Origin of the sequence: Peribacillus sp. NPDC058075 (assembly GCF_042885195.1) — a bacterium.
In the GTDB taxonomy this organism is placed as follows: domain Bacteria; phylum Bacillota; class Bacilli; order Bacillales; family DSM-1321; genus Peribacillus.
On the sequence record NZ_JBHVSL010000001.1, the window covers coordinates 800,049 to 915,391 of the forward strand.

Below are 115,343 nucleotides of genomic sequence, written 5' to 3' on the forward strand. Positions count from 1 at the left end.
TGCTTAAAGGAATAAAACCAATTATCGTACATCCGGAGAGAAATAAGGAATTGATAGGGAATCACAAACTATTATTTGAATTGGTTCAGGAGGGCGCGTTAACTCAAATTACCTCAGGCAGTATCATCGGGAACTTCGGTAAAAGTATTCAATCTTTTTCAAAGAAGATAATCGAACATAATCTGGCTCATTTTATTGCAACAGATGCTCACAATATAGGATCTAGAGGGTTCACGTTACAACAAGCCTATGAAACAATCACAAAGGCATACGGAATACAATGTACATTTTATTTCAAAGAAAACGCTGAACAGCTAATAAATGGACAAAGTCCGGTTGTTGAAAAACCAGTGCCATTCAAAAAGAAAATTTTAGGAATTTTTTAAAAAGATTGATAATTAGGCGGTTTACATACAATAAAAAAATTTTGTCTTCATGTTGTTCTACGTTATTGGGATGAACATTATAGATTGATAAATTACCTCCATTTTGGTTAGTGACTGTTCAAAAGACAAATAGCCCTTAGGTTAGAGTTAGGTTATAAGGACATAAAAAAAGCAAAAAGGAACTTACACTGCGCATTTCATTTTTATATAAAAATGAAAATCATGTGAAATAAAATACAATTCGTTAAAACTGTATTTAATAGAGAGTAAATCAAACAATATTAAAGGGGGAAATGTGGTTGGCCTACCGAAAACGTTTAACACTTCTGGCCCTATTGGACTCATTAATAGTATTATCGGCCATTTATGTAAGTTATTTATTCTTGTATCCATATTTGGAAATATTTAAATTACCAACACTCTTGGTCACATCAGTCTCTCTATTAATCAGCCATCATTTTTTTGCTTCTATTTATAAACTGTATAAGAAGGCGTGGGAGTATGCAAGTATTGGAGAGTTACTGTCCATTGTTAAAGCCGTCACCCTATCGGTTATCACGGTTATCGCCATACAGTTGATGGTTTTTCAAGATGTTTATGTAAGAGCGATGGCATTGACGTGGATGATGCATGTGATCCTTATTGGTGGATCCCGCTTTTCGTGGAGAATGCTGCGTGACCGTTTGATAAATAATCAAAAGGAAACCAGAAACACATTGGTAATCGGCGCGGGATCGGCTGGAACCATGGTTGTACGTCAGCTTCTAAATAATCATGATACGGAACTTAAACCAGTAGCATTCATTGATGACGATCCGAAAAAAGATAAGTTAGATATCTTAGGAATACCCGTTGTCGGTAACTCAAAACATATCCCCGAAATGGTTGAAAAATATCATATAGATAATATTGTCATTGCGATTCCTTCATTAAGTAAGAAAGAATTGAAGGTCATCTTTGATGAATGTGTAAAAACGAATGCAAAAACACAAATCATGCCGATGCTTGAAGATATTATGTTAGGAAAAGTAGCTGTTAATCAGTTTAAAGAAGTAGAAGTGGAAGATCTTTTAGGAAGAGAACCAGTTGAATTAGATATTAATAGTATTTCTGAATATGTAACTGGTAAGACCATACTAGTTACTGGAGCTGGAGGATCTATAGGTTCGGAGATTTGCCGTCAGATATGCAGATTCTCTCCTGGAACTCTTATTCTACTAGGACATGGAGAAAATAGCATCTATCAGATTGACATGGAACTGAAAAAGCTATATGCCAATCAAATTGAGATTATCCCTGTCATCGCAGATATTCAAGATCGAGAAAGAATTTTTGAAGTGTTGGACACCCACCGACCTGATGTTGTTTACCATGCGGCTGCACACAAACATGTTCCACTAATGGAATACAATCCTCGTGAAGCAGTTAAGAATAACGTTTTTGGTACAAAGAATGTTGCAGAAGCGGCAGATACGTTTGGTGTGGGTGCGTTTGTAATGATTTCTTCTGATAAAGCCGTTAATCCAACAAACGTTATGGGTTCGACCAAGCGCATTGCTGAAATGATCATCCAGCAGTTAGCAAAAAATAGCACAACAAAATTTGTTGCCGTTCGCTTCGGAAATGTTTTAGGCAGCAGGGGAAGTGTCATTCCTTTATTTAAAAAACAAATCCAGGCCGGTGGACCAGTAACCGTCACACACCCAGACATGACCAGGTATTTTATGACGATACCTGAAGCATCCAGATTAGTCATTCAGGCAAGTTCTTTAGCTCGTGGCGGAGAAATCTTCGTTCTTGATATGGGTGAACCTGTTAAGATTGTTGATTTGGCGACAAACCTTATTCAGTTATCAGGTTATTCCATTGATGAAATTGGGCTTGAATTCTCAGGAATCCGTCCTGGTGAAAAAATGTATGAAGAGCTATTAGGTGAGAAAGAGGTTCATAGTGAAGCTGTGTTCCCTAAAATCTTTATCGGAAAAGCAGTACTGGAACAGGAAGAGGAAATACAGTATCTTTTAAACTCATATGATGATTTTTCTATAAATGAACTTAAAGAATTTGTAATAAATTTAGCAAATCGAAAAAGTAACCAAGCTTTCTCGGAAGTGAAATAGCCAATAGGAGGACTAATAAGTGAAAAAAATCACAAAAGCAATCATTCCGGCAGCAGGATTGGGTACTCGTTTCTTGCCTGCAACTAAAGCGATGCCAAAGGAGATGCTGCCAATCGTTGATAAACCAACGATTCAGTACATAGTGGAGGAAGCCGTTGCTTCAGGAATAAAAGACATAATAATCGTTACTGGAAAAGGCAAACGTGCGATCGAGGATCATTTTGATTACGCTCCAGAACTCGAACAAAATCTATTGGAAAAAGGAAAAGTAGAGTTGCTCAATAAAGTACAATATTCCTCTAAACTTGCTAATATCCATTACATTAGACAAAAGGAACCAAAAGGATTAGGTCACGCCGTATGGTGTGCCCGTAAATTCATTGGGGACGAACCATTTGCCGTTCTTTTAGGTGATGATATTGTCCAGAGTGAAACTCCTTGCCTAAAGCAGTTAATTAATCAGTTTGAGGAAACAAACAATTCAGTTATCGGGGTTCAAACCGTACCTAAGGAAGAAACAAACCGGTATGGAATAATAGACCCCTCTTTTCAAGATGGAAGACTATATCAAGTTGAAAACTTTGTAGAAAAACCAGCCTTAGGAACAGCTCCTTCCAATTTGGCAATAATGGGAAGATATATCCTTACCCCTGAAATCTTCAGCATGCTTGATCAGCAAGAAGCTGGGGCAGGCGGGGAAATTCAATTAACAGATGCGATTCAACAGTTAAACCAGACACAGCAAGTTTTTGCTTATGATTTTGAAGGAAAACGGTATGATGTTGGGGAGAAGTTAGGGTTTGTGAAAACGACGATAGAGTTTGCACTTCAGAATGAAGAAATCAAGGATGATTTAGTAAAGTTTTTAGAACAAACGGTTAAGGATATTTCCTCAGAAAAGATTAATGCATAGGAATAAAATGACCTTTAATCAGTCATTTTGACACGATTGTTTTTCTGCCTTCCTAGTAGAAGTAATTAATAAAAATTCCAAATAATAAAACCTAAACTTGAAAAAAGCGAGGAAACCAAAGTGGTTGATATACAAGTAAGAAACATACCATTTTCTCCGCCAGATATTACAGATGCGGAAATTGGAGAAGTCATAAAAGCAATGAAATCTGGTTGGATTACTACTGGACCAAGAACAAAAGAGTTTGAAAAAAAAATAGCTGAATATGTCGGGACAAATAAAGCGGTTTGTTTAAATTCTGCAACAGCAGCTATGGAATTAACACTTAGGATTTTAGGAATTGGCCCTGGAGATGAGGTTATTACTTCAGCATATACTTATACGGCATCTGCTTCTATTATTGATCATGTAGGTGCAAAAATTGTACTAGTTGATACCGCGCCAGACTCATTTGAAATGGATTATTCACAACTTGCTAATGCAATTACTGAAAATACAAAAGCAATTATTCCTGTTGATATAGCAGGAAAGATGTGTGATTACGATTCAATATACGAAATAGTAGAGAGTAAAAAAGGACTGTTTAAGGCAAATAATGAACTTCAAGAGTTGTTTAATAGGGTAATTGTAATGTCTGATGCTGCTCATGCTTTTGGTGCTGAGAGGAATGGAATGAATTGTGGGCAAGTTGCTGATTTTACTTGCTACTCGTTCCATGCAGTTAAGAATCTGACAACTGCTGAAGGTGGTGCAGTCGTTTGGAGAAATGACATTGGATTAGATGATGAGTGGGTGTATAAGCAATTCATGTTATATAGTCTTCATGGTCAATCTAAAGATGCACTAGCGAAAACCCAAAAAGGTTCTTGGGAATATGATATTGTATATCCTGCCTACAAATGTAATATGACAGATATTATGGCAGGTTTCGGTTTAATTCAGATGAAGAGATATGAAGGACTTAAGAAAAGACGTAAAGAGATTATTGAGTTGTATAATAAAGCCCTTTTGCCATTAGGTATTCAAAGTTTGCAACATTATGGCGAGGACTTTGCATCCTCGGGACATCTTTATTTGACTAGAATTCCTGGAATTAGTGAAGCAGAGAGAAATGAAATTATCGTTAAGATGGCTGAGGCTGGAGTTTCTTGTAATGTTCACTATAAGCCATTACCTATGTTAACGGCATATAAAAATTTAGGTTTTGATATTCAGGATTACCCTAATGCTTTTAATATGTATAAGAATGAAATTACATTGCCGCTTCATACGTTACTTAGTGATGAGGATGCGGAGTATGTAATTAGAAGTTTGAAGGGAATCTTAGAAGAAAAAAGATAGTGTTAGCCTATCAGTATATATTATATATTGGAGGAGTAAATTATATGAATTTAACTTTTGAACGAATTTTTTCACATGAAGATAAAAAGGTATCTGAGATATTCGAGATAATCAAAGTTAGTGGAGAGCATATGTTTAAGGAACAAGGATTAGTTCACTGGAGAACTCCTTATCCAAAAGAAGTTATTCAAAAAAATTGTGATCACCGTGAGGTTTTTTTAGTAAAAGATATGGATACAAACACATACGTTCACACATTCCAATTAGAGTTTAACGATTTCCCGAAGTCCTTAATTGACAGTAATAAAAATGAAATGCAAGTTGCATCTATTAATAAGTTTGCAACAATTCCTAAAGTTGCAGGTAAAGGTATAGGGAAGAAAAGTATGGATTACATTGAAGAGTACTGCCGTAAAAAAGGGGTATCAGAAATTAGTTTGGATGTTTATGACAAGAGTGAACATGCGATTCAGTTTTATAAAAAAAGAGGATTCGCGGTTACTGGATCTAAGCAAACAAAGCATTTTACAGTATATTTAATGGGAAAACAGCTTTAGATAGTTTTATCTTTGTTTTTGTGATAATAGGTCTGTATAAGAAGAGGATTGATTACATTGAAGAAAATTCTAATAATCGGTGCTGGTTTCTTACAATCTTTTGTTATTAAAAAAGCGAAAGATATGGGATACCACACCATTACAATAGATAAAAACCCAAATTCCAGCGGATTTGAATACGCTGACGAATATGATGTTGTAGATATAGTTGATCAAGAAGCCTGCTTAAAGTATGCTTTATCTAAAAATATCGATGGCGTAATAACTGCTGCAACGGATTATGGTGTACTTTCAACAGCTTATATAGCACAGCAGATGAACTTACCAGGGCTCGATTTCGAAGTAGCTCAGGTTATCAAAAATAAATTCATGGTACGCCGTGTTTTCTTTGAAAACAATGTGGATGATGTAGCTCAATATTATGAGGTTAGTGATATAGGAGCAGTTAATGAAATAAGTGAAAAAATTATTTTTCCAGTAATGATAAAACCATGTGATGGATCAGGGAGTAAGGCTGCTAGGAGAGTTAATTCTACATTAGAATTGAAAAGTGCATGTGAAGAAGCAATAAAATCTTCTATTATAGGAAAGGCCTTAATAGAAGATTTTATTGAAGGAAAAGAATATGGAGTGGAATCTTTTGTATATAACGGAAAGGCCCATGTGCTTGGTGTTATGGGGAAATATATGACTAACCCACCATACTATGCAGAGTTAGGGCATTGCATGCCAAGTCAATTAGGAATTGAAGATAAGGTAAAAGAAGTAGCAATAAAAGCTATAAATGCCTTAGGTATTAATTCTGGTGCGGTAAACATGGATGTCCTAGTAACAAATGATAACCGTGTTTGTATAGTTGATGTGGGAGCAAGAATGGGTGGCAATCTAATAGGATCACATATCATTCCTGTTGGAACAGGTATTGATTACTTGGGAAATCTAATTCGAGCGGCTGTAGGAGATCCGATCGAGTTGAAAATTCAAAATTCAGGAAGAAATGTTGTAACCCGTTTGTTGGCATTGAAACCTGGAAAAGTAATAGGTTTACCAGACTTTGATGAAATCAAGAATTGCCATGTGGATATTTATCATCACCTGAAAATAGGAAGTGTTATTAGAGAGTACCACAACAACTTAGATGGATGTGGGTATGTGGTTTCTGTAGCAAAAGAATTTGATGAAGCTGTTAATCAGGCTGAAGACGCTAAGAAACTAATTGATATAGGGATCATTAGAGAATAATTGAAAGTGACCTTAAAGCTATTAGGGGTGAAGTAATGTATAAAGAATTTATAAAGCGTATTTTTGATATTTTAATATGTATTATAGGATTGCCAGTATTTGTTGTATTATATGTTATTGTTGGATTGTTAATAAAGATTGAAGATAAAGGTCCTATATTTTATAAAGCTGATCGTATTGGGAAAGATTGCAAATCTTATGGAATGTATAAATTTCGTTCAATGAAGGCTTATGCACCTATTTTGCTCAATTCAGATGGTAGTACCTATAACGCGAAAGATGACTCAAGAGTAACTAAAATTGGGAAATTCATTAGGGAAACTAGTATTGATGAAACGCCTCAAATATTGAATGTATTAAAAGGTGAGATGAGTATAATTGGACCACGAGCTAGTTTAGCAAGTGTACTTGATACATATCAAGACGACGAAATAGATAAGATGAAAGTTAGACCAGGTATAACAGGTTATACACAGGCTTATTATAGAAATGGATTATCTAATAGAGAAAAACGATTAAAAGATGCATGGTATGCGAATAATTTGTCTTTATGGTTGGATGTTAGAATCTTCTTTAAGACTATTTCAACTGTTTTAAAAAGAGAAGGAATATATACGAATGATGGAGTTAAAAAAGAAGCAAATTAAAAGAAAAAAATGAAATTATAGGAGTTTGTAATAAATGAAAAAAATGTTATTTATTAGCAATATAACCAATAGAATAACTAATTTTTCTCTTCCATCAATTGTTGCTAGTCAGAGCTTAGGTTTTGAATTTCATCTTGCTGCAAACTGTATGGGGTTTAAAGATGATGAGTCTAAATACAATGTAAAAATACATCATATTGATATTAAAAGAAACCCACTTAGCCTTCAAAATATTAAAGCATATAAGCAATTACTTTCTTTAATAAAAGAAGAACAATTTGATGTAATTCATTGTAATACTCCAATCGGTGGGGTTCTGGGAAGAATATGTGGAAAAAAAGAAAAGGTTCCAAAAATTATTTACTCAGCACATGGTTTTCATTTTTACAAAGGAGCATCACTAATTTACAATACCCTCTTCAAATGGGCTGAGATGTGGATGGCTAATTACACAGATGCTGTTATTACAATGAACCAAGAGGACTACCAAGCTGCTAATAAATTCAAATTACGTAACAGCGGTAAGGTATATTTTATACCTGGTGTGGGAGTGGATACGAAACTTTACCAACTTCAAGATGTTGATGATGTAGAAATAAGAAATTCTCTTAATCTAAAACAAGACGATATTGTGTTGATTGCCATGGGAGATTTGATTGATAGAAAGAATTACGCTGCATCAATCAAATCAGTTGCTAAAGCAAATAATCCTAAACTACAATTTTTAATTTGTGGAAGGGGTCATAAATTAGATTCACTTCAGACTCTAGCAAAAGATCTTGGAGTAGAAAATCAAGTACATTTTTTAGGGTTTCGGTCTGATATAAAAGAATTATTGAGTGTTGCAGATATATTTTTGTTCACTTCCTATCAGGAGGGTTTACCACGTTCGATGATGGAAGCCATGGCAGCAGGATTGCCATGTGTCGCTTCAAAGGTACGTGGTAATACTGATTTAATAGAGGATGGGAAAGGTGGATTTTTACGCCAACCAAATGATATAGATGCTCTTGCGGAATGTATTTTAAAACTCGCTTTGAATGAGCAACTTAGAAGAGAAATGGGTCTATCTAATTTGAAATCCATTAGAAAATTTGATGTAGAGAATGTTAAGAAGATAATGAAAAGTATTTATTTTGAAGAGTTAAGAAATATTTAAGACTGTTACTAGCATTTATATAGTATTTCTATTTAAAGTATCGTGATAATTTTGTAACAAGAAGGAATATTCAGCTGTGGCAGTAAAGAATGGGGATTGTATTATGGGTAATAAAATCAAAGTATTACACCTATTGCAAAGTGGACATTATTCAGGTGCGGAAAATGTCGCCTGTAAAATTATTGAAATGTTTAAAGATGATACAACTTTTGAAATGGTGTATTGTAGTAAAAGTGGTCAGATAAGTGAAGTATTACAAAAAAAAGACATTTTATTTTACCCTATGAGTAAACTGTCTTTAAGAGAGTTAAAACGTGTAGTTACCCTAGTTGAACCAGATATAATTCATGCTCATGATGCTAGTGCTAGTGTCATAAGTTCTATGCTTTCAAAAAGATATCCTATTCTCAGCCACTTGCATAGTAATCCCCCATGGATCAAGAAAATGGGTAAAAACTCCATTGCATACGTTATTTCTAGCCTGCGATTTAACAATGTATTAACTGTTTCTAATTCGATATTGAAAGAATATATATTTGGAAATTATATAGCGAAAAAAACAACAATAATTAAAAATCCAGTTGATACAAATGCTATAAGAATTAAAGCTGATGAAAATTGTTTAGTTGATAAATCGTACGACATCGCGTATGTGGGCAGATTGGCTAAACCAAAAAACCCTTTAAGATTTATAAAATTAATTAGTAAATTAAAAAAAATCATTCCCAATGTTACCGTTGTTATGATTGGTGATGGTGACTTAAGAAAACAGTGCAAAGATTTAATTATTAATTTAGACCTTAGTGATAATATCACTTTGACCGGCTTCATGGAGAACCCTTATGGTGTGTTACGAAAAGTGAAAGTACTATGTATTACTTCTGAATGGGAAGGATATGGTTTAGTAGCTGTGGAAGCGATGGCATTAGGACGCCCAGTGGTATGTACCTCTGTAGGAGGGTTGCCAATGTTGGTAAATAGCACGTGTGGTAAAATATGTAATTCTGATGAAGATTTTACCAATGAACTTGAGAAATTAATTATTGATGAAGAGTATTGGAAGGGTAAATCAGCTGGCTCAATTACTCAAGCAAACTTATTAGATAATATTCAGTCTTATAAGGATAGTATGGGTGTAATCTACTATAAGATGCTTGGAGTGAGATAAATAGATGAATACTCAAGGTGCGAAATTTAATAAAGATAAAAGTGTTGAATTTGTCGAAGTTATGATGATAATCCTTTATAACGTCGTTATGTTGTTTAATCAAATAATTAGTAAACCTATAATTATAGCTATAGGAGTTTTATGGTTTGTATGGTTCATTTCGAGAAAGCGGAATAAGTGGAATATTTCACAAAGGTTAGCTTTCTTAGCTTGTATTTATGTCCCCACTTCATTTGTGTCAGTTATAGGTACAAGTTATGGACAGTTTCCATTAACTTGGTTTCATTTGGTTTTGATTTTTATATATATCTTTATTATTATAAAAGATTTTCGTCCAGGTTTTTATTTCTATTCTCCATATTTAATGTTGTTTTTTGGAACACTTTACTTATGGACAAGCGTAAGTTTAACTGACACTATCAAACAATTGTCAACTATTATTTTTTTTATATTGTCATTTTTTATTGGAGAACAATTATCTAAATTTGCCAATAAAGAATTTGTAGCTAAATTAAAAAGTTTTTATTTAATTAGCGTTTTTGCTTTTTCATTAGTAGTTATTATTCAAAGGGTATGCGCTGATTATTTACAAATGGTGGTAGGTTACTATGATGTAATAGGAGAAAACCGCATTGTTAGTGCTGGTTTAATGAATGATTACAGTTTTGCATCATTATACATAGCTACTGGTGCTATTTTGCTTGTTATAGATTACATTGATAAAAAAATAATTAATTTATGGAAATTTATAATTTGTGAAGCTTTTTTAATAATGTCAATTTTATTAGTAAATTCCCGGACTGGACTATTTGCATTGATTATTGCAATGGGTTTTTACTTATTTGTTAAAATGATAAAAGGTAAAGTAAAATCATTTATCATTTTAATAGGTATACTATTAATTATTCCATATGTTACAAAGTATATAGTTGCCAATCGTGGAGGTCAGTTACTGTTTGAAGGATCAGGTCGTGGAAATTTAATTGACTCTGCTATTCAAGTTTTTATGGAAAATCCATTATTCGGTATTGGATTGGGGATAAGTAATTGGAGTACACTTACAGGCCTAGTGTTGCCACATAATTTAATAGCTCAATATTTAGCTCAAATAGGACTTATAGGGTCTATACTGTTATACTCAAATTTTTTGTTGTTGGCAATTAAATATCTAAAATTTCAAAGTGTATTTTTTTGGTTATTATTAACAGTTTTTATTGGGGCAATGGCAATACCGGATATAGTAAGCTCTCGATTTCTATCCGTATTAATAATAATCACAATAATATCATCAGTTAATAATAAGCTGGAAAGAAAAGAAGGTGGATTTAATGAGAAAAGCTGAAAAGTTTTTAAAATATAGTATAAATGCTCATAGAAAAGGAAAGTTATTACGGGCTAAAATTTACTATGGAGTTTTAAGAAGTGTTTTTGGTTGTGACATTTTATATACTGCTGATATAGATGAATCAGTTGAGCTAGTTCATAATGGTTTGGGTTGTGTTTTCCACCCGGATGTTAAAATTGAGAATAATTGCAAGATATATCAAAATGTTACCTTGGGTGGGAATGGAAAAATAGTTAATGGAGAAATAGTTAATAAAGGGGGCCCACATTTGGAGGAAAATGTTACTGTTTTTTCAGGTGCGTGTGTATTGGGACCTATTACAATAGGAAAAGGCTCTATAATTGGAGCAAATGCTGTTGTTATTAAAGATGTTCCACCCAATAGTATTGCTGTGGGAGTACCGGCCGTAATTAAACCAAAGCAATCTGAATATAATTTCGGGAAATAGAGTTAATGTTATTAATAGATTAACCGACAAGAAATATTTGGGGATGACTGTTCTATCTGTTAGCTAGCTATAAGTTACTTTTATTGTTTAATGTCCCATCTTATTACTTTAAACAGTGTATTGAATTGTCCAGCATTTCAAGCTAATAATACACTGTTTTTTTTTTGAAATAGAAAATAATAGAAAAAGTTCAAATACAAGAAGTCTGCTCCATTAACAATCCAATTAATTTAAAAATAGAAAGATTTGAAGCGAGATAGAAAAATAATAGATTTCTGGAAGTTTTTCTGACAAACAAAAATAAATAAAGGTCCTAAAGGAACTTATTAAACATTTCAGAGAAAAGTAAAAAGGAATGTTCAACGAGAAATTATTTTACAGAGGAGAGAGAAAATGAAAAAAAAAAAGGTAGTATTATTAATAACTGGTTTATATTATGGTGGGATGGAAAGAGTAGCTTTCATCGCTCATTCTTTACTTAAGGAACAGTATGATGTATCTGTGGTAACGCTGTATGCTAAAGAAGCAGATTATAAACCGGAGTTTAAATATATAGATTTGAATTGTCCGCCAAAATCAAATAAGTTTTTAAAATTACTTAATATAGTAAAACGAACACATGCTGTTAGGAAAATGAAAAAAGAAATTAATCCAGATATTGTAATGTCTTTTGGTACATCTGCTAATTTTGCAAATGTTTCCTCAAAAGGAAAAGAGAAGGTTGTAGTTGGTATAAGGTCCTATGATTGGCTAACAGATTATTTCGCGAATTATTCTATTGATAAGTGGGTATATAACAGGGCAGATTTGGTTGTATCTGTAAGTAAGGTAATAGCGGAGAAGGCTGAAAGTGTTTTCCATATAGAGAAATCCAAAAGTAAAGTGTTATATAATCCATATGATGTCGAATATATTCGTAAAAAGGCAGAGGAGCAGATTACAGAAATAGATATTCCGAAAAACGGTAAAATTGTAATTTCTGTTGGAAGGTTAGTTAACCAGAAAGGATTTAACCATCTTATTAAAGCTTTTTCACAGGTATTAAATGATATTCCTGATGCACTATTATTAATTGTAGGACATGGGGATAAGGATAGTAAATTAAGAAAGTTAATTAGTGATCTAGGGTTAGAAGACCATGTTGTATTACTAGGTGGTCAAGACAATCCGTATAAATTTATGAAAATGGCTAATCTATATGTTTTATCTTCTATAACTGAAGGATTTCCAAATGCAATGGTTGAAGCAATGTCTGTTGGCTTACCTGTTGTAGCAGTAGATTGCAAATCTGGCCCTAGGGAAATATTATCTTTATCAAATCACGATAAAGAGGCTCAAGGTATAGAAGAAAGTGATTATGGTATTATTTCACCTGAAGCCAGTAAAAGCTTTGATTATGATGCAAATAACTTTGAAGAGTGTGATTATGTTTTAGCTAATGGGATGAAAATGTTATTGAACAATTCTGATCTTAGAAGCCACTATTCAAACAAGTCATATGAAAGAGCACATGAATTTACATATGAGAAATTCAAGTCCAATTTAATAAGCATTTTTGAGAGTTTGTAGAAATATTAATTTGTTTGACTCATATTTAAAGCAGGTGATGAAATGGAAAATAAAGAATTATCAAAAAGTATAGCAAATGCAACAAAATGGTCCACATTTACAGAATTTGTTGCAAAAATTATTATACCTGTTACAAATATGATTTTAGCAAGGCTACTAACACCGGAAGCTTTTGGAGTAATAGCTACTGTCATTATTGTAATAAGTTTTGCAGATATGCTGACTGATTCAGGGTTTCAAAAATACTTAATACAGCATGAATTTGAAACTAACAGAGAAAAAATACAAAGTATAAATGTAGCTTTCTGGACAAATCTATTAATATCATTTTTCTTATGGATTGTGATAGTAATATATAGTGAACCAATTGCAACACTGGTTGGAAATAAAGGTCTTGGAATGGTTATTGCAATTGCTGGTATTTCTTTACCACTAACTTCTTTTTCAAGTATACAAATGGCCATTTATAGGAGAGCTTTGGATTATAAAACATTATTTTATGTTAGAATAATTGGTGTTTGTATACCATTCATTGTAACTATCCCTTTGGCAATTTTAGGTTACAGCTATTGGTCTTTGATTGCGGGAACAATTTGTGGGAACTTGGTAAATGCTGTGTTTCTAACTATAAAATCTAAATGGAAACCAACACTTTTTTATAACTTTTCGATTCTAAAAAAAATGTTATCTTTTAGTATTTGGTCCTTGGCAGAGGCAATTTCTATTTGGTCTACTACTTATATAGGTACCTTTATAGTGGCTGGTGCATTAAATAATTATTATCTGGGTCTCTATAATACAACTATGATAACAGTAAACGGTATTTTAGCTATTATTACAACAGCAACAACTTCAGTTTTATTCTCTTCTTTATCTAGGTTACAGAATAATAATAATGAATTTATAAAGGTCTTTCTTAAATTTATCCGTCTTATTGCTATGATAATTTTACCTATGGGTGTAGGTATTTTTATATATCGAGATTTATTAACCGGAATTTTACTAGGAAAGCAATGGCATGAAGCAAGTTTCTTTGTGGGTTTATGGGGATTAATGAGTAGTTTAACAATAGTCTTTGGGCAATATTGCAGTGAAGTATATCGATCAAAAGGGAGACCTAAACTCTCTTTATTAGTACAAATTTTGTATTTGATTGCACTTATTCCGACTTTAATGTTCAGTGTGAAATATGGTTTTGATACTTTAGTTTATGGCCATTCTATGATTAAAGTTTTTCAAATTCTAATTAACTGGGTAGTAATGTACACTGCATTTAAAATGTCTCCGCTGTTGATGATTAAGAATGTTCTTCCATCAATTTATTGTTCTACAATGATGGGTGGAGTTGCTTTGATGTTACAATTAGTCAGTAACAATTATATATGGTGTTTTATTTCCATCTGTATATGTATTATATTCTATTTTGTTGTATTAATGCAGTTTCCTCTAAATAGGAAAGAGTTAATGTCTATTATAACTAGCTTTAATACTTCAAATAAAAAAGTGTTAAAAGTTAGAAATTAGCTTTTGATTGATGAGTTTCAGAATATCTATTAGAAAAATTCTGAGGAATATTACAAAACAAAGTTGTGAATTGGATTTTCAATTTGTATAAATTCTTGAGTAAAGGAAGGGGCCACAATGAACAAAATAGCAGTAGCAGGAACAGGCTATGTTGGTTTGGTAGCAGGTGTATGTTTTGCCGAAGTTGGTCATCAAGTAATCTGTGTTGATATAGATGAAAATAAAGTAAACGTAATGAAGTCTGGGATTTCTCCTATCTATGAGGCTGATTTGGAAGAATTAATGCAGAAGAATTACGCTGCTGGAAGGATTGATTATACAACTGATTATAAATCAGCCTATAAGGATGCTGATGCAATCTTTATCGGTGTCGGTACTCCAGAGCAATCAGATGGTTCTGCAAATCTTTCTTATATTGCAACTGTCGCTAGGCAAATTGCTGAATCGGTGGAAAAAGATTGTCTAGTCGTCGTGAAATCTACAGTACCGGTTGGAACGAATGATAAAGTCGAGCAGTTTATCCAGGACTTTTTAGTTAATGATGTTAAAGTGGAAGTTGTATCGAACCCGGAATTCCTGGCACAAGGTTCTGCTGTACATGATACACTGCATGCCGAGCGGATCATTATCGGAACGGAAAGTAAATGGGCTGAAGAACTGATGCAGAATATCTATGAGCCGTTTCATTTACCTGTTGTTTCAGTCAATAGAAGATCCGCAGAAATGATCAAGTATGCCTCCAATGATTTCCTTGCTCTTAAAATCTCTTATATGAATGATATCGCCAACCTTTGTGAACTGGTTGGCGCGGATATTCAGGATGTTGCTAGAGGGATGAGCTTCGATAACCGTATCGGAAGCAAGTTTTTAAATGCAGGTATTGGCTATGGTGGTTCATGTTTTCCTAAGGATACTAAAGCATTGGAGTATCTGGCAAGACAAAATGGTTATGAACTTAAAACCGTCAAAGCTGCCATTGATGTGAACAAGGACCAAAAGACGATGCTATATAAAAAAGCTAGTAAAAGGCTCATTACCTTTAATGGTCTTAAGGTAGCTGTATTAGGATTGACTTTTAAGCCTGGTACAGACGATTTAAGAGAAGCAGCCTCTCTTGAGAACGTGCCTTTATTATTAGAGCAGGGTGCCGATATCTATGCTTTTGACCCTATTGGAGCAGAGAATTTTGCTAAAGTGTATCCAGAAGGTAAGAACGGCAAAGGCAGTATCACTTATGTTTCGAATATAGAGCATGCCTTAGAAAGTGCAAATGTCTGTTTTATTTTTACTGAATGGGGAGATGTGAAAGCATTAACGCCTGAGACATATAAGACGTTAATGAGGACTCCTTTAGTCTATGATGGAAGAAATATCTATAGTGTTGAAGAGATGCAGGAAACAGGGGTAGAATATCACTCTATTGGAAGAAAACCTGCAAGTAGAGAAGGCATAAAGGAGTCGAAACACGTTGAATTACAAATCCCTAGATCCTAGTAAAACATACCTAATCACTGGAGCTGCAGGTTTCATCGGTTTTTTCTTATCAAAAAAACTTTTAGAACAGGGCTGTAATGTGATTGGTGTTGATAATATAAATGATTACTATGATGTGAAGCTTAAATATGCTCGTTTGGAGCAACTTAAACCTTATGAGAAATTTACCTTTATCAAAGGTGATATTTCTGACAAAGCGATGATCACCGATATCTTCGAAGAGTATAAACCTAATATTGTAGTAAATCTGGCTGCACAAGCGGGAGTTCGATACTCGATAGAAAATCCGGATGTTTACATTCAAAGTAATATCATTGGTTTTTATAACATACTTGAAGCTTGCAGGCACAATCCTGTGGACCATCTTGTATACGCATCATCGAGTTCTGTTTATGGAGCTAACAAAAAGGTTCCATTTGAAGAAACGGATTTTGTGGACAATCCTGTCTCACTTTATGCATCGACTAAGAAGTCCAATGAATTGATGGCCCATACATACAGTCATCTATATAATATTCCAGCAACTGGACTCCGTTTCTTTACGGTTTATGGCCCGATGGGGCGACCGGATATGGCCTACTTTGGATTTACTGATAAGTATTTTGCGAATGAACCAATTAAGATCTTTAATAATGGTGATTTTGAAAATGATCTTTATAGAGACTTCACCTACATTGATGACATAGTGGAAGGAATTGAGCGGCTTCTTTCAAATCCTTCAGTTGAAGAAAATGCTGTTCCTCACAAAGTATTTAACATTGGAAACAATAATCCTGAAAAGTTGATGACTTTCATTGGAGCGTTGGAGAAATGTTTAAGTAATGCTCTAGATAAGGAGATAGAATTTGATAAGGTTTTCGAACCAATCAAACCTGGAGATGTACCTGCCACCTATGCTTCTACTGATTTGCTGCAGAAAGCTGTCGAATTTAAGCCCGAAACTTCGATAGAAGAGGGTTTGCAAAAGTTCGTAAATTGGTATGTGGAATATTATAATAAAAAGTAACAATAGTAAACTGATAAATGGTATGAAAATTTTTGGGGGATGCCTGACCCTAATAATTTTCTAAGATTAATAGAGACAGAGAGTGTTTTAGAAAGCTCTTTGTCTTTTTTATTAACTCGAAAAGGAATTCTTCTATTATTATATATACCTCGTCCTACATTTCCTTCATAATTGAAGCCCACAAACATTTCAGTCATAATTTGTTAACATTGAAACATTTTTTAGCTGTCTGTTCTTTAATATAGACAGTTACTGAAACAAGAGTATGATGCAAAAATTGATGGGAGACTATTATCTCCTGTAGGAGACACTTAAATTAAAAACTTATAAAAGGATGAATTTCATGAAAAAAATCATCGGTTTTTCCTTCTGTTTTTTGCTGATTGTTTTCTTCATTTTTCAGCAGAAACATTCTCTATCTAATCATAAAGAAAAGATATACGTTGAAGATTTTAAAGGGGCTAATGATTCTGCGAAGATTCAGGCTGCTATTGATCATGCAAAGGCCAATAAGTTAAAGACGGTTTTGCTGGATGATAGGAAGTATTCGATTTCATCACCGATCATCGTTAGGAAGGGTGTTAAGCTGCTATTTGGATACGGAACGAAGTTCATTGTTGAGGGGAACTTCAGGGTGCTTGAGCTTGAGCAGAATGCTTCCATTGAAGGTGCTTATGTAGTGATAAATGATGCTAAGTTTAATTCAGAGGTCATATACTTAGATGGTAAGTATAAATATTATAATACCTGGAACAAAACGCAAGTGAAGGATGTAAATATCATTAATTGGTCTGAGAGTAATCAGGGTACAGGGATATCTTTATATGCTGGCGGTAAAGAACATGAGATTTCTTTCGTGAACTTTGAAAATGTCAAGGTTGCAGGAATGGAGACTGGAGTTAAGCTAATAGCTGAAGAACCTTCTTCTGGTAGGGCATGGATCAATGCTAATCGTTTTTTGAATCTATCATTGGAAGATTGTGTGAATATGATTTACATAGATAGTAACTCTACCGTACCGAATGAGGTTAGTGGTAATCAATTTACCAACTTACAGATACAGCCATCAGGGAAAACAAAAAGCATTTTGAAGGTAAATGGGCAATACAATAAGTTTGAGGGAATGGCTTGGGATTTGGACAAAATCACCCTTCAAAACGATGTTATTGAACTTAAGGATAATAGCATGGGCACTATCATTGATTTCCCATCTTTGCCTATGAGTCGAATCGCTGACAGAGGTCAAGCCAATATCTTGAATCAATAATAAAAGCGAAAAGGGTGATTAGCTAATAGATAGGCACACACCCTATAATATAATTTGTAGTTAACATTAATAACCATTCATGAACTGGTACTATTGATCTTTGTCCATGGGAATAATCCGTTCCTCTTTGGATAAAGAGAATATATGCCAGTTTTTTTAAATAGTCATAGTTTTGTAGTGATAATTTGTCCTTGATCATTAATCGTCACTTTCCACTTTGTTCCGTTTGGTGAAGCCATTGTCAACGCTTTCCCTTTTTGAAGTTCTAAATCTCCATTTAGTGTTCCGCCTGTAGTTGGCAACCAAGCTGCACCTTGCTGTAACGATGATCTTGCGAAGATCCGATTAATTCGGAATCGTTTGTGCTCTTGTGTATAGCCGCTTAACGTCAGTCTAATTTTATACAGTGTTTCTGCTCTTGCTTCTGAGATAACCGTGTTACCGGCATTAAATGGGAGATTTTTAGCTGCGATCCATGGTCCATTTAAGCTTTGTTGATATTCAATCAATACTCGGCTGGGACTTTCATTCCATCCAAAATAAATACCAAAGCAATTTAGCATGTTAATAGGCTGTTTGGTAAAATCCAATTCAATCACAACCGGTTGGGTACTAGGGACATCGAGGTAATTTACACTTTGCTCATCGAGTAAATTGAAGCAGTTATTGATATTTCCTCCATAAGGAGCCTTTCCAGAAAGCTGACGGACAGCGTAGCGGAGGTTTGCATTTACTAGGATATCGTCTTGATTCCCGACCAAATGGGCTTTTCCTAAGGCAAGAGGTGGATATACTTGGAGCGATTCTTCATGAGGGGATGTACATCGATTATATTGGCCGCGATCAAGGATGGATGTGGATACCTGATTCGAGCTTAGGTAGTTGTGATGGGAAGCGGAGGAGAATTCAATGACGAGCGGAGGATCATCCATACGGTAGGTATCCCATATGATGCCTTCAAATATATTATAAGCACCTGAGCATCGAATGACTTTTTTCGTTTGTTTTCGGCTTTGAACTTGAAATCCAGTAAAGGTGTTGCCGGAAATTTCGTAAGGTAAATCACTGCTTCCGACAATCTCGATTCCGTACTGGCAGCCGTCTATAAAGATGGACTCGAAGGAGTTGGCATTAATCCAGCATGGGGTATCTACATTTGATAGTTTTTCGGTTTTTAAATAGAGTGCTGTATGGAAGTTTGTAATTTGAAGGGAGCTTGCCTTAAAGAAACTGATGAAATCCCATGCTTTGTTGCAGTATAGATGGATGGCTATACCTTGATAGGTTGTTGTACGGTTAATAATATTGATATTCGATATAGCTGTATGATTATGGATTTCTATTTGCTGCGCCCCGGAAAGGAAAATGACGGATGAATTGAAGCTAGTATCGACTACTTCAATCGTCCCGCCGGATAGGGAAGCATCTTTTTGTAGCTCAAAAACCTGAAAATTACCTTTAACGATTAATGTTATCGTCGGATCAATTTCTAGATGGACATTTTGCTTAATGATAATGGGGGAGGAGAGGGTATATTGTTTCTTCCCTGTAATGACAACTTTAGAGTAGTTATTATTTACACAATAATCAATCGCTGCTTGAATGGCTGGAGAATTATCTGCTAGATTCGGATCGGCGCCAAAACAATCAATATTAGCAATATTTCTGTTCTGGCAATCCTCAGGGAGGTTGAGTGGGTCTGCCATATATAACACTCCTTTTATGGTGATGTTATATAGCATATGCTAGTCCAAAAAGTATGTATAGGTATAAAAAACAAAAAACAAACGAGGTCATCGTTTGTTTTTGTTTCATTGATAGGTTTTCAGTGTAGAATGAATCATATTCGAGAGGGAGAAGGATTCTTCTACTTTTTGTCTTGCTTTGATTCCCAAGCGTTGTCTTAAACCCACATTATCTTGAAGCGTTTTAATTTGTTTGGCAAATTCCTGTTCTGAATGTTGTGATATGAGAATCCCTGTTTCATGGTCCACAACCGCCTCTTTAATGCCTCCCACATCGACTGACATGATTGGCGTTCCTGCGGCCATCGCTTCCAGGACGACCATTGGAAAAACCTCTCTAAGAGATGTTAAAAGAAGTAAGTCCATATTGCATATAAATTCATACGGATTGGAGGCATTGCCTAGAAGCATCACTTTATGGCGCAACTTTAAGTCTTTAATCATTTTTTCTACAAATTCCCGCTCCGGTCCATCTCCAGCAATATAAAACATCACATTAGGTACGTCTTTTAACTCATTAACGATTTTTAAGAAAAGTTCATGATTTTTCTCTTTTGATAAGCGGGCTAAAATTCCCACATTGAAGGTTTCTTTAGGCTGTAATTGTTTAAAAGAAAAGTGTTCAACATCCACGCCGTTGTAAATCGTCCGAATAAGCTCCTTCCTAACACCAAGCTGAAGTAAGTTATCCCGTTCAAAATTACTAATTGCGATAATTTCTTCCACATGCTTATTCAGCACTCTTTTAAATAGAAAGGGCATCTTTTTTTCGAGGATGGTTACATTATGCTTCGTATACACCAGCTTGATATTTCTTCTGGTCAGTTTCTTGATGGCGATCGAATATAGCAGCATTCTTAAACTATTGGCATGAATGACATCGATGTGTTTTAAGCTGACTTGTTTAGTCAGTATGTTAAGATTGGCAAAGTGATTCTTTAAGCTTAAAGGGATGAATTGTTGTTTGTTATGAATTTGCTTGTACAATTCCCCTGTCGCAGCGGCAGAGTAAAACGTCATGTTTTCATCCTGGAGATGGTTTTCCAATTTGCAAAAATACATCTCAGCTCCGCCAATTATGAGTTTATCTGTAAGTAACAGGACATTGTTCATATACTCTATTTCCCTCCATTTAGTAAAGAGGCAGGCTGTGAACCTCTGTTTTTGTTGTATGCGTTATAGGCGTATTTGCTAAAATAGAAGTTAGCTTTTACAAAGTTTAATTTTTCCTGGCTTCGTAACAGCTTCCAATATCGGTAAGCAGCCTTAAATTTATTTCTTGAAGTGGAGTTACTTACAATCCGATATTTGGATAACACTTTTGGTAAGCCATGCGCTTTATATCCTTGTCGTAACAGTAACAGCCATAATGCAGTATCCTCAGGCTGAATATCCGGCATTTCGATATGCTTGATTTGCAGCCTATCCAGCATCACGGTTAAACAGCCAATTGTTGTATTTCCAATCAGATGCTTATAATCCACTTCTTTAGGTGCCTTTACTTCAACATCCAGAGACTTACCTTCTTCATCTATTAAAGAATAGGAGGTGAAAGAGAACGCTAGATTTCCCTTTTGCATAAATGCGACTTGTTCTTCCAATTTAGTTGGGAGCCATAAATCATCACTATCAAGAAACGCGATATATTTTCCTTTGGCTTCTTTAATGGCTATATTTCTTGCGCGGGCAGCTCCGACATTCTTGCTTAAGGGAATAAGTCTGATCCGTGAATCGTGCTCTGCATAGGATTTAATGATAGAAACAGAATCATCCTTTGACTGATCATCTACAATGATCATTTCCCAGTTAAAATAGGTTTGATCTTGGACAGTTTTTATCGTTTCAGGAATAAAAGACGAGCAGTTATACGAAGGAGTTATCACGGAAACTAAAGGTCTGTCATCCTTTTTGCTGTAGGTCATTACATTCCACCTCTTTTTTCTCATATACCGAAATATATTTTAAAGTTAGTGCTAAAAAGGAAAAAAATGCTTCATTAATCATGAGTGAAAGGGACATCATCTGTATTAAGAAAGCAAAAAGAGTAAGCACAATAAAGGGTTTTTCTTTATGTAATTTAGTCTTGAATAAAGTGATGATAAGCATCAATAAAAAGGAAAGGTAAAAAAGAAAACCAATGATTCCTGACTCTACTAAAACCTCAAGATACGTATTGTGAACATATAGCTGTTCATTATGCTCAAAAGCGTAATAATCGGAAAAATTAAAAGCGCCAATGCCCAAAAGGGGATTTGACATAAAGTAGTTAATCGCCTGCCCCCATAATTCAAACCTTCCGCTGCCACCGTCAGTTGAAAAGTCAGAAATGCGGCTCGTGACGATTTCATTGAGATCGATATTGATAAGAGATCCAGCAACATATATTACCCCTAAAAATAATAAGGAAACAGCTAACATTTTGATTTTTTTTGAGAAATTAGCTAACAGCATGTACAAAACGACCACCAGTACAAGCGCTAAAACACCGCCTCTTGAAAAAGTAAGAAGGGAAGTAATCATACATAGGAGGAATCCAATTGAATTTTTGAATCCCTTTAAATTGGTTAAATAATAGGAAAAAAAGATTGTGTTAAAAAAAATGAAGATGTTGGGGTCATCCAGCAAACCGATTAATCTTGGATAATCCCGGTCCAATAATAATCCATAGGATGTAATCTCAACACCTGTCGGAAATCTTCCTGTCACCTGTATCCCGATGACGTACAATAATAGGCTAATGACGTTAAAGATGATACCGACATTTGCAATCGATTTCTCAATCGCACTAAGCGTTGTTAGCTCCAATACATATCTCATGATGAAATAACAGCCAAGTACGAGTATCACCCCAAGGATGACCCGAATGCTCGATTCAGGATACTGAGAAAAAGCGCCGCTCAGGCAATAGGTGAAATAAAATAAAAGCAAAAGGATTTCATAATGATAAAGGGTATGGAAATGAAAATTCCGAAAATGAATGCAAAAGAAAACGGCTAGAAATATCATGTAAATTTTTAAAGAAAAACCGATGGAGATATTATATTTACTGAGCGTAATAAAAAATAACAAGAGAAAGACTGACCATATAGAGGTGTTTTTATTAATTAGCAATCTTTCCATTCTCTTTTTGTCTCCCATCTTGTAAATGTTCGGTAGCAGGTTTCTTTTTAATGAAGCCAACGATTAATTGCTTGATGCTCTTATCGAGCAGCAAAATTAGAGCAGTGACGAAAATGATGGTAGAAATCATGGCTATAAAAGGATACTTGGATAATAAGTTTTGCATCAGGATGAAACTAATGAAAAAGAAGGTACCATACGGCAGGATGACCTTGAAAAGGACCGCTCTTTTTTCTGGGTTGGCAGCGACATAGCCAATGAATGAGACGATTTCCATGGTAAGGACGGCAAAAGCTGAGCCGGCCACTGCATAGTTAACGCTCATAAAATAGAAGGAAGCCAAACCAACGGTAATGGTTATAAACTGGACAATTGTACGCCGGTTCTGTAATCCCCTTGTTGTGAGACCGTCAGCAATGGCAATGTTAAAGCCTTGCAGAACGATTATAAAAGCCAATATTTTTAAAGGCTGAACCGCAGATCCCCACTCGGGTCCAAATAAGATGGTGACGAGATAAGTGGCCAAGTAGAATAAGGTTATAGTCATGCACATGCCGATATAGGACATGATTTTCATTTGCAGGATATTCAATCTTGTGTGTTCTGCTAGCTTCCCTTGGTTGTATCGCTTAAATAAAAGCGGAAAAAAAGCGCCTGCGATGACCCCTGGTATTTGGTATAAAGCAGAAGGAATCCGATAGGCTACTGCAAAGAGACCGACAAGCGCTAAAGGCAGCGTTTTTTCCAGCACCAATGGACCCAATTGTGGGGTTAGCATAATAAATAACCCACTGATTAGAAACGGACTAAGATTCGTTAATAATTGTTTTTCAAAAGGAGACTTCCATTTTATTTCCGCTTTTTTCAGCAGTAAATAAAGGCTGTAAAATCCACCGGCTAAATATGAGAATCCATATAAAAAGGCTGCTAGATGAACATCCACTTTTAAACCCATACTCACCGTGGTTGAAAGGATCAACGCGAAAGAAGAGAAGATTTTTATCGACGCGATGAATTGCATCCTTTCAGTTAATTGAAAATAGGTTATCCCAATACTTTGCATCGCCAGGCCAATGACCATTGGAATCATTAGGCTATAGATCATATAAAGAATTTGTTGTTCTTGATAAAGAATATGAATGCCGGCAAAAAAAACAAAAAAGGTCAAAAGGGAGCAAACAATCCGAATCTTAATATAGGAAGAAAACGTTCTTCCTAAGTTTTCCTTTTTTGACCCTTCCCTTAAAAAAGTATTACTTGTCCCGAGGTCCGTAAAAAAATTCATGACCATGGCAAGAGCCAATGCCACACTGAAAATCCCGTAGTTCTTTGAGTTAAAATAATTTGCTAATAGAATGAGCGTGGCCGCATTTAGAACATTGGATAGAATGGTACTGTAAAATAAATGGACAATATTTTTTAAAATAGAGTTTTTCTTTGTATTCACTTTATTCGCTCCCGATTTTATGACGATAAAGTCGTTGGCTTGAGTAGTGGTGCAGGTGATTGAATTGTCTTTCTGGTTAAAGAAGGCTGATTTTGGTTTAAATAATATTCATATGTGCTCGCAAGACCCTGTTCAAGTGAATGAGCGGGGTGCCAACCCAATTTTTGAAGTGTCGTTTTATTACAGAGTAAGCTTTCTTTGATATCCCCATTTTTCGCTGGCTGATGAATAGGAGGTAAATCATGGCTGCCAAAGGATTGAATAATCGAGAATAATTGATTGATGCTTGTACTGGTGGTTGACGAGACATTGAAGGTGCCGCTTTCTTCGTATTCCAACGCTTTCAGATTGGCATCGGCTACATCCTTTACATAGATGAAATCCCTTGTTTGAGTGCCGTCTCCATAAATGACGGGCCGCTCATTTTTTATGACAAGATTAGTGAAGATCGATATAACACCGCCTTCGCCGCTAGCTGTCTGTCTTGGCCCATATACATTGCTGTATCGAAGATTCACATAATTCAAATCGTATAATTCTTTAGCAAGCTTTAGATATTCCTCTGCCGTTTTTTTTGATGCACCATAGGGTGATAATGGAGAGGTAAGATGTGATAATGTGATGGGCATGACATCAGCATCTCCATATACTGCTGCTGATGAGGCAAACACGATTTTTTTAACGGCATACTTGTGAGAAAGCTTAGCGATGTTTATCGTTCCCATGATATTGATCCTTGCATCATTCGTCATATCCGAAATGGATTGTTGTACACTTACTTGTGCAGCTTGATGAATGACATAGTCAGGCCTAAATGTCTCCATCGCATTTTCAAGCAGGACCTCATCTTCAACATTTCCAAAGAAGGGTGTGACTTTGGCCTGGATATTTCCGATAGATCCGGTAGAGAGGTTATCATATATAGCCACTTCATAATTATTACGGATTAATGTATCAACAATATGAGAACCAATAAATCCGAAGCCCCCAGTTACTAGTACTTTTTTCATTTTTCACTACCCCTTTTTTAGATTATCTAGCTCCATTACCAGTAAAGACTATGGTCAATGTTCGGAACAAAATCTTGATTTCCATAGCAATTGAGCGGTGTTGAATATAATATAGGTCGTAATGCAGCTTTTCTTTTGGTGATAAATCATATCCCCCATTTACTTGTGCCCACCCTGTTATTCCTGGTTTCACATATAAACGGTTTTTAAAGCCAGGCAAAAACTTTTCGAATTCTTTATAGAAATATTCCCTTTCAGGTCTTGGCCCGATAAGCGACATATCTCCTTTTAAAACATTAATAAGCTGAGGGATTTCATCAATCCGTGTTTTTCGTATAAAGGCTCCTATTCTAGTCACCCTGGAATCATTTGCACTTGCCCACTTAGGCCCATTTTTTTCAGCATCGATGCCCATGGAACGCAGTTTAATCATATTGAAAGGCTTCCCATCCAGGCCTAGCCTTTGTTGATAAAAAAAAGGGGAGCCAGCTGAATCAATAGGGATAAGAATGCAGAATAAAAGTAAAATAGGTGCTGTAAGTATCAGCATAAAAAACGAGATGATTAAATCCATAGTGCGCTTTATATTAAAACTAGATGATGTCGATAGTGGTTTTGTCAGGATTTCTTCCTGCCTATCGACTCTGACTTTCGAATCCACTGGTTATCCTCCCTGTATTAAGAAATGATCATTGAACCTGATATTTCAAGATTTGCCCGTTCAAATTGCATTTTCACACCGGCAATTTTCTCTAACTTGTCTCTGCCTTCTTGTATCGCTAATATTATGCCATCGCAATATTTAGCAACGATATTTGCATCAGGTTTATTTAAACTGTCAGATGTATGAAATAAAATGAGGTCAAAATCCTTCTTCCACTCTTCAATCAGTGTTGGAAGTGTCTCTAATGTTAATAAAGTTGCTGGTTCATAAATGGCTTCGCTTGTAGGTATACAAAATAGACGACCCTTTATATGTATAGCCTGTTCGTTAATATTGGGCGTCTCGTTTAAAAGCAAGTTGGTAAAACCGAATGAATTATCGATATTAAACACTTGATGCAGCGAAGGCTGGCGCAGATTAGCATCCACTACAAGGACTCGTTTACGCTGCTCAGAAAAGGCAAGTGCTAAGTATGCTGAAGCATTGGCAATATTCTGTGATTGTGAAAGAGATGTAATCATTAATATTGAATCGTCTTTATGAAGGTTGGACTCGATATTGTTACATATCGTATAAAATTGCTCTTTATTGATTTCATTTAGGTAGAAGGATTGTTTCCTATTGAATTTAATACTCACTATATTCACCCCGTTTTGTGGAAGGTAAGGTTTTATATGTTGTTTTACGTTTTCTGTTTATTCTTTTGCTATTCAAATCCATCCTCCCTAATAATGGAATTCCAAGAAGTTCAAGCTCCCTATCGGAATAGGTTGAATCATCAAAGTGCTCTCTAAGAAGTGCTAAGCCTATTCCAGCAAAAAAGCCTATTACGATCGAAATGGCTATGATGAATTTCGGCTTTGGGAAAAGCAGTTCTGCTTGTCCCATTTCATTATCATTGAGAATACTAATCTGTTTAACGTTAGTAATGTCTTTAAAATTAGATATCGAATGCCTCGCGACAGTTTGGGCGATTTCCTTTGCGGATTCAGGATTTGAATCCTTGACGGTAATCGTGATGATTTGTGAATTATCTCGATTAGTAATGGAAACTTGCTTAAGTAAGTCATAGCTAGAAGTTTTAAGATTCAATTCCTCTTTAACTCCTAACATGATTTGCGGACTTTTAATGATGTCCATATACGAAAGGGCAAGCTGTCTGTTCTCTTGAACTTTGTTTATGGAAGCTTCCTTTTCATCCATGCTTAAAGATCCTGCCAGAACTTGAGTGGAATACTGATAGGTTGGTTTCATAAGGTACATGGACGAAAAAATGATAAAACCAGTAATACAAAGGGTAGATAGAATAATGATAAAAATTCGCTTTTTTAAGATTCGTATAAAATCTTTAATTTTTACTTTTTCATTCATCGATTTCACCACTTTTTTAGAGATTGTAAGAATACGTTCACAACTTGCATAGAATTTTTATATAATGGTAAGCAATTATCCTATTTTGCGTTGTAAAGCTATGTGGTCTTTGGAAATTCCTTTTTCTTGTTTGTTTCTTGTGAAATACGATCCGAGCCTCATGCATGGTTTTTCCACGAGTAGATAGGACGCTGAAGAAAGTAAAAAAGATAAGAAAAAGGAAAATATCAATAGTAAACCGGTAGGCAGCTTGTTATAGAATAGGTACATCAATGAGAATAAGGATATAAGATGGTACAAATACAAACTATATGAAATTTTCCCGAGTAGAGTTAGCAACCTAGACCTTAAGACCGCCGAAATCTTTTGGGAACATACGCTCATGATGATAAAAATGCAAACACCGAATGAGACTACATAATCCCTAAACATATAATTGTTTAAAAAATCCACTTCGCCAATGATGCCTTCGTACATAAAACAGGTAATGGCCCCCAACAACCATACAATTTTTACAGACTTTTTCTTTTTCAAGGTATAGGAAAAAAGTACAAGTCGATATTTCGCTATTATTGCTCCCATCAAAAAAAGGGTACTGTAGTGGAAACTTAGAAGGAAGCTGGTTATATCGCCACCAGAACCAAACAAAAACAAAAAAATAGTCGACGAAAAAATTAAAACAAAAAGCCATAATAAAGAGTATTTAAGCTTTTTTCGAACAAATAAAAAAATCAGAACAGGAAATATAATCGAAATTCTCATTTCGTGAACAAGGGACCATATAACATTGTTATAGGCGTCTGTATTGTACTGCCCGATAAACAAAAGATGTCCTATTAATAAGGAAGGAGTATCCGGGCCTGTCCAAGATTTATTAAACCAGTCAGTGATATAGGGCAAATCAATTTGGCTTAAAAGCATTTTAGCCAATATAGCCATGCCTATTGCTACTAGATATGGTATATAAATTCGAAACACTCGTTTTATTAAGTATGTAGAATAGTGGAATTTAGCACTATTAACTGATAAATACAAAACAAAACCACTTAATACAAAGAATAGAATGACAGACTCATTTCCACTGCTGAAAAAAAGGCGTAAAGGAGTTTCCTTAAACAAATAAATTATGTAGGAGCTGCTTGAACCATACTGATAATCTGCATATGAAGGGTAAACCATCAAATAATGCCCGATTAACACAATGAGTGCGGCTAAACCCCTTAATGAGTCGAATTCCTCATATCTAGTCATATCCTCCTCCATATGAACCGTTTTTTTTATAATATAGCACTTGTTCTCAATAAAGTATAGTTAGTTCTCTAAAACAGACAAAAATAGACAAAAAAATATAAAGTTAACCATCATATCTTAATTTGCAGGCTCAATTAAATTCTACTGGGCGAATAAAAACTTCTGGAGAATAGTTGAAAGACGGAACACCTCATGCCAAATTTCGGAACATTGGCTAAAAAATCTGCATAAGGCTTGAGGATCAACTTGTATGATTAGAGAGGGAAGCATACAAGCAGAAGATGAGGGATACAAATACTAGAATAGATTCATAAGAAAACAATTGACATAATAATGTAAAGATGGTAAGTTCAATTTAAATATTCGTTATAAAGAACGATTTGTTCGTTAAAGGTAAGTATAAAAACTGTTATTTCTATCAAAGGATAAAAAAATAGATTTTGCTATTTAATAGATACCTGTCATTAGCTCAATTAATAATCTATAGAAGAAAGGATGATTTTTAATGCCTTTATACCAAATGAGAGAAATATGGACACCTTTAAAATTAGTTGGAGTTAAGTTTTTTAAAACAGAAGAAGGAAGTATTTTTATGAAAGTATTTAATAAACGTCGAAGAAAGTTAAAATAATTCATTATTGAATTTTATTGCGCGTTAAGCTTGTTTTTAAAATTACCAATACCTAGTTGTTTTTTTAAGAATATTGTAGAATGATGGCGGAAAATTACGAAAAATATTTTAGTTAATCATCAGCTTTTTTAAGTATAATTAACATGAATATATGGGTATGTGACTTCATAAAAGTTAGACTTACATATTTTGCGCATGATACTTAATTGGAAAATCATCATAATGTTAAATATTCTTGAGAAAAGCAAACCTGTTGAAAAATAGGGACGCAAAATTACAGGTCTAAGGCTTTGCTAAGACGGCTGTGTTACCACAAATAGGCGGAATTTGTCATGGAAGTAAACAATGATTTGGAAGAATGGGTTTATTTAATGTTAGAAGCGAAAAATTCAGGCTTGTCCATTAAAGATGTAAATGATTTTATCGTAGAAAATGGATCAAGAGAAAAATCTTACATCTTGGGATAGGCTATATGTACCTTAGGGAAGGCTGTTATACAGTCTTCTTTTTTATTTTCATTACCGGAAATTACGGTAAAAGGTATCCAGAATAAGGAACATGGCGATGATAATAAAAATGCGACCTAATTGGGGGGATTTTTATTATGGATGTACCTATTGCCTTTTTTAAGGGATTAATGTGGGGAACTTTATTCAGTGTACCGTTATGGTTATCATTTTGCGGCTGGATAAAAATAATATGGAATGTTTTAGAATAAAACCCTAATTAAATCAGATTATTAAATGAATACATAAGGATTTAATATTTGGATAATAGAATTTTATTTATATATATCATGTGTTTTAAGTTGTCTTACTTCTCTCCAGATATACGAAATATAGCAAAAAAATAGTGAATGATACTTAAACATTTTTGGTTATGTGCCGATACTACACTATAGAGATTAAGCAAAGGGACTTCGCAACAGGCGATGTCAGATAGCTGCCATCAAAATAGAAGGAGATTATTTGATGACAAAAAATAAATTCATTACGTTCGAGGAAGTTTATGAAAAGAAACAGAGAAGCAAGAAAATTTTTATTGGGACTTATATTACTATTATTTTAGTTTTGATTACATTAATGACTTATTTTATGGGACAAGCATAATATGAGGTTTATCGAAGGGGCTGAGGAATCGGTCCTTTTTGTTTTTTTTATACCCACTATTTACCTAAAACTTACTAGTATTCATTCCTAATGGATATTTCAGAAATGTTAAAATTGGGTAAATTTTTGGTCTTTAAACTAATTCCTGCTTGCCAATTCCCGCTTTATATGTGATTATCAAGTAAATGAGCTATATTCCTTATTTTTGAAAAAAGGATTAGGATAAAAGTATGAAATGGCGGCTCAATTATATATTGGAGTGGAATTTTCGCATGGATTTTTTTGATATTTTAAAAGACACTTTTGCCAAGGGTGAGTCTGGACAAGATGTTACTGTAAATGAACTTGTGGAAGAGATTAAGGAGAAATTAAGCGGGATCATTGAACATCCTGATAGTATATGATTCGTAGATACATATTCCTTATTTTGCTCGTATTATGGGCGATGGTCATCTTCTTTTTTTCCTCGCAGACGTATGAGGAGCAAAGCATTACCCCTTTTTTAACGCAGTTCAATACTCCATATTGGTATGATAAGTTAAGTGGCATTTCATTCATGTATGGAGGGGTTGAGGTGAGTGCCCAAATAGCTGGAGTAAATGGCTTTCTGGAGTTCTTCCTTCGGAAGGGTGCCCATCTTTTTATCTTTTTTGTGTTTGGGTTATTGACGTATCGTGTTTGGGGCCGTTTTGTGAAGAACCCTGTTCTTTCGTTTTCAGGCGCTCTTTTATGTGTCCTTTTTTATGCGAGTGCAGACGAACTGCATCAAAAACTAACCGGTGGCCGAACTCCCTTGTGGCAAGATGTCATGCTGGACACGTTTGGCGGTTTGCTGGGAATTTTCTTTTCTCTTTTCTTGTATCGAAGGAGAAGGCGTCAATGAATATAAGAAATCATTTCCGTTACATATAAAAAAGAAGCATGTTTAAAACATGCTTCTTTTTTATCGTTTTCCTTATATGAATGATAACTTGTGAGGGTGATGAGGGTGAGGAGTAATGACGGCTATTCTCTTGGTTATAGCTTCAGGAGCTTGTACCATTTTTCTTTTTTCGAGCGGTTCAAAAAGCGTGGTTGAAGATTTTTATGAATAGGAAAATGAGGCAGAGTTCAGGAAGTCCTGGGATCTGCTAAGTTCTGAAATGAAGCTTCGATTTCGGAATCATGCAGATTATGTCCATAATAGGTCACATGTATTTTTTCAGCATTTGGATGTGAAGTCCTTTCAGTATGATTTGCAGTCCGATACTTAAGAATGTGAAGAACTGGATTCTGGTTAGGGTTGGAGGGCAATATAAAACGGCCTATGAAATTCCAGTTACACAGGTCTTCAATTCTCGCATGAGGGTGTTTATCTTGAACAAGATAGCTATGTTTTCACAGAAAAAGGCGAATGCTGTTTGTTATGGGATTATCGGTTTAAATAGATTCCTCTCCTTTTTCAGGCTCGAGTTCGTTTTATTGAAAAGGGAGAGGCGATGCTCTCATGTATTGCCGAAAAGAGCTACTTCTCATGAAACATATTTCATTCTTGATCGATCACTGATGGCTTTCAGAATAAACATTTTGTCCTGTTTGCTTAGCATAGCCCAGCTGCCTGCTTTGATTTTCATACAAATCCACTCCTTTGGTTTAGGATTATTTATTATAGTTGATGAATGACGGTTGATGGAATTCCGGGACCAGTGAATGATTGGGGCAAGGGGAAGATGGAACTGTCAGCTCATATTAGATTATACCGTCTTTTAGTGCCTAATAAACAACAAAAATTCCAACAAATCTCTACAATTGGTGTTCGTTTTTTGTCAGAATATTGGACGGGGAAAATGAAAAAGCTGTCAGGATGCGGGTCCGGACAGCTCTTTCATTTTTTCTTATTTGATGGATAATTGTTCTTTTAATTCGGATTGAACCTTTTCTTTTTCTTCATCCGACACAATATAATAGTAGATTCCGTCGATTTTCGTTCCGTTGCCATCTATTGATGATTGGGTAATGCTTTTGCTTGCGTCCCTGTAGTTCTTTTGGATGTCCATCATGTCATCAAACGTCAAATTCGTCTGGATATTATTACCGAGTGCAGCGAAGACTTCATCGAATTTCGTCAGGGATGAAAGGCTTGCACCTTCCTTAATGACTGCTTCGATGATGGCACGTTGTCTGGATTGACGGCCGAAATCACCGCTCGGATCGTCATGTCTCATTCTTGAATAGGCAAGGGCTTCTTTTCCGTTAAGGGTTTGCTTACCTTTTGAAAAATGAATGCCATCAGATGTAAAGTCCAAATCGTTTTGAACGGTCACGCCGCCGACTGCGTCAACGATATCCTTAAAGCCTTCCATATTGATTTTCATATAATAGTCGATTGGGATATCTAGGAAGTTTTCAACGGTATCCATGGACATTTTCGCGCCGCCGAAGGCAAATGCATGGTTGATTTTATCCTGTGTTCCATGACCGACGATCTCGGTCCGTGTATCACGCGGAATGCTTAGCATTTTGACCGATTTCTTTTGCGGATTGACTGTCAAGACAATCATTGTATCTGAACGGCCTTTGTCGCCATCTCGTTCATCGACACCGAGCATGAGCATCGAGAAGGGCTCCTGATCGGATAGTGCAAGGTCCTTCGTTCGTTTATCGGTGGTACGGTCTATTGGTGTATGCATCGTGTCAACGGTTTTTGTCAGTGAATTCCATACGGAGTAGGCAAAGGCTCCCCCAGCTAATATGAATAGTAGGACAATTACCCCGACTACCTTCAGCCATGTCCGCTTCTTTTTCTTCTTTTTTTCATGTCTCATAGTTTACTTCCTTCCTCTTTTTGTAACCACTTCATCTATTATATTTAATTTCATAATAAAAGAATAGTATATTTTACTACTTTATAATACCTTTGACATATTTGGAAGCCGGTAAAAGGTTTTTTCAATGACATGAAAGTTTAATAGTTTTTTATAATTAGTTTGCATTTTCTGAAATGAATGCTGATATAGCAGGGGTTTTATAAGTTATGACTATGTAGGAGCACGCTTATAAGCCTGGATTTCATCTAGGTAAATAGTCGTAAAAATTTTCAAAGGTAGGCTGTTTTGAAAACGGTGAGTTCCAGCAACCTTTTTCAATTCCCGGTAGTGGAAGCACGGTATCCGCCACTGATCGAGATGTGTTTAGATTTGCCGTTCCGCAAAATGTTTCAGCTGAGCAGTATGCCGAGCTATATACAAAATCAGAAAAAAATCACCAGTTATTCTGTGATGTAAACGAAGTTATAGTTTGGCAAGCTGCATATGACCGTGACAAAATCCAGGCAAAGGAAAGCTCCTGTGTGGCCATTTCATTCTATATAGAGATTTGTTGATGCAACTCCGGGAAAAATTCCGGAGTTTTTTTATTGAAAAGTAAGGCCCTTTTTTCAAAGTTGAATAGAATGGAAAAAGTGATTTTTCAAAAGGGGATTTCTAGGCGTACGACGATTTCCTACAAAATGGGTGATAAGAAGAGTCCGTATTGGAAAGCAGGCGCATATATATGCAGTACGGATATCATTAAAGTATAAATAACTATTGGAGGCTAAAGGAAAAATGGCAGAGACTGTTGGTTTACCGTACCTTGATGCTTTAACAGGAAAATCGGTGAAGGTGTTTAAAGGCGGGCCTGATTCTAGAGAAGGCAGGCTTATAGGAGTATTTGGCGATTATATCGTTTTACAAACAGGGAAAGATGAACAAACTCAACTTGTGTATTACGCAAGGGATCATTTGAAAATAGTTGTCGCGAATGCGAAAAAGTCACAAGTCGATTTATTGGCCGAGGAAGATGAAACAGTATTTCCGACCAGTTTTTTAGGAGTGCTGTCAACACTTCAAACTAGCTGCATTCAAGTGAATGGCGGCGGTCCGGGATCTAAAGTTGGCCGGGTTGTAGATGTGAAAGATCAATTTTTAGTTTTATCCACGGAGAAGGATGGGCTTGTTTTATACCCGATTTCCCATATTAAAAGTGTAACAGTGATCGAACAATCAGACGAACAATTATTGCCTGAATTTGTTTATAACGGAACTGATACACTTAATGGCCTTCTGACTCGCTTAGTCCACAACTGGGTATCCGTTTTCGCTGGTGGACCTGAGAAGGTTGAGGGCATCCTGATGGAAGTGGCTGATACGTACCTTATCGTTGTGCATAATCAAGAATTATTTTATGTGCCAACTGATCATGTCCAATTCGTTGCCTTAACTGTGAGGGTAGAGGAAGAAGCTGAAGGGGAGACAGATGAAAGTTGCGAAGATGGAGGTTCGTCGGCCAGAGGTGCATCAAACGCGAATTCAGCAAATAGAAATTCAGCAAACGGAAGTAGAAAGGATGAAAGCAGTTCATCAGAAGAGAGCTCTTCATTAGTCGAAAGCTCTTCATTAGTCGAAAGCTCTTCATCAGTCGAAAGCTCTTCATCAAAAGAAAGCAGTTCTTCATATGAAAGCTCTTCAAGCTCAAGCTCAGATGAAAGATTAAGAAGACGCAGAAGTCCTCGTACAAATGCATTCAAGCAAATTTGGATTGAGAACTTAATCAAAGCTTCAAATCAAAATATCCGGTAAAGAAATACCAAACAGGTACAGCAACCAAAATCGAGTTGTTGTGCCTTCTTATGGAAGGTGGACATGCCGTTATTGCCCATGATGGATTCATTGGGGTTCAATACACCTTTGATTTATTTTTTCATTGGCAAATGTTTATGTTCAAATGCTTTTAAAATGGTCAAGCAACAACTTCTGTTTGGTTGATTTTAATGAAAAGGGGGAAGCGAAGCTTGTTAGCAAAACATATAGGCCAGTATATAGAACTGGAGCTCTCAGGGAATATACATGAAACGGGGATATTAATTGAAGCAAACTCGGACATCATCGTTTTGTATACTGGTAAGGTGTACCGTTATGTTCCATTCCGGCACATTAAGAATTTTTCTTTTCCTATGATTGATGAGGAGATTGGTTCGGGAGGAGAGCCGGAGATCGATGAGACCTCGTTCCGAAAATTACTGATGAATGCGAAGGGGATGTTTGTTGAAATCCTGCTCACGAAAAAAAACTCGGTTCATGGTTATATCGTGGGCATCATGAATAACTATTTCGTCTTTTATTCGCCAGTATTCAAAACGATGTTCATCTCGATGGATCATTTGAAGTGGCTTTCGGTTTGTAATGATGAAAAGGGTCCTTTCGGTTTGAATAAAGGGGAACAGCTGGCACAGGTTTCATCTTTAAGCTGGGCCAGGACATTGGAGGAACAGGTGAAAAAGTTAACTAATAAACTGGTGGTGCTCGACTTGGGGATGCATCCGCAGAATATCGGAATGATCAGTGCAGTGAAAGATGGCATCATTGAGATGGTGAATGCTCAAGGGGAGGCGATTCTGGTCAACATGAGGCATGTTAAAAGTTTTCATTTCCCACAATAAAGAAACTCCGGGTCTAAAGTGACCCGGAGTTATTTCTTTTTCTCGATATTTTCATAGACCGAGGCAAGAGCTTGTTCAAATTTCCCGCTCTTTTTTGGTTTGTAGTATTTTTTTCGGCGCAGTTTGTCCGGTAAGTATTGCTGCTTCACCCAGCCATTCTCGTAGTCATGCGGATAAAGGTAGCCGATGCCGCGTCCGAGTTCAGCGGCCCCTTTGTAATGGGCATCCTTAAGATGATCCGGTACATCTCCACTATGGCCGCTGCGAATGTCGGAAAGAGCTGCATCAATTGCGGTAATGGCCGTATTCGATTTAGGTGATAGGCATAACTCGATCACGGAGTTGGCAAGTGGAATCCTGGCTTCGGGAAACCCAAGCCGTTCAGCGGCTTCGACTGCAGCGAGGGCCCTGGGACCAGCCTGCGGGTTGGCGAGACCAATGTCTTCGTAGGCAATGACCACCATGCGGCGGGCAATGCAAACAAGATCGCCGGCTTCGACCAAGCGCCCTAAATAATGAAGGGCTGCATTCACATCACTGCCGCGAATAGATTTTTGGAAAGCCGATAGAACATCATAATGGGCATCTCCATCCTTGTCATGTGAGAAGCTTTTTTTCTGCATGCATTCCTCGGCAATTTGCAGATCTATATGTATCGTTCCGGACTCATCGGGTTCGGTGGAAATGACGGCGAGCTCAAGAGCGTTAAGCGCACTGCGGACATCTCCGTTCGAAGCCGTCGCGAAATGGGTAAGGGCATCAAGGCTGACATCCGTTATAAACGCACCAAGCCCGCGCTCTTCATCATGAAGTGCCCGTTCCAGAGCTTTGGTTATATCATTGGTTTCCAATGATTTGAGCTCGAAAATCTGGCACCGGCTTCGGATGGCCGGATTGATTGCATGATAGGGATTGCTGGTCGTTGCACCGATCAAGGTGATCATCCCGTTTTCAAGATAAGGCAATAGGAAATCCTGCTTCGCCTTATCGAGCCGGTGAACCTCATCAAGCAAGAGAATCACTTTTCCGGACATCTTGGCCTCGGCAGCCACGATTTCCATATCCTTTTTATTATTGGTCACCGCGTTCAGTGTCCTGAAAGCAAACTTCGTGCTTCCGGCAATCGCACTTGCAATCGAAGTTTTGCCAATTCCCGGAGGACCATACAGGATCATGGAAGAAAGCTGCTTGGCTTTCACCATCCTTGCGATAATTTTCCCTTCACCGACCAGATGCTCCTGCCCGATGATCTCATCAATCGAACGAGGCCGCATCCGGAAAGCAAGCGGTTTAATATTCATTGCGCACCTCTCCTTTTTATATAAGGTATCACAACTGATGGGGGAAATGCGCTGATTATGCTGTAAAAGAGGGTGAAATCCTATTATAGTAGTCCGTTTCGGGATATGATTTTGTGCTGTGAGATCGATAATTCGACCTAGCAGTGGACTAATTCGACCTAGCGGTGGACTAATTCGACCTACTAGTGGACTAATTCGACCTACCGACGTAATAATCCGACCTCGCCTTCTATGAGAGAATGTAATAGATAAAATCTGCCTCTAGTATGGCCGGTATGATTCAGGTTTAGTGAAAGTAATAGTTTTTTTGCACTGGAAGGGGATTGGAGTTGGAGGAAGTTTCGAAATTCCCTGTTGGTAATGGTAGGTTTGACGAGGTATAGATAATCATAAAGTGCCGAAATGTGACCATCGAGGGAAATATCCAAACAGGTACGGCAAATCCACTTTCTTGATTTCCGCTCCATGGTAAATGCATGACACTTGTCGCAGAATACTCCGGTTTGGAGGGCGGTAATCGGAATTCTATAATTCTCTAGCGGTTTAGGAATATAAGGGGTGTGACCATCAAGCAATAAATTCGATAATCGTTTCATTGCTCTAGTAGAAAGGACTGTTTCGTTATACTTGTTTTTTAATTCCTCAATTTTAAGCAGAATCCGATCCATACGTATCACTTTTCTATTAATATCCGTATTCCCTGCTCGAATGATCGTTGAAGAATTGGCACTGACTACGAGAGTTTCAACTGGAAGGTTGTTCGTTCTTCTTGTTTTTAACCAGTCTAACAAGAGTTGGCGCTGCCGACTCACTTGTAATAGGGGATCATCAAAAGCTTCGGTTTTTCCATCTAGGTTTGTACGGATAAGTTGATTGAATGCATGATCGAAAAAGATTTCACCAGCCATGTTTTTGACTTCAAGGATTAAAAGGAAAGAGGATGTGAGAATGAGGATGTCCATTTGGAAGGGAAAAGATGATCCAATAAGTCGGAGGTCATGAAAGAGTAGATACTCTTTTTCAGAAAGGGATTTAAGAGATTGGAAGACTCTGTTTTCACCGTTGTATCCAGCCTTGATTTTTTTGATATCATCAATGATTGCCGGTTGCTTCGCATGCCCAGGAGGTAAGCGTCTCATCAGAGCTTCGAGCATGTCTATTTTTAAAGGCCTCTTGCAGTTTTTAATGATCATGATAACCACTCCTTATAGATTTGAGTGAAGTATTCTCGGTTGATAAAGTGATTTCCTGTATTTTAGTGAAATTAAATGTGGCATGTAACGTACCTACGTATTAATCCGACCTATCCTTCCAATAATCCGACCGTCCAAGCGAAAGATTCGACCTATCCCCGCAATAATCCGACCGTCCAAGCGAAAAATCCGACCTAGGCGTAAATACTTCAGCTTCAAGTGAAAAATCCGTACCCTATATTCGACCGTCTGAGCGAAAATTCCGTTCTAACCCGGATGCTGTATAAAATTCGTCGGCCGATCGGTTGCATTCCTACCTCTCCAATTAGGATAATTTGACAAATGAAGGGCGGGTGAATGCATTTCCGGCGGGAATATGCTATAATTTCAAAAGAATTTAGAAACGGATAAATAATTTGAGGTGTATATGTATGAAGATATCTACTAAAGGCCGTTATGGTTTGACGATCATGATCGAGCTTGCTAAACATTATGGAGAAGGCCCGAAGAGTTTGAAATCGATTGCCCAGACGCATAATCTGTCGGAGCATTATTTGGAGCAGTTGATTGCGCCGCTTCGTAATGCGGGATTGGTGAAGAGTGTGCGCGGTGCGTATGGCGGGTATGTCCTGTCTAAAGATCCTCAGGAGATTACTTCGGGTGATGTCATTCGTGTATTGGAAGGGCCGATTACCCCTGTTGAAGGAATTGAGGATGAGGAGCCGGTGAAGCGCCAGCTTTGGATCCGGATTCGCGATGCTGTGAAGGATGTATTGGATAATACGACGCTTATGGATTTGGCGAGCTACAAGGATACGGGTGAAATCGATTCTTATATGTACTATATTTAAGTGATTAGCAATGCGCCTATTATGTGGGCGCTTGCGTTTTTTAATGGAGGCGACAAAAAAGTGGACAGAATATATTTAGATCATGCTGCGACTTCACCGATGCATCCGAATGTGATCGATAGGATGATGACGGTCATGAGCCATGACTTCGGGAATCCATCCAGCATTCATGCGTTCGGGCGGGAGGCGCGCCATGTTTTGGATGAGGCGCGTTCGAGTATTGCAGCGAGTATCGGTGCGGGGCGGAATGAAATCATTTTCACCAGCGGCGGAACCGAGGCGGATAATACGGCGATCATTGGTGTTGCGAATGCTTATAAAGAAAAAGGAAAGCACATCATTACGACGGAGATTGAGCATCATGCGGTTTTGCATACATGCCAATACCTTGAGAAGTCTGGCTTTGAGGTCACATATTTACCTGTGAATGAAGCGGGGCTTATTTCAATTGCCGATTTAAAGGCGGCATTGCGGGATGATACGATTTTGGTTTCGGTCATGTTCGGCAATAATGAGGTTGGAACGATCCAGCCGATTGCTGAAATCGGACAGCTGCTAAAGGGGCATCAAGCCATTTTCCATACGGATGCGGTTCAGGCTTATGGTTTGATCTCGATCGACGTTCGAGAGCTGGGTGTGGATTTGCTTAGCGTATCCGCACATAAAATCAACGGTCCAAAAGGAATCGGCTTTCTTTATATACGTGAAGGCTTGAAGCTGAATCCTCATTTATATGGCGGGGAACAAGAACGCAAGCGCCGTGCTGGAACGGAGAGCGTGCCTGCCATTGCCGGTTTTGCAGAAGCTGTTTTAATTGCACAAAGCACGATGGAAAAGAAAAAGGAGCAATACAAGCGTTTTAAAGACGTATTGCTTGCCGTCTTTGATGAGGCGGATGTACAATATGAAATTAACGGATCTATGGAACAGTCGCTGCCGCATGTGCTGAATGTTAGTTTTCCGGGTACGAATGTGGAATCGATGCTCGTTAATATGGACTTGGCAGGTGTTGCTGTATCGAGCGGATCCGCTTGTACTGCTGGGTCAATCGATCCGTCACATGTGCTTGTGGCGATGTTCGGGAAAGATTCGGAGCGGACGAAGAATTCGATTCGTTTCAGCTTCGGTCTGAACAACACGGAAGAGGAAGTAAGGCAGGCGGCTGAAACCACCGTTAAAATCGTTAATAGATTAGTGAGAAGATAATTCTCACTTTAAATAAATGAGGTGACAGAATGAGAAAAGCACCACAGGACACCCGCGTCGTCGTGGGTATGTCAGGAGGCGTCGATTCTTCTGTGTCAGCCCTGCTATTGAAGAATCAAGGCTATGATGTTGTCGGGATTTTCATGAAGAACTGGGATGATACAGATGAAAACGGAGTCTGTACGGCAACGGAAGATTACAATGATGTAATTGCCGTTTGTAATCAAATCGGCATCCCTTATTATGCGGTCAATTTCGAAAAGCAGTATTGGGATAAAGTTTTCACATATTTCTTGGATGAGTATAAAGCGGGGCGCACCCCGAATCCGGATGTAATGTGCAATAAGGAAATCAAGTTCAAGGCCTTTCTTGAACATGCCGTAAGCCTTGGAGCCGATTATGTGGCTACAGGTCATTACGCACAGGTTGAATACCGGGATGGCGAATACAAAATGCTTCGCGGTGTCGATAATAATAAAGATCAAACGTACTTCTTGAACCAGCTTACTCAAGAACAGTTGGAAAAAGTCATGTTTCCGCTTGGACACATTGATAAGAAGGAAGTCCGTGAAATTGCGAAAGAAGCGGGTCTTGCCACGGCAACGAAAAAGGATTCTACAGGCATCTGCTTTATCGGTGAACGCAATTTCAAAGAGTTTTTAAGCAATTACCTCCCAGCTCAGCCCGGTGATATGGTCACGATGGATGGCAAGGTCATGGGCAAGCATGACGGATTGATGTATTACACCATCGGTCAGCGTCACGGTCTAGGGATTGGCGGCAGCGGCGAACCTTGGTTTGTTGCGGGAAAAGACTTGAAGCGTAATGTTTTATATGTGTGTCAAGGCTTTGATAATGATGTGCTGTATTCCAATTCCCTTCGTGCAGTGAATGTCAGCTGGGTAGCGGAACATATACCTGCGGGTGAGTTTACATGTACGGCAAAGTTCAGGTACCGTCAAGAGGATAGCGGTGTTAAGGTGAAGGTCTTGGACAATGGTGATGTCGAAGTCATCTTTGACGAGGCAGTCCGCGCGATTACACCTGGACAAGCAGTCGTATTCTATGAAGGTGAAGTGTGCCTTGGCGGCGGTACGATTGATGAAGTATTTAAAAAAGGTGAAAAACTGACTTACGTAGGGTAAAATAAGCATGTCCCCAGCTGTGTTTGCGGTTGGGGACTTCTTTTGGATTGCGGGTATACAGCCTGAATTCGACCACTGGCTTATGCTATACTTTTTAATATAAAAATGGAGTGTGAATGGATATGGATAAGAATCAACAAGGAATTGAATTGATGCAGCAAGGGAAGTACGAAGAAGCGGCAAAGGTATTTAATGAGGCGATCGAGGAAAATCCGAATGAGCCTGTTGCCTACATAAACTTTGGGAATGTATTGACTGCCGTGGGTGAAACGGATAAAGCGGTCAAGTTTTACAAAAAGGCGATCGAGCTGGATGAAAATGCAGCAGCGGCTTACTATTCATTAGGAAACTTATATTATGAATCAGATTCTAAGCTAGTCGAAGCGAAGGATATGTTCGAGAAGGCAATCCGATTGGGACTGGATAATAGCGATGCTTACTTCATGCTTGGATTGACATTGATGGCATTAGATCAGCCTAAATTGGCGATGCCTTATTTACAGAGAACGGTGGAGCTGAGCCCTGAGGACGTTGATGCAAGATTCCAATATGCGTTATGTCTTGCGAATGCGGAACTATATGATGAATTGATCAATCAGCTGAATTTAGTTGTGGAACAGGATCCGGGCCATGCGGATGCTTATTATAATTTAGGTGTGGCGTTTGCAGGGTATCGTGAGGATGCGCAAGCAGCGATGGCTTATTTTGACAAGGCTTTGGAAGCACAGCCTGACCATATGCTTGCTGCGCACGGTAAGAAACTGTTGGAAGAAATGAATGCAGAGTAAATAAAATGCATATGCATGGAAAGGTGGGGAGAAGCGTTGAGCCAGCAAGATTCGTTGGATTTGTTTTCTGAAGAGAAAATGTTCATGAAAGGAAGTCATTTAGTGACGATCTTTCATAATGAAGAAAATATGTACTCGGTTGTAAGAATTCGTGTGCATGAAACGAATCTGAATTATGAAGAGAAGGAAGCGGTCGTAACTGGTTATTTTCCAAGGATGCATGAGGATGAGATCTATATTTTTTATGGGGCCATGAAGGAACATCCGCGTTTTGGCCTTCAATTTCATGTAGAGCATTTTCGCAAGGATCTCCCTCAATCCAAGGAAGGCATCGTCAGTTATTTATCAGGTGACCTTTTTAAGGGCATTGGGAAAAAAACAGCTGAAAGCATTGTTGAGACACTGGGTGAAAAGGCCATTTCAAAAATTCTGGCTCAGCCCTCGCTACTTGATGATATCCCGAAGCTATCCGGGGAAAAGGCAAAGGGCCTCTATGATACATTGGTCGAGCATCAAGGTCTGGAGCAGGTGATGATCGCCCTCAATCAATACGGCTTTGGTCCGCAGCTGTCGATGAAGATTTATCAAATGTATAAACAGGATACGATCACGATGGTTCAGGGAAATCCGTATAAGCTGGTAGAGGATATTGAAGGGATTGGTTTTGGACGGGCGGATGAGCTTGGGCATCAGCTGGGCATTTCCGGCAGCCATCCCGACCGAATCAAGGCTGCCTGCTTGTATACGCTTGAATCACAATGCCTCCAGGATGGAAATATCTACATAGAAGCCGAGCAGCTTTTGGAAGCGGTCAAACGGCTGCTGGAGGAAAATAAACGGGATCGCATTGAATTCACGAACATTTCCTCGGAAATAATCGAATTGACGCAAGAGGGGAAAATCGTTGTCGAGGATCAACGAATTTATCCGCCTTCACTATTTTATTCGGAAAAGGGTATCGTGATGAACATCAAGCGGCTGCTTGCTCAAACCGAGTATGAGGACCAGTTCCCCGAATCGGAGTTCTTGCTTGCACTTGGTGAGCTGGAAGAGCGATTGGATGTATCCTATGCCCCGGCCCAAAAGGAAGCGATCCAAACGGCCCTGCAATCACCCATGTTAATCTTGACAGGGGGACCGGGTACCGGTAAGACGACTGTCATCAAAGGCATCGTTGAGCTATATGCAGAGCTGCATGGCGTATCCATGGACATTAACGATTATAAAAAAGAAGGAAGCGATCCATTTCCATTCGTTCTTGCGGCTCCTACTGGCCGGGCAGCGAAACGTATGGCGGAATCGACTGGGCTCCCCGCTGTTACCATCCACCGTTTGCTCGGGTGGAACGGGAGTGAAGGCTTTTCCCATGATGAGGATAATCAGCTGGATGGCCGTATCGTAATCATCGATGAGGTTTCCATGGTGGATACGTGGCTGGCCCATCAATTGTTTAAAGCTCTGCCGGAAAATGTCCAAGTGATATTGGTTGGCGATGAAGATCAGCTGCCATCTGTTGGCCCTGGGCAGGTTTTAAAGGATTTGCTAGCATCGAATTGTGTACCGACTGTCAGTCTGGAACATATTTATCGACAAGCCGATGGCTCGTCGATCATTGAATTGGCCCATGAAATCAAAAAAGGAAGGCTTCCGGATGATGTTACGAAACAGCAAGAAGATCGATCGTTCATTCGCTGCCAAACCGGTCAAATCGCCCAAGTAATCGAGAAAGTCGTTGCCAATGCCAGGACGAAAGGCTTCACGGCCAAGGATATACAGGTGCTTGCTCCCATGTATAGAGGACCTGCGGGGATTGATGCACTGAATAAAATGCTACAGGAAGTGTTCAATAGCAATGCGGATGAAAAGCGGCGGGAAATAAAATTCGGAGACGTAATATACAGAACGGGAGATAAGGTGCTTCAACTGGTGAACCAGCCAGAGGAGGGTGTCTTTAATGGAGATATGGGAGAAATCGTGTCCATATTGTTTGCTAAAGAAAATACCGATCATGTCGATAAAGTAATCATATCGTTCGAAGGCATCGAAGTGACATACACGAAGCAGGATTTGAACCAGATCACACATGCCTATTGCTGCTCCATCCATAAATCGCAGGGAAGCGAATTCCCCATTGTCATTTTACCTGTAGTGAAAAGCTATTATCGGATGCTCCGACGTAATTTATTGTATACGGCGATTACGCGCAGTAAAAATTTCTTGATCCTTTGTGGTGAGGAAGATGCATTCCGTTTAGGGATCGAGCGTAATGATGAGATGCGCCGCAAAACGACTTTGCGTGAAAAGCTGAGGGGAATTTTGAGTGAAGAAGTAATGCCGGCGGAAAAGGGAGAGGTACCTCAACAATCAAGTTATCTTGATGTTCTCATGCATGCTGACCCGATGATCGGGATGGAGAATGTCACGCCTTATGATTTTATGTAACGGGTTCTTTTGGATGGGTTTTGTTTAAAATTCATAGTTTTGGTGGAACTATAACTAATATGTGAAAGAGTAGGGGGGATTTGATGAAAAAAGGTTGGATTATAGGAATAGTCGTTGTCGTTTTACTGGTCGTTTATGGGGCATCCTCATACAACGGTCTTGTAAGCGCCAATGAAGACGTCGACAATAAATGGTCACAGGTGGATAACCAATTAAAACGAAGAGCGGATTTGATTCCAAATCTTGTCGAAACGGTGAAAGGTTATGCTTCGCATGAAACGGAAGCCATTAAAGCGGTGAGTGATGCACGCTCGAAGCTGGCCGGTGCCAATTCGACTCAAGATGCGATTGATGCCGATCAAGAATTGAGTGGGGCCTTGAGCCGTCTTTTGGTGGTTGTCGAAAACTATCCGGATTTAAAGGCCAATGAGAACTTTAAGGGTCTCATGGATAGTTTGGAAGGAACGGAAAATCGGCTGACGGTCGCACGAAAAGACTATAATGATGAAGTTACCAACTATAATAAAATGATTAAACGCTTTCCGAAGAATATGATGGCAGGAGCGTTCGGGTTCGATGCCAAACCATATTTTGAAGTGACCGATCAAGAAAAAGAAACGCCAAAGGTTGATTTCGGGAGCGATAAATAATGAAAAAACTTGCTGTGTTTGCGCTATTCTTCATTCTCACGTTCGGTTTAGCAAACGTAGCCGCAGCACAACCTAACATCCCTGAACCAGTTGGGGATATATATGTTCAGGACTTTGCAGGAGTCCTGGATGACCAGGAAAAATCCGAACTCATCGAACTTGGGAAACGCTTGGATGATGCCACAAAAGCACAAATTTCCGTTTTGACGGTTGATTCGATGGAAGGTTCCGAGATCGAGGAGTACTCGGTCGAGGCATTGAGATCATTCAAGCTTGGGGATGCCGAGTTGAACAATGGAGTCCTCATTGTGCTGGCCATGGAAGAACAGAAAATCCGCATTGAAGTGGGGTACGGTTTGGAAGGGGCCATTACCGATATAAGATCTGGGCAGATTTTGGATGATGTGGCTATCCCGGCGCTGAAAGAGGGTAAATATGATGTTGCCCTGACGGAGACCTATAAGGCTGTATTTAACGATGTCACGAAAGAATACAACCTAGGTGACGAATTTTATCAAGATCTCTCCGTCCAGCCCGAGTCGGAAACCTTTCAGCCATCAGGTTTACAGATTTTCCTCATTATCATCGTTGTCATCGTCGTATTCATCCTCGATGCCAAGTTCTTTAAAGGATTTTTCCTTCAAACGCTAATCAATATCTTATTGATATTCATCAGTCGCGGAGGCGGCGGCGGCCGTGGAGGCGGCGGCGGTCCACGGGGCGGCGGCGGAGGGAGTTCCGGTGGCGGAGGTGCCAGCAGGGGATGGTAAAGCAGTGGGTCTGACCGGGAAACCGGTCTTTTTTTATGCTCTTTTCGTAAAGATTGTTGTTTTTAAAATAGGCGTTCACGCCGAGGAGGCTCACCGCCCGCCCCGCGGAAAGCGAGCATTGGAGGGGAAATCAACCACACCGCATTACTTGGTGAATAGCAACACAGTATGCGAAAACAGCCTTTTTTTTCATGGTCCCTGTATTTTAAGGAAGTTGGTCCAACAATGGAAAACCTTTCAGCACATCTATTTACATTAGTAAAGAGATAATAAAAATGTTCGGAAAGGCGGGATGACCTTGCGGACGTTTTCTTTATTGAAAGGGATGCCGGTTTTTACAATCAAAGGAGAAAGAATCGGCACGGTCCACGATTTATCAATTTCTGAAATGGGACAGGTAACAGGTTTGGTCATTCATCAACAAGCATTGTTCAAAAGAGCTTTTCATTTGAAACTCGACGATATTTCTTCATTCGGTCCAGATGGGATCGTCATCATGCAAGAGGATTCAACCTTAAGGAAAATGCCTGCGGATACCATTTGCCTTTCGAAGGACGAATTATTGGGACGCATGCTTTTATCAGAAATGGGCGAAGAACTTGGTTTACTGCAGGATGTATATTTCAAGGAGAAAATGGGCACGATTATAGCGTATGAAACAACGGATGGGTTTTTCTCGGAGTCGACAGTGATAGAATCAAAACAGCCGCCTGCATTAGGGAAGGATACCATCATTGTTTCAGTTTATGAACAGTGAGGTGTCTATTTTGGAAATTAAATGTCCGAATTGCCGCAGTAAAGATGTTGGGAAGATTGGCGTAAATCAATATTATTGTTGGAATTGCTTTATTGAAATGACTCTATCCGAAGGGCTCATAAATACGCACCAAGTCGAGGAAGATGGAAGTTTAAGCTCATTGGACGATTTGTTTGAAGAAAATGACCGCCGATTCGGTATGTAAATAACGGAAGAGGTGTTTGCAATGGCTAGACGTTCACGCAATACTCTAATGAATATGGGTTCGGACTTGATGAACTCGAAGATGTTTAAACGGAACATGAAGAAAATACGCAAAAGATTAAAGTCATTATTATAGCAGGAATGGGTGTCCTGATAATGAGGGCACTCTTTTTTATGTATGAAAACCTTCCGCCTTTCGAAGAATAAATGAGCGGGAGGTGTTTATTGTGAGTATTCGTCTTAAGTGGTTTTATCGCCTGGGTTTTTTATTGCTCTTATTTTTCGTTATCTATATCTTTATGAAACTTAAGCCCATGTGGGGACCTGCCGTTACTGTATGTGTGACGGTACTGCTGCCATTTTTGATTGGTGCGTTCATCAGTTACTTGCTGCACCCTGTAGTGGAATATTTAAATGAAAAAGGGATGCGACGCTGGCTTTCGATTACGATCATCTATTTGTTGTTTTTCGGAGGGATCGGCTTTGCTGTTTATAAAGGCATTCCAGTGATCGTCAGCCAGGTTCGCGAGCTGTCGGAAAGCGTGCCGGAACTGGTTGAACAGTACCGGGGCAGCATTGATAAACTTAACCATCAAACGGCTTCCTGGCCGTTCGGAATTCATGAAAGATTCGAAGAAGGTGTTACCCTTTTCGAAGATTGGCTGAAGCGTATACCTGAAAAGGCGATGGAGTATGCAATGAAGATGATTGATTTCATCGTCCTGATTGCGTTGATTCCATTCATCGCATTTTATATTTTGAAAGATTTCACTGTGTTAAAAAAAATGGCCTGGTATATGACGCCGAAAAAATGGCGCAAGCAGGGTCGGGCTTTCATTCGTGATGTGGATGCGTCGCTTGGCGGCTATATCCGCGGACAAATCATCGTCTGTGTCGTGATCGGTTTGATTTCCTCGCTGCTCTTCTGGATAGTCGGAATGAAATATCCGCTTCTTTTGGGGGCGATAATCGGAATAACGAATGTCATTCCGTATTTCGGACCGATTATTGGGGCCATTCCTGCACTGGTCATCGCCGCGACAATGTCCGTTAAAATGGTGTTGATCATCGCGGTCATCGTGCTAGTACTTCAATTTCTTGAGGGAAATATCCTGTCACCGCTAATAGTCGGTAAAAGCCTTCATATGCATCCGCTTTTCATCATGCTTGCATTATTGGCTGGAGGTGAAATAGGCGGTATCGCGGGCATGGTCCTTTCGATTCCCATCTTGGCTGTGTTAAAAGTTTTTGTCCTTCATGCCCGCGTTCACTTTAGAAAGAAGCCGCCCCTTATTGACAAATAAAAGTCTTGTGAATATAATCCATAACATAAGATAATTCGTTGAAGGATGAAGTATGCTGAAGTCCATCTAAAGAGAGGGGTCCCCCAGGCTGAAAGGGACTGCCAGGTGAAGAGCAGCAGAAAGCTAGTCCTGAGAGCAGCTAATACCTGCCGTCACGCCGCGTTAAGGCTTTTATGAAGGTGATGGGCTTGGGATCAATTCCTGCGTCCATAATCAGGGTGGTACCGCGAGTCAACTCTCGTCCCTGTTTTTGGGATGGGGGTTTTTTGTGTGCTCAAAATTACATAATTTTTAAAAGGAGGATATATATATGAAGTATTTAACTGGTGCTCAAATCCGCCAAATGTATTTAGACTTTTTTAGTGAAAAAGGACATAACATCGAACCAAGTGCGTCATTGGTTCCTCATGAAGATCCATCATTGCTTTGGATCAATTCCGGGGTGGCGACGTTAAAGAAATATTTTGATGGACGGGTGATTCCAGAAAATCCAAGGATAACGAATGCTCAAAAGGCCATCCGTACAAATGATATTGAAAACGTGGGGAAAACGGCACGTCATCATACGTTCTTCGAAATGCTCGGAAACTTTTCCATTGGTGAATATTTCAAAGAAGAAGCCATCACATGGGCCTGGGAATTTTTGACCGATGAAAAATGGATCGGGTTCGACAAAGATAAATTGGCTGTGACGATCCATCCTGAAGATGATGAAGCATTCGAACTTTGGAATAAGAAAATCGGTGTTCCTGCTGAAAGGATCATTCGCCTAGAAGAGAACTTCTGGGATATCGGTGAAGGTCCAAGCGGTCCGAATACAGAGATTTTCTATGACCGCGGACCGGCATATGGCGATGACCCGAATGATCCGGAACTATATCCAGGCGGGGAAAATGAACGTCATCTGGAAGTCTGGAATCTGGTGTTTTCTCAATTCAACCATAATCCGGACGGTTCTTACACACCGCTTCCAAAGAAAAATATCGATACAGGGATGGGCCTTGAACGTATGGCTTCCGTCGTTCAAGATGTGGCGACGAACTATGATACAGATTTATTCATGCCAATCATCCGGGCAGTCGAAGAGATTTCCGATGTGAAGTATGGTGTTGATACAGAAAAAGATGTTGCATTCAAGGTCATTGCCGACCATATTCGTACGGTAGCCTTTGCAGTAGGTGACGGGGCTCTTCCATCGAACGAAGGCCGCGGTTATGTATTGCGCCGTTTACTCCGCAGGGCGGTTCGATATGCTAAGCAAATCAACATCAATCGACCATTCATGTTCGAGCTTGTGACGGTCGTAGGCGAAATCATGAAAGACTTCTACCCTGAAGTCCTCAAAAATAAAGAGTTCATTGCAAAAGTAATCAAGAATGAAGAGGAACGCTTCCATGAAACTCTAAATGATGGACTTGCCATCCTTTCTGAAGTCATTAAAAAGGAAAAGGAAAAAGGCAATACAACCATTCCTGGCAGTGATGCATTCCGTTTATATGACACATATGGCTTCCCGATTGAGTTAACGGAAGAATATGCAGAAGAAGAAGGCATGTCGGTCGATCAAGCTGGATTTGAAAAAGAGATGGATGCACAGCGTGAACGTGCCCGTTCAGCGCGTCAAGATGTGGATTCCATGCAGATCCAAGGCGGGGTATTGGGCGACATTAAAGTTGAAAGTGAATTTGTCGGCTATGATCAAGTAGCTGTCGAAGCCAAAGTTGCTGCCATCGTAAAAAATGGCGAGCTTGTAACGGAGGCACAAGAAGGTGAAGAAGTTCAAGTGATACTGGACAAGACTCCTTTCTACGCGGAAAGCGGCGGACAAATTGCCGATATAGGAACGATGGCCAGTGAATCCGTGAAGGTTGATGTCCTTGATGTCCAAAAGGCTCCTAATGGCCAAAATCTGCACCGTGTAACCGTTACTGCCGGCACTTTAACAACAGATTCCGATATCGTTGCTGCAGTAAATCAAGAAAATCGGATCCATATCACGAAAAACCATACAGCGACGCATCTACTGCATCAGGCGTTGAAAGATGTGCTTGGTACACATGTCAACCAAGCTGGTTCACTCGTTCAGGCTGAGCGCCTTCGCTTCGATTTCTCTCATTTCGGCCAGATAACGGCGGAAGAGATTGAACAAATCGAAACGATTGTAAATGAAAAGATTTGGCAAAGCTTACAAGTGAATACGGACTATAAAAACATCGAAGAAGCGAAGGCAATGGGCGCAATGGCCTTGTTCGGCGAAAAATACGGCAAAATAGTACGTGTCGTTCAAATCGGCGATTACAGCCTTGAGCTTTGCGGCGGTGTACATGTTCCGAATACAGCCGTTATCGGCTTGTTCAAAATCGTTTCCGAAAGCGGCATCGGTGCAGGTACTCGCCGTATAGAAGCGGTAACTGGTGCTGGGGCTTACAAATTGATGACTGATCAAATCGGTGTCCTGAAAGACGCGGCTGCCAAATTGAAAACGAACTTGAAAGATGTACCTTCAAGAATTGAAACGGTACTGGCTGAAGTGAAGGATCTTCATCGTGAGAATGAAAGCCTTACAGCAAAATTAAGTAATATTGAAGCAAGCAGCCTTGTTTCTAACGTAAAAGACGTAAATGGCGTACAAGTATTGGTGGCGAAGGTTCAAGCTACCGACATGAATAATCTGCGTGCCATGGCGGATGATTTGAAACAAAAGCTCGATTCTGTCATTATCGTATTAGGTTCGGCACAAGGTGATAAAGTCAATTTGATTGCCGGAGTGACTAAGGATTACATCGACCGAGGCTTCCATGCTGGTAAATTGGTCAAAGAAGTTGCTTCCCGTTGCGGCGGTGGCGGTGGCGGACGTCCAGATATGGCCCAAGCCGGCGGAAAAGACCCTGAAAAATTGGATGCAGCGCTTAATTTTGTTGAAGAATGGGTCTTATCGATTTCATAATCAATGGAAAGTGTTGTACAATGTAGGTAATAGTGGATTCTGGACGCTGAGGAGAGGTGCATGTTTATGAGTTCCTTTGATAAAACGATGAAATTTAATTTTCCCGAAGAACCATTCGAAAGAGATGTACAAGAAGTATTGTCTCAAGTGTATGTTGCACTTCAGGAAAAAGGTTATAACCCGATAAACCAGATTGTCGGTTATCTATTATCTGGTGACCCGGCCTACATCCCGCGCCATATGGATGCTCGAAACATTATTCGTAAGCTTGAACGCGATGAAATCATCGAGGAATTGGTTAAGTCGTATCTTAAGAACCATCGAGAGGAATACTAATGCGCACAATGGGACTTGATTTAGGTTCAAAAACCATCGGCGTCGCTCTGAGTGACGCGATGGGTTGGACTGCACAAGGATTGGAAACGATCAAAATTAACGAAGCAGGAAATGACTTCGGCTTTAAACGCCTCAAAGAAATCATAAAAGAGCATGATGTTTCTAAAATTGTCCTCGGTTTACCTAAAAACATGAATGGGACCGTTGGACCGCGTGGCGAGATCAGCCAAGATTTCGCTAAACGATTAGAAAAAAAATTCAAGCTGCCGGTGTTTCTCTGGGATGAACGGTTGACAACTATGGCGGCTGAACGTGTCCTTCTTGAGGCGGACGTGAGCCGAAGCAAACGCAAGAAAGTCATTGATAAAATGGCAGCTGTCATGATTCTGCAAGGATTCTTGGACAGACAAACAAATTCAATATGAGGTGAATACAAATGGAACACGGCGAAAACAACATTACAGTAGTAGATGAAAACGGAAACGAGCAGCTTTGCGAAATCCTTTTCACATTCGATTCAGATAAATTCAACAAATCTTATGTACTTTACTATCCGATGTCTGCGGAAGATGATGAGGAAGAAATCGAAATCCACGCTTCATCATTCGTACCAAGCGAAGATAATAAAGATGGTGAACTTACACCAATCGAAACAGAAGAAGAGTGGGATCTAGTCGAAGAAATGTTAAATACATTCCTTGACCAAGAAGAAGCAGAAGAAGAATAAGATTAGAAAAAAACCGGCCCTTAAAGGTCGGTTTTTTCATTTATGTTCCAGTAACACCTTATCTTTTCTCTGCGAATAAAAGCATAAAAGTGGCGAGCGGACCCAAAAATAAGGATAGCAAGAACCAATTCAACGCCGTTCTATTTTTACCTTGAGCAAGTCCGGCGTTTATGAGTGCCAATGTCCCCCAACCTACAAAATAAGAATGATCCAACTCCTTCACACCTTTCTTTATCTTAAATCAATAATACCATTCCTATATGAATATTCCGGTCATTTCCTTAAATTCCTAATGCATGCAGGGGGCAAATTTTAAGCTGAGTAATAATGAAAAAACAAAGTTGATTGGAGAGGAAGGTACGAGACTCCTGCGGGAAAAACGTGTCAAAGGGAGTGTGCCTGAAGTGGAAATCAACATACCCTCAAAAAAACTGTAGACAAAGATATCACTATTTTCCTATTAAATTACACCAGTATATTGACAAAACTAGTGCATTTTTGCCATAAATAGAGTAGTGATGAATGTAGTTTTGCAAAAAACATGTAATTATTTGTTGATTTTAGTATAATGTTCGAAGCAAAGATAATTAGAGAAAGCATCATCTAGAAACCATTCTGTAGTTGGTGTGAGTTTGCAGGGGGAATGAAAATGGATGAAAAAGATAAAAATTTATCTAAAAAGGAACATATCCGAATGAAATTGTTAGAACAGCAAGGAGAAGCCAAGCTGGTTCGTAAAATCATCATGATTACGATAGCTTCGCTTATTGTACTAATTGGGGTAGTTGGTCTTGTGGGCTATTTATATATCAACTCAGCCATGAAACCAGTCGATCCCGAAGATGACACCATCAAGAAAGTGAAAATCCCGATTGGTTCTTCCGTTAACGGAATTTCAACACTGCTTGAAGAGCAGGGGATAATCAAGGACGCACGCGTATTCAAATATTATATTAAATTCCGCAATGAATCCGGTTTTCAGGCAGGTGAGTATAAACTATCACCTTCCATGCCAATTGAAGATATCGTCACAAGCATCAAAACCGGAAAACTCATGAAGGAAGCTGCAATGAAAATAACGATTCCTGAAGGAAAGCAGCTTGTCCAAATTGCCGATATCATCGCAGTGAAGACGGGTGAAGATCCGAAAAAGGTCTTTAAGAAATTGAATGATAAGAAATTCGTTCATTCCATGCAAGAGAAATTTCCGCAGCTCTTGACCTCGGAAATCGAAAATGAAAAGGTTTTATACCCGCTTGAAGGTTACCTTTTCCCAGCTACTTATGACTTTTATGAGGAAAAGCCGACACTGGAATCGATCGTCATCGAGATGCTGAAGAAAACCGAAGAGACATTGCAGGCATACGAGACCCAAATGGACAAAAACGATTATTCCGTACATGAGATGCTGACTTTCGCTTCGCTTGTTGAAGAAGAGGCGACGGCACAGGTCGATCGCGGAAAAATAGCTTCTGTCTTTTACAATCGTATTGAGGAAGGTATGCCGCTTCAAACGGATCCGACCGTTTTGTATGCGAAAGGTTCACATAAGAGCAGGGTGTATTATAAAGACCTTGAGGTGAAATCGCCTTATAATACGTATAAGAATAAGGGGCTGCCTCCAGGGCCGATTGCCAATGCCGGAACGACATCGATCGATGCGGTACTGAAACCTGAGAAAACGGATTACCTGTACTTTTTGGCAACACCTGAAGGGGAAGTCCTTTACTCGAAGACCTTGGATGACCACAATATCAAAAAGGCAGAGCATATTTCCAATAAATAAATAAATGAATAAATGCAATGAGACTGAGGGGGGAGAGATATTACTTTCCCCCTGTTTTTATGATAGAATAGTACAAGTGAATTTTAGATCCGATTCTTAATCGGTGACGTAACTCGGCGAATGCCGGGTTTTATTTTGAAAGATAAGGAAATGTAGATCGTCAAGCATACTTGTTTCAGCTGCTCTTTGTGAGGAAATTGACCTATCAATTTCTTCATGTTACTGACCAAGCGCTTTTGTTTTCCTTATAATTGGAGGAAACGTTTTGAACGGAAAAATAGAACAATATCTTCATTCCTTGATTCCGGAGCGTACGGGTTTGCTTAAGGAGTTGGAAGATTTTGCGATGGAAAATAATGTGCCAATCATGGAGCCCGAAGGCATTGAGGTGCTGCTTCAGATTTTAAGGCTTCATCAGCCTAAGGCGATTTTGGAGGTAGGTTCGGCGATTGGCTATTCGGCCATAAGGATGGCTGAGACCCTTCCGGAAGCTCGAATCGTCACACTTGAACGGAATGAAGCCCGTATTGAGCAGGCAAGAGCTAACTTCAAGAAGGCGGGACTGTCGGAAAGGATTACCCTCATTGAAGGGGATGCCCTTGAAGCGGGACCGAAAGTCATGGAACATGGTCCGTTTGATATCATCTTCGTTGATGCAGCTAAAGGGCAGTACAAGCGATTCTTTGAACTGTTTGAACCATTCCTGGCCAGTGCTGGAATTATCATTACTGATAATGTTTTATTCAAAGGCCTGGTTGCCGAAAACATTGAAGAAATGGAAATGACGAGAAGAAAGCGAGCTCTCATCAAAAAAATCAGAGACTTTAACATCTGGTTACAAGACCATCCCCATTTCGATACCGTAATTTTGCCGATTGGCGATGGTGTGGCCATAAGTAAACATAGAGGTGACAAAAATGAAAAAGCCTGAATTACTCGTGACTCCGACAAGTGTCGATCATATAACAAAACTCATCGATGCCGGCGCTGACGCCTTCGTCATTGGCGAACAACGTTATGCGCTAAGGCTGGCAGGAGAGTTCAAACGTGATGATGTCAAGAAGGCGATTGAGCTTGCACATGCTGCGGGCAAGAAAGTGTACGTCTCCATGAACGCCATATTTCATAATGAAAAAGTGGACGAGCTTGAAGGGTATGTCACTTTCCTTAAAGAAGCTGGTGCCGACCGTATCATATTCGGTGATCCCGCCGTCTTAATGGCTGTCCGTGCCGTGGCACCTGATATGCCCCTTCACTGGAATACAGAGATGACGGTAACAAACTGGTACACATGTAATTACTGGGGGAAACGAGGTTCTGTCCGTGCCGTGGCTGCCCGTGAGATAAGTCTGGACGAGATAGTGGAAATGAAGGAAAATGCTGAAGTGGAGATTGAAGTGCAAGTGCACGGCATGACATGCATGTTCCAATCGAAGCGTACGCTTCTAGGTAATTACTTTGAATATCAAGGAAAGGCCTTGGAAGTGGAAAATCGGAAGGAAAATAGAAATATGTTCTTGCATGATAAGGAACGTGAAAATAAATATCCGATTTATGAAGATGAAAATGGTACACATATCATGAGTCCGAATGATATGTGCATGATTGATGAACTTCAGGAATTGATTGAAGCGGAAATCGATTCACTTAAAATCGAAGGGCTATTGCAAACACCGGAATATATCATTGAAATGACAAAGCTATATCGGGAAGCGATTGACGTATGTGCTGAAGACCCTGACCGATATGATGATATGAAATCTGAGCTCTTTGAAAAAGTCAAAGCGGTTCAGCCGGATAACCGCGAGTTGGATACTGGGTTCTTCTTTAAAGAATCGGTTTATTAAAGAAAAGGGTAAGAGAAAGAGGAGGAATAGCCTTGAATGCTATTGCTGATAAAATTTCCAAGATCGTTGATGGAAAGAGAGTCATTGTAAAAAAACCGGAATTGCTGGCTCCGGCCGGCAACCTTGAAAAATTAAAAATTGCCGTCCATTACGGCGCGGATGCCGTGTTCATTGGCGGTCAGGAATATGGTCTTCGTTCCAATGCAGGCAACTTCACGTTTGAGGAAATGAAGGAAGGCGTCGAATTCGCTAATAAGTATGGGGCTAAAGTATATGTAACGACAAATATCTTCGCACATAATGAAAATATCGATGGTCTGGATGAATACCTGGAAGGTCTTCAGGAGGCTGGGGTACATGGTATCATCGTCGCCGATCCATTAATCATCGAAACCTGTAAACGGGTCGCCCCGAACGTCGAGATCCATTTGAGCACACAGCAATCGCTATCGAACTGGAAGGCTGTTCAGTACTGGAAAGAGGAAGGCTTGGAGCGGGTTGTTTTGGCACGTGAGACGAGTGCTGATGAAATCCGTGAAATGAAGGAGAAGGTCGATATCGAAATCGAGGCGTTCGTTCATGGGGCCATGTGCATTGCCTATTCTGGACGCTGCACGCTTTCGAACCATATGACGGCACGTGATTCGAACCGCGGCGGCTGCTGTCAGTCTTGCCGTTGGGATTATGATTTATATGAGTTGGATCAAGACGGGGAAAAGGCTTTATTCGATAAAGAAGATGCCCCATTCGCAATGAGTCCAAAAGACTTGAAGCTGATTGAATCACTGCCAGGCATGATTGAAATTGGCATAGACAGCTTAAAAGTCGAAGGAAGAATGAAATCGATCCATTATATTGCAACAGTTGTCAGCGTCTATCGTAAAGTGATTGATGCGTATTGTGCCGATCCCGACAATTTCAAGATTAAACAAGAATGGCTGGAAGAGCTTGATAAGTGTGCGAACCGTGAGACGGCATCATCGTTCATGGAAGGTGAAATACCTGGGTATAAACAACAAATGTTCGGGAATCATACCGTAAAGACTCGCTTCGACTTCGCAGGATTGGTGCTTGATTACGACGAGGAAAGTAAAATCGTCACCATGCAGCAACGTAACTTCTTCAAGCCTGGAGATGAAGTGGAGTTTTTTGGACCGGAAATCGAAAACTTCACTCAAAAAATCGGTACGATCTGGGATGAGTCAGGTAAGGAGCTGGAGGCAGCCCGCCATCCGCTTCAAATTGTCCGCATTCAAGTAGATAATAAAGTTTATGTGAACAATATGATGCGGAAGGAGAATTGACATGACAAGAAAGAAACCAGTGGTCATCGGAGTTACCGGAGGGTCTGGATCAGGTAAAACAAGTGTTACCCGTTCCATTTTTGAATTCTTTCAAGGACATTCCATCTTGATGATCGAACAAGATTATTACTATAAAGATCAAAGTCATCTGCCTTTTGAAGAGCGCTTGAAAACGAACTATGATCATCCGCTTGCATTTGATAATGATTTGCTAATCGATCACATTAACGCATTGCTGCGCTATGAAACGATAGAAAAACCAGTTTATGATTATTCGATCCATACACGTTCAGAAGAAGTCATCACAGTTGAGCCCCAGGATGTCATCATCCTTGAAGGGATTCTTGTGCTGGAGGACGAGCGCCTCCGAGACTTGATGGATATGAAGCTATATGTTGATACGGACGCAGACTTGCGGATCCTTCGTCGGATGACCCGTGATATTAAAGAACGCGGCCGTTCCATAGATTCCGTCATCGAACAATACATCAGTGTCGTCCGTCCGATGCATAATCAGTTCATAGAACCAACGAAGCGTTATGCCGACATCATCATTCCAGAAGGCGGTCAGAATCATGTGGCGATTGACCTCATGGTGACAAAAATTCAAACAATCCTTGAACAAAAGTCTTTTTTGTAATAACATAGCATAAATAATGATAGGTGCCATTTCCACCGTTTATTTAAATAATCCCATTTATTTATTGGGAAAGACTGGACAAATGTTGGAAAACGCAATACTCTATTCTTGATACAAAACGAACCGGCTGCACACCGCAGTCGGTTTATATACTAAGGAACGGATGTTTCTTAGTATCGAAGCGCGTACTTTTTAAGTCGCGCAATTATATATTTTGACTCTATTTCAGGGTTAAGCGCTATATAGTACATAAACTTGTCAGCGAATGCTTGCTGTAAAGAATTTGAAGGAGTGAAGGGTTTTGGCAATTGAAAAAGAATATCCAATGACTATTGAAGGTAAGTTAAAGCTTGAACAGGAACTGGAACAGTTAAAAACGGTTAAACGTAAAGAAGTGGTGGAAAGAATAAAAATCGCCCGCAGCTTTGGTGACCTTTCCGAGAACTCAGAGTACGATTCCGCAAAAGAAGAGCAGGCTTTCGTTGAAGGACGTATTACGACGATCGAAAACATGATCCGTAATGCAAAAATCATTGAAGGCAATGATTCGAATACAGACACAGTTTCACTTGGAAAGTCGGTAACATTCGTAGAACTTCCAAATGGTGACGAAGAAACATATTCCATCGTAGGAAGCGTTGAAGCGGATCCATTCGAAGGGAAAATCTCCAATGATTCCCCGATCGCGAAAAGCCTGATAGGGAAAAGGGTCGGCGACAAGGTATCGATCATGACACCTGGCGGCGAAATGAGCGTAAAGATTGTATCCATCGACTAATTAAATGCAAAAGGGGATGTCCATCGGGCATCCCCTTTTTTATCGGAAAAATGCCGCGTTAAATTTGTTCATAATTGTTTAAAAATTCGCACCTCGTCAACAATGGTTACGAGGTGTATTTTATGAAAAAGAAACGAATGAGGTTGCTGGCTCTTTTTTTGACGGCTTTCATGCTGATGCTCATAGGCAGGCTTGCCTACATCCAACTTGTATCGACAGAATCTTTTTCAAAGCATGATGTGAACCTGTTAGAAGCAAGCGTGAATCAGCGTTCACAGATATTAAAGATTGATGATGGACGCGGTAAGTTTTATGACAGAAATGGAGAACCGCTTGCACACGAAGAAATCCCGACGCTCGTCCTATTTCCTTTCTTGAAAAAAATGACATGGCCTATCGATGAGGTGGCCTCGATAATAGGCAAATCGGAAGAGGAGTTAAAACGGGCGATAGAGCAAGCGGAGGAACCATTCGTATTTGGCGGGGATGAACCGATAGAGTTGACGTCCAGCCAATCGAAGGCAATCAATGAACTGAAGATTCCCGGGGTCTTTGCCGTGAACGAGAAATTATATCATGATCAAACCCCTGCAGCGCAATTGATCGGCACGACGAATATATCGGATGCGGAAAAGAAAAAACGTTATCCTGACATGAATTTATCTCCTGAAACGAAAATAGGCAATACGGGACTGCAAAGGACCTTCGATGAGTTCTTGCTTTCCGCTGGGGAATCAAAGCTCGTTTTTCATGTGGACGCCAGTGGGGGACCAATGTTCGGTGTTGATGTTAAATATGTAGAACCTGCAAATCCGCTTTACCCGGTGAAGGTCGTGACGACGATCGATAAAGAAATTCAGGAAAAAGCGGAGAAGCTCGTCGATGAACGCGGGATAAAAAAAGGCGGTCTCGTACTGATCGATATCGAAAAAAGTGAAATTGTCGCCATGGTATCACGTCCGGCGCTTAATATAAAAGATCCGAATGGTGAAGGGGCAGTCAATATGATGCTGACTCAAAAAACGCCGGGTTCCGTCTTCAAAACGGTCACGGCAGCAGCTGCCATCGATTATGAAGCCGCTAGTCCCACCCGGACATTTAATTGTAATTTGACGATAGACGGCAAAACGGATAAACAGAGGGAATTGGGCACGCTTAATTTTGAAAACAGCTTTGCCCAAAGCTGCAACAGGACGTTTGCTGAATTGTCACGGGAAATAGCTGAGAAGGATCCGGACTTTTTGGACAAATATGCAAAAATGTTAGGGCTGGTTGGTGAAACGGGCTGGCAAGGGGACGTGTATCACACCGAAGTCACTCAGTTGCATCATGAACAATCCGGTAAGGTCTGGCATGATGACGATTTAAAAAAAGATCCCAAAATGATTGCCAAAACAGCCATTGGCCAGCAGGATGTCCAAACGACTCCGCTTGCGATAGCGAATATGATGGCGACGATTGCACGCGGCGGCAAGAAGGAACAGGTCAAAGCCGTTTCAAAGGTCGAATTTAACAACAGTACGACCGTAGTCGATTTTCCCAATCAAAGTATTGGCGGCGAGACACTGTCTCCATATACGGCTATGAAGATGCAGCATCTTCTAAGGAAGGTCGTGACGGAAGAGAAGGGGACGGGCGCTGCCTTGAGAAATTTGCCAGTTGAAGTCGCCGGCAAGTCTGGAACAGCTCAGACCAATATCGAAAAAGGAGAGCTCAATAAATGGTTTGCGGGCTACTTTCCATATAAAGATCCCAAATATGCTCTTGTTACCGTAAGTTTTGAAACGAAGGAAAATAGTTCCAGCATGACGCCTCTTTTTTCAGATATTGTAAAAGTACTGTACTCCAAGGACCAGGACAATAGCGAGAATTGACGAAAAGTGTAGGAAACCCTTCCCTTCTATCTCTAGCTAAATCATGTTAAAATGAGGCAGTAAGAAAAGGTAAGGGAGGAATGGACCTTGGGCTCACGTTTTAATCAGAGAGATCAAAAAAGAAAAGTAAATAAAATATATAATATTGCTATCACCATCGTTTCCATTTTAATCGTCATTGTCGCAGTCACGATTTTCTTAAGTGACGATGGCACCGAAACAAAAAAAGCCACGACTGAACCAAAGCAAATCGCCGATACGGATTCGGGGAAGGTAGCGGACAAGCCTGCTGGCAAAAAGGAAGAAACGGATTCAGAGAAGGAAGACGCAGTAGGAGATAGTGAAGCAACAACAGAGGAAGATGCAGAAGAAGATAGTAAAGCAACAGTGGAAGATTCAGAAGAGAAGGCAGAAGATGGTGAAGATCCAGAAAAAGCAGGAGAAGCCGACCTTGTGGAAGTGGAAGGCAGCAGTGATGGCAATGTTGCGGCCACCTATAAGAGCGAAGGCTGGAAACCAGTTGGAACTGAGCAATCCGGGAAGCACACTACAAGCTTTGATAAGGGCTCGGTCGATTGGAATGAAATGAGTAAAGCCCTAGCAAGCGGAGCTGGAATCGATGAAGGCAGCATGAAGCTATGGTGGCTTCAAAACGGCGGTTCACCAAACACGGCAATCGGAACCGTTTCTGAAGGAGATAATCCTAAAACCTTCCGTGTTTATATTGAATGGGTGGACGGATCAGGTTGGAAACCTGTAAAAGTTGAAGAACTGAAGACAAACGATAAAAGGTAATGTTCAAATCATAAACGTAAAACCCCCGAAAGGAATTTCACTTTCGGGGGTTTTTCATCGTGATCACTTTTTTGCTTTAAAGTGGACGACTGCACTATAAAAACGTCTGCCTTCCTCACTAACATACATTTGGTGTGACACGGACTCCACCTGAAGCATGATCGCTTTATTGATTTCAATTTGTGATTGGATTTTTTCTTCAAGATTCCTGATGCTTTCTGCCTCGAAAAATTCTATTTTATCTTCGAATAAGTTTAAGTCAAGTTGAAAACTCATGACGGTTCCCCTCCAACATTTAGATACTGTTAGTTTAACACCATTTTCACCGAATCTGAACCGAATGATGGATTTGCCTAAAAAACAAGAACTGTTTCTGTGTTTATTTCATACTATGCTTATAGGTTTTATTATCTTAGAATTTATCGATTTATTTGAAGAATGGTCGAAATCGTATGATGATACGGTTGGTGGACACGATATAGAGTATCAAGAGGTTTTTAAACATTATGACAGGATGGATTGGGTTTAATGGTCAGGTGATGAGAGCGTCGTAGTTCCGGGAATCTTAATGAACAGAGAGTCTTTCCGTCGATTATTTTGTATTGCATAAATCATATTAAAGAGGTAGGATAACTCAGGTAGGGTGTTCAAATTTAATACATTCATTAGTTAATTGGGGAGACGCCGATGCTGGAATTCACCCATTTCCTTTTTCCTGATGAAGTCCGAATCTTTATCTAACTGGAATACTTTAATCCGGGGGCGAACATCGTTCTGATATTCCCGGATTCAGTGAACGATACTTTAGCAAAAAAATGATCAGGGTGGTATATAAAATGGGCAGAGAATTTATCGATTTATTTGAAGAATGGTCGAAATCGTATGATGATACGGTTGGTGGACACGATATAGAGTATCAAGAGGTTTTTAAACATTATGACAGGATATTGGATAGCGTAACGAATCGCGCTTATGGTCATGTGCTGGAGTTCGGAGTAGGCACCGGGAATTTAACGGAAAGGCTATTGAAAAAAGGCCTTAAGGTATCGGGAATCGAGCCGTCACCTGCCATGAGGGAAATAGCGGTAAGCAAACTGCGTGGAAAAACTGAAATTAAAGATGGGGATTTTATCGATTTTCCGAAGCCGGAAAAGGTTGATTCGATCGTGAGCACGTATGCCTTTCATCATTTAACCGATGAAGAAAAAGAAAAAGCGATAGCCAACTATGGAAAGTTACTGAATACTGGTGGTAAAATAGTGTTTGCGGATACGATGTATCAATCAAGAGAAGCGCATGAACGAGCGATTTCTGATGCAAGGCAGGCAGGCTTTCATAATTTGGCGAACGATTTGCAAACGGAATATTATACCACCATTCCTTTTTTGGAAAAAGCACTTGAAGCACATGGATATAAAGTGAACTTCGAGCGCTGCAATCAATTTGTCTGGATTATGGAGGCGGAAAAATTATAGGAAGAGGTTTTTACTAATGAAAGTAGCCATAATCGGAGCAATGGAAGAAGAAGTTACGATTTTACGTGATAAATTGGAAGGTTTGGAGCAGGTGACCATTGCCGGTTCCGAGTTTAATACAGGAACACTGAACGGTGTCGAGGTGATTTTGCTTAAATCGGGAATCGGGAAAGTGAATGCGGCGATGTCCACTACGATCCTATTAGAAAAATTCAAACCGGATGCGGTGATCAACACTGGGTCCGCCGGTGGTTATCATCCAGCACTTAATGTTGGGGATGTGGTCATTTCCACGGAGGTTCGCCACCATGATGTCGACGTGACGATTTTCGGGTATGAGTACGGTCAAGTCCCTCAATTGCCAGCTGCTTTCATCCCGGATGAAAAGCTTTTCGCCATCGCAGAAGAAGCGGCTAAAGAAATCGAAGATATACAAGTGGCGAAAGGGTTAATCGTGACGGGGGATTCTTTCATGAATGATCCAGTTCGGGTTGAATTCGTCAGAGGGAAGTTTACGGACTTATACGCGGTGGAAATGGAAGCGGCAGCCATTGCTCAGGTAGCCTATCAATTCAAAACACCGTTCGTCATCATTCGTTCCCTTTCGGATATCGCAGGTAAGGAATCCAATATTTCCTTTGATAAATTCCTGGAAACGGCTGCGCTTCATTCAGCGGCACTGATTTTGAAAATGGTCGAAAAAATGAAATAAATGCCCAGTAATCAGCGGGAATCTTTTCCGCTGATTATTTCTTGCATATAACAAACTAAATTGGTAGGATAACTATGAAAGGATGTCCGATTATGAAGTTCTATCAAAATATTCATGAATTGATTGGGGAGACCCCGCTAATGGAAATCACCCACTTCCCTCTTCCGGATCAAGTCCGGATCTTTGCCAAGCTGGAATACTTTAACCCTGGCGGCAGCGTGAAAGATCGGCTTGGCCAGGAACTTTTGGAGCAAGCATTACAGTCAGGGAAGGTGAAAAAGGGCGGGACGATCATCGAACCGACTGCCGGAAATACTGGTATTGGCTTGGCGTTGGCTGCGATAAACAGTGGCGTGGACGTGATTTTTTGCGTTCCGGAGAAATTCAGTGCCGAGAAACAGGAACTGATGCGTGCACTTGGAGCGAATGTAATCCAGACCCCGACAGAGGAAGGAATGACAGGAGCGATTGCCAAGGCTAAGGCGCTGCTGGATGAAATTCCAGGATCCTATTGTCCAGAGCAGTTTTCCAACCCATCCAATCCAGATGCCTATTATAAAACATTGGGACCTGAAATTTGGGAGCAGTTGGCTGGCAATGTGGATGTATTTGTTGCCGGTGCGGGAACAGGGGGCACTTTCATGGGTACATCGCGTTATTTAAAAGAAAAAAATCCTGCGGTCAAAACGGTCATTGTCGAACCGGAAGGATCTATTATAAACGGAGGAAAAGCTGGACCCCATAAAACAGAGGGGATCGGGATGGAATTTTTACCAAGCTATATGGATGAAACGTACTTTGATCAGATTCATACGATAAGCGACGATGAGGCGTTCCAAATGGTGAAGGAATTGGCGCTTAAAGAAGGACTTCTTGTTGGAAGTTCTTCTGGCTCGGCTTTTGCGGCGGCATTGAAAGAAGCAGCTAAAGCTACCCGGGGTTCGAATATCGTTGTGATATTTCCGGATTCCAGTGAACGTTACTTAAGCAAAAACATTTATCAGGGAGGTCTTTGAAAATGAGGAAAAAAACACAAATGATCCATGGCGGTATTTTTGGTGATGAAAAAACGGGAGCGGTGTCGGTGCCGATTTATCAAGTGAGCACCTATAAACAGGATGGTCTGGGGAAAGATCGAGGATATGAATATTCACGTACAGGCAACCCAACCCGCCATGCCCTTGAGGAATTGATCAAGGATCTTGAAGAAGGAAAAAGAGGATTCGCCTTCGGTTCAGGAATGGCAGCGATAACGGCGGTTATGATGCTGCTGAGTCAAGGTGATCACGTTTTAGTGACGGATGACGTTTATGGAGGATCTTTCCGAGTGATGACAAAAGTGCTGAACCGCTTCGGGGTGGAAGCTACGTTCATCAATACGAGTGACATACATTCGATCCAAAATGAGATCAAAGACAATACAAAGGCACTGTTCATTGAAACCCCGACGAATCCATTATTGAAAATCACGGATCTAGAGGCGGTTTCAAAAATCGCTAAAGAAAACGGTATCCTCACTGTTGTGGATAATACCTTCAGTACGCCATACTGGCAAAATCCACTTACACTTGGTGCTGATATCGTGCTTCATAGCGCTACGAAGTACTTAGGGGGGCACAGTGATGTTGTAGCGGGTCTTGTCGTGGTGAATGATGAAAAACTTGGCGAGGACCTTCATTTCATCCAAAACTCCACAGGAGGCGTGCTGGGGCCCCAAGATTCATGGTTGCTGATGCGCGGCATTAAAACGCTTGGAATCCGGATGGAAGAACACGAAAAAAATACATCCCAAATCGTTCGTTTCTTATCCGGGCATAAAGCCGTATCGAAAATTTATTACCCAGGTCTTGAAAGCCACCCAAACCATGATATTGCCAAAAAACAATCGCGTGGATTCGGCGGTATGGTTTCATTCGATGTCGGCAGTGCCGAAAAAGCCGAATCCGTTTTGAATAAAGTGAAATACTTCACGCTGGCTGAAAGTCTAGGGGCAGTGGAGAGCTTAATTTCGGTTCCAGCCAGGATGACACATGCCTCCATTCCGGCTGAGCGCCGTGCAGAGCTAGGAATAACGGATGGGTTGATTCGCATTTCAGTTGGCCTGGAAGATGTTGAAGACCTGTTGGAAGACTTGGAACAAGCGCTACAAGGATAATCGGAGCTTCCAAGCTTACTGCCATTATTTACACCCTGTCATTTGGAATAAATATGGTAGAATGAGATATCGATATCGATATCTTATTAGCTTGAAAGAAGGTGGAATGGCATGAAAAACCGCAAAAAACAAACGGTTGCATTGCTGCGTTCGAAAATGGTCGATTTTAAATATTTTGCAATCACTTTGTTATGTGTGGGTTCGTTCTTCTATTTAGGAACCATCCTTCCCTCAGGCGACAAAGCGATCATTGACACATATGTCTATATGGGAGCGACAATAACGTTCCTGGGCATATCCATCGTATTTTTCTCATTATCCAAAAAATATAAAAGGATCTTGGCCGAAATGGATGACCAGGACTCTTTAAAACAATAAAGGCAAACCTGATTCTTTAAAAGAATCAGGTTTTTTTATTTTTTTAACGTTGTTGCCCAATAGGGGAGATTTATCATACTCCGTGCCATTTTAGGCAATAATAGCTCTTGAAAATGGGTAAAATGATCTAAATTTTCAAATAAATAGGCAAAAGTCGTTTACAAATATTGAATTTGTGGATATACTTACCAAGTAATAAAAAATATTCCAAAGGAGGTCGAAGAAAATGACATTGTATCTATATGGAGTCGACGCAATCAGCCAGTCCGTTATAAATGACAATCAAATAACATTCGACCTGTGCCAAGCGGAATATTTCTAAAGCAATTTGGCTTTATTAATCATTCAGACATAGCGGCCGCAGGGAGATGTGTTTTATCCTGCGGCCTTTTTATATTTCCAAAAAGAACCCGCAGGAGGACGTAACTTTCTGCGGCCTTTTTATGCCTTTTTGTTGGGCCGCTCCCTTAAAAGGAGGTGATATTATGACACTGAATATGCTTTTTTTCACAATCACGATTAAAATGAAAAAAATGACTGCCGAGGAATGTTTGCAGCAGGAGAGAATCCACAAGATTCGAGAAGAACATCTAGATAAAGCGATGAAGCACCGTCCTTTTTTCTAAATAAATACGAGGTTGGTATCCCGTTCATTAAAATATAATTTTAAGAAAGGTGGAGGTTAATATGTTGAACTTGTTTTACGTAAAAGGGGAGAAGCGTTGCTATTGGCAGGAGAAGGATACCGGCTAACGGATCTGCCGGTGTATTGCCAGCATTGTCATGGTTTGTATGTGTATTAACAGCTGGAAGAGGCCATTGGAAACATGATAAAATGGAAAGATGCTAACTCGGAACTTCAAAAGTAGAAATGAATAGGTAAAATAGGAAAACTCGGCACTCGGGGCCGAGTTTTTTTCTTTGCCTGAATCAGCAGCACGGACCTGATCCTCCTCCATAACCAAATCCACATCCTGGCAACCACCAAAACCCGAAAATGAGCAATAAAATCAAGAGGACAATAAACAGGCCATAACCAAAGCCGTATCCGGACCCTGCATAGCAAGGAGCAGGAGCTGGATAACCATAGCTGCATCCGTATGGTCCATAGTTATATCCCATCGTAAAAACCCCCTTTCCCTAAAAAAATCCCTATCATGATATGAACATTTACATTCATTCGTTTGGTAATTCCTCCAGGCTGGTTTGAACATTTAACACTTTTTTAGTGGGACAGACACGAACAAGCCCACTGCTGCATAGGTATGAATAGGGAAACCAAAGAAACGGGGGATGAAACCAATGCCCGGAATACTTACAGTTGTCAGTTATATTATCAAAGAATTTTACTTATTCGTTTCCTATGTGAAAAACAACGCTTTTCCCCAGCCTCTGTCATCTCAGGATGAAAAGAAATATCTGAAGCTTATGAGTGAGGGTGATGGTGATGCCCGTAACATCCTGATCGAGCATAATCTCAGGCTTGTTGCCCATATCGTCAAGAAATTCGAGAATACGGGCGAAGATACAGAGGATTTGATTTCGATTGGGACAATTGGTTTGATAAAGGCCATTGAGAGTTATTCGGATGGGAAGGGTACGAAGCTGGCCACATATGCAGCACGATGCATTGAGAATGAAATCCTGATGCATTTACGAGCGACAAAGAAAACGAAGAAAGATATTTCCCTGCATGATCCGATCGGTCAGGATAAAGAAGGAAATGAAATCAGTTTAATCGATGTATTGAAATCGGAATCGGAAGATGTCATCGATACGATTCAGCTCAATATGGAAATAGAAAAAGTGAAAAAGTATATTGATATTTTGGATGAACGCGAAAAGGAAGTCATTGTAGGCAGGTTCGGACTGGATTTGAAAAAGGAAAAAACTCAGAGGGAAATCGCTAAGGAGCTTGGCATTTCCCGCAGTTATGTATCAAGGATCGAAAAACGTGCCTTGATGAAGATGTTTCACGAATTTTACAGAGCAGAAAAAGAGAAGGAAAAGAAAGCCAAAGGATAGGATGTAAAAGGCAAAGAGAGTGCGGGGAAATTTCCCCGCACTCTTTTTTTAATATTTATTTCTGATCATATCTGCAAAAGCGTTATAAATCTCGATTCCCTGAAAAAGGAACATGCGTGAAGCGGTTAAAGATAAGACCCCTATCATAATAAAGCGAAACCACATATGAATCACTCCTCCATTTTAATTTTTATAAAATGTCAGAGCGTAAGGCTACGTAATTCGCCTGGAAAAAAACAGGGCTGAGATATCGCAGGCGTAGATTTGAGTGAAAATAAAGAAAACTCAAAATGGAAAATTCGAAAATCAGAACAATGATAAGAGACGGCCAGGAATTGAAGGAAGGCACGAAAGGCTGTTTCTTGTCGGCCTTATCCCAATGGTGAACATCGGTATGTTCTTCAATGGTTAGCTGCTGTGAATGATGGTGGAACTGTATGGGCAGCGTCCAAAGGAGCAGGATGATGGCAGACATGTGAATAAAGAATTTCATATGAAGCAACCACCCCTTTCCCAAGAATATATTCATCATAACATGCTTTTAATCTGGGATATAGAAAAATGTTCTGAAAAAATACTGAAAATTCCTTTTAATTAGAAAAATTTTGAATTACCCTCTATAATGGGATTAGTGATAAAAAGGGGGCAATTAGTATGGGATATTCTTTGACGTGGGATTTGGATATCTTTTTTAAAGGAGGAAGCTCTTCTAAGGAGCTCCTGATTTTTTTAGATGAAATGAACGAAGAGGTAAAAGAATTGGACCGGGTTGTAAGCAATATCAATCCAGAAGGAAATGATGAAAGCAGTTTAATCCAGGCATTGGATCTTTATAAAAATACAAATATGAAATCCAAGCAGGCCAGTGCATTCATTGGATGCCTGGAAGCTCAAAATGCACAGGATAAAAAGGCTGGTCAGCTGCGGATCAAACAAATGAAGATAGTCGCTTCACTAAAAATGGTGTTAAGCAAGCTGGATGAAAAGTTGATACAGCTTGATGATGCATTTTTTAAAAAAATCCTCGAAAAAGAACCATTGAATGAATTGAAATTCGTATTGGATGAACGTCGGGAAAAGGCAAAGGAAAAGCTTTCCGTAAAGGAAGAATCATTAATCACCCAATTGGCCATGGATGGTTTCGAAGGATGGAGCCAAATGTATGATACGATCGTCGGTTCAATGGCGATCCCTTATAAGGGTGAAATGCTTTCTGTAGGCCAAGCGGCGAATAAATTTTCTGATCCTGATGAAGGGGCCCGGAAAGAATTATTTACCGCGTGGGAACAGGCTTGGGAGGAAAAGAGTGACCTTTTTGCCCGTACACTGAACCACTTGGCCGGATTCCGTCTCAGTGTGAATGAAAAAAGAGGCTGGGATGATATTTTGAAAGAGCCTCTTGAAATAGGGAGGATGAAAAAAGAAACCCTCGAAAGCATGTGGAATGTCATTGCCGATCATAAGGAGCCGCTTGTGAGGTTTTTAAAAAGGAAAGCGGAGTTATTGGATTTGGATAAATTAAGTTGGGCAGATTTGGATGCACCGCTTGCTGTTACAGCACAGTCCAAAGTAATGGATTATCAAGAAGGTGCAGACTTCATCATACAGCAGTTCTCGAAGTTCGGTTCTCAATTAGCAAGCTTCACCCAAAAAGCTTTTGAAGACAGCTGGATTGAAGCGGAGGACAGACCAGGTAAGAGACCAGGCGGTTTTTGCACCGGCTTCCCATTAAATAAGCAGTCTAGGATTTTCATGACGTATTCGGGCACCCCATCCAATGTATCGACATTGGCTCATGAATTGGGACATGCATTCCATTCTTATGCAATGAGGGATATTCATCCATTGAATCGGTCATATGCCATGAATGTTGCTGAAACCGCCTCTACCTTTGCTGAAATGGTCGTAGCGGATGCGGCTGTGAAGGAAGCGGCTAGTGAGGAAGAAAAGCTTGTGCTTTTAGAAGATAAAATTCAGCGTTCGGTGGCATTACTCATGAATATCCATGCCCGATACTTATTCGAGACAAGGTTTTATGACGAGAGGAAACAAGGGTATGTCAGAGCTGAACGGTTGAATGAACTGATGGTCGATGCACAAAAAGAAGCTTATGGCGATGCGTTAAGTGATTATAATCCAACGTTCTGGGCTTCAAAGCTCCATTTCTATATTACAGGTGTACCATTTTATAATTTCCCGTACACTTTCGGTTACTTATTCTCATTAGGCATATATGCGAATGCCTTGAAGGAACCTGCAGGATTCGAAGAAAAATATATCGCTCTATTAAAGGATACCGGTTCCATGAAGGTCGAGGATCTGGCGGAGAAACATTTAGGCGTCAATTTGAAGACCCGGGATTTTTGGGAAGAAGCGGTCAATGCCTGTATGGAGGATGTTGAAGAATTCATGCGTTTGACCGACCCCTTAGTTCGAAAAGCATAACATGGGTTTTAGGCTGAATATGAACGAAAAAAAGCGGATGTCCGGTTTAGGACATCCGTTTTCTTATTTAAACTTTCCTCAGTTTAAATGGACTGACCATAAGTAATGATAATATAATCATGAGTGATAAGAAAAAGACCGGATGGAAATACGGGATGGCGAGATAACTTAAAGTTGCGATGCAGCCCGCAACCGTAATTGGCACTCCTGTAAAATATCCATTGCTTTCACTTATATTGAAGCGGGCAAGACGAAATGCGCCACATCCAATATAGAAAACGGTGAAGAGTGTGCCGGGTGCTCCGAATTCTATTAATATTCCTTGGTATAATAATAGAGCTGGTGCGACGCCAAAAGATATGATGTCACACATGGAATCAAGCTGTTTTCCCAATTCCGATTCAATGTTGAACTTCCGAGCAACCATACCGTCAAAGCGATCTGCAAGGGCAGCCAGGAAGATTAAAAGCAGGCTTAAATTCAATTGGCCGTGCATCACGGCAATTATTGCAAATCCACCAAGGGATAAATTCATTAAAGTAAGTATATTTGCTGTTTGTGCTTTCACTTTTTTAATGGTTTGATCGAGGGCGTGTAATAAAAACATTTTTTCACTCCTTTCAAATGAAACAAATTAAAACAAAATATAGTAAACATAAGTATTTATTATATAATAATATTTTACTTAACACAATTTATGCAAGTGATTTTTAGAATAATTTTACAATTTGGAGTGGTTTTATTTGTTTCAGTCGTTATATCGCATTCTTATTGAACTGACGAATGGTCAGTATTCATCAGGATTATTAAAGCATTTTAGCCAATCACGTTGGAGCAGGCCCTTAATTTTACTGTATGTAAAAACATTCAACCTTAATCAGCAAGAATTTGGTAAGGAGTTAAAAGCTTATACCAATCTTCACGAGCTATTTACAAGGCAGTTAAAGGCGGACGCCAGGCCAATTACGGCAGTTTCTTCTGCGGTGGCTTGTCCTGTAGACGGTGTTCTCGAGGATTCAGGGGAGATACGGGCTGATAAAAAGATCGTCGTTAAGGGAAAGGTATATTCAATGGAGGAAATGCTTGGGGATGAGCTTATTTTGGAAAAGTACTTAGGCGGCAAATATCTCGTGTTATACTTAAGCCCGAGTCATTACCATAGGATCCATGCACCAATCAAGGGTTCCGTAGTCAAACGCTGGACCCTTGGAAGGAAATCGTACCCCGTCAATAAATGGGGGATGAAATATGGAAAAGAGCCTTTATCAAAAAATTATCGGACAGTGACTGAACTGCAAAATGAAGCGGGAAGTTTGGCGATGGTGAAAGTCGGGGCCATGTTCATAAATTCGATCGTCATTACAGATGAATCGGATGAATTGGAAAAAGGGCAGGAATTTTCTTATTTCAGCTTTGGGTCAACAGTGGTGCTTCTTTTTGAAAAAGGCAGATTTGAACTTGAAGGAAACATATCCATTCCCGCAGATGTCCGTGTAGGTGAAACGATCGGTTTCATGAGGGCCGTCTAACTTCAATTGAAAATAAGAGGCTGACATTTGATGTCAGCCTATGTATTCCATATTAAAATATTGATCGGATTTTATGCGTTAGGGATCTTCGATGAATTTCCGTTTCTATGAGGCGGATGAAATCGGTACTCAACTTTAAATTTTGTGCTTTAAAATAGGATTCAAGCAACAGGTCATCAGATAGTTTTTGCATCAGAACGCCACTTACGGCTGCTCACCTCCAGTAGGGATTGCGAGGAATAATTTTGTGTTTACCTGCATATATTGATAAGTCTTCCTTGATGTACCCCTACTGTATCAGAAATAAACGTGGAGAACAATCGTTCTGTTATCCACAGTTGAAAGTGGATAACCTGTGGTTAAGTTGTTTACAAGGTGAACGAAATGGTGCACATCAGTATGGAAAATGTTAGTAAAGTTATCCACAGGTTGAACAAATGAAATTTTTGTCGAAATCTTTTATGAATAATTAGTTCTTTGGTTCTGGTCTGCCTGCAAATTTCCCATTATTTAATAAAAAATGCCTTTCCATATCTGAAAACATCCATTATGATGTTTCTTTACCGTCAGCCCTTCTTTCCTAATTTTTTTTGAAAGTGAGCTAAAAATTCGATATGATGGAAACGGTAAATTTTAATGAAAATATAGAGGTGTCAATATGCTTAAATTATTTTTGCCGAGTGAACATGTTAAAAGCATTTTTAATATAGATCCTCAAGAATTGAAAAAAAGAGGGATCAAGGGAGTCATTACCGATTTGGATAATACTCTCGTTGAATGGGACAGGCCAACTGCCACCCCCGATTTAATCAAATGGTTCGACAATTTGCGGGATCATGGGATTTTAGTGACGATCGTGTCCAATAATAATGAAAATCGGGTTCGAGCTTTTTCCGATCCGCTTCACATTCCGTTTATCTTCCAGGCCAGAAAACCGATGGTAAGAGCTTTCAATAAAGCCCGTAAGTCAATGGGATTGAAATTGGAAGAAACGGTGGTAATCGGCGATCAGTTATTGACGGATGTATTGGGAGGGAACAGAGGCGGGTTTCATACGATCTTAGTGCTTCCTGTAGCGCAAACCGACGAATTCAGAACAAGGATCAATCGTTATTTTGAAAGAAAGATCATGGCGTTTTTTAAACGAAAAGGAATGATAGAATGGGAGGATCACAATTGAACAATCATCAAGAATTAGTGTGCATCGGCTGCGGTGTTAAGGTCCAGACTGAAGATCCGAAGGAGTTGGGCTATGCCCCTAAATCAGCCCTGGAAAAAGAGATGATCGTCTGTCAGCGCTGCTTTAAATTGAAACATTATAACGAAGTTCAGGATGTATCCTTAACAGACGATGACTTCTTGAAAATCTTGAATAAAGTAGGCGAAACCGACTCTTTAATCGTCAAAATCGTCGATATTTTTGATTTCAATGGAAGCTGGCTGCCTGGCCTTCATCGATTTGTAGGAAGAAATGATGTTCTTCTGATCGGAAATAAGGTCGATTTATTGCCTAAATCCGTCAAAACGAACAAGTTGATCAATTGGATGAAGCAATCGTCCAAGGAATTGGGTCTTAACCCGGTTGATGTCCTGCTTGTCAGTGCGGAAAAGGGAAAGTACATACTGGAAGCGGCTGATGCGATTGAGCGGTACCGCAAAGGTAAAGATGTCTACGTGGTGGGCTGTACGAATGTAGGTAAATCCACTTTCATCAACCGGCTTATAAAAGAATTGAGCGGTGAAGGCGATATCATCACGACTTCCCACTTCCCTGGGACTACCTTGGATATGATTGAAATTCCTTTGGATGATGAACAGGCATTGATCGATACACCAGGAATCATTAATCATCATCAAATGGCTCACTATGTGGACAAACGGGACTTCAAGGTGATTATGCCGAAAAAGGAAATCAAGCCGAGAGTTTACCAACTGAATGAAGGACAGACGCTATTTTTCGGAGGGTTGGCCCGACTGGACTATGTCTCAGGCGGAAGGCGTTCCCTGACTTGCTACCTTTCCAATGAATTGAATATTCATCGTACGAAGCTGGAAAATGCCGATGAATTGTATAAAAACCATGCCGGGGAGTTATTGACGCCCCCGCGGCCAGAACAAATCGAGGAGTTTCCGAAGCTGATTCCACATGAATTCTCCTTGAAAGATGGTAAAATGGATATTGTGTTTTCCGGTCTTGGCTGGGTGACGGTCAATGAGCCAGGAGCGAAAATCGTTGCACATGTTCCAAAGGGCGTCAATGTGATCGTTCGCAAATCATTAATCTAAATATAGGGGTCGTCTAGTCTATGAAAAAGATATATGGGGTAATGGGAGATCCAATTGCACATTCGATGTCACCCGACATTCATAATGATGCATTTGAAAAAGAAAATATAGAAGCGGTTTATCATCATTTTCATGTGACACCTGAGCGTTTGAACGATGCCGTAAAAGGCATGAAAGCCCTTGGTATAGAAGGGTTTAACATCACGATTCCTCATAAGACTTCAATCATCCCTTTCCTTGATGAAGTGGATGAACTGGCCCTTGCAATCGGGGCTGTAAATACGGTTGTTAACAAAAATGGTCGGTTTATAGGGTATAATACAGACGGAAAAGGATTTTTCAAATCTTTATGCGATGAAATATCAGGTGACATCAAGGCTAAAAAAACGTTAGTGATCGGAGCGGGCGGTGCTGCGCGTGCGATTTATTTTACCCTCGTGAAAGAAGGGGTAAAGCAAGTTGATATTGCAAACCGGACAAAGGAAAGGGCGGCCCAGCTTGTTTCTGATTGCCCATATGATAAAGTATCGAAGGCACTCTCGATTATCGAAGCGGAAGAAAGCTTATCACAATATGATTTAATCATCCAAACGACTTCTTCTGGAATGAGTCCTGAATTGGATCATTCACCGTTAAAGGTCGACCAGCTTAAAACCGGTGCCATTGTCAGTGATATCATTTATAACCCTCTGCAAACCAAACTGCTGCGTGAAGCGGGGGAAAAAGGGGCGGAAACGCAAAATGGACTGGGGATGTTCATCAACCAGGCCGCGCTCGCTTTTGAGATATGGACAGGCATTATGCCGGATACAGCAAGAATGACAGATATTGTCTTGAACAAACTAGGAGGTAACACATGTTAACAGGTAAACAAAAAAGATTTTTACGATCAAAGGCCCACCACCTCAATCCAATTTTTCAAGTTGGTAAAGGCGGCGTCAATGATAATCTCATCAAGCAAATTGGTGAGGCGCTTGAAGTACGTGAATTAATCAAGGTCAGCATCCTGCAAAACTGTGAAGAGGACCGCGATGATGTGGGACTTTCTTTATCAAAGGGTGCACGGGCGGAATTGGTTCAGATTATCGGCAATACAATTGTGCTTTATAAAGAATCAAAAGAAAACAAACAACTTAAATTACCTTAAGGAACCTATCTATGAAAAAAATTGGAATTCTTGGCGGTACATTCAATCCTCCGCATATTGGGCATTTGATTATAGCGAATGAAGTGCTTGATGCCCTTGAGCTAGATGAAATCAGGTTCATGCCAAATCACGTTCCTCCACATAAGGAAAAATCGGAGGAAGTAACCGATATGGACAGGCTGGCTATGTTGGAAAACGCGATAGCCGGAAACCCATCTTTTTATATTGAGGGTATTGAAATAGAAAGAAAAGGCACATCTTATACGTATGACACAATAAAATTGCTGAAAGAGCTTGAGCCAACTAATGAGTTCTATTTCATAATTGGCGCAGACATGATTGAGTACTTACCGAATTGGCACCGTATCGACGAGCTGGTGCATATGGTGAATTTCGTCGGGGTGAAGCGCCCTGGATATAATGAAAAGACCGTATACCCAATCACGATGGTGAAAGTCCCACAGATGTTCATTTCGTCCTCCATGATAAGAAGGAAGTTAAGAACGGGGAAAACCGTGAAATATTTAATAGCAGATCCAGTGGTGAAGTATATTAAAGGGAATGGTTTATATGAATCGTGAGAAAGCATTGGCGCTGGTCAAAGAACAAATCACTGAGCGCAGGTACATTCATACCTTGGGTGTGGTCGAGTCAGCGATTGAACTTGCTGAACGGTATGGTGCCGACGCAAAAAAAGCGGAACTGGCAGCCATTTTCCACGATTATGCAAAGTTCCGTCCAAAAGAGGAAATGGAGCAAATAATAATCGCTGAAAAAATGGACCCGGCGTTACTTGAATACAATATGGAGCTATGGCACGCGCCTGTCGGGGCTTATTTGGTGAAAAAGGAAGCCGGCATTCAGGACGCTGAAATCTTGGATGCGATTGCCTATCACACGTCTGGCAGGGTTGGCATGAGCCTTTTGGATAAAGTCGTATACCTTGCCGACTATATTGAGCCGGGACGTTCTTTTCCCGGTGTCGAAGAAGTCAGGCAGACGGCAAAGCAAAACTTGGATCATGCTGTCATCCAGGCTTTAAGGAATACAGTTGTTTTTTTAATGAAAAGAAATCAGGCAATTTACCCTGACACATTTAAGACATATAATGATTTGATCATGAATTTGAAGGAGAAGATGTAATGACTGAACGTGAACTTCTTGTAATTGCAGCAAAAGCGGCGGATGATAAAAGAGCGGAGGATATCGTGGCATTGAACATGCAAGGTATTTCCCTTGTAGCGGATTACTTTTTGATCTGCCACGGTAATTCTGAAAAACAAGTACAAGCAATAGCTCGTGAAATGAAGAGCAAGGCTGATGAATCAGGAATCAATGTAAAACGTCTTGAAGGTTTTGACGAGGCGAAATGGGTGCTTGTGGATCTTGGCGATGTAGTGGCCCATATTTTCCATAAAGATGAAAGAAACTACTATAACCTTGAACGTTTATGGGGAGATGCACCCTTTGAAGATCTAGAGAGTGAACTGACTACATGACTTATGAACGCTTTGCCTATGTATACGATGAATTGATGAAGGACGCACCTTATGAAAAATGGCTGATGGTCCTTACGGCGAAGCTGGAACAGTATGGAATTGGCGGGAGGAAAGTCCTGGATTTAGCGTGTGGAACCGGGGAAATGACCGTTGAATTGGCGCAACACGGATTCGAAGTCACCGGCGTGGACTTATCTGATGAAATGCTTCTTGTTGCCAATGAAAAGGCGGTTAAGCTTGGATTATCAATTCCGCTTTTTCAGCAGAATATGGCAGAACTCGAGGGACTTGGCCAATTTGATTGTGTCACGATTTTTTGTGATTCGCTGAACTACCTTCGCGATGAGGAGGATATAGTCAAGACGTTCAGCCGGGTTCATGAGCATTTGAAGGATGGCGGATTATTCTTGTTTGATATCCACTCTATTTATAAAATGGAAGAAATCTTTCGCGATAATACGTTTGCTGTCAACGGCGAAGAAGTATCCTATATATGGGACTGCTTTCCAGGTGTTGAACCTTACAGTGTTGAGCATGATTTAAGTTTTTTCGTAAGGGACGATGAAAGCGGACTGTATGACCGTTTTGATGAGTTGCATTATCAACGGACCTATCCGGTTGAACAATATAAAAAGTGGTTGGAGCAAGCAGGTTTTACGGTTTCTGAAATTTTGGCGGATCTTGAAGAAGCACCGCTCGTAACGGAAACCGAAAGAATCTTGTTTGTAGCCAGTAAATAATAAAGAGGTCAAGAATCCCCGTTCGTACAACATCCTGTACGAGTGGAGGTCTGACCTCTTATTTTTTTTATTTTAAGAAGGAAATGAGATATAAATTACGAATATTAATAAGGATGGCCAAACTGCTTTTCAACTTCATCTAGGTCCTCTGCAAACTTTTCATGTGTTGCTTGAAAAAGATGATGGAACATTTCCCCTGTTTCAGCTTCTAAAACCTTGATTCCCTCACCCGTTATTCCACCCTTTACACAAACCTTTTCCTGCAAGGTCGGCAATGTATAAACCCCTTTTCCAAGCAGTTCCCCTAAGCCAACCAACATATTCTCAGTCAAAGTCGTAGCCGTTTCTTTATCTATCTTCGTCGTTTGGCAGGCCGCGTCAATAAAAGCTTGTGCTAAATAGCTGAAGAAGGCAGGACCACAGCTGACGATATCGGAAGCTACCCGGGTGATATCATTTTCAATGATGACAGGTGCCGATATGGCGGAGGCCAAATCATATAGAGCTGATACTTTCTCCTTGCTGCAGCTCTTGCTGAAACTCAGTAAAGATACCCCTGAACCGACACGGTTCGTTATGCTCGGTATAAAACGGGCACAGGGGGCATTCACTGCCGATTCAAGCTGGGAGACTGAAAGCGGGCTTGTGATGGAAATGACCAGCTGATCCCTTTTTATATGATGTTTGATGCCTTGTAATAGGCTGTTTATTTGTAATGGTTTTACACAGAGAAAGATAAAGTCGGCTTGTTGGACGATTTCGGCTGCGCTTTCGGCAACCTTGATGCCAGGGTGTTTTTCTTTCAGCACCAATGCTTTGGAAATCGTTCGATTTGTAATGACTAGATCTGCCGGCTTCAATATTTTTGCCTCCAGCCATGCCTCAATTAAAATGGTCCCCATATTTCCGGTTCCGATAACACCAATTTTCTTCAATCCGATCAACTCCTCTCACTTAAAGCGATTGATTCTCCTAAAAACACTATGTATTTTTAATCTGTCCTATGACAATGTATCGTGCGAAATCCAACAAGGAGGCAAAGAAATGGATGAAATTTTAAAAAGGAAAATGACGAAGATTACCGTTGCGGTGGCATTTGTTGCAGCAGGCATTTACTTTTTTTTGCAACAAGGGGAGAATCCGGCGGATACGGAAGATATATTTTCCATTTCTGAAAAAGAGGCTGAAATCGAAAAAAGTGAAAATGAAACGGCTGCCGAACCTTTGATCATTAAAGTAGACGTAAAAGGAGCGGTCAGGTCCCCAGGCATTTTTACTGCACAGGCGGGTGACCGGGTAATTGATTTAATTTCGGCTGCAGGCAGTTTTACGGACAAGGCCGATAAAAATAAAGTGAATTTTGCCCAAATCGTCGAAGACCAAATGGTCATTTATGTTCCAGAAATAGGTGAAGAAGTCATGGGGAACTTGGAGAATATACAAGTCGGTTCGTCTGGTGATGCCTCCACTAAGGGGGCGTCAGGAGGACTGGTGAACTTGAATACAGCTACACAGGAAGATTTGGAAACCTTGACGGGAATTGGACCATCCAAAGCGAATGCGATCCTGGAATACAGGGAAACGGTAGGGAAATTCAAGGAGGTCGATGAATTGAAGAAGGTAACGGGAATCGGCGATAAAACGTTTGAAAGGTTACGGGATTCCATTTCGGTGAAATGAATGATTGAATAGGCTACACAAATGGACAGGAAGAGGGTAAAATTGAAGAAAATCATTCTAGTCGTAAGGGGATACAACATGAACAGAATTAGTTGGGATCAATATTTCATGGCGCAAAGCCATTTATTAGCCTTAAGAAGCACATGTACACGCCTCACTGTAGGGGCGACCATCGTCAGGGACAACAGAATCATTGCGGGGGGATATAATGGGTCCATTGCTGGAGGGACGCACTGTATTGATGATGGCTGTTATGTAATTGATAATCATTGTGTCAGAACGATACATGCAGAAATGAATGCACTTTTACAATGTGCGAAATTTGGGGTGCCTACTGATGGGGCAGAAATATATGTGACGCATTTCCCGTGTCTTCAATGCTGTAAATCACTCATCCAAGCTGGCATAAAGGCTGTTTATTATGCGGAAGATTACAAAAATCATCCATATGCCCTGGAATTATTTAAACAGGCTGGCGTCAAGACCGAGAAGGTTGAAGCAAAAGGGGCCATCGATGTTAATGGAAAACAAAAAAAGGACTTTGTATTCTCGTTGTTAGCTCAACTTGAACGAACAGGCCTGGAAAAAGAAGTTGTATCGGAGCTCGAAAAGCAGGCCAATCAGATTTTTGAAAATTAAATAGGTCCGGGGGGCAGGCATGGCTCGACACCTTATCTTATTAGCCGTTTCGGCCACATTTGGTGTTACGGCCCATTCTTTTATAAATGTAAGGCTGCTGATCATCATCCTTATTTTTCTCTGTTTCCTTTATTTTTCTTTGGGATTAAGTGTGAAGGCCCTTAGTTTTCATTTGGTGATCATGGGGATGTTTTTAGGGGCCGCCTCCTTCAGCGATCACCGCAACGAAACTGCCTATCATGGAACGGAAAGCCAATTTATCATTACATTTACGAATCAACCGAATATAGATGGAAATTCTTTAAAAGGACTCGTTGCCAGTGAGAAAGGCGAACGGTTAGTGCTCCGTTATAAAATCACCACTGAACTGGAACAGAAAAAGCTGGGTCAGTTTCTGCGAATCGGTTTATCATGTCCGGCCGAAGGGACATTGCAAATTCCCGACAAAAACAGAAATGAAAACAGTTTCGATTATCAGCGTTATCTTTTGCGTCAAGGCATCCATTGGATATTCAAAGCTGATTCCATTTCATTTGAAGAATGCAAAAAGGCTGGAAACTCGATTCCGGTTTCAATTCGTAATTGGCGCCTAAAGGGGATTACGTATATTAGAGAACACTTTCCGGAAGAATCGAGCGGTTTTGTCACAGCCCTCATATTCGGCGACCAGACATATATAGATGAAGGCGCGCTTACTAATTATCAGCGGCTCGGACTGGTTCATTTACTGGCTATTTCCGGTCTTCATGTCAGTTTTTTAATGGGGCTGTTATTTTACTCCGGCATCAGGATCGGGATTACACGGGAAAGAATGATGATGGCCATCTTAATCTTCCTTCCGGTTTACATGTTACTTTCAGGTGCCAGTCCATCAGTCGTGAGATCCTGTTTAATGGCTATGCTTTTCTTTCTACTCTTGCTATTCAAGAAGCGGATTTCGGCGGGTGCCGCAATCGGATCGGCTTATATGGCACTTTTGTTTTTTCGGCCTAATATGCTCTATGATATAGGTTTTCAGCTTTCATTCGCGGTCACGTTCTCCATTATCATGTCTTCAAGCATAGTCTTGCAATACCCGAAGAAAACAACGCAGCTATTCATCGTCAGTTCCATCTGCCAATTGGCAGCCCTTCCGATTTTGCTTTTTCACTTTTTTGAAGCATCCATTCTTGGCGTGTTTCTGAACGTATTGTATGTTCCGCTTTATTCCATCATATTACTGCCATTTTCGCTGATTTCCCTCTTCATTCATATAGTCCTGCCTCCCTTGGGGCAACCCCTCATCTCATTATTGAATTTTACCTTCATACTCTGCAATAAAGCTGCGGATGGTGCATCGTATTTGCCGCTGGCCTCCATTCCGTTTGGAAAACCACCTTTCATCATGATGCTATTACTTGTTATTTCGCTTTTAGGATTATACCTGACTTGGGAAGTATCCTTTGAAAAAAGTAAAGTCTGGTGCGGAATAATCATTGTCCTTTTAATTTTGCAATATAACTTACAAAGGTTCTCGCCTTTTGGTGAAGTACAAATCATCGACGTTGGGCAAGGTGATTCTATTTTAATTATCCTGCCTTTCAACCGCGGTAACTATTTGATTGACACGGGTGGGCAAATTACATTTCCAATCGACACGTGGGCAGAAAAGCGAAAGAAGTTCAACACCGCGGATGATATCATTATTCCATTATTGAAAAGCAAGGGGATCCACCAATTGGACAAACTGATTTTCACCCATCCGGACACAGATCATATGGGAAGTGCAAAAGAATTAATAGAAAATTTTAAAGTTGGAGAGATCATCATTGGAGGCTGGAGTGAAGAGCAATACAGGAATATGGATTTTGTGACTGTGGCAAGAGATAAAAAAATGAAAATGACTGTCCTGAAAAGGGGGGACCATTGGGTGGCGGGCGGTGCGCCGTTTGCTGTGCTAAGTCCATATGGGAAAGAAGAAAATAAGAATGATTCATCCATAGTTCTATTCACGGTGCTTGGGGGGGTGTCATGGTTATTGACCGGCGATATGGGAGAAGACGGGGAAAGTGAACTTTTGAGAACATTTCCGGAGTTGCAGGCGGATATCTTGAAGGTCGGTCACCATGGCAGCAAAACTTCTTCCTCCAGACCCTTTCTTGAACAGCTGCGGCCGAAAGCGGCGCTTATTTCAGTTGGAAAAGATAATGGCTACGGTCACCCTCATCGAGACGTAATTGGGAATCTGGATATAAATGGAATAAAGGTGTTCAGGACGGACGAGGATGGTTCTATTATTTACAAGTATTACAAAAGCAGTGGAACCTTTCGGAAGACTCTCCCATAGTATGTAGAAAATCAAAAAGAAAGAGACTGCAGCGGCAGCCTCCATCAGGAAAAATAAGTGCATGTAGTAAATGAAATCAGGATCCGACAGCTTTAATGACGACAGCTATGGTGAACATGGCAGCGAAAAATACAAAAGAACCGATGAAACCTATAGCGGAATCAGCGACGTCATCTGTCTTTGATTGAACATTCTTTTCGAATTCGTTCATTGTTTACCCCTCCTATTTCTGCTAATAGTATAAAACATTACCAAAAAAAAATCTACAGGCTTCATTCCTTCATTTCCTTTACTGACAAGAGTTGTCACAAATAGTTTGGGTTTTTGAGGTCAAAATAACAGTACAAACAAAGCAAGCGAAATAGAAAAGCTCAATTTTTGTTCTACATGAATACTCTACCCGCTTTCAAGTGAGATTACCCGGGCCTTTCTTGAAAGTGTTCATATAGATCCGGAATTAGCCCTTTTAAAGGGCTAGTTCCCTTTATAGCTTGTCAAATGGTCCATCCACCTATACCATTAGAGAAGAATACATAGTAAAGAGGCGGATTCTATTGGTATTAGACGTTTGGAAAAGTATAAAAAAAGGGCAATTCGCGCCGGTATACTTGTTATATGGGTCGGAAGCCTATGTAATTAATGAAACGAAGCAGTTATTGATCGAGAATGTCCTTCACGAGGATGAGATGGATTTTAACTTTTCTCAATTTGATTTAGAAGAGACGCCTGTTGAAACTGCACTTGAAGATGTCGAAACCCTCCCGTTTATCGGGGAAAGGCGCCTTGTTTTCATGCAAAACCCATTTTTTTTGACAGCTGAAAAAACGAAATCAAGAGTTGAACATAATGTGAAAAGACTGGAAGCATATTTGGCTGACCCGGTTCCTTATTCAATTGTCGTATTGACCGCACCTTATGAGAAACTGGATGAACGGAAAAAAATCACCAAGGAACTGAAGCGTAAGGCGGTTCTCGTTGAAGCAAAGAAGCTTGGTGATCATGAGTTAAAAGGGTGGGTGAAGGAGAGGGTCGAAGCTTCTTCAGTCCAAATAGATGAGCAGGCTACAGAGCTTTTACTTGAACTTGCTGGAACGAATCTGATGATGCTTACGAATGAATTGGATAAAATGGTGCTTTATGTAGAAGCTGATAAACACATTACGGTCGAGGTAGTGGAAAAGCTGGTTGCTAAATCCCTTGAACAGAATATCTTCACGCTTGTTGATCATGTGTTACAGCGAAAGATGGAGAGTGCGATGACGATACTGCACGATCTTCTCAGGCAGAATGAAGAGCCGATCAAAATCTTGAGCGTCATGGCAGGTCAGGTCAGGCTCATGTATCAAGTGAAGGAGCTTTCCCGCCAGGGCTATAGCCAGCAAAAAATTGCAGGTCAGCTGAAGGTGCACCCTTATAGGGTAAAGCTGGCACTTGAAAAGACGGGGAGATTCCAGGAACGCGAGCTGTTGAGCATCATCAACGACTTAGCGGAAGCGGATTATAAAATGAAGACCGGCCAAGCCGATAAGGCAATCACACTTGAGCTGTTGCTTTTAAAAATAAGATGATAAAAAGGTGGCAGATATCCTGTCACCTTTTTTATGCAAAAAACGGCACAAAAAAAACGATCCGGTTGGATCGTTTTATTTTTGTCATTATGCGTTAAGAGCGTTAAGTCTTTTCGCTAAACGAGATTTTTTACGGGCTGCCGCATTTTTATGGATTAATCCTTTAGATGCAGCTTTGTCTAATTTCACAGCAGCTGTTAAAAGAGCTTCTTTAGCAGCTTCAACGTTGTCACCAGCTAATGCAACTTCAGCGTTTTTCACTGTAGTACGCATAGTTGATCTAACAGTAATGTTATGAACGCGTTTTTTGTCGTTGATTTTTACACGTTTAATAGCAGATTTAATGTTTGGCATTCCGTTCACCTCCTACAAAGAAATCGAGATTATATGAACTCGACTTTTCAAATCCATATCAAATAGCACAAGTGATATTCTATCAGACTGCTCATAAATATGCAATACTTCAGATTGAGAATCGAAAAGGAATTATAATTTCGGGAATAAATTCATCTCGTCATTACTCATTGTACCAAAAAAATGAATAATAAAAAAGCAAAACCGACAGAATGTTTAAGAGAGACTATTGAAAATACTAGATTAGATTCAATTCAAACATCGGGAGGCCGTTATGGAAAATAATTTGGACCTTAGTGAATACGGAATTCGTACAGATTTGGCGATTGAAGCAAAGGAAATTGCCCTTGAACATAAAGGTGTTATAGAGGAAGTGGATGTATCCCGTATTGAAGGGGTCATTATTAAGGAAAAAGAAGTGGATGATCTGAAAGTATCCTTAGTCGAGGTCACGGCTGAGGGTGAAAAAGAAATCGGGAAGAAGCAGGGCAGCTATTTGACCATCGAAGTGCAGGGGATCCGCCAGCAGGATACGGATACGCAGCAACGGGTGGAAAAGGTGTTCGCCAACGAACTGGCTTCCTTTTTGAAGCGGAATAAAATCACCAAAGAAAGCAGCTGTTTGGTTGTCGGTCTTGGTAATTGGAATGTGACTCCCGATGCTCTTGGGCCCGCAGTCGTTGAGAACCTTGTGGTCACAAGACATTTGTTTGAATTGCAGCCGGAGTCCGTCAAGGAAGGCTATCGGCCTGTCAGTGCGATTTCCCCCGGGGTGATGGGGATTACGGGAATCGAGACGAGTGACATCATAAAAGGAGTCATTGAAAAAAGTAAGCCTGATTTCTTGATCGTCGTTGACGCATTGGCTGCACGTTCGATCGAACGAGTGAATTCGACGATTCAAATAACGGATACAGGCATCCATCCTGGGTCTGGTGTTGGGAATAAACGAAAAGAATTGAGCCAGGCTACACTGGGAGTTCCTGTTATAGCGATTGGTATACCTACCGTCGTGGATGCCGTATCAATTGCCAGCGATACGATCGATTATATTTTGAAGCACTTTGGCAAGGAACTGAATGAAGGGGACAGACCATCACGTTCGTTGGCGCCCGCTGGATTCAGTTTTGGAAAGCGCACAAAGCTGACCGAAGAGGATATGCCAGGTGAAAAGGAGCGCCAAACCTTCTTGGGAATGATAGGTGTCCTCCCTGATGAAGAGAAACGGAAATTGATTTATGAGGTACTGTCACCGCTTGGTCAAAATTTAATGGTTACACCGAAAGAAGTCGATGTTTTCATTGAGGATATGGCCAATTTAATAGCCAATGGGTTAAATGCAGCCTTGCATCATTCAATAAACCAAGATAATACCGGCTACTATACACGTTAAATCATTTTTAGTGCCCAAAAATGGTGTTCTACCCTTTCTAGCAAAGTCATAGGTATTAATAGACAAGCTATAGAGAGGGTGGAAGGATGAAAAGAAGAAATTCCCCAGGAATCATAACAGCCGTTCACGGATCAACAATAATAAAAACTTTTCTAGGTATTCTCGCCTTGCTTCTTTTTGTTTTTTCAGTCAGTGGGGTCATGACTTCCCTAAGACCGGAGTATCGGATATCTTCTAATTCCGTACATACTGTAGCCAACCAATTCTCGGGAAAAATGCTGTTCTCGATGCTGGCCAATGAAAACCACTATCTTTTTAATGCCCTGCCGGAAGGTAAGCAGGAATCGATGATCACGAATCAATTGATAAAAGTTTCTACCAACATTTCGCTGGAGGACCCGCGAAGCTTACTTGGCAGGGAACTTCCTGGCTTTTCGATTTTTGATAATGAGATCCTCGTTGCCGGGGAAGGAACGAATTATACGAATATGCCGTATGAATCCTCGCCGCCAGTTGATGTCCTGAATGAAGAAAGGGATGCATCCCTGCAAAACCTGGATGAGATTGTAGAACCGGAAACAGGAGTGGCCGATCAGCCGAAACAAACGACAAATGGCCGGAAAGTGGTCGAAATATACCATAGCCATAACCGGGAGTCATATCTTCCATATTTAAAAGGGGTGACTAACCCGGATCTAGCCTATCATTCGAAAATCAATATTACCAAACTCGGGGAACGGATGGTTGAAGATATGGCTGCTAAGGGGATCGGCTCCTCGCTCGATAAAACGGATATAATGGGAAATCTGAATAATAAAGGATTGAATTATGCCAAATCCTATCAAGAATCACGAAAATCCATCCAGACGGCATTGGCCAATAACAAAGATTTAGAATATATCATTGATATTCATCGTGATTCTAAACGAAAAAAACATACGACCATTAACATTAACGGTAAAGAGTATGCCAAGATTGCCTTCGTGGTTGGGGGCAATAACCCGAACTACGAAAAAAATGCAGCGCTTGCCAATAAGCTTCATAAAGCTTTGGAGAAAAAATACCCTGGCATTTCACGAGGGGTTATGAAACAAGGCGGAGCGGGACATAATGGAGTATACAATCAGGATTTGTCAGGAAATGCCATGCTTATTGAAATTGGCGGTGTTGATAATACTTTCGAGGAAATGTACTTGACCGTTGATGCCTTTACCGATGTTTTCAGTGAATTTTACTGGGATGCCAAAGCTGTGGATAACCCGACCGGGGATTCGGAAGCGCGGTAATTTGAAAGGGGTTCTCTTATCATGTTTCGATTTTGGTTGAAATGCACAGGGATTGTACTCATATTATTTTTAGGTGTTCTAATCGGGATGCAGCAAGCGAACGACGGGATGAAAAAAATGAAGGGGTATGAAGATCCCTCTTTGAATAGTGCATTCATTATTAACCAATCGGACCAAGGGGAGATGGAAGCGGATATCCTTGGCGAAAAAGTAACGAGTCATGATTTGGAGACGAAAAAAGAAAAGCTGGAAGAAATGAAGGCTTTCAACTTTTTCTCATCGATCGGCAAGACGCTTGGAGAGACCATATCAGGTGCCTTTCAAGCACTTATTGATATGATTTAGGTATGAAATATGCTGTGTAACCTGCCAAAAGGCTGCATCCGAATCAGGAATGCAGCCTTTTTTTATCCATTGCTCTGCAATGATGCTTCTTTTGTAACTATTCTGTTGAATCTTGCATTTTCTATTGATATAATAAAAAATAGTGTATTGTGTCGACAAGTGGGAGTGAACGTCATGAATAGAGAAGAAAAATTAAAAAGACAATCAAAAATTCGTAACTTTTCCATCATCGCTCATATTGATCATGGTAAATCTACATTGGCGGATCGGATCATTGAAAAAACGAACGCCATGACTCAGCGTGAAATGAAGAGTCAGCTGTTGGATTCCATGGATTTAGAGCGTGAGCGTGGAATTACGATTAAATTGAATGCGATTCAATTGAAATATAACGCGAAAGATGGAGAAGAATATATCTTCCATCTTATTGATACACCAGGACATGTCGATTTTACGTATGAAGTGTCACGAAGCCTTGCAGCTTGTGAAGGAGCTGTCCTTGTTGTCGATGCGGCACAGGGTATTGAGGCCCAAACGCTTGCAAACGTTTATTTAGCATTGGACAACAACCTGGAAATCATTCCGGTCATCAATAAAATTGATTTGCCGAGTGCAGATCCGGAACGGGTGCGTGGAGAAATCGAGGAAGTGATCGGGTTGGATGCTTCCGATGCAGTCTTGGCTTCGGCTAAAGCGGGAATCGGAATCGAGGAGATTCTGGAACAGGTCGTTGAATTGGTTCCAGCTCCGCAAGGTGATCCGGATGCTCCTTTCAAGGCGCTTATTTTCGATTCACTGTTTGATGCGTACCGCGGAGTAGTTGCCTATATCCGTGTTGTTGAGGGTTCCGTTAAAGTCGGCGACAAAATCAAAATGATGTCCACTGGCAAGGAATTCGATGTTACCGAATTGGGTGTCTTCAACCCTAAGACCCAGCTGTTGGATGAACTGAACGTCGGTGATGTAGGTTTCCTTACGGCATCCATTAAAAATGTTGGTGATACGACTGTTGGTGATACGATTACAAGTGCCGTGAATAGTGCGACAGAACCTTTGCCGGGTTACCGGAAGATGAATCCGATGGTATATTGCGGTTTATACCCAATTGACGCATCGAAATTCAATGATTTACGTGATGCGTTGGAGAAATTGGAATTGAACGATTCAGCGCTGCAGTTCGAGGCGGAATCCTCGCAAGCATTGGGCTTCGGTTTCCGTTGCGGATTCCTTGGACTTCTTCATATGGAAATTATCCAAGAGCGGATTGAACGAGAATTCAAAATCGATCTAATCACCACAGCCCCGAGTGTTATTTATGATGTGGTCCAAACGGATGGAACGGTCCTGAAAGTGGATAACCCGTCTAATATGCCTGATGCTCAAAAGATCGAACGGGTCGAGGAGCCATATGTCAAAGCGACGATGATGGCACCTACGGAGTTTGTCGGGACGATCATGGAAATTTGTCAAAATAAACGCGGAAACTTCATTGATATGGAATATATCGATGAGGCCCGTGTTAGCATTCATTACGAAATACCATTATCGGAAATCGTGTATGATTTCTTCGATCAATTGAAATCCAATACAAGAGGCTATGCTTCATTCGATTACGAGCTGATCGGCTATAAACCGTCCAAGCTTGTGAAAATGGATATCTTGCTGAATGCTGAAACTGTCGATGCTTTAAGTTTCATCGTTCATAAGGACTTTGCTTATGAGCGCGGAAAAGTCATCGTTGAAAAATTGAAGAAATTGATTCCAAGACAACAATTTGAAGTGCCGATCCAAGCAGCGATCGGGCAAAAAATCATCGCCCGTTCTTCAATTAGTGCAATGCGCAAAAACGTTTTGGCTAAATGTTACGGCGGCGATATTTCCCGTAAACGTAAGTTGCTCGAAAAACAGAAAGAAGGTAAAAAGCGGATGAAACAGGTAGGTTCCGTTGAAGTTCCGCAAGAAGCTTTCATGGCTGTTTTGAAAATGGATGATACGACACCAAAGAAATAAATAAAATAAACGATAGATAGTAAAAAGAGGGTAGAGGAAATCTAGCCTCTTTTTCTATCGACTCATTCGATTAAAAGGTTGTGAATACAATGATTAAAAGCGCCTACCTCCATATACCATTTTGTGAACATATTTGTCACTATTGTGATTTCAATAAAGTATTTTTGCAGGGACAGCCGGTCGACGAATATTTACAGATGATGAAAAGGGAAATGGTGATGCAGCTTTCCAAATATCCGACTGCAGGTTTGGATACGGTTTTTGTCGGTGGAGGGACACCGACCTCTCTGGATGAAAAGCAACTTGCATTCTTATGTGAAGCGATCAATGAAACCTTGCCCTTTGATCCTAAAAAGGCTGAATATACATTCGAAGCTAATCCAGGGGATCTTTCCAGGGAAAAACTGGAGATACTTTATGATTCTGGAGTCAATAGACTCAGCTTTGGAGTGCAAAGCTTCAATGATGAATTGTTAAAACGAATCGGCCGGACTCACCGGGCTCTAGAAGTTTATGAAACGATTCATTTGGCTCAAGAGGTGGGCTTTACGAATATCAGCATCGACTTGATATATGGATTGCCGGGCCAAACGATGGAAGATTTCAAGGATACGCTGGATAAAGCGATTGCCCTTCAATTGCCGCACTATTCCAGCTACTCATTGATCGTTGAGCCGAAGACGGTTTTTTATAATCAGATGAGAAGGGGTAAATTGAACCTGCCGCCGCAGGAGCTCGAGGCTTCGATGTATGAGAGGCTAATGGAAGAGATGGAGAAGCATGGTCTGCATCAATATGAAATCAGTAATTTTGCCAGAGCTGGGTTTGAAAGCAGGCACAACCTGACCTATTGGGATAATGTGGAGTATTATGGGATTGGTGCCGGAGCACATGGCTATACGGGAGGTAAAAGGGTGGCCAATCATGGTCCTGTGAAGAAATATATCACGCCATTGCTTGCGAACGAGCTGCCTGTATTGGAAGAACACCCAGTACCGCTTCATGAACAGATGGAAGAGGAGATGTTTTTGGGGCTCCGGAAAACGAAAGGTGTATCATTGGAAATCTTCAAGAATAAATTTTTTGTTGAAATGACGGAGATTTTCAGGAAACCGCTCGAAGAAGGGTCGGCAAAGGGTCTGCTTAAGGTGGAAGGCGGGTTCGTGCGCTTGACTGAGCGGGGCAAACTGCTTGGAAATGAAGTGTTCCAATCATTTTTGGGCGTTATTGATTCCGACTGAAGGAAACTCAAGTTATTTTAACGGTGAATTAGCGGTTTTCATTGTTGACATCATAAGCTTCATTTGATAATTTATTAGTATATTAGCACTCGGTGAGACAGAGTGCTAACAGAGGTGATCATACATGCTAACTGATCGTCAATTATTGATTCTACAAGTGATAATCGAGGATTTCATCCATTCTGCCCAGCCAGTCGGGTCACGAAGCTTGTCGAAGAAAGAAGAAATTACGTTCAGCTCTGCCACAATTCGCAACGAAATGTCCGATCTTGAAGAAATGGGATTTTTAGAAAAAACCCATACCTCTTCAGGTAGGATCCCTTCTGAAAAAGGGTATAGATATTATGTGGATCATTTACTTTCTCCTCAAGCTCCGAAAAAGAATGAAGTGAAGATATTAAAATCCGTTTTTGTAGAACGAATTTATGAATTGGAAAAGATCGTTCAGAAGTCAGCGAAAATACTTTCGGAACTGACGAATTATACGGCGATTGTACTGGGGCCAAAAGTGAATGAGCATAAGCTGAAAAAAATCCAGATCATTCCTTTGAGTCCTGAAACGGCAATAGCCATCATCATTACCGATACAGGTCATGTGGAAAATCGTATGATTTCCTTACCGCCGTCTTTAGATATAAACGAAATTGAAAAGATGGTGAACATATTGAATTCCCGTTTGGTCGATGTTCCGCTAGTTGATCTAAAGGATAAGATCTATAAGGAAGTGGCAGTTCTATTGAGCAGCCACATTCAAAACTATGGATCGATGGTCTCGATCCTTGCGGAGACCCTGACGGACACAAAGCCCGAAAAAATATTTTTCGGCGGGAAAACGAATATGCTGAGGCAGCCGGAGTTCCATGATATAGCTAAAGTAAGTACGCTTTTATCGATGATTGAGCAGGAACAGGGATTTTATGAGCTGATCACTCAAAATCCTTCGGGCATCCACGTCAAGATCGGCCGTGAGAATCAAAATACAGTGCTCGATGACTGCAGTTTGATCACGGCAACCTATTCAATCGGGCAGGAGCAAGTGGGCACATTGGCCATATTGGGTCCAACGAGAATGGAATATTCGAGAGTGATCAGTTTGCTTTCATTTTTCTCCAAAGATTTAACGGCCCTGATGACAAAACTGTATCAAAAATAGTAGCAAAGGTAATATTGTTAAGGTGGCGGAGGAGCATATTCCGCGGCCTGGCATATTCCTTTAGCATAAATTGTATAAACCCTTTTAGGGAGGTGAGATTGTGACAGAAAATAAAAACGAAGAACAAACATTGGAAAATGAAACAATCGAGGAAAGTGCTGCAGAAGCAGTTTTCGCTGAAGAAGAAATTCCGGCGGAAGAAAACCAAGGTCCGGTTGAAAAAGATGAACTTCAATTGGCTCATGAAAAGATTGCTGAACTTGAGGCGAAAATCGAAGAAATGGATAACCGTTATCTTCGTCTGCAGGCCGATTTTGATAATTCAAGACGCCGTGCCAAGCTTGATATGGAGGCGGCTCAAAAATATAGAGTTCAAAGCATTGCTAGTGATTTAGTGGAGGCTCTTGATAATTTTGAAAGAGCTACAAAAATCGAAGCGGAAAATGAACAGACGAAATCCTTGCTATCCGGCATGGAAATGGTCTATAAAGCGATTACTGATGCATTGTCTAAAGAAGGCATCGAACCGATCAGTTCGGTTGGCGAAGAGTTCGATCCGCGTTTGCATCAAGCGGTCATGCAAGTTCAGGATGAAAACTTCGGTTCGAACATTGTCGTTGAGGAGTTCCAAAAAGGATACCTTCTTAAAGACCGTGTGATTCGACCTGCAATGGTAAAAGTGAACGAATAGGATTTTTACATATAAATAATTGGGAGGTAGTGAAACTATGAGCAAGATTATTGGTATTGACTTAGGTACAACAAACTCTTGTGTATCTGTACTTGAAGGCGGGGAACCAAAAGTAATCCCGAATCCAGAAGGAAACCGTACAACTCCATCCGTAGTGGCATTCAAAAATGGAGAAAGGCAAGTAGGGGAAGTGGCAAAACGCCAAGCGATTACAAATCCTAACACGATCATTTCCATTAAACGCCATATGGGTACCAACCATAAAGAAGTAATTGAAGGAAAAGAATACTCACCTCAAGAAGTTTCTGCAATCATCCTTCAATACTTGAAATCATACGCTGAAGAATATCTTGGCGAAAAAGTCACTAAAGCGGTTATCACTGTTCCTGCTTACTTCAATGATGCAGAACGCCAAGCAACTAAGGACGCTGGTCAAATTGCCGGCCTTGAAGTGGAACGTATCATCAACGAACCGACAGCTGCAGCTCTTGCATACGGTTTGGATAAAACGGAAGAAGATCAAACGATCCTTGTATTCGACCTTGGCGGCGGTACATTTGACGTTTCGATCATGGAACTTGGAGACGGCGTTTTCGAAGTTAAGTCCACAGCTGGTGACAACCGTCTAGGTGGGGATGATTTCGACCAAGTCATCATCGATTACCTAGTTGAAGCATTCAAGAAAGAAAACGGAATCGACCTTTCAAAAGATAAAATGGCGGTTCAACGTTTGAAAGATGCAGCTGAAAAAGCGAAAAAAGATCTTTCCGGCGTAACGTCAACTCAAATCTCTTTACCGTTCATCACTGCAGGAGAAGCTGGCCCGCTTCACTTGGATGTAACGATGACTAGAGCTAAATTCGATGAGCTTTCTACAGGACTTGTGGAACGTACTATGGGACCAACTCGTCAAGCATTGAAAGATGCTGGTCTTTCAGCATCTGAAATCGACAAAGTAATCCTTGTTGGTGGATCTACACGTATTCCTGCGGTTGTTGAAGCGATCAAAAAGGAAATCGGTCAAGAACCAAGCAAAGGTGTAAACCCTGATGAAGTAGTGGCTATGGGTGCTGCAATTCAAGGTGGCGTATTGACAGGGGATGTTAAAGACGTTGTCCTTCTTGATGTAACACCACTTTCACTTGGAATTGAAACGATGGGCGGAGTATTCACGAAACTGATTGACCGTAATACTACGATTCCAACAAGTAAATCACAAGTATTCTCGACAGCTGCTGATAATCAAACGGCAGTTGATATCCATGTCCTTCAAGGTGAGCGTCCAATGTCAGCGGATAACAAAACTCTTGGTCGTTTCCAATTGAGTGACATTCCACCGGCACCGCGTGGAGTTCCGCAAGTTGAAGTGACATTTGATATTGATAAAAACGGTATCGTGAACGTTCGTGCGAAAGATCTTGGTACGAACAAAGAACAAGCGATCACCATCAAATCATCTTCAGGACTTTCTGATGAAGAGATCGAACGCATGGTACGTGAAGCGGAAGAAAATGCCGATAGCGATAAACAACGTAAAGAAGAAGTTGAACTTCGTAACGAAGCTGATCAATTAGTTTTCCAAACGGAAAAAACGCTAAAAGATCTAGAAGGTAAAGTGGACGAAGCGGAAGTAACAAAAGCGAATGAAGCGAAGGATGAACTGAAAGCTGCAATCGAGAAAAATGAGCTTGAAGAAATCCGCGTGAAAAAAGATGCGCTTAACGAAATCGTTCAAGCTTTGACAATGAAGCTTTATGAAGAAGCGGCAAAAGCTCAGCAAGCTGGAGAAGCCGGTGCTGGCGAATCAGCTCAAGATGATAATGTAGTTGATGCTGAATACACAGAAGTTAACGAAGAAGAGAAAGAGAAAAAATAAAAAGTGACCCAATCGGGGCACTGGAATATTGGGCAGTTAGTTTCTGCCTGCCATTTTAAAAAGTCAAAGTCAGGTTATCTTGACTTTGGCTTTTTTTACAATGGATGGAATCATTGTCAGGAAGTGTTGCAATCGCTGGTGGGGAATCAAGGGATTTTAGAGAAAAAGATGTGCAAATCGGGGCTGGTCGTGCCAATTACAAAAATGTGTCAAAGCCGTTTGTACTTTTCTAGTTGATTATTATCTTCGTTCAGTGATAATATTACCTTTATGTGAATCGAATCGGGAGTGGATTTTAGATATGAGTAAACGCGATTATTATGAGGTGTTAGGCCTTTCGAAAAGTGCTTCGAAGGATGAAATCAAAAAAGCGTATCGAAAGCTCTCCAAACAATATCACCCTGATATTAATAAAGCGGACGATGCTGCGGATAAATTCAAGGAAATCAAGGAAGCTTACGAAGTATTGAGTGACGAACAGAAAAAGGCCCATTATGACCAATTCGGACATACAGATCCAAATCAGGGCTTTGGCGGTCAGGACTTTGGCGGTTTCGGCGGTTTTGAAGATATTTTCAGTAGCTTCTTTGGTGGCGGCGGTCGCAGGAGAGATCCTAATGCACCGCGTCAAGGGGCGGATTTACAGTATACGATGACGCTTTCTTTTGAAGAGGCTGCATTCGGTAAAGAAACTGAGATTGAAATTCCGCGTGAAGAGAATTGTGATACATGTAAAGGATCAGGTGCCAAACCTGGTACAAAAGTGGAAAACTGTTCACATTGTCAGGGAACCGGTCAATTGAATGTTGAACAAAACACAGCGTTCGGAAGGATTGTGAACCGGAGAGCATGTCACCATTGTCAAGGTACAGGAAAAATCATTCCTAATAAATGTTCAACATGCGGCGGCGACGGAAAAGTCCAAAAACGTAAAAAAATCCAAGTCAAGGTGCCAGCAGGAATTGATGATGGCCAGCAGTTGCGTGTAACCGGCCAAGGAGAGCCAGGAATCAATGGCGGTCCAACAGGGGACCTGTATGTAGTCTTCCATGTACGCAGCCATGAATTCTTTGAGCGGGATGGCGATGATATTTATTGTGAAATGCCGGTTACCTTTGCCCAGGCAGCATTGGGCGATGAAATAGAAGTTCCGACGCTGCATGGAAAAGTGAAGCTGAAGATTCCGGCAGGTACACAAACAAGCACTCGTTTCCGATTAAAAGGCAAAGGTGTTCCGAATGTAAGAGGATATGGCCAAGGAGATCAGCATGTGGTCGTATTAGTGATCACCCCTAAGAAGTTAACGGAAAAACAAAAGGACTTGCTTCGTGAGTTCAGTGATATCAGCGGTCAAGGCGTAGATGAACAAGATGATGGCTTTTTCTCAAAAGTAAAGCGTGCTTTTAAAGATAGGTGAATAAAAGTAAAGGCTCTTTATGTAAAGATTGTTGTTTTTAAAACAAAACGATTTAAGGGTGATTGGAGCGGAAGTGCGAGACTCCTGCGGGAGCAGCGGGACAGGTGAGACCCCACAGGCGTTTACGCCGAGGAGGCTCACCGCCCGCCCCGCGGAAAGCGAGCATCTGGAGGGGAAATCAACCACACCGCACTACTTGGTAAATAGCAGTAAATAGCAACAAAGTATGCGAAAACAGCCAAAGTAAAAGAACAAATTGGGAGTTGGTAGATTATGAAGTGGTCTGAATTTGCAATCCAAACAACGAATGAAGCGGTTGAACCTGTTTCGAATATTCTCCATGAGGCAGGTGCGAGCGGTGTTGTCATTGAGGATCCTCTAGAATTAGTCAAGGAACGTGAAAATGTTTTTGGCGAAATCTACCACTTAAACCCAGATGATTATCCGGATGAAGGTGTAGTCATCAAAGCTTATCTGCCCGTTAACAGCTTCCTTAACGATACAGTTGATGCTATTAAGGAATCAATCAATAATCTCCTTCTTTTTGATATAGACCTTGGGAAAAATGTTGTTTCAATTAGTGAAGTGCATGAGGAAGAGTGGGCGACGGCGTGGAAAAAATATTATAATCCCGTCAAGATATCCGAACGTTTTACCATCGTGCCAACATGGGAAGACTACACTCCAGTAAGCAGTGACGAATTGATCATTGAACTTGATCCAGGCATGGCTTTCGGAACGGGTACACATCCGACTACGGTCATGTGCATCCAAGCGCTGGAGCGTACAGTACGGCCTGGGGATTTAGTCGTTGATGTAGGAACGGGTTCTGGTGTTCTAAGCATTGCAGCTGCATTATTGGACGCAAAACGGATCCAGTCCCTTGATTTGGATGAAGTGGCAGTACAGTCAGCCATCCAAAACGTTGAAATAAATAACGTGCAGGATAAAGTGTCCGTTTCACAAGGCAATTTGCTGGATGGTGTGAATGAACAAGCGGATATCGTCGTGGCTAATATTCTCGCCGAGGTGATCATGCGATTTACGGATGATGTAGCGAAAGTCGTTAAACCTGGCGGACATTTCATCGCTTCCGGAATCATTCAAACTAAGAAACAAGATGTGAAGGATGCGATTATAGCATCTGGTTTCACGGTTGAGGAAACGATCTTGATGGAAGATTGGGTGGCAATAATAGCGAAAAGAAATGATTAATTGAAAAAGTTACTCTGATTATCGGGTATTTTGATAGTCAGAGTACCTTTTTTTAGCTTGAATCTTTGCATGGCTTGCATTCTGGATTCCTGACTGTTAGCCTGTGAGTTTTTTAGACTAGACGAAGTGGGTGGCAGTGTGCAACGGTATTTTCTTAACGATGTAGACATCAACGGAAACACGGTGACGATATCAGGCGATGATTTTCACCATATCGCCAGGGTGATGAGAATGGGACCAGGGGAGCGGATCATTACGGTAAAAAGTAATGGTATGACAGCTGTCGCGGAAATTTCGGAAATTACTGATGATGCTGTTATAGGGACCGTTACCGAATGGAAGAATGAAGAAAAGGAACTTCCTGTAAGGGTTGTGATAGCGAGCGGTCTGCCTAAAGGGGATAAGTTAGAATATATCGTTCAAAAGGGTACTGAACTGGGTGCCGTTGAATTTATCCCTTTTATTGCTGTTCGTTCGGTGGTAAAATGGGACCACAAAAAGGTAGGTAAGAAATTGGAGAGGCTCCAGAAGATTTCAAAAGAAGCGGCTGAGCAATCTCACCGCACGGTTATCCCTGCCATCAAGGAACCGATGACAGCAGATCAGCTAGCTGGTTATGCAACTGGTTTCGATCATAAATTAATCGCTTTTGAAGAAGTGGCAAAACGGGGGGAAACTTCTGTACTCGCTTCTGTCTTGAAAGATATCACCGCTGGGGAATCCATCCTATTCGTTTTTGGGCCTGAAGGTGGTTTAGCAGATAAGGAAATTGAAAAACTGACTGATGCCGGTTTTATGGCTTGCGGTCTTGGACCAAGAATATTAAGAACTGAAACAGCACCTTTATATGCACTTTCCGCTGTTTCTTATCATGTAGAACTTTTGAGGTGATGAAAAATGGCAAATGTCGCTTTCCATACATTAGGCTGTAAAGTGAATCATTATGAAACAGAGGCTATATGGCAATTATTCAAAACTGGAGGATATGATCGTGTTGAGTTTGAAAATACATCCGATGTATATGTCATCAACACATGCACGGTGACAAACACTGGCGATAAGAAGAGCCGTCAGGTCATCCGTCGTGCCATTCGTAAAAATCCGAATGCCGTCATAGCGGTAACGGGATGTTACGCACAGACATCACCGGCAGAAATCATGGCCATACCAGGTGTGGATATTGTTGTAGGAACACAGGACAGAGGTAAACTCCTTGATTATATCGAGCAATTCAAGGTTGAGCGTGAGCCAATCAATGCCGTAGGAAATATCATGAAAAACCGTGTCTACGAAGAATTGGATGTACCTGCTTTTACAGACCGTACACGAGCTTCACTTAAGATTCAGGAAGGTTGCAATAATTTCTGCACTTTCTGCATCATCCCTTGGGCCCGTGGCTTGATGCGTTCCCGCGATCCAAAGGAAGTCGTTCACCAAGCTGAACAGCTTGTCGAGGCAGGTTATAAAGAGCTTGTCCTCACCGGAATTCATACTGGCGGCTACGGAGACGATTTGAAAGACTATAATTTGGCGATGCTGCTGCGTGACTTGGAAAAAGTGGATGGATTGAAGCGTATCCGTATTTCATCCATCGAAGCCAGCCAGATTACAGATGAGATCATTGAAGTGCTGACGAATTCGAAAAAAGTGGTACGTCATTTGCATATTCCAATCCAATCGGGTTCCGATACCGTTCTAAAACGGATGAGACGTAAATATACGATGGATTTCTTCGGGGATCGGATCGAGAAGTTGAAAATTGCGCTTCCGGGTCTTGCTGTTACCTCTGATGTCATCGTAGGTTTCCCGGGTGAAACAGAAGAAGAATTCATGGAGACATATAACTTTATAGAAAAATATAAATTCTCCGAACTTCATGTTTTTCCTTATTCAAAACGGACAGGGACTCCTGCTGCCCGTATGGAAGATCAAGTTGATGAAGATGTCAAGAATGAACGCGTACATCGCCTTATCACGTTGTCGGATCAGCTGGCTAAAGAGTATGCCTCCCGATTCGAGGGGGAAGTTCTTGAAGTCATTCCAGAAACGAAGTTGAAAAATGGCCTTTATGAGGGCTATTCCGATAATTACATGAAAGTCGTTTTCCCGGCTTCGGAAGAAATGGTCGGTGAAATCGTCAAAGTGAAGATTACAAAGTCTGGCTATCCATTTAGTGAAGGTCAGTTCGTGACGGTCGTGAAGGATTTTCCTATGCAACAAGCAGCCAATATCTAATCTAAGACAGCGGTAAATCGCTGTCTTTTTTTTATCCTCTTTTTAGATGTGTTATCTTGGCACTTTCGGGTAAAGACTATATATATCGTCAAAGTGGATAAACTATGGTACTATGAGAGGTACGTACAACTAGGTATAGATTGTTTTTGAGGAGGATTTATTAATGTCACAAAATGTAGCAGGTTTAATTGACCACACGTTATTAAAAGCAGATGCAACCAAAGAGCAAATAAAGGTATTATGCGAAGAAGCAAGAGAGTATAACTTTGCTTCCGTATGCGTGAACCCAACCTGGGTGAAATATGCAAGCGAACTTTTGGAAGGTTCAGAAGTGAAAGTTTGTACCGTTATCGGCTTCCCTCTAGGTGCAACTACACCGGAAACCAAAGCTTTTGAAACGAAAGACGCCATCTCCAATGGAGCTCACGAAGTCGATATGGTGATCAATATCGGCGCATTGAAGGACAAGGATGATGAGTTGGTAGAGCGGGATATTCGTGCTGTTGTAGCGGCATCCACTGGTAAGGCTCTGTCAAAAGTGATCATTGAAACTTCTTTATTGACTGATGAAGAAAAAGTCCGTGCAAGTGAATTGGCCGTAAAAGCCGGAGCGGATTATGTGAAAACATCAACTGGTTTTTCGACCGGCGGAGCGACTGTTGAAGATATCACGCTTATGAGAAAAACAGTTGGCCCGGATATCGGCGTCAAAGCTTCAGGTGGAGTCCGCAACACAAGCGATGCCCAGAAAGTGATTGAAGCTGGTGCAACAAGAATTGGTGCGAGTGCAGGTGTCTCCATCGTAAAGGGCTTAACGGCTGATTCAGATTATTGATTTTGTAAGGACCGTATAATAAGTCCCTGAAATAAAACAGGCGGAGAAAAATGAATGATTTTTCTCCGCCTGTTTTTTATTGATTTTATAAATAAATTGGATTGTAATCTAAATTGAAACTCACCTGCCAATGTGAATTGATTCCATGAAAAAAGAGGACCCGTATCATTTTTGAATTTGTATATTTCATTTTTGGAACCCATACATACAAAAAAAGCTTATTGTGTATTCAATGATAGTAAGAGGCATGAGGAAGTAAACGTGATTATATTAAATTCATAAAGTAGGGGGAGGAATATGAAGAAACGAGCTTTTGATTTTCTTTTATCAACAACGTTAGCTTTTTCTTTAATTAGCGTTTCGACTGCTGCACCTAAAAAAGCTGATGCATGTTATCCCGCATACAAATGTATGTCTAAATCTATTTTACCTACACTACGATGAGTGGTGAAAACTATGGTGAAATTTTGGGTATTTAACACGTTAATAACCGTTTCATTTATATTGGCAGTAACGTTTTTTTATCTAAAATCCTTCTCCTTCTCTAATGAAGGTTTGATTGTTTTGATAATAGCTGCTGTTATATTAAGTTGTTTGAGCTTATTAAACCATAAGACTAATTATAAAAAGATTAGCTAAAATCGTTTACGACCCATAATATCTATGCGTTTGGGTCTATCTTATATAAGGCTATCCCATAGTCAGTAGCCATTGATTTTTAGGACAGCCCCTTATTTCTTTAAGTGTTGCCGATGCAACAAAAGAATGAGGTTAGAGAATTGCCGTGCCCATGGCAAGACGGCCAAAGATGTCAAGATATTGAAAATGACACTGGCATGGGCGAGCTGTGCCCCCTTGTTTTCGGTGAAAAAGGCAGCAGCGCTTTCCAGAATGTCTACAAAAGGCAGGAATGCGGCAACCCCGATGACGTTTAGCCAAATATGTGCATAAGCTGTGAAGGCAGCTTGTCTGCCAGAACCGATGCTGGCCATGTATCCGGTGATGCAAGTGCCAATATTCGATCCGAGCATGATGATGATTGCGGAAGAGACGGATAACTCCCCGTTCATCAAAAAGCTCATGGCTATCCCGATGGTTGCCGAACTGGAGTGAATGAGTGCGGTCAATAATATCCCGGCTAATAAGGCATAACTCATATGGCCCTCTATGTAATGGATGAGCGTTTGTATCGAAGAATAGGCTGCAATCGGTGTCGAAAGCATTTTAAAACCACTCATCGCAGCGAAGATGGCCGAGATTCCAATCAGGGACATCCCTATGCTTCTCGGTAATGCTTTAGGCATGAAGCATAGGAAAGCGCCGCTTACGACACCGGGAATGATCCAACGATCCAAGGAAAAGGTCATGAACTCTGCTGTAAAGGTGGATCCGATATTCGTTCCAAGAATAATCCCGATTGTTTGCGGGAACGTTAAGCTTCCTGCGGAAACGAGGCCGACCGTCATGACCATGACCGCCGAGCTGCTCTGCAAGATCCCCGTAAAGATGGTTCCGGCCATGAAACCTTTCCATGGCTTATCCGTAACCTTCGAGAGAAATTTTTTTAATGCTGCACCGGACATATTGAACAGTCCGATTCGTAATACGGACATACCCGCCAAAAATATCGCAATGAATAATAAGAATAAAAATAGCTCATGCATGACTGTCACCTCTTAATAAGCTTATGGCCCATTAACAGGAGACATGCTATAAATTGGATTTCATGCAAGTTGAATGATTGATTAGTGAAAAATTATGATAATAACATGATAATATTCAAAATAAGTTTAATTTTATTAGTTGACCTGTTAAAGATGATATATTATAATTGTTTAGTACATGTATAACATGTTGACAACTTGAGTTAGTGTGTTGTTTTCGGAGGGAGGGAAAGAGATGTCTAAAACCGTCGTTCGTAAAAACGAATCGCTTGAAGATGCTCTTCGTCGTTTCAAACGTACTGTATCTAAAGCAGGATCGCTTCAGGAAGCTAGGAAGCGTGAATTTTATGAAAAACCAAGCGTAAAACGTAAGAAAAAGTCTGAAGCTGCAAGAAAACGTAAATTCTAAGAGAGGGTGGAAAGATGAGTCTTCTCGAGCGTTTAAATAATGATATGAAACAAGCGATGAAGAACAAGGAAAAGGACAAACTATCTGTTATTCGGATGCTGAAGGCTTCCATTCAAAACGAAGCCTTGAAGCAGAGGCAAGATTTAACAGATGATGAAGAATTGACAGTGCTCTCTCGCGAATTAAAACAACGCAAAGACTCCCTCCAGGAGTTTGAAAACGCAGGTCGTTCAGATCTCGTGGATAAAGTCCGCACCGAACTAGTATACGTAGAGGCTTATATGCCTGAGCAACTTTCAGAAGAAGACATTTCTAATATCGTTAAACAAACGATTGAAGAAGTCAATGCAACATCCAAAGCAGATATGGGGCGAGTTATGGGAGCTTTAATGCCTAAAGTTAAAGGTAAAGCGGATGGTTCTCTAGTAAACAAATTAGTACAACAACATCTATCTTAAACTCTAAACTTAAAACTCGAAACCTAACCGCAGGCAAATTGCCTGTGGTTTTTGTGTGTTTCATGAATTTTATGCGTATATTCTTGAAAAGAAGCCCAAGATAATAGGGGCACTTTTAATTTTATTTGCTTTTTTTGAAACCTTTTTCATATACATACGTAATAACTAAAGAACAGAGTAAAGGGTTGCTCATTGCTCCTTATTCGAATTTAGTTGAGTGCTGAATTTACTGGTAGGTTTTCCTCCTGAACATTGGAGGCACTTACCGCGTTTAATACGGGAAAGGGGGCGTTCCGTTGAAAATTTGGCGTTATTTATCTGTACTCTTATTTGGATTGCTGTTCACTGTGTCTCCTTTTGGGGGATCGACGGTATCTGCAAACCAGAAGATCGTTTACCATGTTCCGATAGAAGAAACGGTGGAAAAGGGACTCTCGGCCTTTTTGGAACGTGCGCTTACCACTGCTGAAGCAGCTGATGCAGATCTTGTCGTTTTCGAGGTGAATACCCCTGGAGGTGCTGTGGATGCAGCAGGGGAAATTGCAAAGTTACTGTCGGATTCACCAATCAAGACAGTTGCCTACGTCAATAACAGGGCTTTATCTGCAGGGGCATACATTTCTCTTAGTGCAGATGAGATCTATATGGTTCCGAGTGCCACCATGGGATCTGCAGCTGTAATAGATTCAACGGGGAACGCTGCAGGTAAGAAAGCGCAATCTTATTGGTTAGCTGCCATGAAGACTGCTGCAGAACAAAATGGACGTGATCCTATATACGCCCAGGCGATGGCGGATGTTGACATCGATCTACCCGAATATGGAGCGGAAAAAGGAAAGTTGCTGACATTTACAGCCGAACAGGCAAAAAAGGCTGGATATAGTGAAGGCACCGTTTCTGGGAAAGCGGAGCTGTATAGTATACTTGGCGTTGAGGATGCTGATATTCGGTCAATCGAAGAAAGCTTTCCTGAGAAACTTGCCCGCTTTTTGACCAACCCGATCGTCGTTCCCATTTTATTAACGATAGCGGGAATCGGGATTGTGATGGAATTGTTTTCACCCGGTTTTGGAATTCCGGGGGTCATTGGAATCACCAGTCTTGTCTTATTCTTCTATGGTCATCTTGTCGCTGGTATCACCGGATACGAATCGTTAGCGATGTTCATCATTGGGGTCATTCTCGTACTCATTGAATTTTTTATCCCAGGGGGGATTATCGGGCTGCTCGGATTTACAGCGATAGTGGGGAGTCTGTTCCTCGCGACAGGAGATCCGGTCCATATGACGATATCCTTGCTAATTGCGGTCACCGTATCCATTTTGGTATTCATCCTACTTGTAAAGGTGTTTGGAAAACAGATGAAATTTTTCAGGAAAATGATATTAACCGATGCAACAAAAACGGAACAAGGGTATGTCAGCAATCCGAATCGTTTGGATTTATTAGGTGTTGAAGGGAAGGCCCTTACAGATTTGAGGCCTTCAGGAACAGCCTTGGTCAAAGACGAAAGAGTGGATGTCGTGACCGAAGGAAGCTTTATTTCCAAAGGTTCGTCAATCGTCATAATTAAAGTTGAAGGATCAAGGGTAGTCGTCCGGGAAATTCCGGATTTAAATTAAAAGATACAGGAAGGATGAATCATTAAGTGATAACTTCAGGAACGATATTTATTGTACTGGCAGTGATTGCTGCCATCATCGTATTGGCAGTATTTTTCACATTCGTACCAGTAATGCTATGGGTTTCCGCTTTAGCGGCAGGAGTCAAAATCAGTATATTTACATTAGTTGGGATGAGGCTTCGCCGTGTTATACCAAGCAGGGTCGTCAACCCGCTTATCAAGGCGCATAAGGCTGGAATCAATGTTTCGACGAATCAATTGGAGAGCCATTACCTTGCAGGCGGTAATGTCGATCGAGTGGTGAATGCATTAATTGCGGCAGAACGCGCCAATATCACATTACCTTTCGAACGGGGTGCAGCTATTGACCTTGCCGGTCGTGATGTATTGCAGGCTGTTCAAATGAGCGTTAACCCGAAAGTGATTGAAACTCCGTTCATCTCTGGTGTAGCGATGAATGGTATTGAAGTAAAAGCGAAAGCAAGGATCACGGTCCGAGCCAATATTGAACGTCTGGTCGGTGGTGCCGGTGAAGAGACGATCATTGCCCGTGTAGGTGAAGGGATCGTATCAACGATCGGTGCTTCGAAAATGCACACGGATGTCCTGGAACATCCCGATTTGATTTCACGAACGGTTTTATCAAAAGGATTGGATTCAGGAACGGCATTTGAAATTCTTTCTATTGATATCGCCGAAGTGGATATCGGGAAAAACATCGGGGCCATATTACAGACGGACCAAGCCGAGGCAGATAAGAAAATTGCCCAGGCAAAGGCTGAAGAACGCCGTGCGATGGCTGTTGCACTTGAACAGGAAATGGTTGCCCGTGTTCAGGAAATGAGAGCGAAGGTTGTTCAATCCGAAGCGGAAGTTCCATTGGCCATGGCCGATGCACTGAAAAGCGGAAATCTTGGAGTGATGGATTATATGAATATCCAAAATATCACGGCCGATACGGATATGCGCGGTTCCATCAGTAAAATTTCAGACAATCCAAAAGATAACAACAATAACCATAATAATAATAATAATTAGGTCAGGGAAGGAAGGTCTTTAAATGGGAGATTTTATTGATTTCTTTCTCCAGAACCCATTCCTTATCATTGTCTTGATCGGTATTTTAACGTCCATGTTAGGAAAGAAAAAGCAAACTCAAGATCCTAACACGCCTCCGAAAAAGAAATGGCAGGAGGTCATGCGGGAGCTTCAAGGTGAAATGCAGCAAGGGAATCCGCAGCAAAGGCCAGCCCCTGCTCCTGTAAGGAAAGTCGAACAGCAGGCAGCTCAGGCTGTTGAAGTGATCGATGAGACGACGAACGATGCGAACAAAAGAATTGCGGAGCTTAGAAGGCTTCAGCAGAAGTACGATCAGGAGCGTTTATATCAAAAAGCGAAGGCGGATCAACTTACATCAACGATTTCTGATGATAAAAGTCCGGTCTATCGCCAAGGGCCGTCTTTTGGTAAAAAACAGCTGATTGATGGCATCATCATGTCAGAAGTGCTGGGACCGCCAAGGGCAAAGAGAAGTCTTCAGAGGTCCAGAAGGTGATTATTCGGAGCCCGGGGCTTTTTTAAGCCCGTCATTAAATGAGCATGAAAAAATAGACTTTCATTCCCTTATAATTTTGTGCTAGAACCCTCTTTCATTTCATACATTGAGATGAAAGGGGGTTCTTTTTTATGGCACGCAATTGGGGAAAAAAAGTGAAACAGCTTATGACCAAAACAATGGACCTTCCGCAAGATGTCATGATGGACCTGCCGCGAATTACAATGATTGGACAATTACATATTTATATTGAAAACCATCGTGGCTTATTGGCTTTTACAGACAGCGAAGTGCGATTGATGCTGAAAAATGGGCAGTTGCTGATAAAGGGAAATGCCTTTGTCATAAAGACGATTTTGCCGGAAGAAATCATGCTCGAAGGCAAAATTGATAAGGTTTATTTTATCAATGAATGATCCCGGGAGGTCTCCATGAAAAACCAATGGACAAACTATTATACAGGCTATGTAAAGGTGAAGGCTTATGGCAAAGGTGCAGAACGGCTGATCAATATGCTGACGAGAAGGGGGCTTCATATTTGGGAAGTGAAGCGTGTCGGAAGTGAATCCCTGATTTTCCATATGGATATCAGGGATATCCCAAAACTCCGTCAGGTCATGCGTAAGAGTGATTGTAAAGTAAAGTTCATGCAGGGAAAGGGTTTCCCTTTCCTATTGAAGAGAGTCATGAAAAACAGCGGATTTTTAGCGGGGATGATCGCTTTCCTGCTTTGCATATTCGTACTTTCTAATATGGTATGGGGCATCGAGGTTCAAGATGCCAAACCGGCAACCGAGCATGCCATTCGGAAAGAATTGGACAAGATGGGCGTGAAGATCGGTAAAGTGCAATTCTTTGTTGATGATGTGGATACGATTCAGCGTAAGCTGTCGGACCGGATTGGTGCATTGACATGGGTAGGGGTAGAGCTAAAGGGAACGACATACCATTTTCGGGTTGTAGAAAAACGGCAGCCTAAAGAGGTCGAGAAAACATCTCCACAGAATTTGGTAGCTTCTAAAAAAGCGATCATCACTGATATGTTCGTTGAAAAAGGACAATCTATTGTTAATGTGAATGATTATGTAGGAAAGGGACAGCTTCTTGTTTCAGGATTGATTGGAAAAGAGGATAAACAGGAAATTGTATCCGCACAGGGAGTAATAAAAGGGAAAACGTGGTATAAAGCGAAAGTGGAAGTTCCGTTAAAAACCAAGTTTTCTGTTTTTAACGGAGATGAAACGAGCAGGCACTTTTTAAAAATGGGGGGCTTTTCCCTTCCGGTATGGGGTTTCAAGGATCCGGGATATGAAAAACAGGAAAAAGAAACGACAATGAGGCCGTTTCACTTTCTTCAATGGGAATTGCCGATTTCCTATAAACAAGTGACCTTAAGGAGCAAAGAAGATATTGTACGAAGTTATACGGAGAAAGAAGCGGTGAAGGAAGGCAGGAAAATGGCTAAAGCTGAATTGAAAAAGCATTTAGACGAGGAAGATGAAATCGTCGAAGAAAAAATTTTGCACGAAAGCATGGAGAATGGTAAAGTTAAATTATCTATACATTACCAAGTTATTGAAGATATAGCGATTGGACAACCAATCATTCAAGGAGACTAACGAATGGCAGATGATGTGAAAGTAATTAAGCTGGAAATAGAATCACCTAATGAAGCGATCGCTTTATTGGGCAATGGAGATGCAAATGTAAAAGTGCTCGAAGAGGAGCTAGGCATTTCCGTCATAACCCGGGGTGAAGCGGTGAGTGTTGCCGGGGATATCGAGCGGGTAACGATGGGGGAGGAAATCCTCAAGGCATTATTGACAGTGGTCAGAAAAGGAATTGCAATCAGTTCCAGAGATGTGCTTTATGCAATTGAATTGGCAAGAAAAGGCACATTGGAGTATTTCGGTGAATTATATGATGAGGAAATCGCTAAAACGGCTAAGGGGAAATCCATTAAAGTCAAAACAATCGGGCAAAGATACTATATCCAGGCTATAAAGAAACAGGATCTTGTTTTTGGAATCGGGCCTGCCGGAACCGGGAAGACCTACCTTGCTGTAGTGATGGCCATCAATGCATTGAAAAATGGACATGTTAAACGGATCATCCTGACACGGCCTGCCGTTGAAGCAGGGGAAAGCCTTGGTTTTCTGCCTGGTGATCTGAAAGAGAAGGTAGATCCATATCTACGGCCGCTGTATGACGCTCTCCATGACCTTCTAGGGATGGAACAGACGCTAAGGATGATAGAGCGCGGAACGATTGAAATAGCCCCACTGGCTTATATGAGGGGCCGTACGCTTGAAGATGCCTTTGTCATATTGGATGAAGCCCAGAATACGACGGAAGCGCAAATGAAGATGTTCTTGACCCGGCTTGGTTTCGGATCGAAAATGGTCATTACGGGAGATCGGACCCAGATTGATCTTCCGAAAGGCATGAAGTCAGGTCTGGTCCGGGTAGAAGAGATCTTGAAGAATGTTAAAGGCCTTTCCTTTGTTTATTTTGAACAAAGTGATGTAGTAAGACATCCGCTTGTCGCCAAAATCATTACTGCTTACGAGCAGGCAAAGTCATAAGAAAAAATCCGCCATCTCAATCGGCGGATTTTTCGTGATGTGTCTAAATGACAAACTTTATGGGGAAAAGGTGGATATGAAGCTTCATTTATCAATACGAAGGTGAAAATCCACATAAAAACTGTTATGATTTTACATATAAAGAATAATAAACATCATTTTTTTAGGAGGACCTTCCTTGAATCGTATCCAGAAATTTTTCACTCAAATAAAAGGGCTGTTGGTCCATCGCTTTTTTCAAGTGCTTTTGTTCATCATACTTGGTTTGTTTGCGTATGGGTTAATGTTCTCCAATGTTAAGCCGGAAAGGGTCCAGGTAGAGCTTTTTAAGCCTGCGGAACAAACCATACGTTCAACCAAGACTGTGGAAGATACCTATAAGACGGAACAGGAAAAAGAAGAGATTTCAAAACAGGTGGCGGATGTTTATTCTTTAAAAAAAGAATATGCCAAAAATAAAGTCGATCTGATTTCATCCATTTTCGATTCAGCAATAGAGGTGAATAAGGAAACGGACATCGATGAAGATCATAAAGAAGATGACGAAAAAGAGCCCGTAAAGACGGATGCTCAAAAAGTTTCCATTTTAAAAGAAAAATTGACTGACGAAGTGAATAAAAATATCGATGAATCTGTTTTCCTGGCATTAGTGCAGGCGGATGAAGATGAGTTGAAAATAGCGAAGGATTCAACGATCACAGCCGTGAATAATGTGATGAGCTCCCGAATCGCTGCAAGTGACGTCGAAAATGCCAAGAAGAAAGTTGTAGAGGAATTGGGTTATATGAGCATTAGCGGCGATATGAAAAAAGCCTCCACTTCCCTTGCACGTACGGCGATCATTCAGAATGTATTTTTCGATAAGGACAAAACCGAAGAACAGCGAAGGAAAGCGATTGAAAGCGTGGAGCCAATCAGGATCCTTCAAGGTCAAATCATCGTTGAAGAAAATCAATTAGTGGACAGGGATGTATATAGGCAGCTTGAACTGGCAGGCTTTTTAAATACGGAGTCTACCATTTACCCGTATATCGGCCTGCTTTTATTCATATTCCTGACTTTTGCCGCTTTTTATTACTATTTCTACTATTCCGTTTCCAAAAAGGATAACAAGTACAATCAGTTATTGATCTTCAGTCTTGTCTTTATCCTTTCGATGGCTACCATGAAAACGGTCAGCATTCTGGCAGACCTGAAAAACTCGAACCTGGAATACATTTTTCCGGGTGCCATGGCGGCGATGCTCATCAAGATATTATTGAATGATAAGTTAGCGGTGGCAATGATCATATTGTTAGGTTCGTATGGTACGATTATATTTAATGGCGATACACCTGGAAATCTGGATTTCTCGATGGGGCTTTATATCATTTTCGGGGGATTGACGGCAATCATCATTCTATCCAGGCCAAATTTCAAATCAAAGGTACTGGTAGCGGGGCTGCTATTGGCTTTAATCAATATGGCATTTGTTTTTTCGCTCATCTTTATTATGGACAGCCATTATACTAGAATGGAGTACTTGTATTATGCTGCTGCTGCGATGGGTTCTGGAGTGGGTTCAGCTGTTTTGACAATGGGGCTGTTACCGTTTTTCGAGGCTGGTTTCGGGATCTTATCTTCGATTAAGCTCATCGAGCTAGCGAATCCCAATCACCCATTACTTCGAAGGATCTTGATAGAGGCTCCGGGCACATATCATCATAGCGTGATGGTGGCCAATTTGGCGGAATCGGCTTGTGAAGCCATCGGGTCGAATGGATTGCTGGCAAGGGTCGGCAGTTATTATCATGATATCGGTAAAACGAAGCGGCCGCATTTCTTCATCGAAAATCAGATGAATGAAGAGAACCCGCATGATCGGCTGCAGCCGGAAACGAGCCGGGATATCATCATTGCCCATGCCGTAGACGGCGGGGAGATGCTTCGCAGTCACAAATTCCCGAAAGAGATCGTGGATATTGCAGAGCAGCATCATGGGACCACTTTATTGAAATTTTTCTACCATAAGGCAAAAAAACAAGATGAGTCCACACCCGAGGCAGACTACCGATATCCCGGGCCGAGGGCGGTAATGAAAGAAGTAGCCGTCATCGGCATAGCCGATAGTGTGGAAGCTGCAGTGAGATCGATGAAGCACCCAACTCCGGAGAAGATTGAAGAACTGGTAAGTTTCATCATTCAGGACAGGATTTCGGATGGTCAATTTGATGAATGTGACATTACTATGAGAGAATTGAGTATCGTGAAGCATTCCTTATGTGAATCGCTTAATGGGATCTTCCACTCCAGGATTGAATATCCGGAGTCGGATAAATTAGGACAGAAGGTGAAAGAATGATTTTAGCTATCGATTTTTTGGATGAAACGAACGAAGTAACGGAGGAAGCTCAGCACCTTGTTGAAAGCATTCTGCAATTTGCGGCTAGAAAAGAAAACATTGAAAAAGACACCGAGCTGTCAGTCACATTTGTAGACAATGATAGGATTCGGGAAATCAATAAAGAATATCGTAATAAAGATTCAGCTACAGATGTCATTTCATTTGCACTTGAAGAAATGGGAGAAGATGAAGTGGAAATTGTCGGGGCCGAAATGCCCCGCATGTTAGGGGATATCATCATTTCCATTGAGCGCACGAAAGAACAGGCTGAAGAATATGGTCATTCATTTGACCGGGAACTTGGATTTTTGGCACTGCATGGTTTTCTTCACTTATTAGGATTTGACCACATGAATGAAGAAGATGAAAAAGTGATGTTCACAAAACAAAAGGAGATCTTGGAAGAATATGGGCTTTCAAGAGAAGGGTAAAAAAAGGTATCCTTTATTAAAAAGTTTCTCTTTTGCCTGTCAGGGAATTTTGGAGGCTGTTCGGACTGAACGCAATATCAAGATTCACTTCACATTAACGGCAATTGTCGTATTCTTTGGTTGGTACTTCTCATTGAATGGGATGGAGTGGCTTTTCATTTTGGCGGCCATAGCCGGTACGATTGCGTTGGAGCTCGTTAATTCAGCGATTGAAAGAGTAGTGGACCTGGTAACGGATCAAATTCATCCGCTTGCCAAGCAGGCAAAAGATATTGCAGCCGGAGCTGTATTCATATATGCTATATTTTCTATAATAGTTGGATTGATTATCTTTTTGCCTAAGTTTGGCCTATAGACTGCCGAAATGGTACTCAATTTGAAAGGAAGATGTGAATTGAATACAAAAGAATTGATTGAGGAAGCTAAAAAAGCAAGGGATAAAGCCTATGTGCCTTACTCCAAATTTAAGGTGGGGGCTGCCCTTTTAACCGCTGATGGAAAGGTCTATCATGGTTGTAATATAGAAAATGCAGCATACAGCATGTGTAATTGCGCCGAAAGGACAGCTTTATTCAGCGCTTATGCCCATGACGATAAAAAATTCACTAAACTTGCAGTCGTGGCAGATACCGATGGTCCCGTTTCCCCATGCGGGGCATGCAGGCAGGTTATTTCAGAGCTGTGCGAAAAGGATATGCCGGTTGTTTTGACCAACTTAAATGGGGATATTAAAGAACTAACAGTACAGGAATTGCTTCCAGGAGCTTTTTCACCGGAGGATTTGAATGGATAAATTATTTAATGATACACAAGTAAAAGATTACAAATCAGGTTTCATTTCGATTATCGGACGACCTAATGTTGGAAAGAGTACATTTCTGAATCGAGTCATCGGTCAAAAGATCGCCATCATGAGCGATAAACCGCAAACTACAAGAAATAAGGTCCAAGGTGTACTTACGCAAAACGATTCACAAATGATTTTCATCGATACACCTGGCATTCATAAACCAAAGCATAAGCTTGGTGATTTCATGATGAAAGTGGCCACGAATACATTGAAGGAAGTCGATTTGATTCTCTTCATGATCAATGCGACTGAAGGATACGGACGCGGTGACGAGTTTATCATTGAAAAACTTCAATCCGTAAAAACGCCTGTTTTCCTGGTGGTAAACAAAATCGATGCGATGCATCCAGATGATTTACTTCCGATCATTGAAAAATACCAACAGCTTTACCCTTTTGCGGCAGTTGTTCCAATTTCTGCACTTGAAGGAAATAACGTCGAGACATTGCTTGAACAAATCAAGGAACACTTGCCTGAGGGTCCCCAGTTTTATCCGGCTGATCAAGTGACCGATCACCCGGAACGTTTTATCATTTCCGAATTGGTTCGCGAGAAGGTGCTGCACCTGACACGGGAAGAAATACCGCATTCGGTGGCTGTTGTCATCGATTCCATCAAAAAAATGGATAACAGCGACACCATTAATGTCATGGCGACGATCGTTGTCGAACGTGATTCACAAAAAGGCATTGTCATCGGAAAGCAAGGGAAAATGCTTAAAGAAGTCGGCAGCCGTGCCAGAGTGGATATCGAAAACTTATTGGGCTCGAAAGTTTTCCTGGAACTGTGGGTGAAGGTGCAGAAGGATTGGCGTAACAAAGCAAGCCAGCTTCGCGATTATGGCTTCAATGAGAGCGAGTATTAATTAACAAAATTTACGCGTCATGAAAGTTTGGAAAACGGTCAAGCTAATCATATGGTCGGATATTCATATTGCTAGTTAAAAATGAAAGGTGGGCTTTATATGTTGGATTTTACCTGGGAATTATTCACTGAAACAGGTAATGTGGACACCTATTTGCTGTTTAAGGAGATAGAAGTCGAAAGACAGGAAAGACACTTGGTATTGAATGATGAGCTAGCAGAAATTGATTTTCCTGTTTCATAGGATAGCCTTGGCGAGCATGGGTGGTGTCTTGGTATGCTCCAAAAATGTGAGGGCATTGTCATAAGGCGAACTGCATATGGAGAAAATAACAAAATCATTACTATATATACCCGTGAGCTAGGAAAGATTGGCGTTATGGCTAGAGGAGCCAGTAAACCTAACAGCAGGCTTTCTGCCGTCACACAGCTTTTTTGCTCCGGGTATTTTCTTGTAACTACATCAACCGGACTCGGAAGTCTCCAGCAAGGCGAAATGGTCGATTCACTCCGTTTCATAAGGGAGGATCTTTTTGCCACTGCTTATGCTTCTTATATTGTTGAATTGCTTGATAAAAGCGTCGAGGATAAGAAACCGAATCCATATTTGTATGAGTTGCTTTCGCAAACCTTGCATTACATAAACGAAGAATATGACGCAGAGGTATTGAAATTCATTTTTGAAATGAAGATGCTGCCCGTCAATGGGATTAACCCAGTGCTGAATCAGTGTGCTGTATGTGGTGAAACGGAAGGGGAATTCTCCTTCTCACTTCGGGAAGCGGGCTTCATTTGTCACCGCTGCCTAGGGAAGGACCCTTATCATTATAAAATTTCACCTGCAGCCGTCAAATTGCTGCGGATCTTTTATTATTTCGATTTATCAAGGCTCGGAAACATTTCCGTCAAGCCTGAAACGAAAAAAGAACTGCAGAAGATCATCGATGCTTATTATGAGGAATATTCTGGTCTGAATTTGAAATCAAAAAAGTTCCTGAAGCAGATTGATACGATGAAAGATATGTTTTAGGATCTGACCTATTGACATTCCATGCTAGTTTGTATAAAATTCTAATCATCAAAATAAGAAGATTGCGTTGATGGAAAAGAGTATCTGTCATTCTCCATAAAAAGCGAACCCGGGACAGTGGAAGCCGGGATATGGATTTACAGGGAAGGGCGTTTCCGGAGCATGTTGCTTTGAAAAGAGGCCGTTTTATAAACGGCAATTAGGGTGGAACCGCGGGTAAACTCTCGTCCCTATGCATTTCGCATAGGGACGGGAGTTTTTTGTTTGCCAAAATGTGATGGGTTCCGACCTCATTTTAAAAAGAGCCGTTTTAAATAACCTGGAGGTGTACGATGAATATTCAAAATATGATTTTAACGTTACAAAAGCATTGGTCTGAACAAGGCTGCATATTAATGAATGCTTATGATGTCGAAAAAGGGGCAGGAACGATGAGCCCATACACGTTCCTGAGAGCCATTGGACCGGAGCCTTGGAGCGTAGCTTACGTGGAGCCCTCACGCCGTCCTGCTGACGGTCGTTATGGTGAGAACCCTAACCGACTGTATCAGCACCATCAGTTCCAAGTGATCATGAAGCCGTCACCTGACAATATCCAAGAGTTATATTTGGATTCTTTACGCGCTTTAGGGATCAACCCGCTTGAGCATGATATTCGCTTTGTGGAGGACAACTGGGAAAATCCATCACTAGGATGTGCTGGTCTCGGTTGGGAAGTGTGGCTTGATGGAATGGAAATCACGCAATTTACATATTTCCAACAAGTGGGCGGACTTGAGTGCAAGCCGGTTTCCGTGGAAATTACATACGGGATCGAACGTCTCGCCTCTTACATTCAAGATAAGGAAAACGTATTTGACCTGGAATGGACAGATGGATTCACAGTTCGGGATATATTTGGACAGCCGGAATACGAACATTCGAAATATACGTTCGAAACCTCCGACCTTGATATGCTGTTTCAGCTTTTCACGATGTATGAAAAGGAAGCGCATCGCCAAATGGAAGAAGGACTTGTACATCCCGCATATGATTATGTTTTGAAATGTTCACATACATTTAACCTTTTGGATGCCAAAGGTGCCATCTCGGTGACGGAAAGAACGGGTTATATTGCCCGGTGCCGTAACCTAGCGCGCAAGGTTGCCAAAACCTTCTATGAAGAGCGGGAAAAATTAGGCTTCCCGATTCTGAAAGT

Annotated in this window: 118 protein-coding genes, 1 riboswitch and 1 other annotated feature (2 of these 120 cut by a window edge); of the genes, 95 read left to right on the forward strand and 23 right to left on the reverse strand. The window is 40.5% G+C overall.

Annotated elements, in window-relative coordinates:
• From ACFVS1_RS04040 to ACFVS1_RS04115, 16 genes are all read left to right on the forward strand, one after another.
• On the forward strand, positions 1-386 hold the 3' portion of the coding sequence (locus ACFVS1_RS04040) for a tyrosine-protein phosphatase (protein ID WP_387545207.1). 379 nt of this gene lie to the left of the window's left edge; only the last 386 of its 765 coding nucleotides appear in the window; its start codon lies beyond the left edge, outside the window; the stop codon is at positions 384-386.
• A 299-nt stretch (positions 387-685) separates the two neighbouring features.
• Positions 686-2,506: a polysaccharide biosynthesis protein gene (locus ACFVS1_RS04045; protein WP_387545208.1), complete on the forward strand. Its 1,821-nt coding sequence runs from the start codon at positions 686-688 to the stop codon at positions 2,504-2,506.
• A gap of 19 nt (positions 2,507-2,525) precedes the next feature.
• The gene (gene galU, locus ACFVS1_RS04050; RefSeq protein ID WP_387545209.1) at positions 2,526-3,419 is read left to right on the forward strand and encodes a UTP--glucose-1-phosphate uridylyltransferase GalU; all 894 of its coding nucleotides are present in this window, start codon (positions 2,526-2,528) and stop codon (positions 3,417-3,419) included.
• Positions 3,420-3,539: 120 nt separating this feature from the next.
• On the forward strand, positions 3,540-4,760 hold the full coding sequence (locus tag ACFVS1_RS04055; RefSeq protein WP_387545210.1) for a DegT/DnrJ/EryC1/StrS family aminotransferase: 1,221 nt from the start codon (positions 3,540-3,542) through the stop codon (positions 4,758-4,760).
• Between the two features lie 44 nt (positions 4,761-4,804).
• Positions 4,805-5,317, forward strand: coding sequence for a GNAT family N-acetyltransferase (locus tag ACFVS1_RS04060; protein WP_387545211.1), 513 nt, complete (start codon positions 4,805-4,807; stop codon positions 5,315-5,317).
• A 57-nt stretch (positions 5,318-5,374) separates the two neighbouring features.
• Positions 5,375-6,559, forward strand: a complete 1,185-nt coding sequence (locus ACFVS1_RS04065) for an ATP-grasp domain-containing protein (protein WP_387545213.1) — start codon at positions 5,375-5,377, stop codon at positions 6,557-6,559.
• Between the two features lie 35 nt (positions 6,560-6,594).
• Positions 6,595-7,206: a sugar transferase gene (locus ACFVS1_RS04070; protein ID WP_387545215.1), complete on the forward strand. Its 612-nt coding sequence runs from the start codon at positions 6,595-6,597 to the stop codon at positions 7,204-7,206.
• A gap of 34 nt (positions 7,207-7,240) precedes the next feature.
• On the forward strand, positions 7,241-8,365 hold the full coding sequence (locus tag ACFVS1_RS04075) for a glycosyltransferase family 4 protein (protein WP_387545217.1): 1,125 nt from the start codon (positions 7,241-7,243) through the stop codon (positions 8,363-8,365).
• Positions 8,366-8,468: 103 nt separating this feature from the next.
• A complete protein-coding gene (locus ACFVS1_RS04080; protein WP_387545219.1) occupies positions 8,469-9,533 on the forward strand; it encodes a glycosyltransferase in 1,065 nt (354 codons plus the stop codon).
• 4 nt (positions 9,534-9,537) lie between these two features.
• On the forward strand, positions 9,538-10,875 hold the full coding sequence (locus tag ACFVS1_RS04085) for an O-antigen ligase family protein (protein WP_387545221.1): 1,338 nt from the start codon (positions 9,538-9,540) through the stop codon (positions 10,873-10,875).
• Positions 10,862-11,326, forward strand: a complete 465-nt coding sequence (locus tag ACFVS1_RS04090; RefSeq protein WP_387545223.1) for a serine O-acetyltransferase — start codon at positions 10,862-10,864, stop codon at positions 11,324-11,326. Before ACFVS1_RS04085 ends, ACFVS1_RS04090 begins: the two co-directional genes overlap by 14 nt.
• Before the next feature lie 393 nt (positions 11,327-11,719).
• Positions 11,720-12,895 (forward strand): glycosyltransferase, encoded by a 1,176-nt coding sequence (locus tag ACFVS1_RS04095; protein WP_387545224.1) that lies wholly within the window; start codon positions 11,720-11,722, stop codon positions 12,893-12,895.
• Between the two features lie 42 nt (positions 12,896-12,937).
• Positions 12,938-14,419 carry a lipopolysaccharide biosynthesis protein gene (locus ACFVS1_RS04100; RefSeq protein ID WP_387545226.1) on the forward strand — a complete coding sequence of 494 codons (1,482 nt, stop codon included), beginning with the start codon at positions 12,938-12,940 and terminating at the stop codon, positions 14,417-14,419.
• A gap of 117 nt (positions 14,420-14,536) precedes the next feature.
• Positions 14,537-15,913, forward strand: a complete 1,377-nt coding sequence (locus tag ACFVS1_RS04105; RefSeq protein WP_387545228.1) for a UDP-glucose dehydrogenase family protein — start codon at positions 14,537-14,539, stop codon at positions 15,911-15,913.
• Positions 15,888-16,919: an SDR family NAD(P)-dependent oxidoreductase gene (locus ACFVS1_RS04110; RefSeq protein WP_387545229.1), complete on the forward strand. Its 1,032-nt coding sequence runs from the start codon at positions 15,888-15,890 to the stop codon at positions 16,917-16,919. Before ACFVS1_RS04105 ends, ACFVS1_RS04110 begins: the two co-directional genes overlap by 26 nt.
• Before the next feature lie 343 nt (positions 16,920-17,262).
• Positions 17,263-18,186 carry a hypothetical protein gene (locus ACFVS1_RS04115; RefSeq protein WP_387545230.1) on the forward strand — a complete coding sequence of 308 codons (924 nt, stop codon included), beginning with the start codon at positions 17,263-17,265 and terminating at the stop codon, positions 18,184-18,186.
• A gap of 164 nt (positions 18,187-18,350) precedes the next feature.
• Here ACFVS1_RS04115 and ACFVS1_RS04120 read toward each other — a convergent pair whose 3' ends face one another.
• The 10 genes from ACFVS1_RS04120 to ACFVS1_RS04165 form a co-directional block, all read right to left on the reverse strand.
• On the reverse strand, positions 18,351-19,892 hold the full coding sequence (locus ACFVS1_RS04120; protein WP_387545231.1) for a glycoside hydrolase family protein: 1,542 nt from the start codon (positions 19,890-19,892) through the stop codon (positions 18,351-18,353).
• A gap of 105 nt (positions 19,893-19,997) precedes the next feature.
• Entirely contained in the window at positions 19,998-21,044 is a 1,047-nt protein-coding gene (locus tag ACFVS1_RS04125; RefSeq protein ID WP_387545232.1) for a glycosyltransferase family 4 protein, read from the reverse strand.
• A gap of 5 nt (positions 21,045-21,049) precedes the next feature.
• Positions 21,050-21,853, reverse strand: a complete 804-nt coding sequence (locus ACFVS1_RS04130; protein ID WP_387545233.1) for a glycosyltransferase family 2 protein — start codon at positions 21,851-21,853, stop codon at positions 21,050-21,052.
• Positions 21,831-23,051, reverse strand: a complete 1,221-nt coding sequence (locus ACFVS1_RS04135; RefSeq protein WP_387545234.1) for an O-antigen ligase family protein — start codon at positions 23,049-23,051, stop codon at positions 21,831-21,833. Before ACFVS1_RS04135 ends, ACFVS1_RS04130 begins: the two co-directional genes overlap by 23 nt.
• Positions 23,032-24,498: an oligosaccharide flippase family protein gene (locus ACFVS1_RS04140; protein ID WP_387545235.1), complete on the reverse strand. Its 1,467-nt coding sequence runs from the start codon at positions 24,496-24,498 to the stop codon at positions 23,032-23,034. Before ACFVS1_RS04140 ends, ACFVS1_RS04135 begins: the two co-directional genes overlap by 20 nt.
• Before the next feature lie 17 nt (positions 24,499-24,515).
• Positions 24,516-25,508 (reverse strand): NAD-dependent epimerase/dehydratase family protein, encoded by a 993-nt coding sequence (locus ACFVS1_RS04145; RefSeq protein WP_352919665.1) that lies wholly within the window; start codon positions 25,506-25,508, stop codon positions 24,516-24,518.
• 22 nt (positions 25,509-25,530) lie between these two features.
• Positions 25,531-26,082 carry a sugar transferase gene (locus ACFVS1_RS04150; protein ID WP_352920838.1) on the reverse strand — a complete coding sequence of 184 codons (552 nt, stop codon included), beginning with the start codon at positions 26,080-26,082 and terminating at the stop codon, positions 25,531-25,533.
• 104 nt (positions 26,083-26,186) lie between these two features.
• Positions 26,187-26,810, reverse strand: coding sequence for a CpsD/CapB family tyrosine-protein kinase (locus ACFVS1_RS04155; RefSeq protein WP_352919668.1), 624 nt, complete (start codon positions 26,808-26,810; stop codon positions 26,187-26,189).
• Positions 26,800-27,543 carry a YveK family protein gene (locus ACFVS1_RS04160; protein WP_352919670.1) on the reverse strand — a complete coding sequence of 248 codons (744 nt, stop codon included), beginning with the start codon at positions 27,541-27,543 and terminating at the stop codon, positions 26,800-26,802. Before ACFVS1_RS04160 ends, ACFVS1_RS04155 begins: the two co-directional genes overlap by 11 nt.
• Positions 27,544-27,618: 75 nt before the next feature.
• Entirely contained in the window at positions 27,619-28,794 is a 1,176-nt protein-coding gene (locus ACFVS1_RS04165; protein ID WP_387545237.1) for an acyltransferase family protein, read from the reverse strand.
• Between the two features lie 864 nt (positions 28,795-29,658).
• Positions 29,659-29,740, forward strand: a riboswitch (cyclic di-GMP riboswitch).
• Positions 29,741-29,757: 17 nt separating this feature from the next.
• On the opposite strand from ACFVS1_RS04165, the gene ACFVS1_RS04170 reads away from it, so the two are divergent.
• The 3 genes from ACFVS1_RS04170 to ACFVS1_RS04180 all read left to right on the forward strand — a co-directional run bounded on the left by ACFVS1_RS04170 (position 29,758) and on the right by ACFVS1_RS04180 (position 31,417).
• Positions 29,758-29,892, forward strand: coding sequence for an anti-repressor SinI family protein (locus tag ACFVS1_RS04170; protein ID WP_387545239.1), 135 nt, complete (start codon positions 29,758-29,760; stop codon positions 29,890-29,892).
• Between the two features lie 914 nt (positions 29,893-30,806).
• Positions 30,807-30,938, forward strand: coding sequence for a YwzD family small protein (locus ACFVS1_RS04175; RefSeq protein WP_284702806.1), 132 nt, complete (start codon positions 30,807-30,809; stop codon positions 30,936-30,938).
• Positions 30,935-31,417: a VanZ family protein gene (locus ACFVS1_RS04180; RefSeq protein WP_387545240.1), complete on the forward strand. Its 483-nt coding sequence runs from the start codon at positions 30,935-30,937 to the stop codon at positions 31,415-31,417. The genes ACFVS1_RS04175 and ACFVS1_RS04180 overlap by 4 nt, the downstream gene beginning before the upstream one ends.
• A 991-nt stretch (positions 31,418-32,408) precedes the next feature.
• On the opposite strand, the gene tagU is transcribed toward ACFVS1_RS04180, so the two are convergent.
• A complete protein-coding gene (tagU, locus tag ACFVS1_RS04185) occupies positions 32,409-33,338 on the reverse strand; it encodes a polyisoprenyl-teichoic acid--peptidoglycan teichoic acid transferase TagU (RefSeq protein WP_387545241.1) in 930 nt (309 codons plus the stop codon).
• 590 nt (positions 33,339-33,928) lie between these two features.
• Here tagU and ACFVS1_RS04190 point away from each other — a divergent pair.
• The 3 genes from ACFVS1_RS04190 (at position 33,929) to ACFVS1_RS04200 (ending at position 35,992) form a co-directional block, all read left to right on the forward strand.
• Positions 33,929-34,093, forward strand: coding sequence for a hypothetical protein (locus tag ACFVS1_RS04190; protein WP_387545243.1), 165 nt, complete (start codon positions 33,929-33,931; stop codon positions 34,091-34,093).
• 25 nt (positions 34,094-34,118) lie between these two features.
• Entirely contained in the window at positions 34,119-35,132 is a 1,014-nt protein-coding gene (locus tag ACFVS1_RS04195) for a hypothetical protein (RefSeq protein WP_387545244.1), read from the forward strand.
• 212 nt (positions 35,133-35,344) lie between these two features.
• On the forward strand, positions 35,345-35,992 hold the full coding sequence (locus ACFVS1_RS04200; protein WP_352919690.1) for a DUF2642 domain-containing protein: 648 nt from the start codon (positions 35,345-35,347) through the stop codon (positions 35,990-35,992).
• Positions 35,993-36,021: 29 nt separating this feature from the next.
• On the opposite strand, the gene ACFVS1_RS04205 is transcribed toward ACFVS1_RS04200, so the two are convergent.
• Both ACFVS1_RS04205 and ACFVS1_RS04210 read right to left on the reverse strand, forming a co-directional pair.
• A complete protein-coding gene (locus ACFVS1_RS04205) occupies positions 36,022-37,293 on the reverse strand; it encodes a replication-associated recombination protein A (protein WP_387545245.1) in 1,272 nt (423 codons plus the stop codon).
• 200 nt (positions 37,294-37,493) lie between these two features.
• Complete coding sequence (locus ACFVS1_RS04210) at positions 37,494-38,486, reverse strand: nuclease-related domain-containing protein (protein ID WP_387545246.1); 993 nt, start codon at positions 38,484-38,486, stop codon at positions 37,494-37,496.
• Positions 38,487-38,917: 431 nt separating this feature from the next.
• Between ACFVS1_RS04210 and cymR the strand changes: the two genes are divergently transcribed.
• The 14 genes from cymR to ACFVS1_RS04280 all read left to right on the forward strand — a co-directional run bounded on the left by cymR (position 38,918) and on the right by ACFVS1_RS04280 (position 52,613).
• Positions 38,918-39,337 (forward strand): cysteine metabolism transcriptional regulator CymR, encoded by a 420-nt coding sequence (gene cymR, locus ACFVS1_RS04215; protein ID WP_034308657.1) that lies wholly within the window; start codon positions 38,918-38,920, stop codon positions 39,335-39,337.
• Positions 39,338-39,397: 60 nt separating this feature from the next.
• A complete protein-coding gene (locus ACFVS1_RS04220; protein ID WP_387545247.1) occupies positions 39,398-40,543 on the forward strand; it encodes a cysteine desulfurase family protein in 1,146 nt (381 codons plus the stop codon).
• Between the two features lie 29 nt (positions 40,544-40,572).
• On the forward strand, positions 40,573-41,688 hold the full coding sequence (gene mnmA / locus ACFVS1_RS04225) for a tRNA 2-thiouridine(34) synthase MnmA (RefSeq protein WP_352919702.1): 1,116 nt from the start codon (positions 40,573-40,575) through the stop codon (positions 41,686-41,688).
• 122 nt (positions 41,689-41,810) lie between these two features.
• On the forward strand, positions 41,811-42,476 hold the full coding sequence (locus ACFVS1_RS04230; protein ID WP_387545248.1) for a tetratricopeptide repeat protein: 666 nt from the start codon (positions 41,811-41,813) through the stop codon (positions 42,474-42,476).
• Positions 42,477-42,512: 36 nt separating this feature from the next.
• Positions 42,513-44,918: an SF1B family DNA helicase RecD2 gene (gene recD2 / locus ACFVS1_RS04235; protein WP_352919707.1), complete on the forward strand. Its 2,406-nt coding sequence runs from the start codon at positions 42,513-42,515 to the stop codon at positions 44,916-44,918.
• 80 nt (positions 44,919-44,998) lie between these two features.
• The gene (locus ACFVS1_RS04240; RefSeq protein WP_387545249.1) at positions 44,999-45,568 is read left to right on the forward strand and encodes a LemA family protein; all 570 of its coding nucleotides are present in this window, start codon (positions 44,999-45,001) and stop codon (positions 45,566-45,568) included.
• On the forward strand, positions 45,568-46,338 hold the full coding sequence (locus ACFVS1_RS04245; RefSeq protein WP_387545251.1) for a TPM domain-containing protein: 771 nt from the start codon (positions 45,568-45,570) through the stop codon (positions 46,336-46,338). The genes ACFVS1_RS04240 and ACFVS1_RS04245 overlap by 1 nt, the downstream gene beginning before the upstream one ends.
• Before the next feature lie 298 nt (positions 46,339-46,636).
• Entirely contained in the window at positions 46,637-47,095 is a 459-nt protein-coding gene (locus ACFVS1_RS04250; RefSeq protein ID WP_352919717.1) for a PRC-barrel domain-containing protein, read from the forward strand.
• Entirely contained in the window at positions 47,085-47,300 is a 216-nt protein-coding gene (locus ACFVS1_RS04255) for a hypothetical protein (RefSeq protein WP_034311361.1), read from the forward strand. The genes ACFVS1_RS04250 and ACFVS1_RS04255 overlap by 11 nt, the downstream gene beginning before the upstream one ends.
• Before the next feature lie 226 nt (positions 47,301-47,526).
• Positions 47,527-48,603, forward strand: a complete 1,077-nt coding sequence (locus ACFVS1_RS04260; protein ID WP_387545252.1) for an AI-2E family transporter — start codon at positions 47,527-47,529, stop codon at positions 48,601-48,603.
• A 310-nt stretch (positions 48,604-48,913) separates the two neighbouring features.
• Complete coding sequence (gene alaS / locus ACFVS1_RS04265; RefSeq protein WP_387545253.1) at positions 48,914-51,550, forward strand: alanine--tRNA ligase; 2,637 nt, start codon at positions 48,914-48,916, stop codon at positions 51,548-51,550.
• A gap of 66 nt (positions 51,551-51,616) precedes the next feature.
• Complete coding sequence (locus ACFVS1_RS04270; protein ID WP_034311358.1) at positions 51,617-51,886, forward strand: IreB family regulatory phosphoprotein; 270 nt, start codon at positions 51,617-51,619, stop codon at positions 51,884-51,886.
• A complete protein-coding gene (gene ruvX, locus ACFVS1_RS04275) occupies positions 51,886-52,311 on the forward strand; it encodes a Holliday junction resolvase RuvX (RefSeq protein WP_352919727.1) in 426 nt (141 codons plus the stop codon). The genes ACFVS1_RS04270 and ruvX overlap by 1 nt, the downstream gene beginning before the upstream one ends.
• 11 nt (positions 52,312-52,322) lie before the next feature.
• Positions 52,323-52,613 (forward strand): DUF1292 domain-containing protein, encoded by a 291-nt coding sequence (locus ACFVS1_RS04280; protein WP_063232962.1) that lies wholly within the window; start codon positions 52,323-52,325, stop codon positions 52,611-52,613.
• A 58-nt stretch (positions 52,614-52,671) separates the two neighbouring features.
• Here ACFVS1_RS04280 and ACFVS1_RS04285 read toward each other — a convergent pair whose 3' ends face one another.
• Complete coding sequence (locus ACFVS1_RS04285; protein ID WP_241589877.1) at positions 52,672-52,827, reverse strand: hypothetical protein; 156 nt, start codon at positions 52,825-52,827, stop codon at positions 52,672-52,674.
• 435 nt (positions 52,828-53,262) lie between these two features.
• Here ACFVS1_RS04285 and mltG point away from each other — a divergent pair, with 435 nt between their 5' ends.
• From mltG to ACFVS1_RS04325, 8 genes are all read left to right on the forward strand, one after another.
• A complete protein-coding gene (mltG, locus tag ACFVS1_RS04290; protein ID WP_352919731.1) occupies positions 53,263-54,399 on the forward strand; it encodes an endolytic transglycosylase MltG in 1,137 nt (378 codons plus the stop codon).
• Between the two features lie 265 nt (positions 54,400-54,664).
• On the forward strand, positions 54,665-55,330 hold the full coding sequence (locus tag ACFVS1_RS04295; RefSeq protein WP_387545254.1) for an O-methyltransferase: 666 nt from the start codon (positions 54,665-54,667) through the stop codon (positions 55,328-55,330).
• Positions 55,317-56,246, forward strand: coding sequence for a peptidase U32 family protein (locus ACFVS1_RS04300; protein WP_352919736.1), 930 nt, complete (start codon positions 55,317-55,319; stop codon positions 56,244-56,246). Before ACFVS1_RS04295 ends, ACFVS1_RS04300 begins: the two co-directional genes overlap by 14 nt.
• A 32-nt stretch (positions 56,247-56,278) precedes the next feature.
• Positions 56,279-57,550 (forward strand): peptidase U32 family protein, encoded by a 1,272-nt coding sequence (locus tag ACFVS1_RS04305; protein WP_387545256.1) that lies wholly within the window; start codon positions 56,279-56,281, stop codon positions 57,548-57,550.
• 1 nt (position 57,551) lies between these two features.
• Positions 57,552-58,190, forward strand: a complete 639-nt coding sequence (udk, locus tag ACFVS1_RS04310) for a uridine kinase (RefSeq protein ID WP_034308619.1) — start codon at positions 57,552-57,554, stop codon at positions 58,188-58,190.
• A 301-nt stretch (positions 58,191-58,491) separates the two neighbouring features.
• Entirely contained in the window at positions 58,492-58,968 is a 477-nt protein-coding gene (greA, locus tag ACFVS1_RS04315; protein ID WP_101222638.1) for a transcription elongation factor GreA, read from the forward strand.
• 122 nt (positions 58,969-59,090) lie between these two features.
• Positions 59,091-60,842, forward strand: a complete 1,752-nt coding sequence (locus tag ACFVS1_RS04320) for a peptidoglycan D,D-transpeptidase FtsI family protein (protein ID WP_387545258.1) — start codon at positions 59,091-59,093, stop codon at positions 60,840-60,842.
• Positions 60,843-60,929: 87 nt separating this feature from the next.
• Positions 60,930-61,637 (forward strand): YrrS family protein, encoded by a 708-nt coding sequence (locus ACFVS1_RS04325; RefSeq protein ID WP_387545259.1) that lies wholly within the window; start codon positions 60,930-60,932, stop codon positions 61,635-61,637.
• Positions 61,638-61,700: 63 nt separating this feature from the next.
• Here the strand turns inward: ACFVS1_RS04325 and ACFVS1_RS04330 are convergent, their stop codons facing one another.
• Positions 61,701-61,913, reverse strand: a complete 213-nt coding sequence (locus ACFVS1_RS04330; protein WP_352919746.1) for a DUF2536 family protein — start codon at positions 61,911-61,913, stop codon at positions 61,701-61,703.
• 560 nt (positions 61,914-62,473) lie between these two features.
• On the opposite strand from ACFVS1_RS04330, the gene ACFVS1_RS04335 reads away from it, so the two are divergent.
• The 6 genes from ACFVS1_RS04335 (at position 62,474) to ACFVS1_RS04360 (ending at position 66,983) form a co-directional block, all read left to right on the forward strand.
• Positions 62,474-63,112: a class I SAM-dependent DNA methyltransferase gene (locus ACFVS1_RS04335; protein ID WP_352919749.1), complete on the forward strand. Its 639-nt coding sequence runs from the start codon at positions 62,474-62,476 to the stop codon at positions 63,110-63,112.
• A 16-nt stretch (positions 63,113-63,128) separates the two neighbouring features.
• On the forward strand, positions 63,129-63,824 hold the full coding sequence (gene mtnN, locus ACFVS1_RS04340; protein ID WP_352919752.1) for a 5'-methylthioadenosine/S-adenosylhomocysteine nucleosidase: 696 nt from the start codon (positions 63,129-63,131) through the stop codon (positions 63,822-63,824).
• A gap of 92 nt (positions 63,825-63,916) precedes the next feature.
• Positions 63,917-64,840: a PLP-dependent cysteine synthase family protein gene (locus ACFVS1_RS04345; protein ID WP_352919754.1), complete on the forward strand. Its 924-nt coding sequence runs from the start codon at positions 63,917-63,919 to the stop codon at positions 64,838-64,840.
• Between the two features lie 2 nt (positions 64,841-64,842).
• A complete protein-coding gene (locus ACFVS1_RS04350; protein ID WP_352919757.1) occupies positions 64,843-65,979 on the forward strand; it encodes a bifunctional cystathionine gamma-lyase/homocysteine desulfhydrase in 1,137 nt (378 codons plus the stop codon).
• A gap of 111 nt (positions 65,980-66,090) precedes the next feature.
• Positions 66,091-66,357 (forward strand): YrhC family protein, encoded by a 267-nt coding sequence (locus ACFVS1_RS04355; RefSeq protein WP_241589865.1) that lies wholly within the window; start codon positions 66,091-66,093, stop codon positions 66,355-66,357.
• Positions 66,358-66,842: 485 nt separating this feature from the next.
• On the forward strand, positions 66,843-66,983 hold the full coding sequence (locus ACFVS1_RS04360) for a YrzI family small protein (protein ID WP_072273247.1): 141 nt from the start codon (positions 66,843-66,845) through the stop codon (positions 66,981-66,983).
• Between the two features lie 304 nt (positions 66,984-67,287).
• Here the strand turns inward: ACFVS1_RS04360 and ACFVS1_RS04365 are convergent, their stop codons facing one another.
• Positions 67,288-67,479: a sporulation protein YjcZ gene (locus ACFVS1_RS04365; RefSeq protein WP_387545265.1), complete on the reverse strand. Its 192-nt coding sequence runs from the start codon at positions 67,477-67,479 to the stop codon at positions 67,288-67,290.
• Positions 67,480-67,659: 180 nt separating this feature from the next.
• Here ACFVS1_RS04365 and sigK point away from each other — a divergent pair, with 180 nt between their 5' ends.
• Entirely contained in the window at positions 67,660-68,382 is a 723-nt protein-coding gene (gene sigK / locus ACFVS1_RS04370; RefSeq protein ID WP_214789861.1) for an RNA polymerase sporulation sigma factor SigK, read from the forward strand.
• Between the two features lie 190 nt (positions 68,383-68,572).
• Here the strand turns inward: sigK and ACFVS1_RS04375 are convergent, their stop codons facing one another.
• On the reverse strand, positions 68,573-68,875 hold the full coding sequence (locus ACFVS1_RS04375; protein WP_387545268.1) for a hypothetical protein: 303 nt from the start codon (positions 68,873-68,875) through the stop codon (positions 68,573-68,575).
• 161 nt (positions 68,876-69,036) lie between these two features.
• Here ACFVS1_RS04375 and ACFVS1_RS04380 point away from each other — a divergent pair, with 161 nt between their 5' ends.
• Positions 69,037-70,827, forward strand: coding sequence for a M3 family oligoendopeptidase (locus ACFVS1_RS04380; protein ID WP_387545270.1), 1,791 nt, complete (start codon positions 69,037-69,039; stop codon positions 70,825-70,827).
• Positions 70,828-70,894: 67 nt separating this feature from the next.
• Here ACFVS1_RS04380 and pssA read toward each other — a convergent pair whose 3' ends face one another.
• Positions 70,895-71,434, reverse strand: a complete 540-nt coding sequence (gene pssA, locus ACFVS1_RS04385; protein ID WP_241589861.1) for a CDP-diacylglycerol--serine O-phosphatidyltransferase — start codon at positions 71,432-71,434, stop codon at positions 70,895-70,897.
• A gap of 136 nt (positions 71,435-71,570) precedes the next feature.
• On the opposite strand from pssA, the gene ACFVS1_RS04390 reads away from it, so the two are divergent.
• Complete coding sequence (locus ACFVS1_RS04390) at positions 71,571-72,356, forward strand: phosphatidylserine decarboxylase (protein ID WP_387545273.1); 786 nt, start codon at positions 71,571-71,573, stop codon at positions 72,354-72,356.
• A gap of 52 nt (positions 72,357-72,408) precedes the next feature.
• Here ACFVS1_RS04390 and ACFVS1_RS04395 read toward each other — a convergent pair whose 3' ends face one another.
• Entirely contained in the window at positions 72,409-72,549 is a 141-nt protein-coding gene (locus ACFVS1_RS04395) for a sporulation histidine kinase inhibitor Sda (RefSeq protein ID WP_034311351.1), read from the reverse strand.
• Positions 72,550-73,014: 465 nt separating this feature from the next.
• Between ACFVS1_RS04395 and ACFVS1_RS04400 the strand changes: the two genes are divergently transcribed.
• The 8 genes from ACFVS1_RS04400 to ACFVS1_RS04435 are packed head-to-tail and all read left to right on the forward strand — an operon-like array spanning position 73,015 to position 78,028.
• A complete protein-coding gene (locus ACFVS1_RS04400; protein ID WP_101222627.1) occupies positions 73,015-73,536 on the forward strand; it encodes a YqeG family HAD IIIA-type phosphatase in 522 nt (173 codons plus the stop codon).
• Positions 73,533-74,642 (forward strand): ribosome biogenesis GTPase YqeH, encoded by a 1,110-nt coding sequence (yqeH, locus tag ACFVS1_RS04405; protein ID WP_387545276.1) that lies wholly within the window; start codon positions 73,533-73,535, stop codon positions 74,640-74,642. The genes ACFVS1_RS04400 and yqeH overlap by 4 nt, the downstream gene beginning before the upstream one ends.
• A gap of 20 nt (positions 74,643-74,662) precedes the next feature.
• Positions 74,663-75,505: a shikimate dehydrogenase gene (gene aroE / locus ACFVS1_RS04410; RefSeq protein WP_350299527.1), complete on the forward strand. Its 843-nt coding sequence runs from the start codon at positions 74,663-74,665 to the stop codon at positions 75,503-75,505.
• Entirely contained in the window at positions 75,499-75,789 is a 291-nt protein-coding gene (yhbY, locus tag ACFVS1_RS04415; protein WP_076365174.1) for a ribosome assembly RNA-binding protein YhbY, read from the forward strand. The genes aroE and yhbY overlap by 7 nt, the downstream gene beginning before the upstream one ends.
• Before the next feature lie 11 nt (positions 75,790-75,800).
• Positions 75,801-76,370, forward strand: a complete 570-nt coding sequence (locus ACFVS1_RS04420) for a nicotinate-nucleotide adenylyltransferase (RefSeq protein ID WP_098369749.1) — start codon at positions 75,801-75,803, stop codon at positions 76,368-76,370.
• On the forward strand, positions 76,360-76,932 hold the full coding sequence (gene yqeK / locus ACFVS1_RS04425) for a bis(5'-nucleosyl)-tetraphosphatase (symmetrical) YqeK (protein WP_352919772.1): 573 nt from the start codon (positions 76,360-76,362) through the stop codon (positions 76,930-76,932). The genes ACFVS1_RS04420 and yqeK overlap by 11 nt, the downstream gene beginning before the upstream one ends.
• On the forward strand, positions 76,932-77,288 hold the full coding sequence (gene rsfS, locus ACFVS1_RS04430) for a ribosome silencing factor (protein WP_101222622.1): 357 nt from the start codon (positions 76,932-76,934) through the stop codon (positions 77,286-77,288). Before yqeK ends, rsfS begins: the two co-directional genes overlap by 1 nt.
• The gene (locus tag ACFVS1_RS04435) at positions 77,285-78,028 is read left to right on the forward strand and encodes a class I SAM-dependent DNA methyltransferase (protein WP_352919775.1); all 744 of its coding nucleotides are present in this window, start codon (positions 77,285-77,287) and stop codon (positions 78,026-78,028) included. Before rsfS ends, ACFVS1_RS04435 begins: the two co-directional genes overlap by 4 nt.
• Before the next feature lie 104 nt (positions 78,029-78,132).
• Here the strand turns inward: ACFVS1_RS04435 and comER are convergent, their stop codons facing one another.
• Positions 78,133-78,963 (reverse strand): late competence protein ComER, encoded by an 831-nt coding sequence (gene comER, locus ACFVS1_RS04440; RefSeq protein ID WP_387545281.1) that lies wholly within the window; start codon positions 78,961-78,963, stop codon positions 78,133-78,135.
• Between the two features lie 109 nt (positions 78,964-79,072).
• On the opposite strand from comER, the gene ACFVS1_RS04445 reads away from it, so the two are divergent.
• The 3 genes from ACFVS1_RS04445 to ACFVS1_RS04455 all read left to right on the forward strand — a co-directional run bounded on the left by ACFVS1_RS04445 (position 79,073) and on the right by ACFVS1_RS04455 (position 82,673).
• A complete protein-coding gene (locus ACFVS1_RS04445) occupies positions 79,073-79,708 on the forward strand; it encodes a helix-hairpin-helix domain-containing protein (protein ID WP_387545283.1) in 636 nt (211 codons plus the stop codon).
• A 78-nt stretch (positions 79,709-79,786) separates the two neighbouring features.
• Positions 79,787-80,347 (forward strand): ComE operon protein 2, encoded by a 561-nt coding sequence (locus ACFVS1_RS04450; protein ID WP_387545286.1) that lies wholly within the window; start codon positions 79,787-79,789, stop codon positions 80,345-80,347.
• A 19-nt stretch (positions 80,348-80,366) separates the two neighbouring features.
• On the forward strand, positions 80,367-82,673 hold the full coding sequence (locus tag ACFVS1_RS04455) for a DNA internalization-related competence protein ComEC/Rec2 (RefSeq protein WP_387545288.1): 2,307 nt from the start codon (positions 80,367-80,369) through the stop codon (positions 82,671-82,673).
• Between the two features lie 76 nt (positions 82,674-82,749).
• On the opposite strand, the gene ACFVS1_RS04460 is transcribed toward ACFVS1_RS04455, so the two are convergent.
• On the reverse strand, positions 82,750-82,884 hold the full coding sequence (locus ACFVS1_RS04460; protein WP_034308559.1) for a YqzM family protein: 135 nt from the start codon (positions 82,882-82,884) through the stop codon (positions 82,750-82,752).
• Positions 82,885-83,227: 343 nt separating this feature from the next.
• Here ACFVS1_RS04460 and holA point away from each other — a divergent pair, with 343 nt between their 5' ends.
• Positions 83,228-84,241 carry a DNA polymerase III subunit delta gene (holA, locus tag ACFVS1_RS04465; RefSeq protein WP_387545291.1) on the forward strand — a complete coding sequence of 338 codons (1,014 nt, stop codon included), beginning with the start codon at positions 83,228-83,230 and terminating at the stop codon, positions 84,239-84,241.
• An 87-nt stretch (positions 84,242-84,328) separates the two neighbouring features.
• Here holA and rpsT read toward each other — a convergent pair whose 3' ends face one another.
• A complete protein-coding gene (rpsT, locus tag ACFVS1_RS04470) occupies positions 84,329-84,595 on the reverse strand; it encodes a 30S ribosomal protein S20 (RefSeq protein WP_387545294.1) in 267 nt (88 codons plus the stop codon).
• 274 nt (positions 84,596-84,869) lie between these two features.
• Between rpsT and gpr the strand changes: the two genes are divergently transcribed.
• The 14 genes from gpr (at position 84,870) to ACFVS1_RS04540 (ending at position 100,736) form a co-directional block, all read left to right on the forward strand.
• A complete protein-coding gene (gpr, locus tag ACFVS1_RS04475; RefSeq protein ID WP_387545297.1) occupies positions 84,870-85,988 on the forward strand; it encodes a GPR endopeptidase in 1,119 nt (372 codons plus the stop codon).
• 86 nt (positions 85,989-86,074) lie between these two features.
• Entirely contained in the window at positions 86,075-87,274 is a 1,200-nt protein-coding gene (gene spoIIP / locus ACFVS1_RS04480) for a stage II sporulation protein P (protein ID WP_352919793.1), read from the forward strand.
• Positions 87,275-87,295: 21 nt separating this feature from the next.
• The gene (locus ACFVS1_RS04485; RefSeq protein ID WP_387545300.1) at positions 87,296-87,619 is read left to right on the forward strand and encodes a YqxA family protein; all 324 of its coding nucleotides are present in this window, start codon (positions 87,296-87,298) and stop codon (positions 87,617-87,619) included.
• A 174-nt stretch (positions 87,620-87,793) separates the two neighbouring features.
• Positions 87,794-89,629: a translation elongation factor 4 gene (gene lepA, locus ACFVS1_RS04490; protein WP_387545303.1), complete on the forward strand. Its 1,836-nt coding sequence runs from the start codon at positions 87,794-87,796 to the stop codon at positions 89,627-89,629.
• An 89-nt stretch (positions 89,630-89,718) separates the two neighbouring features.
• Positions 89,719-90,870: a radical SAM family heme chaperone HemW gene (gene hemW, locus ACFVS1_RS04495; protein WP_352919799.1), complete on the forward strand. Its 1,152-nt coding sequence runs from the start codon at positions 89,719-89,721 to the stop codon at positions 90,868-90,870.
• A gap of 124 nt (positions 90,871-90,994) precedes the next feature.
• Positions 90,995-92,023, forward strand: coding sequence for a heat-inducible transcriptional repressor HrcA (gene hrcA / locus ACFVS1_RS04500; RefSeq protein WP_352919802.1), 1,029 nt, complete (start codon positions 90,995-90,997; stop codon positions 92,021-92,023).
• 100 nt (positions 92,024-92,123) lie between these two features.
• A complete protein-coding gene (gene grpE / locus ACFVS1_RS04505; RefSeq protein WP_336275385.1) occupies positions 92,124-92,714 on the forward strand; it encodes a nucleotide exchange factor GrpE in 591 nt (196 codons plus the stop codon).
• A 37-nt stretch (positions 92,715-92,751) separates the two neighbouring features.
• Positions 92,752-94,590, forward strand: a complete 1,839-nt coding sequence (dnaK, locus tag ACFVS1_RS04510) for a molecular chaperone DnaK (protein WP_352919804.1) — start codon at positions 92,752-92,754, stop codon at positions 94,588-94,590.
• 301 nt (positions 94,591-94,891) lie between these two features.
• Positions 94,892-96,007, forward strand: coding sequence for a molecular chaperone DnaJ (gene dnaJ, locus ACFVS1_RS04515; RefSeq protein ID WP_387545308.1), 1,116 nt, complete (start codon positions 94,892-94,894; stop codon positions 96,005-96,007).
• 273 nt (positions 96,008-96,280) lie between these two features.
• Positions 96,281-97,222 (forward strand): 50S ribosomal protein L11 methyltransferase, encoded by a 942-nt coding sequence (gene prmA / locus ACFVS1_RS04520; protein WP_241589842.1) that lies wholly within the window; start codon positions 96,281-96,283, stop codon positions 97,220-97,222.
• A gap of 138 nt (positions 97,223-97,360) precedes the next feature.
• Entirely contained in the window at positions 97,361-98,113 is a 753-nt protein-coding gene (locus tag ACFVS1_RS04525) for a 16S rRNA (uracil(1498)-N(3))-methyltransferase (RefSeq protein WP_387545311.1), read from the forward strand.
• A 6-nt stretch (positions 98,114-98,119) separates the two neighbouring features.
• Positions 98,120-99,457 carry a tRNA (N(6)-L-threonylcarbamoyladenosine(37)-C(2))-methylthiotransferase MtaB gene (mtaB, locus tag ACFVS1_RS04530; RefSeq protein WP_387545314.1) on the forward strand — a complete coding sequence of 446 codons (1,338 nt, stop codon included), beginning with the start codon at positions 98,120-98,122 and terminating at the stop codon, positions 99,455-99,457.
• A 163-nt stretch (positions 99,458-99,620) separates the two neighbouring features.
• On the forward strand, positions 99,621-100,292 hold the full coding sequence (gene deoC / locus ACFVS1_RS04535) for a deoxyribose-phosphate aldolase (RefSeq protein WP_352919816.1): 672 nt from the start codon (positions 99,621-99,623) through the stop codon (positions 100,290-100,292).
• Between the two features lie 297 nt (positions 100,293-100,589).
• Positions 100,590-100,736 carry a hypothetical protein gene (locus tag ACFVS1_RS04540; RefSeq protein ID WP_387545316.1) on the forward strand — a complete coding sequence of 49 codons (147 nt, stop codon included), beginning with the start codon at positions 100,590-100,592 and terminating at the stop codon, positions 100,734-100,736.
• A 287-nt stretch (positions 100,737-101,023) separates the two neighbouring features.
• On the opposite strand, the gene ACFVS1_RS04545 is transcribed toward ACFVS1_RS04540, so the two are convergent.
• Complete coding sequence (locus ACFVS1_RS04545) at positions 101,024-101,956, reverse strand: Na/Pi symporter (RefSeq protein WP_352919822.1); 933 nt, start codon at positions 101,954-101,956, stop codon at positions 101,024-101,026.
• A 235-nt stretch (positions 101,957-102,191) separates the two neighbouring features.
• On the opposite strand from ACFVS1_RS04545, the gene rpsU reads away from it, so the two are divergent.
• From rpsU to glyQ, 16 genes are all read left to right on the forward strand, one after another.
• Entirely contained in the window at positions 102,192-102,365 is a 174-nt protein-coding gene (rpsU, locus tag ACFVS1_RS04550) for a 30S ribosomal protein S21 (RefSeq protein WP_028391853.1), read from the forward strand.
• A 14-nt stretch (positions 102,366-102,379) separates the two neighbouring features.
• Positions 102,380-102,823 carry a GatB/YqeY domain-containing protein gene (locus ACFVS1_RS04555; protein WP_101222605.1) on the forward strand — a complete coding sequence of 148 codons (444 nt, stop codon included), beginning with the start codon at positions 102,380-102,382 and terminating at the stop codon, positions 102,821-102,823.
• Between the two features lie 296 nt (positions 102,824-103,119).
• Complete coding sequence (locus ACFVS1_RS04560; protein ID WP_387545319.1) at positions 103,120-104,445, forward strand: NfeD family protein; 1,326 nt, start codon at positions 103,120-103,122, stop codon at positions 104,443-104,445.
• A gap of 44 nt (positions 104,446-104,489) precedes the next feature.
• On the forward strand, positions 104,490-105,485 hold the full coding sequence (gene floA, locus ACFVS1_RS04565) for a flotillin-like protein FloA (protein WP_387549193.1): 996 nt from the start codon (positions 104,490-104,492) through the stop codon (positions 105,483-105,485).
• A 22-nt stretch (positions 105,486-105,507) separates the two neighbouring features.
• A complete protein-coding gene (locus ACFVS1_RS04570) occupies positions 105,508-106,002 on the forward strand; it encodes a hypothetical protein (RefSeq protein WP_387545322.1) in 495 nt (164 codons plus the stop codon).
• 131 nt (positions 106,003-106,133) lie between these two features.
• Complete coding sequence (yqfC, locus tag ACFVS1_RS04575) at positions 106,134-106,418, forward strand: sporulation protein YqfC (protein ID WP_034308511.1); 285 nt, start codon at positions 106,134-106,136, stop codon at positions 106,416-106,418.
• Positions 106,419-106,433: 15 nt separating this feature from the next.
• The gene (gene yqfD / locus ACFVS1_RS04580) at positions 106,434-107,621 is read left to right on the forward strand and encodes a sporulation protein YqfD (protein WP_352919831.1); all 1,188 of its coding nucleotides are present in this window, start codon (positions 106,434-106,436) and stop codon (positions 107,619-107,621) included.
• 3 nt (positions 107,622-107,624) lie between these two features.
• On the forward strand, positions 107,625-108,587 hold the full coding sequence (locus tag ACFVS1_RS04585) for a PhoH family protein (protein ID WP_241589833.1): 963 nt from the start codon (positions 107,625-107,627) through the stop codon (positions 108,585-108,587).
• Positions 108,588-108,765: 178 nt separating this feature from the next.
• On the forward strand, positions 108,766-110,928 hold the full coding sequence (locus ACFVS1_RS04590) for an HD family phosphohydrolase (protein ID WP_387545326.1): 2,163 nt from the start codon (positions 108,766-108,768) through the stop codon (positions 110,926-110,928).
• A complete protein-coding gene (gene ybeY / locus ACFVS1_RS04595) occupies positions 110,925-111,401 on the forward strand; it encodes an rRNA maturation RNase YbeY (protein ID WP_137019112.1) in 477 nt (158 codons plus the stop codon). The genes ACFVS1_RS04590 and ybeY overlap by 4 nt, the downstream gene beginning before the upstream one ends.
• Positions 111,379-111,756: a diacylglycerol kinase family protein gene (locus tag ACFVS1_RS04600; protein WP_352919838.1), complete on the forward strand. Its 378-nt coding sequence runs from the start codon at positions 111,379-111,381 to the stop codon at positions 111,754-111,756. The genes ybeY and ACFVS1_RS04600 overlap by 23 nt, the downstream gene beginning before the upstream one ends.
• 39 nt (positions 111,757-111,795) lie before the next feature.
• The gene (locus ACFVS1_RS04605; protein ID WP_214743874.1) at positions 111,796-112,194 is read left to right on the forward strand and encodes a cytidine deaminase; all 399 of its coding nucleotides are present in this window, start codon (positions 111,796-111,798) and stop codon (positions 112,192-112,194) included.
• A complete protein-coding gene (era, locus tag ACFVS1_RS04610) occupies positions 112,187-113,116 on the forward strand; it encodes a GTPase Era (RefSeq protein WP_241589830.1) in 930 nt (309 codons plus the stop codon). The genes ACFVS1_RS04605 and era overlap by 8 nt, the downstream gene beginning before the upstream one ends.
• 99 nt (positions 113,117-113,215) lie before the next feature.
• The gene (locus ACFVS1_RS04615; RefSeq protein WP_076365246.1) at positions 113,216-113,359 is read left to right on the forward strand and encodes a YqzL family protein; all 144 of its coding nucleotides are present in this window, start codon (positions 113,216-113,218) and stop codon (positions 113,357-113,359) included.
• Between the two features lie 33 nt (positions 113,360-113,392).
• Complete coding sequence (recO, locus tag ACFVS1_RS04620) at positions 113,393-114,145, forward strand: DNA repair protein RecO (protein WP_352919843.1); 753 nt, start codon at positions 113,393-113,395, stop codon at positions 114,143-114,145.
• A gap of 58 nt (positions 114,146-114,203) precedes the next feature.
• Positions 114,204-114,380: a binding site (T-box leader), on the forward strand.
• Positions 114,381-114,477: 97 nt separating this feature from the next.
• Positions 114,478-115,343, forward strand: the 5' portion of a protein-coding gene (gene glyQ / locus ACFVS1_RS04625) for a glycine--tRNA ligase subunit alpha (protein ID WP_034308488.1). 31 nt of this gene lie beyond the right edge of the window; only the first 866 of its 897 coding nucleotides appear in the window; the start codon lies at positions 114,478-114,480; its stop codon lies off the right edge, out of view.

Coding starts and splice junctions, on each gene's coding strand:
- ACFVS1_RS04320 (WP_387545258.1), top strand. CDS start 59,091: ATGAAAAAGAAACGAATGAGGTTGCTGGCTCTTTTTTTGACGGCTTTC.
- ACFVS1_RS04210 (WP_387545246.1), bottom strand. CDS start 38,486: ATGATCATTAAAAACTGCAAGAGGCCTTTAAAAATAGACATGCTCGAA.
- recO (WP_352919843.1), top strand. CDS start 113,393: ATGCTCCAAAAATGTGAGGGCATTGTCATAAGGCGAACTGCATATGGA.
- ACFVS1_RS04205 (WP_387545245.1), bottom strand. CDS start 37,293: ATGAATATTAAACCGCTTGCTTTCCGGATGCGGCCTCGTTCGATTGAT.
- prmA (WP_241589842.1), top strand. CDS start 96,281: ATGAAGTGGTCTGAATTTGCAATCCAAACAACGAATGAAGCGGTTGAA.
- spoIIP (WP_352919793.1), top strand. CDS start 86,075: ATGAAAAGAAGAAATTCCCCAGGAATCATAACAGCCGTTCACGGATCA.
- yhbY (WP_076365174.1), top strand. CDS start 75,499: ATGTTAACAGGTAAACAAAAAAGATTTTTACGATCAAAGGCCCACCAC.
- ACFVS1_RS04075 (WP_387545217.1), top strand. CDS start 7,241: ATGAAAAAAATGTTATTTATTAGCAATATAACCAATAGAATAACTAAT.
- ACFVS1_RS04345 (WP_352919754.1), top strand. CDS start 63,917: ATGAAGTTCTATCAAAATATTCATGAATTGATTGGGGAGACCCCGCTA.
- hemW (WP_352919799.1), top strand. CDS start 89,719: ATGATTAAAAGCGCCTACCTCCATATACCATTTTGTGAACATATTTGT.
- udk (WP_034308619.1), top strand. CDS start 57,552: ATGACAAGAAAGAAACCAGTGGTCATCGGAGTTACCGGAGGGTCTGGA.
- ACFVS1_RS04615 (WP_076365246.1), top strand. CDS start 113,216: ATGTTGGATTTTACCTGGGAATTATTCACTGAAACAGGTAATGTGGAC.
- ACFVS1_RS04330 (WP_352919746.1), bottom strand. CDS start 61,913: ATGAGTTTTCAACTTGACTTAAACTTATTCGAAGATAAAATAGAATTT.
- ACFVS1_RS04115 (WP_387545230.1), top strand. CDS start 17,263: ATGAAAAAAATCATCGGTTTTTCCTTCTGTTTTTTGCTGATTGTTTTC.
- ruvX (WP_352919727.1), top strand. CDS start 51,886: ATGCGCACAATGGGACTTGATTTAGGTTCAAAAACCATCGGCGTCGCT.
- ACFVS1_RS04420 (WP_098369749.1), top strand. CDS start 75,801: ATGAAAAAAATTGGAATTCTTGGCGGTACATTCAATCCTCCGCATATT.
- yqfD (WP_352919831.1), top strand. CDS start 106,434: ATGAAAAACCAATGGACAAACTATTATACAGGCTATGTAAAGGTGAAG.
- ACFVS1_RS04375 (WP_387545268.1), bottom strand. CDS start 68,875: ATGAAATTCTTTATTCACATGTCTGCCATCATCCTGCTCCTTTGGACG.
- ACFVS1_RS04360 (WP_072273247.1), top strand. CDS start 66,843: ATGACACTGAATATGCTTTTTTTCACAATCACGATTAAAATGAAAAAA.
- ACFVS1_RS04300 (WP_352919736.1), top strand. CDS start 55,317: ATGAAAAAGCCTGAATTACTCGTGACTCCGACAAGTGTCGATCATATA.
- ACFVS1_RS04180 (WP_387545240.1), top strand. CDS start 30,935: ATGATTCGTAGATACATATTCCTTATTTTGCTCGTATTATGGGCGATG.
- dnaK (WP_352919804.1), top strand. CDS start 92,752: ATGAGCAAGATTATTGGTATTGACTTAGGTACAACAAACTCTTGTGTA.
- mtaB (WP_387545314.1), top strand. CDS start 98,120: ATGGCAAATGTCGCTTTCCATACATTAGGCTGTAAAGTGAATCATTAT.
- ACFVS1_RS04145 (WP_352919665.1), bottom strand. CDS start 25,508: ATGAAAAAAGTACTAGTAACTGGGGGCTTCGGATTTATTGGTTCTCAT.
- ACFVS1_RS04435 (WP_352919775.1), top strand. CDS start 77,285: ATGACTTATGAACGCTTTGCCTATGTATACGATGAATTGATGAAGGAC.
- gpr (WP_387545297.1), top strand. CDS start 84,870: ATGGAAAATAATTTGGACCTTAGTGAATACGGAATTCGTACAGATTTG.
- ACFVS1_RS04455 (WP_387545288.1), top strand. CDS start 80,367: ATGGCTCGACACCTTATCTTATTAGCCGTTTCGGCCACATTTGGTGTT.
- ACFVS1_RS04270 (WP_034311358.1), top strand. CDS start 51,617: ATGAGTTCCTTTGATAAAACGATGAAATTTAATTTTCCCGAAGAACCA.
- ACFVS1_RS04170 (WP_387545239.1), top strand. CDS start 29,758: ATGGAAGTAAACAATGATTTGGAAGAATGGGTTTATTTAATGTTAGAA.
- ACFVS1_RS04450 (WP_387545286.1), top strand. CDS start 79,787: ATGAACAGAATTAGTTGGGATCAATATTTCATGGCGCAAAGCCATTTA.
- ACFVS1_RS04060 (WP_387545211.1), top strand. CDS start 4,805: ATGAATTTAACTTTTGAACGAATTTTTTCACATGAAGATAAAAAGGTA.
- ACFVS1_RS04600 (WP_352919838.1), top strand. CDS start 111,379: ATGGGCTTTCAAGAGAAGGGTAAAAAAAGGTATCCTTTATTAAAAAGT.
- era (WP_241589830.1), top strand. CDS start 112,187: ATGGATAAATTATTTAATGATACACAAGTAAAAGATTACAAATCAGGT.
- ACFVS1_RS04555 (WP_101222605.1), top strand. CDS start 102,380: ATGAGTCTTCTCGAGCGTTTAAATAATGATATGAAACAAGCGATGAAG.
- ACFVS1_RS04280 (WP_063232962.1), top strand. CDS start 52,323: ATGGAACACGGCGAAAACAACATTACAGTAGTAGATGAAAACGGAAAC.
- ACFVS1_RS04245 (WP_387545251.1), top strand. CDS start 45,568: ATGAAAAAACTTGCTGTGTTTGCGCTATTCTTCATTCTCACGTTCGGT.
- ACFVS1_RS04400 (WP_101222627.1), top strand. CDS start 73,015: ATGCTTAAATTATTTTTGCCGAGTGAACATGTTAAAAGCATTTTTAAT.
- ACFVS1_RS04080 (WP_387545219.1), top strand. CDS start 8,469: ATGGGTAATAAAATCAAAGTATTACACCTATTGCAAAGTGGACATTAT.
- ACFVS1_RS04165 (WP_387545237.1), bottom strand. CDS start 28,794: ATGACTAGATATGAGGAATTCGACTCATTAAGGGGTTTAGCCGCACTC.
- ACFVS1_RS04125 (WP_387545232.1), bottom strand. CDS start 21,044: ATGAACAATGTCCTGTTACTTACAGATAAACTCATAATTGGCGGAGCT.
- ACFVS1_RS04090 (WP_387545223.1), top strand. CDS start 10,862: ATGAGAAAAGCTGAAAAGTTTTTAAAATATAGTATAAATGCTCATAGA.
- ACFVS1_RS04460 (WP_034308559.1), bottom strand. CDS start 82,884: ATGAACGAATTCGAAAAGAATGTTCAATCAAAGACAGATGACGTCGCT.
- sigK (WP_214789861.1), top strand. CDS start 67,660: ATGCCCGGAATACTTACAGTTGTCAGTTATATTATCAAAGAATTTTAC.
- ACFVS1_RS04070 (WP_387545215.1), top strand. CDS start 6,595: ATGTATAAAGAATTTATAAAGCGTATTTTTGATATTTTAATATGTATT.
- ACFVS1_RS04545 (WP_352919822.1), bottom strand. CDS start 101,956: ATGCATGAGCTATTTTTATTCTTATTATTCATTGCGATATTTTTGGCG.
- rpsT (WP_387545294.1), bottom strand. CDS start 84,595: ATGCCAAACATTAAATCTGCTATTAAACGTGTAAAAATCAACGACAAA.
- ACFVS1_RS04230 (WP_387545248.1), top strand. CDS start 41,811: ATGGATAAGAATCAACAAGGAATTGAATTGATGCAGCAAGGGAAGTAC.
- pssA (WP_241589861.1), bottom strand. CDS start 71,434: ATGTTTTTATTACACGCCCTCGATCAAACCATTAAAAAAGTGAAAGCA.
- ACFVS1_RS04085 (WP_387545221.1), top strand. CDS start 9,538: ATGAATACTCAAGGTGCGAAATTTAATAAAGATAAAAGTGTTGAATTT.
- ACFVS1_RS04160 (WP_352919670.1), bottom strand. CDS start 27,543: ATGAATGAAAAAGTAAAAATTAAAGATTTTATACGAATCTTAAAAAAG.
- ACFVS1_RS04195 (WP_387545244.1), top strand. CDS start 34,119: ATGGCAGAGACTGTTGGTTTACCGTACCTTGATGCTTTAACAGGAAAA.
- ACFVS1_RS04130 (WP_387545233.1), bottom strand. CDS start 21,853: ATGACCTACAGCAAAAAGGATGACAGACCTTTAGTTTCCGTGATAACT.
- ACFVS1_RS04395 (WP_034311351.1), bottom strand. CDS start 72,549: ATGCAAAAACTATCTGATGACCTGTTGCTTGAATCCTATTTTAAAGCA.
- ACFVS1_RS04175 (WP_284702806.1), top strand. CDS start 30,807: ATGGATTTTTTTGATATTTTAAAAGACACTTTTGCCAAGGGTGAGTCT.
- mnmA (WP_352919702.1), top strand. CDS start 40,573: ATGAGAAAAGCACCACAGGACACCCGCGTCGTCGTGGGTATGTCAGGA.
- tagU (WP_387545241.1), bottom strand. CDS start 33,338: ATGAGACATGAAAAAAAGAAGAAAAAGAAGCGGACATGGCTGAAGGTA.
- hrcA (WP_352919802.1), top strand. CDS start 90,995: ATGCTAACTGATCGTCAATTATTGATTCTACAAGTGATAATCGAGGAT.
- ACFVS1_RS04540 (WP_387545316.1), top strand. CDS start 100,590: ATGAAGAAACGAGCTTTTGATTTTCTTTTATCAACAACGTTAGCTTTT.
- rpsU (WP_028391853.1), top strand. CDS start 102,192: ATGTCTAAAACCGTCGTTCGTAAAAACGAATCGCTTGAAGATGCTCTT.
- ACFVS1_RS04570 (WP_387545322.1), top strand. CDS start 105,508: ATGGGAGATTTTATTGATTTCTTTCTCCAGAACCCATTCCTTATCATT.
- ACFVS1_RS04355 (WP_241589865.1), top strand. CDS start 66,091: ATGAAAAACCGCAAAAAACAAACGGTTGCATTGCTGCGTTCGAAAATG.
- dnaJ (WP_387545308.1), top strand. CDS start 94,892: ATGAGTAAACGCGATTATTATGAGGTGTTAGGCCTTTCGAAAAGTGCT.
- ACFVS1_RS04365 (WP_387545265.1), bottom strand. CDS start 67,479: ATGGGATATAACTATGGACCATACGGATGCAGCTATGGTTATCCAGCT.
- ACFVS1_RS04095 (WP_387545224.1), top strand. CDS start 11,720: ATGAAAAAAAAAAAGGTAGTATTATTAATAACTGGTTTATATTATGGT.
- ACFVS1_RS04445 (WP_387545283.1), top strand. CDS start 79,073: ATGGATGAAATTTTAAAAAGGAAAATGACGAAGATTACCGTTGCGGTG.
- aroE (WP_350299527.1), top strand. CDS start 74,663: ATGAAAAAGATATATGGGGTAATGGGAGATCCAATTGCACATTCGATG.
- yqfC (WP_034308511.1), top strand. CDS start 106,134: ATGGCACGCAATTGGGGAAAAAAAGTGAAACAGCTTATGACCAAAACA.
- lepA (WP_387545303.1), top strand. CDS start 87,794: ATGAATAGAGAAGAAAAATTAAAAAGACAATCAAAAATTCGTAACTTT.
- ACFVS1_RS04255 (WP_034311361.1), top strand. CDS start 47,085: ATGAACAGTGAGGTGTCTATTTTGGAAATTAAATGTCCGAATTGCCGC.
- cymR (WP_034308657.1), top strand. CDS start 38,918: ATGAAGATATCTACTAAAGGCCGTTATGGTTTGACGATCATGATCGAG.
- rsfS (WP_101222622.1), top strand. CDS start 76,932: ATGACTGAACGTGAACTTCTTGTAATTGCAGCAAAAGCGGCGGATGAT.
- ACFVS1_RS04105 (WP_387545228.1), top strand. CDS start 14,537: ATGAACAAAATAGCAGTAGCAGGAACAGGCTATGTTGGTTTGGTAGCA.
- ACFVS1_RS04350 (WP_352919757.1), top strand. CDS start 64,843: ATGAGGAAAAAAACACAAATGATCCATGGCGGTATTTTTGGTGATGAA.
- ACFVS1_RS04585 (WP_241589833.1), top strand. CDS start 107,625: ATGGCAGATGATGTGAAAGTAATTAAGCTGGAAATAGAATCACCTAAT.
- ACFVS1_RS04100 (WP_387545226.1), top strand. CDS start 12,938: ATGGAAAATAAAGAATTATCAAAAAGTATAGCAAATGCAACAAAATGG.
- ACFVS1_RS04135 (WP_387545234.1), bottom strand. CDS start 23,051: ATGGAAAGATTGCTAATTAATAAAAACACCTCTATATGGTCAGTCTTT.
- mltG (WP_352919731.1), top strand. CDS start 53,263: ATGGATGAAAAAGATAAAAATTTATCTAAAAAGGAACATATCCGAATG.
- ACFVS1_RS04335 (WP_352919749.1), top strand. CDS start 62,474: ATGGGCAGAGAATTTATCGATTTATTTGAAGAATGGTCGAAATCGTAT.
- ACFVS1_RS04485 (WP_387545300.1), top strand. CDS start 87,296: ATGTTTCGATTTTGGTTGAAATGCACAGGGATTGTACTCATATTATTT.
- ybeY (WP_137019112.1), top strand. CDS start 110,925: ATGATTTTAGCTATCGATTTTTTGGATGAAACGAACGAAGTAACGGAG.
- ACFVS1_RS04120 (WP_387545231.1), bottom strand. CDS start 19,892: ATGGCAGACCCACTCAACCTCCCTGAGGATTGCCAGAACAGAAATATT.
- ACFVS1_RS04150 (WP_352920838.1), bottom strand. CDS start 26,082: ATGGATTTAATCATCTCGTTTTTTATGCTGATACTTACAGCACCTATT.
- ACFVS1_RS04380 (WP_387545270.1), top strand. CDS start 69,037: ATGGGATATTCTTTGACGTGGGATTTGGATATCTTTTTTAAAGGAGGA.
- yqeK (WP_352919772.1), top strand. CDS start 76,360: ATGAATCGTGAGAAAGCATTGGCGCTGGTCAAAGAACAAATCACTGAG.
- mtnN (WP_352919752.1), top strand. CDS start 63,129: ATGAAAGTAGCCATAATCGGAGCAATGGAAGAAGAAGTTACGATTTTA.
- deoC (WP_352919816.1), top strand. CDS start 99,621: ATGTCACAAAATGTAGCAGGTTTAATTGACCACACGTTATTAAAAGCA.
- alaS (WP_387545253.1), top strand. CDS start 48,914: ATGAAGTATTTAACTGGTGCTCAAATCCGCCAAATGTATTTAGACTTT.